The sequence below is a fragment of the Ralstonia sp. OTU4908 genome (assembly GCF_038440115.1).
GTDB lineage: Bacteria > Pseudomonadota > Gammaproteobacteria > Burkholderiales > Burkholderiaceae > Ralstonia > Ralstonia pickettii.
On the sequence record NZ_JASATD010000004.1, the window covers coordinates 113,109 to 225,731 of the forward strand.

Sequence of the window (112,623 nt, forward strand, 5' to 3'; positions counted from 1 at the left end):
CCGACCGCAAGCGCTTTGCGCGGCGCGTGATCAAGCTCGGCCTTGAGCAGGACGGCTTCGTGCAGATCCTTGAGGGTCTGAACGCCGGCGAACTGGTCGCCAATGAGGGTGCGTTGTACCTGAGCACGGCTGCTTCCGGCAGCGTCAATAGCGCTGACTGAAGGGAGTTCACCGTGCTCAAAGCGATTCTCAAGCTGTCGCTGCTGCGACGGCCGCTGATCCTGTTGTTCCTGCTGGCGTTCGTGGCGGCAGGGTTGTTCGCGTACTCCAAGCTGAATATCGAGGCGTACCCCAACCCTGCGCCAGTTATTCTCGAAATTACCGCACAAACGCCGGGCCTATCGGCCGAAGAAATGGAGCGGTACTACACGGTGCCAATGGAAATCGGCTTGGCCGCGACACCCGGTGTGGAGAATATCCGCTCCACGTCGTTCTACGGTCTGTCGTTCGTGCGCGTGACCTTCAAGTACGGGATCGACTACTACTTTGCTTACACGCAGGCGGCACTTGCCCTCCAGCAGAACGTCAGCTTGCCCAACAACGTCCAGCCGCAGATTCAGGCGTCCAGCCTGGTCGGCGAGGTGGTGCGCTATCAGTTGAAAGGACCGCCCCACTTTGGGCTGACCAACCTGCGAACCTTGCAGGATTGGGTATTGCAGCGCCGCCTGAAGACCGTACCGGGCGTGGCCCAGGTGGTCAGCTGGGGAGGCACGACCAAGGAGTACGACGTCGAGGTCGACCCAAAGAAGCTGGAAGCCTATGGCGTCACCCTGCCGCAGATGATGACGGCGCTGGGCAATGCCAACATCAACGTCGGTGGGCGCACGATCAATTTTGGGCAGCAGTCCGTCAACATCCGCGGCGTGGGTCTCATCCAAGACGTGAAGGACATCGACAAGATCGTCCTCACGCAGACCAACGGGGTGCCCGTGCAGGTCAAGGATGTTGCGAAGACGAAGATCGGCTTCGCGCCCCGTCTGGGCATTGCCGGCCGTGACAACGAAAGCGACGTCGTCACCGCCATCGTGGTGATGAACCGCACCATGCAGACCAACGACGTGGTGGCGCGCGTCAAGGCAGAGCTGGACAAGATCAATGCCGATGGCACGCTGCCGGCGGGTGTGAAGGTCGAGCGCTACTACGATCGCTCGGAGCTCGTCTCCGTCACCACGCATACGGTCATGCACGCGCTGCTGTTTGGCTGCCTGCTGGTGTTCTTTATTCAATGGATATTTCTGGGCGATCTGCGCAGCGCCATCATTGTCAGCGCGAACATTCCGTTTGCGCTGTTCTTCAGCATACTGATCCTGCTGCTGACGGGGGAGTCCGCCAACCTGCTCTCGGTCGGGGCGGTGGACTTCGGGATCATCGTGGATTCATCCGTCATCCTGGTGGAGAACATCTTCCGCAACTTCCAGATGCCGGCCGCAGAGCAGACGCGCCTGCTGATGAGCCGTGACGCGAAGATGCTTGGATTCCGCGTGCCCGAACGCCTGCGCATGATTTTCGTCAGTGCCTTGCAGGTTGATCGCGCGGTGTTCTTCTCGGCGCTCATAACGGTGGCGGCGTTCGTTCCCCTGTTCACCATGCAGGGGGTGGAAGGTCAGATCTTCGGCCCCATGGCGCGTACCTACGGCTATGCACTGGCCGGCGCACTGATCGCCACGTTCACGGTCACTCCAGCATTGTGCTCGTACCTGCTGCCCAAGAAGATTGAAGAGACGGAAACTTGGCTCGTCCGCATGTTGCATAAGGCTTATCAGCCTGCGCTGACGTGGTCGCTATCCAACCGGCGCATTGCCGTGACGATCGGTGCGGTCGTGCTTGCGGCAACCGCGGCACTTATGCCTCTGCTGGGCACCGAGTTCCTGCCCGCCCTTGAAGAAGGCAACCTGTGGATCCGGCTGACCATGCCGCAAACGGCCTCGCTGGAATCCGGCGTGGTACCGGTCTCGCGCATGCGCCAGATCCTGCTCAAGCACCCCGAGGTGCGCACGGTGGTGTCGGCTCACGGACGCCCTGACGATGGCAGTGATGCCGCTGGCTTCTACAACGCTGAATTCTTCGTACCACTTAAGCCGTTCGATCAATGGTCGGCCGGGATGACCAAGGAGAAGTTGATCGCGCAGATCCAAAAAGAATTCACCAGCGAGTTCACTGGGGTCGGGCTGAATTTCTCGCAGTACATTCAGGACAACGTGGAAGAGGGGTTGTCTGGCGTGAAGGGGGCCAACTCGGTCAAGATCATCGGCCCGGACTTGCAAGTGCTGGAAAGGTTGGCCGACCAGGTGCAAAGCGAAATGAGCAAGGTCAAAGGGATCACAGACCTGGGCATCTTTCGTGTGCTGGGTCAACCGAACCTGAACGTGCGCATTAACCGGGAGGCGGCCGCGCGCTATGGGCTGAACACAGGGGACGTGAACACCGTGGTGCAGGCTGCCTTGTCGGGCTCGCAGGCCACCACCATCCTGGAAGGTGATCGGCAGTTTGCCCTGACGGTGCGGCTGGCCCCGGAGTACCGCGCCACTATCGATGCGGTGCGCAACATCCGCGTCGCCTACACAAACGCTAACGGCGGCAACTCATACATTCCGCTATCGGCCCTGGCTGATATCACGCTGGATACGGGTGCGTCGTACATCTATCACGAGAAGAATGCCCGCTATATTCCGGTCAAGTTCAGCGTGCGTGGGCGCGATCTGGGCGGCACGGTGGAAGAAGCACAGCAACGCATCGCCCAGCATGTCAAGCTGCCGCAGGGTTACCGCATTGAGTGGGCGGGTGAATTTGAAGATCTGGAGCAAGCCAAGCAGCGGCTGGCGGTCATGGTGCCGATCAGCATTCTGTTGATCCTGGTGCTGCTCTATGGGCTGTTCAATTCGCTGCGCGATAGTCTGATGGCGCTGGCCGGGATTCCATTTGCGATTACCGGTGGGGTGGCAGCGCTGTTCCTGACGGGGTTGGACTTCAGCGTCTCGGCGGCAATCGGCTTTGTCTCGTTGTTTGGGGTGTCCGTGATGGACGGTATTCTGATGATCACCTACTACAACGACCTGCGCCGAGAGCGCGGCCTCCAGCCCACGGAAGCCATGTTCCATGCGGCGCAACAGCGGATGCGGCCCATGCTGATGACCGCGCTGTCGGCATGTATCGGCTTGTTCCCGGCGGCTATTTCCACGGGCATCGGCAGCCAGGTGCAGCGGCCATTGGCCACCGTGGTCGTGGGCGGCATGCTTGTGGGCCCGTTGATGCTGCTGGTGATCGTGCCTGCGTTGCGGATGGTCTTCCTCGGCAAGGAGCCGCCGTCTGAAGACCCGCCCCTTGAGGAAGCGCCGGTCTGAGCGATGGCCGCCGCTTCGTGCGGCGGCGCTTACGGCTTAATGATCCCTGCACTGGATGCCCTGACCACGGCTTCTATGCGCGTGGCGACGCCCAGCTTTTCGCGCGCATTGTCCATATGGAAATCGACCGTTCGCTTGGAGAGCCCAAGAATCGTGGCAATCTCACCCGATGTCTTGCCGCGCGCAGACCATGCCAGCACCTCGGCCTCGCGCTCGCTCAGTTGTACGGGCGGATGCGCGGCATGCGTGCGCGGCCGTCTGGCGAGCCGGGTCTGCACGATGCTAATCAGGATTTCGAAATCGACCGGCTTGGTCACGTAGTCATCGGCCCCCAGGCGCCGCCCGCGCAGTTCGGAGTCGCGTTGCGCCATCGCCGTCAGAAAGACGAACGGAATCTCGGCATACCGTGGCGCGAGCGTGCGCAACTGCTCCAGCAACTCGAACCCTGTCATGCCCGGCATGCCCACGTCGCATAGCACAAGATCGGGGGCTTCGCGCAGGAGCATCGCCAGACCGGACTCACCGTCGTGCGCCGTGACGATGGTATAGCCATGTTCAGCCAACTCTTCGGCGATCAGTTCGGCGGTTTCAATATCGTCTTCAATGCAAAGAATCTTGGCGCTGACTGGCTTCATGGATATTCCAGGTGATGGTATGGTGACTGATGCTCCGCTCACGACGGGGCCAAGGAACGCTGCGCAGGACACTACCTATGCACTCGCCAAAACCGGTCTCCGACGCGCCAGACGGGCGGCGCTTTGGAATCGCTTCTCCGTCGATCTTGCGCCCTATCCGGGTGCGGCTGACGCTGGTGTTCGTGGTTTTTTTACTGTTGGTGGTTGGCGTCGGCGCTTTCAGTATCGACCAATTGGCGAGTTTCCACAGCGTATCTGCGCAGATCAGCGGGCGCTGGCTTCAGAACAGCCGAATTCTAGGGGACCTGAACAACTACATCTCGGATTACCGCGCGGCCGAAGGCGATTTTCTGATCGCCTCGTCACGCGCCGATCTGCGAGCTGCCGACGAACAGGTCGCCATGCTAGACAAGTTGATTGCCACGTCCCAAGCCCGCTACGACAAGATCGAGCACGATAGTGCCGAACACGAGCTCTACAGCCAGTTTGTCACCCAATGGAATACGTATCGTGAGCTCGCGAAACGGCTGATGATTACTGCCAAGGCAGGCGACGTAGGGGGCGGTACGCGGCTCTACCACACGGACTCCAAGCATGCATTCGACTTGGCCAACGACACACTGGGCGTGATGACCGAGCGCAGTGTCGCTGGCGCGGCAGCAGAAACCGAGCGTGAGGCACAGGCCTACCACGACGCGCGGCAACTCATCATTGGGGCGATCGTAGTGGCGGCATGGCTGGTCGTGCTGGCTGTGATCTACCTTGTCTACGCTGTGTCGCGGCCGATTGCTGCGTTGGTCGATCGCATGCACCACATTGCCAACAACGACACCCGGATCGACATCCCTGGCTTGGAGCGCCACGACGAGATCGGCGATATTGCGCAGGCCGTGGCGCGCTTTCGAGAAAACACAATCGAATTGGGACGCAGCAAGGATGCACTGATTGCCCAAGCCGCCGTATTGCAGGAGACGCTCGACAAGGAGCGTCGCATGGCTGAGCTGCAGCGCAATTTCGTCTCGATGGCTTCGCATGAATTCCGCACACCACTAGGCGTGATTGATGGTCAGGCCCAGCGGTTGATGCGCATGCGTGACGCTTTGCCGCCTGAGGCGCTGGAAGAGCGCTGCGGGAAAATTCGCGCGGCGGTGCAGCGCATGACGCACCTCATGGATCACCTGCTCGACTCTTCGCACTGGTTAGATTCCACGACGCCCGCAGCGATGCGGCGCACCGATTTGCCGCTTGCGGCACTTTTGCACGAGGTTTGCGAGATGCACCGGGAAAGTACGCCAAGCGCACGGATCGACGAGTGCGTAGAGACTGATGAGCCGAACACATTCTTCGGCGATGCCCGGCTTCTGTTCCAGGCCTTCAGCAATCTTGTCGGCAACGCCGTCAAGTACTCACCGCCAGGCACACCGGTCAGCGTGCGTATGCGCAGCGATGCCGACGGTGTGTCGGTGACGGTTGAAGACCGGGGCATGGGCATACCCGAACGCGATATCGAGCGTTTGTTCGAGCGCTACGTGCGTGGGGGCAACGTTGCGGGGACGGTCGGGGCAGGTGTAGGGCTTTATTTGGTGAAGCTGGTAGTGGAACTGCACAGAGGGACGATCACCGTGACCAGCGAAGAAGGCAAAGGCTCAACATTCAACGTGTTCTTACCCCGCCTGAAAAGCTAGCTTGTGCCGGGTGGGAGCTCGACTACGGGATCGACGTGGGTCATGACATTGAGTACATCACGTCGTTCCAGGACGCGTCGCCTGGCTTCGAGCGCGATGTCGTGACCGACCTTCACGGTTGCGCTGCCTGCGATCTCCAGGTGTGCGTCCACCAGGATCATGTCGCCCATTTTGCGTGTCCGTACGTCATGAACGCCAAGCACGCCCGGCGTGCCGAGTATCACCTCCCGAATTTCGGTCGCCGTCTCTTCATCGACGGCTCTGTCCATGAGGTCGTGCAGGGCATCCGAGCCGAACTGCCAGCCCATTCTCGATACCATTAACCCAACAACGAATGCGGCCACTGGATCGAGCAGGGGAAATCCAAGCAAATTGCCGACGATGCCGAGTGCGACCACCAACGAGGAAGCTGCGTCGGAGCGAGCGTGCCATGCGTTCGCAATCAGCATGCTGGAGCGTACGCGCTCCGCAACGGCCAGCATGTACCGGAACAACAGTTCTTTGCTCACCAGTGCGCCAAGTGCGACCCACAAGCCGATCAACTTCACTTGTGAAATCGATTCCGGATGCTCCAGCTTGGTCACCGAGTTCCAAAGCATTCCGATGCCTACGGCGAGCAGCAGCAAGCCCAATACCAGAGAGGCCGCTGTCTCGAACCGAAGGTGACCATAGTGATGTTCCGCGTCTGGTCCCTTCTGACTATGGTGTCCAGCGAAGAGAACAACGAAATCCGAAACCAGGTCGGAAAGCGAGTGAATCGCGTCGGCTATCAACGCCTGTGAATGGGCAAGAACGCCAGCAATCAGCTGCGCAGCTGTTAGGGTCAAATTGACACCCACGCTCACGAGCGTGCTGCGTTTCGCCGCGCGCCTCATGGCGGGCGTCTCGCTGTCGAGATCGATCTCGGTTGGCTGTTGCATGGTTTTGTTTGTCTGATGGTCGAGGACAGATCACCTTGAGGGCGAGCGCCTGAACTTGTCCGCGATCATAGGGGCAGAACTGGCCATTTTGGTAATAACCGGGAGCTGCAGAAAAGAATCCGCATGAGAGCCGTTCTCATTCTGCGCATCTCCTCTGAGGGCCCATTCCCTGCCTCATTTATGGGGCATATGAGCCAAGATTGCTCCGTTTTTTAACGCATGTGTCTTTGCAATCGGTCACGGTGTCGACCACCGGACTGTGTTGGCGAGCAGGCAGCTCGCGCCTGCAATGGTCCGATCGCCATGTGTGCACTACATAAGTGTTCCGAGCCGACCTAGACTGGAAGACGCTCACGACGCTGAGCCCCCTCGCGATGGAGGGTCGACAAGTCTTGGTGGGGAAAGCAAGAATCCACGGATGTGTGATTTGTGGAGCGCTTTATGCCGGTGCGCCGGATCCCCAAGAATTTCCTCTTTGTCACGGGACGACACGCCTCTCCGCAGGCGGAAGAGGTGGTTGAGTTCGAGTCGATCTTGGAAAAGGAGTACATGCTCCTGCTGGACTCGGATCCTTACCTCGAATCGTACGACGTCCAGCCTGTCGAAATTCCACTGTCCCGTGGCCGAATTTATGTCCCGGACCTGCTGGTGACATATCGTCCCACGCCTTCCGGAAATCTCCGACCACCTGAGCTGGTAGAGATCAAAACGCAAGAGCATCTGGATCGGTACGCTGACAAATACCGAGAGAAGTTCGCCGCTGCAGTGGTGTTTGCTGAAGAGCGAGGCTGGATCTTCGTTACCCGAACAGAGCTGGATGTCAGGACGCCTCTTATCCAGAACCTGAAATATCTGCATCGATACCGCCATACGCCGGCAGATCCGGTGGCAGTTGATCATCTACTTGAGGCGATGCGTCAAGAGGGGAGTCCGATGACGCCGGCAGCATTGCTCGGCTGTCTGACAGACAACTTGGAGACGCGTGCAACGTGGATTCCCGTGCTTTGGCATCTTGTGGCCCATGGCGCAATTCAAGCGGATCTGCAGGTTCCGCTGTCGGAAAGCACGCCACTATCTCTACCGAGCTAGGTCATGACGGGCAATTCACGAGCAAAGATGCCGACTCTCCTACACGTTAGGAAGGGCAGCACCGTCACTCATGACGGGCGCGAATATATAGTTCTCCGCCATGCCGATTTGAACAAGGTTCTCGCGCGTGAGAAGGCGTCGGATGAACTTGTTGTGCTGAAGCTGGGTTCACTTGAGGCCCCGTTCAGGAGCAGTGGCGATCCAGCAGAAGGCAATGATCAAGTTGATCTGGAAGACGTATCCAGCGAAGAATGGGAGGTTGCACAAATGCGTTTGGAAGCGATTGGCCCTCTGCTGGACAATCGGCCAAATCGTGCAAAAGCTGACTACGCTGCTGCTGCCATCAAAGCAGGTGTAGGCGTTCGAACGATCTACAACTGGCTGAGCGCATATTCAGATTCTGAATTGCTGTCTTCGTTGCTACCGACGCGCAAGAACGGTGGCCGAGGGCGCAGTCGGCTCTCGCCAGAGGTGAAGTTAATCCTGGATAACTATGTTCGGGAGCACCATCTAACCAAGCAAAAGCCATCAGTCGCCAAGGCCGCTCGCGAAATACGCCGCCTTTGCTACGACGCAGGCATCGAGCCTCTTCCTGCAGCGTCGACTGTATATCGGCATCTCAGTTGGTTGAATGAGCAAGAGTCGCTTAAACACCGAGAAGGTAGGCGAGCTGCTGAACAGCGATTCCATGTGAACAAGGGATCCATCCCGGATGCAGGCTGGCCGCTTGCGCTGGTTCAAGTCGATCACACCTTACTGCCCGTCATCATTGTCGATGACAAGCATCGAAAATCCATCGGCCGTGCATGGATCACCTTGGCGATCGATGTATTCAGTCGCGTTTGCCTCGGCATGTACCTAACTTTTGATGCCCCGTCCGCGATGTCCGCCGGCATGTGCATCTCGCATGCCATTCTGACAAAAGATGCTTGGATGGCTCGGATGGGGTGTGGGGACGTTGAGTGGCCGTTCTATGGGGTCATGGATGTGCTTCATCTGGACAACGCACGCGAATTCAGGGGCAAGATGCTGGCGCTCGCCGCAAGGGAGTACCACATCGATATTCATCTGCGACCGGTCAAGCAGCCGCGCTATGGCGGGCACATCGAACGGCTCATGGGCACGGTGTCGGAAGAGTTGAAGGGGCTGAAAGGCGCAACCTTCGCGAACCCGCGGCAGAAAGGGGAATACGACGCCGAGGGTAACGCTTGCATGACGTTCGATGAGCTGGAAAAGTGGCTTGTCCTCATGTTCGCGCGGTACCACCGCGCCGTGCACTCGGGTATCGGCACAACACCATTGACCAAGTGGCGTGAAGGCATTCTTGGAACACGGGGAAAGATCGGCCGTGGGTTGCCACCGATACGCACCGATGCAGAGAAGGTCCGCATTGATTTCATGCCATACGAGGACCGGACAATCCAAGACTACGGGGTCGCCATTGACGGCATTCACTACTTCCATGACATCTTGCGCCCGTGGGTAAATGCCCGGGACACAAAGGATTCGAGGCTGACCAGGCAGTTTCGATTCCGCTACGACCCGGGCGATATGAGTGTGCTGTACTTCTTCGATCCCGATCTCAGGCGCTATTTCCCGATTCCGTATCGAGACATGAGTCTCCCAGCGGCGAGCATTTGGGAGATTCGCGCGGCCAAGAAGGCGGCGCGAGATGCGGGCATGGAGAAGTACAGTGAGCGTGACCTTTTCGCGCTGATCGCGAGACAGCGTGAGATTGAAGCGTCTGCTGCTACCAAGACGAAGGCGGCGCGTCGTGCCGAGCAACAGCGTAAGCAGCAGGCCAAAGCTCGGGCGCAAAAGCCTCAAGACTTGCCGCAAGTTTCGAAGCTTGAGCCGACCAGACTTGCACCGGCGATACGAGGGTATGACCCTGACGACATCCAACCGCTGAGCGACGATGAATAGCACGACAGCCGAGTACAGCCATCTCAGCCCGAAGGCGCAGGAACAGCTGACCCTACCAGACAAGGATCGGATTCGCCTGATCCAGGCTGGCACGTGGCTCCCACTCGATCATGCAAAGACGACGCTTCAGAAGTTGGAGGACTTGCTCGACTACCCAAAGGTCACGCGGATGCCGAGCTATCTCATCGTAGGTCCCTCGTACAGCGGAAAGACTTCCATTCTTGAGCGTTTTCGCGATCAACACCTTCCCGACTTGGATCCTGAGCAGGAGGTAACGCGGTGCCCGGTGGTGATGGTCGATGCACCGCCTAAGCCGGACTTGTCCGACTTCTACAGCCGGATCATGGATAGTCTGATGGCGCCGTACAAGCCGACGGCTCCGGTCTATGAAAAGTACTCGCAGGTCAAACGTCTTTTTGGCGAGATGGATGTGCGCATCCTCATCATCGATGAGATCCACCATCTGATTGCCGGCGGCCTAACCAAGCAACGCGAGTTTCGCAATGCCCTCAAAAGCCTGAGCAATGAAGCGAAGGTCAGCATCGTTGCCTCAGGGATCGAAGAGGCGTACAACGCGTTCAACGCTGATCCGCAGATGTCGAGCCGATTCGTACCGATTGAGATGCCTAGTTGGACACCAGGCCGGCAATTGGGGACGTTGCTGAAGACCTTGGAGCACCGGACACCGTTGCGCCAACCGTCAGGGCTCCATCGTCCAGAGATGATGCAGGCGATCTACGTGAGGAGCGAGTCCACCCTTGGTGACATCTTTGACCTCGTGAAGACGGCGGCGGTAGAGGCCATTCGGTCCGGAAAGGAGGCGATCACCGAACAGCAGCTCGCCGAGTTGGACTGGGTCCCACCCTCCAAGCGCAGGACGTACAGACGGCAGCTATGAAGACGTGGTCATGTGCAAGGACGCCACTCTGGCCAGTTCGGTACAAGCCCATACCGGGTGAGCTTCTGTCGAGTTGGATCGTGCGATTGGCACATGGCCATGGAATGAGTGTGATGCCGTTCTGCAATCTGGCACTCGGCCCTGCAGCTCGGGTGCTGACGATGGATATTGACCGACACGGCCCCGAGTCGCTTCTGGCATCACTGGCGTTCCACACAGGAACCAATCTGCAGGCAGTTCGTCAGGCCACGCTGCGTGTCTATGAGCGAATCCTGTACCCACAGTTTCACATTGGGGGATCCCTCCCGTGGGTGATCTCTATCAATCTGCCGCGAAACTCCCGGTTCGGTCCAGGTCTTCAGTTCTGTCCATACTGTCTGAAGAGCGACCCGATACCGTACTTCCGCCTCTGTTGGCGCGTTGCACTTCAAACCTTCTGCGAGCAACACCAATGTCTGCTGTTTGACCGATGCCCAAGCTGCGGCGCTTGCTTGTTCGTCCAGCGGGTCGACGCAAATTTGTGTCATGCGGAAATCGATGGCATTTGCCATTGCCACAACTGCGACTACGACCTCCGATTGGCGGAGGCGCCCGTCATAGACGATCGAGGAAGTGGTCTCTTTCCTCAGCTGCAGCAGTTGATGCGCGAGCTTTCTGTTTTGAACACAGCGGGTCAGTGCGGCCTGTTGGAGCGTCTGCACGCTATGGCAGTGACTGTGTTGTCGTGCAAGGTCAAGCCTCGGCTCTGCAATTGCTTAGCCTGCCGCTTCGGCTACTCCGACTTGGAGATTGAGCAGCCAAGAAAGGCGGCACTGGAGCTGCAGCCTGTACTGACTCGCCATGCGGTGCTGCTGTGGTCGCTTTGGCTCCTTCAGCACGACACCGAGGCGCAGGATGTGCCGGTCAAGCCGATTGCTCCACTGCACCACCGGTTCATCAAGGACATCCTGCAGCAGTACCGACGCGAGGCAGGTTTGCCGACGCGTCGTGACTCGCCAGTCGAGGTACCAGCAGAGAGGCGCGCCTCATCAGCGCAGGTACGCGATGGCCGCGTGGTGGAGTTGCATTGAGATCCAGGAACACAGTTCGTCGGGAGCGTTTGCCAGTGTGTGCTCCAAAGCCACTACGTGATAGGCGGTGCCGTTCTGGACGGAGATGAATGCCCCCGTCGCTGCCTGGATCGCGCGCTGTATCGCTTCGTCACTCTTGTCTTTCAACGGGACAGCAAACGATATGGGTGGACTCGCTTCGTGGACCATGAGCAACGTGGACGCCTCCTTTGAGGAAACTGCGAAGGCGGCCACGCGCTTGAGGCGGTGCATGTCCTGCGGAACCAGGAGGTGCTCGTCAAGTACTCCGTCCTCATCCGCGATCAGCGGCACGGGAACGGACCACCCGTCGTCGCGGCTCGCTGTCAGGACTCTTACGGAAGCGTTGTCCAGTGTGGATAGCGCTTTGACAGCGTGCTCCAGGAATGCAGGTGGGTCTGGGACTTCGTTGTCGCCCTCGACGATCTGCGCTTCTCGGATGCGCTTCGTGGAGCCGGGTTCGCCGATCGCATGCTCGCTGATCGGTTCACCAGACGAGGCGCTGGCACGAGGTGTTTTCCCGGCAATGGTTCTGTCTGCGAAGACCCACTTGTTCTCCAGGTCGACAAATCGTCGATTGCCGCTCATGGGCATCGTAGCTGGAGCAAGCTGCGATGAAGGGTCGTGTTCCTCCAGGCTGATCTTGGAAGGTTCCTGGGCTTTCCGGGCCGTTGGCGCGGCTTCCGGTGGTGGGGTGTCGGGCGCCATGCCGCTGCTGCGAGCTTTCTTTGCGCCCGTCACGCGGAATTGCAATGACTTGAAAGGAAACGGGTGCGAGCAACTCAGGAGTTGGTAGACGAGGAACGTCCCTTTTGGATCGTCGCCTCGTGACAGCCACTTCCCAGCGGCCCGCACTGTTGTCGTTCCTTCGAATGGAAATAGGGTCTGAGGGTAGATGTCCTGGCGCGCCTGCGCGGCACTTACACAGGAGGTACCGATCATCGCAGCCGCACGCCAGGCGAGTCGGCTTCCAGCGATTCGGGCGATGTCCTCCGCGCTCGCACGCGGAATGCGGTCGGCAAGTTGGATCGTCATCCGGTTGTGCCGATCGATTGTCATCCCTGTGTAGAGATTCTCTCTCTGGAGTGGGGGCACGAACAGCCGGTTGAGGAGTTCGCTGGACGACCCAAAATAGAAGCGGATCAACTCCATGCACGGTACGACAAGGAGCTTTCCGTCAGGTAGCGTGACCCGGACGCAATAGGAGTGCGTGTTTTCGCGATGTCCCGCATGCTCTTGGAGCGGCAGCATGAAACTGCCGTCGTCGAAGCTCGATCCGGCTTTTAAGAGCTCGCAGGTGTCTCGGCTGATCGCCAGATCTTCACAAAGCAACTCTTCGTCAGCCGCGCGGGATTCCAAGCCCTGCTCGCGCCACAGGTCACCGATGCGCAAGAGCATTGTGGTTCCGACTGAAACCCAGCATCGGGTTGCTTGCCTTTCAGTTTGGTGGAGCGATAGGAGCGATAAGCGACCGGCCCCATCTTGGGCGTTGGCTTTGGATAGCGAGACCAACACGGATGGATGCCGCCGCCGCAACATGCGATCGGGGAAGGCGATTGGGCCGAACCAGTCGACGCGCCAAAGGTCTCCGCCCTTAGGAAACGCGTTTATACGAAGCATGCAACTCTGATTTTGTCGTCAAACCGTCGCTATGAGCTGCGGAACCGCCTAGCTGCAGTGGCTGTGTCGCTCACAAAGACGTCCGAAATTGCTTACGCCCTGCTATGGCGGAAGTACAAGTACACCAGTCCAATCGGTGCAATGAAGATGGCGAACGCCCAGCAAATCAGCATCGTGGTGAACTTGGCAAACAGCATCACGATCGCGTTCACAAAGAAGATGTTGTTACCGAGGATGAAGTTCACCACGCCTTCGTACACGAACCTGGCATATGGATAGAGCACGGTGCTGATGAGGGAAAACAGAACCATCTGGTAGGGGATCGGTTTTCCCGCGTGGCTCGCGAAGAAGAAAATGAATGTAGGAAAGATCAAACCGAACACGAAATGGCGGAAGTAGTAAGCGCGAGAGAGGCCACCAAACGTTTTGACGAAGAGAGGGTGCATAAATATTGCTAGCGGTGAGGGGGTAGACTACCGTCTCGTTGTACTAAGTGCAGAAATTGCTTTCAGGCCAATATTTTGCGAGCTGCAACGGGCGGAACTCTGGTGTGGAACGGCAATAAAAAACAAACCTGCACCCTTCTTTCGTCGGGTTGATCTGGGGGTAGTCAACTGTATTCGTATGGAACGGTTACGCTTCCGTGATGCGTAAAGATGGAATCTTGTTGAGGTGAGAGGTAGAGGATTTATTGCAGTTAAATTACGTGAAATTAAATATTTTTATATCTGAAATAAAGGAAATATTTCTGAATCCCTCCTTTTGGCTGGAGGCTTTGTCAGAAAAGATGAGGTAGCATCACGGCCCGGCTCGGCTGTACGCAACTGGCGTAGAAGTAGTGCGGCAGATGCTGGAGAAGCTCCTAGTATCGGGGCCCCGGAGTGATGTACAGTGCTCTTTGTGGAGCTGACGGCATAGTCCGTCTGTACTAGTGATATCAGGAAGTAGCGCTACTTTGCCGTGATACTATGCACGGCCCACTAAAGTGTTAGAGAGTGCAAGGGGTGGGGACAAGTGAACAAGAATGAGTTGGATCTTCAGGTCCAAAAACTCAACGCGAGTACACGCAATTTGACGCTTTGGCTCGGAGCTGCGCAGCATCTGTGTACTGTCATTGGGACCGCAGTAGTGGTGTGGCTCATCTTTGATGGCTTGAAGGGCATCGTGGCGGCTCGGCCGGATTCTTTGACGGCCCTGGCGGCCGTGGTGGACAAGATGCAACTTGGCTCTTGGGTGGGTACGTAGCTGCCATCGGCACCACGAGTGGTTGGATTTATGAAAGGCGAGGAAAGAAGCGCGCCATCAAGGCCTTGGATGGCCGCCGCAAGCAGCTGGAAGCGGGGGATCCCTATCGGCGCGGTAGCGGTCTTACTGAAACGGGCGAAACGCCCACTTGAGAGGAGGCATCATGCAACTTTTCCTGCTTGGCCTCAATATTTTGCTATTGGCCGCCGTTTGGCGCCTTATGCTTCGCAAGACTATCCTAGATCACCATCGAGACAGGTTGTTCGATCTCAGGGATGAGTTGCGGGCAAAATTTGTTGAGAATGGCTGGGATTTGGATTCCGCTATTTATAAGAGACTGCGGAATCTAACGAATGGCTATTTGAGGTTCACTGAGGAATTTTCCATTGTTCCATTCGTTGTCCTGGAAGCGCGGGTACAAGCAAATTCGGAGTTGTGTGCGGATCTGAAGGCAACTTTTGATAAAGAGTTTCATGTGAGCGATACTCGATTGACTGCGTTCGTTAACGATTATCGAGTTCAGGCGCGAAGCGTGATGCTCGGCTATATGATCTATAGCTCGTGGCCAATTCTTCTAATGTGCTATGTCTTGGCGCCCATTGTGGCGCTGAATGAGTTGATTGGGGTATTTAATCGTGGGTTGTCGCGTGGCCTTAAAGCTGTGGCGCTCCGTTTTAGAAATATCCGATCTTCGGCGGGGGATGCGCTGGATTCGGCGCAGAAGGTAGTTGCGAAGAAGGTCTTTGTTCCGGATTTTGTGGAAGAGTACTCCTATCGGATAGGTGGAGATTTGCCGAGTTCGCCGCGCCGCGCCGCTGCATGCTGAGCCATATCGTGAATAAAAAAGCCCGTCATCGACGGGCTTTTTTATTGGCTGCATGTTGCCTGACTTGCGCTACTTGACTCATTGAGTGCCACAAATTTTGAACACGGAAAATATCTCGTCGTCAAATTCAAGCTCGTCACGCCACTGAGAAAAAATGAACGCAATCAAGCCAGATGATGGGGATCGGGATCCCTATCCGGAGCTGCTTGTCGAACTCGGACCGCACGGACGCGGGGTCGGCAGATGGGTTCCGGAACAGAAGCACCTCTACCTTACTCAGTATCTTCACGCCACGCGCAAAGCCAAGGCCAAGTTCAAGCAACGGGTCCTGATTGATCCATTCTCCGGTCCTGGCCGCATTCAGGTTGTAGGCGAATCTTTCACTCGCAAGGGCGGAACGGTCGCGGCGTATCGCCAATCAGTCACCTCGGGCGCGCCCTTCACACGTGTCCTGATCGGCGATATCGAAGCGGAAAAAGTGCGAGCAAATCAGCTGCGCCTTGATGCCGTTGGGGCTGCGGTTCAAGGCTTCGTTGGGCCTGCAGCTGAAACGGTAGATTCGATGATCAAGGCAGTGCCGTTTGGAGCGCTTGCCTTGGCCTACATCGACCCTTACAACCTGGAGCACTTGTCGTTCTCGATCATCGAGCGGCTATCCAAACTGCAGCACGTGGATTTCGCCATCCACTTCAGCCTGATGGATCTAACGCGCAATATTGATATGGAGTTGGACCCTCACCGGGATCGGTTCGACCATGCCCTGCCGGGCTGGCGATCCAGGGTGCCAATCGATGAGTTGTCGAAGACCAGCTTGCCGGGGTGGTTCTTCAATGCATGGTGTGATGCGATACGAGACCTGGGTTTCAAGGTCAGTGGTCAGATGCCGCAGATTACCGATGGCAAGGGGCGGACCATCTATCGGATGGTGTTCCTCTCCCGCCACGAGCTACCTGATCGCATTTGGGGTGACATTGCTCGCAGTCCCACCCTCAACCTGTTCGACTCCTGATTCGCAGCGTGCATCAACTTCGTTGACCTGATGGGCGCTGCCACCGCCGCGTCCAATTATTTTTCTTGATTAGTGGACGAACGTCCACCAAAATGACGAAATGGCTCGAACCAACAATGATCAGGCGCATCTGCGCCGACTTCGCGATACATATGCGCAGATGGGGTGCGTGCCCTCGTACAGCCAGATCGCCAAAGCGCTTGGTTTCAAGGCGAAGAACGCAGCTTTCAAGCTTACGCAGAGGCTGATTGCTTCCGGCCATCTGACTAAGTCTGTGGGCGGGCGCTTGGCGCCAGGCCCTGCCTTTTTCACGCTTGAGTTGAGCGACGATGAGGTGCGAGCAGGCTTTGGTGCTGATGGCAACGCTACGGGCCTTGTACAAGCCCAGGCTCTCGATCAACTGTTGATGGCGAAGCCTTCGAAGACCGTGCTGGTGAAGGTGCGCGGCGATTCAATGCTGAATGCCGGGATTCTTAGTGGCGACGTCGCCGTGGTTGAGACGAGTTCGCAGGCTTTGACCGGCGACATCGTGGTGGCCGAAATCGATGGTAGCCAGACCATCAAAGAATTCAGGAATGATCGAGGTCAACCGCGCCTCGTATCGCATGGCATGGACGGCAAGACGGCGACTCCCGAGAAGACCCTGAACATCATCGGCGTCGTCAGGGGCATTGTCCGAAGCTATAGGCCGCAGTCGGACGGTGGGGCTAAGATAAAAAAACAGGGAATATCTCGATGACAACCATCAGCAAGATTGAGTGGACTGAGCAAACGTGGAACCCGACAGTCGGGTGCACCAAGATCTCGCCCGGGTGCAAGCATTGCTATGCGGAGGCCATGGCCAAGCGGCTGAAAGCTATGGGGACGCCTGGCTATGAGAACGGCTTTGCGCTCACTCTTTTGCCTGAGCGCTTCAACGACCCGATCAAACGCAAGAAGCCGACAGTCTATTTTGTGAACTCCATGTCGGATCTGTTCCACGAGCGGGTGCCGGACGCGTATATCGACAAAGTGTTCGAAGTCATCGCGCAAACACCGCACCATACATACCAAATTCTTACCAAACGAGCCGCTCGGATGGCGCGTTATTTCCGGAAGCGCTCCGTGCCGACGAATGCGTGGCTTGGGGTCTCTGTCGAGGACCGGAAATACGGCGTTCCACGTATCGACCATCTACGTCAAGTGCCCGCGACCATCCGGTTCCTATCGGTTGAGCCGCTACTGGCTGATGTTGGCGAACTCGATCTGACAGACATTCATTGGGTGATCGTGGGCGGTGAGTCTGGTCCGAAGGCACGCCCAATGAAGATGGAATGGGCAGAGGCTGTTCGGGAGCAATGCCAAGAGCAGGGCGTCGCCTTTTTCTTTAAGCAGTGGGGCGGTTGGGGTGCAGACGGCAAAAAGCGGGCGAAGGCTGCCAACGGTCGCGAATTAAATGGCAGGACCTGGGACGAAATGCCGGTCACTGTCGTAGAGCGCGTGGCTTCTAACTGAGAGGTATCGAGACGCCCTTGATTTTGGGAGGCCGCGGGAGCACATTGATAGGCGGGGATCACAACAGCGCTGCCACTCAATGCCACACTACACCTGGGTCTGGGGAAGTCCGCCACCGCTGCTTAAGCGGCATAGCGAGGTCAAGCATGCGCTCCTGCGCAACTACTTGGTCGACTATTTCCTGACGCTGGTGTCGCTGCCGCAACAAGACAAGATCCAGCTGACCATCGTTGATGGCTTCTGTGGTGGTGGGCTCTATCTCAATGAGGATGGCCAGGAAGTTCCGGGCTCGCCCCTCGTCATTCTTGAGGCTATACGCGAGGCCGAGATCCTCGTGAATGTTCGGCAGGAACGTCGCAAGCCCATCCTGATTGACGTCGAACTCATCTGCATTGACGCTAGTGAGCAGTCGCTGGACTATCTTGAGCGGTTGCTCAGGGAGCGAGGGTACGGAGCAGCGCTCGCCATCGGGAAAGTAAGCATAGTCAAAGGCGAGTTCGCCGACCATTGTGGTGCAGCTATTCAGCGATGCCATGATCGAAGTCCTCGTTCTGGACGAGCGCTGTTCGTTCTCGATCAGTATGGCTATTCCGACGTGCCGATGCACTGTTTGCGCGATATTTTTGCCAAACTCAAGCATGCCGAGGTGATCCTCACCTTCTACATCGATGCGCTGATCAAGTACCTGAATGAGCGCAACCTTGCGGCCTTCGAGAAGGCCACAGGCATCAGCGCATCAGTGCGGGCATCCGAGATCGACGAGATCAAGCAGTCGCCACGCTGGCGTGTGCATCTCCAGTCCTCGCTCTATCGGGATCTAACAGATCAATGCTCGGCCCAGTTTTACACGCCGTTCTTTGTTCGCCCTGAGCGCGGGCATGGTGATTTTTGGCTATTGCACCTGTCTCAGCATTGGAAAGCTCGGGATGTTATGGCTTCCACGCATTGGCAGCACCACAATCACTTCGCTCACTACGGGGACGCTGGCTTCCATATGTTTAGCACGGGCTACATCAGCAAGATCGACGATGAGCACAAGCTGCAGGCGGGATTCGACTTCAGCGAGGTCGCGGCAGCAGTGAGCAAGGAAACCATGCTTGAACAGGTCCCCGCGATGTTGTTCGATGGCGCAGAGGGAATGACCTTCGAGCAGTTCTTTCTGAAGCTGATCAACACAACGCCTGCCACTCGCGAAATGGTGGAGGCCACCCTGCTAGAGCTTCACCAAGGCGGTGAGATCGTCGTGGTCGATGAATCCGGTGACCCCTCCAGGGCGCGCGTCAGCCTGAAGAGCAATCATGTTCTGCGCTTGCCGTCGCAGCGCTCCTTCTTGTTTTCTTGAGGACTGCTGAGCGCTACTGGTATGGCCTATGACGTCAAGCTCACTTGTTCTTAGGCTCCTGTGCGACGTCATAGTCAGGCTGGGCTTTCGGCTCATCACTTTGCGGGCGCTCGATGTAGGAGGGTGCAATGCCCTGCTCCTCGAGTTGATGCACAGCTTTGGCAATTGCCGCGTTCGCGCGGGCTAGAAACAGGTCGCTGGTCATGAAGCGGCCGAGTTTGTCTGCCGGCATGGCATTCTCCACTTGTCCTGTCCTCAGAATACTCCTTCCGCACCTTCGGGGTCGCGCGGATCGCCCTATCGGGTAACCTGCTCGGTCTGTATTGCAGCAGTGGGGCTCGCTGGAGATTAGCGTATTCATCGCTCGCCACGCCCTACGTCCGGTCGGCGGACCTGCCATCCGTCGCGAAACCAATCGCCTGCCGCGCAACACGCCGCGGCACTTTGGGCACGGCGATGTCCCTGCCTGAAGCCATCGCAACTGCGAACGCATCCCGCACCAGGCGATGCGTTGCGCGCAGATCGACATCATTTCTTTCTGACAAGGCTTCTGCTGCACTGGCGTCCAGTTCAATGCGCTTACCGGTGGCCCGCTGCAGCCGACGAACTTCCGCCAAGACGAGCCGTAAGCGTTGCTCGGGCCCGGGTGCCGGGATGTCGAATACTTCCACGCGGCTCAGTAGGGGCGCCGGCACAGCGTCGAGATCGTTCGCCGTCAGGACACAGATGATCCGACTAGCGTCAAACGCCATACGAAAAAACGTGTCCTGGAACGTGGTTGCTGTTGCGGGCTCAAGTAGATCCAGCAGTACCGGCGTTACCGGGTAGCGGCCATCGCTGCCAATCTTGTCCACTTCGTCCAAGACGAGGATGGGCGTGGCTGACTTGCCGCTGGCAAGCATCTCAACAATCATCCCTGGTCGAGAGTGATGCCAAGCGGTATCGCCGCCCGTCAGCTGGAAGCTTGCTTGTGTGCTTGCGGCAGACCATTTGCGCATTGGCACACCCAAGATTTCCGCCAACTTCAACGCGAAGTGTGTCTTGCCCACACCCGGTTCACCAGTCAACAGAATCGGTCGAACGCGAAAATCCCTCGTCCGCATGGCGCTGGCCAGCGTGAGATCAATGCTTAACTTCTGAATCGGCTGGCTCAGGTTGCCGAACAGGCTCTGTGCTGCTTCGAGTTCTTTCAGCGCCGACCGGATACGAGGCAGCGCTCGGTAGCCGCCGTTGGTTCCGGCTCGCTCCAACAAGGACTGTGCATACCGCCGTTGGTCACGGTCGACCAGCAAATCGGAATTGGCTTGCGCGAGCGCTTCTGGTTCAAAGATCTGAACGTGCCGACGTTTGGCGCGGCATGGAGCTCGCGCCACTTCTGCCGGCGCTGTGATAGATGGTTCGGCAAATGAGGATTTAGGCTCGCCTTCCTTGATCACAACAAGATCCAGTTTGGCTTGGCGGGCCGTGTCAAGGGCGTAGTGAGTATTCCATGGGATGAGCAGTTTCCATGCGGCCGGATTACACAACGCCGCAAGGTCCCCTAAGGGAACAAATCCAGGAGGAGGCTCCTGAGGGTGCTTGGGAGCAGACATGATGTTTTTCCATACGCGAACTGGCGGCGTGTAGCCGCAGTTGTCGAACCGGGAAATGCCGGGACCAATAGAGGCTGGGAATCAGCCGGCTATTCGCGAGCGAACTCGCCCGGACGGAGCGAGCGTGCGGCTGCCGAGACCGACCACTGGGGTCGGTTGGTGACGGCGGATGTCCTTGGCAGCCATGGAGAGGTGAGCGTGAGATGGACCGGTGTTGCTATGTTTTTCAACCATACAACACCACATCGTTTGGAGCTATCCGGCGAAGTATTGGGTCGCGACCTGCCGTGCCCAGAGGGGCCATCTGGCGACGGATTGAGTGGATGTGCGCCCTCTCCAATTGTGCGACGCGTCATTGTGGACGCCAAGGGATGCGCTGGAAATGGCTTTACTGAAAGCCTTTGGCGGCAATTTGGCTATCTCGCAGCTTCGATAATTTGCAGAGTACTTCGCTATTTTGCAATTTCCTCCGCTATGTCGACAACACACCACCGCATGACGGCAATAGCGCACGTCTAATTGATAGATAAAAACAATCAAATATACGCATCAATAGTTGGAAAGTAGACTGTGTTCCATGGTGAGCGCGTCGCTCACTGCCCAATCACCATGGAGCCCGTCATGTCCCTGCCGCTTGCTTCGAACACCGTTGCTACCGTGCTGGAATGGCTCGCCGCCTATGGTGAATCGCACTAGTCTGATAGATGCATGAAGTTGCCCGGAGCTGTGGCAAGGCATCAGGAGCGCGCAGGGTCGCAAGGAGAAAAAACATGGCAATGATGCGGATGTTCGTTTCGGAGTGGCAGGGGTTTGCGGGCACAGTGCGCGCCTCGCAGGCGGAGGTGCTGACGTTGTCCGGCATGCCGGGCAGTGCAGCCGGCGGCCGCGTCTCGCGGGTTGCAGAATCCGCTCGCCTGCACCGCAAGTGGGTGCGCAAGCAGATCGGGCTGTCCATCGTGGCTGCCGGCGCTATGATCGTGCTCCTGCACGGTATGGTGCAGCTCACGGTCTGATGACCGGCCTGATGCTCGGTTGCCTTCCGCTCTGCGTTTCGTCATAGGACGATGCGACGATCGGAACTTGCTGCTTCAGTGGCAACCGAAAGAAGGCTCGAAGCACGTATTGCCCAACGCTGAATCACGGCAACGGCATTGCGTTTTTGCACACCACTTCATAGGGGAATCCAGATGGCAAAGAAGAACAGCGGCGCGACTGCCGCAGCCCAGATCAACATCGGCATTGCTGACAAGGATCGCAAGAAGATCGCCGAAGGCCTGTCGCGCCTGCTGGCCGATACCTACTCGCTCTATCTGAAGACGCATTACTTCCACTGGAACGTCACTGGCCCGATGTTCAACACGCTGCATCTGATGTTCGAGACGCAGTACAACGAACTGTGGAATGCCGTCGATCCGGTGGCTGAGCGCATCCGTGCGCTGGGCTATCCCGCGCCGGGTTCGTATTCGGAGTTCGCCAAGTTGTCGTCGATTCCGGAATCGAAGGGCGTGCCCGAGGCGATGGACATGGTCCGCGAGCTGGTGGCCGGCCACGAAGCCGTGACGCGCACCGCCCGCAGCCTGTTCCCGGACGTCGACAAGGCCGCCGATGAACCGACCGCCGATCTGCTGACGCAACGCATGGACATTCACGAAAAGACTGCGTGGATGCTGCGCTCGCTTCTGGCTTAAGGCTGGCCTAACGGCCGTTCGCCACGATTGCGACAGGCGTTTCGACAGCAGCGAATTGCGCCCCTCCCGCGAGCCCGTTGTGCTGCGGGTGGGGCGGCATCAACCCCATGACCTAGACGAGAGAATCATGACGACTGAAGCCAAATGCCCGTTTTCCGGCCATGCTCCCGCTGCTTCGCACGCCTTCGGTGGCGGTACGGCCAACAAGGATTGGTGGCCCAATCAGCTGCGTGTTGACTTGCTCAACCAGCATTCCGAGAAGTCGGATCCGCTCGGGTCGCAGTTCAACTACCGCAAGGCGTTCAGCGCGATCGATTACGACGCACTCAAGGCTGACCTGCGTCGCCTGATGACGGATTCGCAAGACTGGTGGCCGGCGGACTTCGGCCACTATGGCCCGCAGTTCATCCGTATGGCATGGCACGCTGCCGGTACGTACCGCACGGGCGATGGCCGTGGCGGCGCCGGGCGCGGCCAGCAACGTTTTGCACCGCTCAATTCCTGGCCCGACAACGTCAACATCGACAAGTCGCGCCGTTTGCTGTGGCCCATCAAACAGAAATACGGCCAGGCGATTTCGTGGGCCGACCTGTTGATCCTGACCGGCAACGTGGCCCTCGAAACCATGGGCTTCCGCACGTTCGGCTTTGCTGCCGGCCGGGAAGACACGTGGGAACCCGACAACGACGTCTACTGGGGCAACGAGACCAAGTGGCTTGAAGCCACGCGTTATTCGGGCGAGCGCAACCTTGCGAACCCGCTCGCCGCCGTGCAGATGGGCTTGATCTACGTGAATCCGGAAGGTCCGGAGCATGCTCATGGTGATCCGCTCGAGGCCGCCAAGGACATCCGCGAAACCTTCGCCCGCATGGCGATGGACGACGAAGAAACCGTCGCGCTCATTGCCGGCGGCCACACCTTCGGCAAGACGCACGGAGCGGGCCCCGCAAGCCACGTTGGCGCCGATGTCGAAGCCGCTCCGCTGGAAGCCCAGGGGCTGGGCTGGGCCAGCACCTACGGGACGGGCAAGGGCGCGGACGCCATCACCAGCGGGCTGGAAGTCACCTGGACGCAGACCCCCGCGCAATGGAGCAACTTCTTCTTCGAGAACCTGTTCAAGTACGAATGGGTGCAGGAGAAGAGCCCGGCCGGCGCGCTGCAATGGGTGGCCAAAGACGCCGAGGCGATCATTCCGGGCCCGACGCCCGACTCGCCCAAGCGCAAGCCGACAATGCTGACGACCGACTTGTCGCTGCGTTTCGACCCGGCGTACGAAAAGATCTCGCGCCGCTTCCTCGACAACCCGCAGGCGTTTGCCGAAGCCTTTGCCCGCGCCTGGTTCAAGCTCACGCACCGGGATCTCGGACCGAAGTCGCGTTACCTCGGCCCCGAAGTGCCCCGTGAAGACCTGATCTGGCAAGACCCGCTGCCGGCCGCCACACACAAGCCGACCGAGGCCGATATCGCGGACCTTAAGGCAAAGATTGCCGCTTCCGGCTTGTCAGCATCCGAGCTGGTTGCCGTGGCCTGGGCATCTGCCTCGACCTTCCGCGGTTCGGACAAGCGTGGCGGCGCCAACGGTGCGCGTATTCGCCTGGCGCCGCAGAACGATTGGGCCGTCAACCAGCCCGTGGCCGGCACCCTGGCCAAGCTGGAAGAAATTCAACGCGCCTCCGGCAAGGCTTCGCTGGCGGATGTGATTGTGCTGGCAGGCAGCGTCGGTATCGAACTGGCCGCCAAGGCAGCTGGCACGACGATCACCGTGCCGTTCACGCCGGGCCGCGTCGATGCAACGGCCGAGCAGACGGATGCCGCGTCGTTCTCGGTGCTCGAACCCGTCGCCGATGGTTTCCGCAATTATCAGAAGTCGCAGTTTGCGGTGCCGGCCGAAGTGCTCCTGCTCGACAAGGCTCAACTCCTGACGCTGACAGCACCCGAGCTGACCGTGCTGATCGGCGGCCTGCGTGCCATCAACATCAACGCAGATGGCAGCCAGCATGGCGTCTTGACCCACACGCCAGGCGCGCTGACGAACGACTTCTTCGTCAACCTGCTCGACATGAACACCGAGTGGAAGCCCGTCGGCGACATCTACGAGGGCTATGACCGCAAGACGGGCGAGCGCAAGTGGACCGGCACGCGCGTTGATCTGGTGTTCGGTTCGAACTCGATCCTGCGTGCCCTCGCCGAGGTGTTCGGCAGCGCCGACGGCAAGGAGCGCTTCATCAGCGAGTTCGTCGCCGCGTGGGTCAAGGTGATGAATCTCGACCGGTTCGATCTGGCCGCAGCGTAAGCGGCTTTCGGCAGGACTAAAATGGCGCCTTGCCTCGTGCAGGCGCCATTTTTCTTTGGTGAATTCCATGCAATCGTCCGCTGCCCAACCCAGCCGCCTCGTGCTCTATGCGCGCCTGATGCGGATGGACAAACCGATCGGCACGCTGCTGCTGCTGTGGCCGACGCTGTGGGCGTTGTGGATGGCCGCCGATGGTCATCCGCCGGTGTCGCTGGTGGTGATTTTCACGGTTGGCACGTTCCTGATGCGCTCGGCCGGCTGCGCGGTCAACGACTGGGCGGATCGCGACTTTGACAAGCACGTCAAACGTACCAAGGAGCGGCCGATCACCGCGGGACTGATCGCCCCGTGGGAAGCGCTGGCGGTTGCCGCGGTGCTGTCGCTCATTGCCTTCACACTGATCCTGCCGCTCAACGCGCTGACGAAGTGGATGTCGGTCGCCGCCATTGTGATTGCCGGCACGTATCCGTTCTTCAAGCGGTTCTTCGCGATTCCGCAGGCGTACCTCGGTATTGCGTTCGGGTTTGGAATTCCGATGGCGTATGCAGCGGTGCAGGATCAGGTGCCGGCGCTCGCATGGCTGATGCTGGCCGGCAATGTGTTCTGGGCCGTCGCCTACGACACTGCATATGCGATGGTCGACCGGGATGACGATCTGCTCATCGGCATCAAAACATCGGCCATTACGTTCGGGCGCTATGACGTGGCGGCGATCATGCTCTGCTACGTCGGGTTCTTCGGCATCATGGCCTGGGCTGGCCATCTGATGGCACTAGGCGTGGCGTACTGGATTGGATTTGCCGCTGCCGTGGCGTTGTCGCTCTGGTATTACCCGATGCTGCAGACGCGTGATCGGATGAAGTGCTTTTTTGTTTTCCGGCATAACAATTGGCTGGGGGCTTGTTTGTTTGCCGGGGTGGCGGGGGCGTATCTGCTGCGCTAATTTTTTGGTCCATCCCTTGTTTCAGCCACGGCAGGGTACGAAACACAGATGGACCACCAAGGCCTCAATCCCGTCCAAACTCCTCCCCCATCTCCTTCCCCCGAGCCGCCGCAGCGTGCATCGCCCGCACAAAAGCAGCCTTGATATCGGCCCCTTCCATTGAAGTCAGCGCCGCAGACGTCGTCCCACCCTTGGAAGTCACACGCTCGCGCAGCACCTCCACCGGCTCGGATGATTGGCCCGCCAGCGTGGCCGCGCCAATAAACGTCTCGATCGCCAGCGTGCGCCCATCCTCCGCCGACAGCCCCAGCTCCTGCGCCGCCTGCTGCATTGCCTCGATGAAATAGAACACGTACGCCGGGCCGCTGCCCGAGATGGCCGTGACCGCATCAATCTGCGCTTCGGCGGGCACCCAAACGCTCTTGCCGACGGCATTGGCGATGGCGCTGGCGGTCGCGCGGTCGGCGTCGGACAAGCCAGCATTGGCGGCCAGGCCGGTCATACCCAGACCGGAGAGCGCAGGCGTATTCGGCATCGCCCGAACCACACGCGCGTGGCCATTCAGCCAGCGCGACAGATCCTGGATCCGGATGCCCGCCGCCACCGACAGCACCAGGCTGTCACGCAGATGCGGTGCCAGTTGCGCACAGACCTCGCGCATCTGCTGCGGCTTGACTGCCAGGACGATCACGTCGCGGTCGGCCAGTTCGGCGCCCGGAGCGGCGGCTGTGCGGGCGCCCCAGGTCTGCTCGGCGCGGCTGCGGGCGGGTTCGGTCGGGTCCACCACCACGATGTTGGCGCCGTGTGCGCCTTTGGCGATCAGGCCGCCGATGAGGGCCGCCGCCATGTTGCCGCCGCCGATGAAGCCGAGTTTCAGAGTGTCGAGCATGAGAGTGGTGGTGTGAGAGGAAACAGGAATTCAGGCGTTGGCGTAATGCCGCGCGCCGAAGATGGCGCTGCCGACGCGCACAATCGTGGCGCCTTCGGCAATCGCGTCTTCCAGGTCGGCGGACATGCCCATCGAGAGCGTATCGAGCGGGATGCCGGCCTCGCGCAACCGGCCTGCCAGGGCACGCAGATCAGCAAACGGCTTGCGCTGCGCCACGGGGTCATCGCTCGGCTCGGGCACGGCCATCAGGCCGCGCAATTGCAGACGGGGCAGCGCCAAGACGGCTTGTGCCACGGCAAGCACTTCATCGAAATCGGGGAGCAGACCATGTTTGCTGGCCTGGCGGCTGATATTGATCTCGAGACAGACCTGCAGCGGCGGCAAGGTGTCCGGGCGCTGCGCCGACAGCCGCTCGGCGATCTTCAGGCGATCGACGCTGTGCACCCAGTCGAACTGTTCGGCCACGGCGCGCGTCTTGTTGCTCTGCAGGGGGCCGATGAAGTGCCAGCGGATCGGGTCGGTGCCCTTGCGCAGATCGGCCAGCGCGTCGATCTTGGCAACGCCTTCCTGCACGTAGTTTTCGCCGAAGAGGCGTTGCCCGGCGGCATGCGCGGCGCGTATGGCATCGGCGTCGAACGTCTTGGAAACGGCCAGCAATGTGACACCCGCAGCATCGCGCGAAGCCAGTGTGCAGGCCGTTGTGATCCGTTGACGCACGGCTTGCAAGTTGGCGACGATTGCAGACATAATCCGGCGACGTTTGTTACAAATAAACAAGGTTCCGGCACGTCAAAACAACGGCTCGGAGCGCGTCTGGAGGCGCCATTGCGACGCCCGGGCGACATAAAAAAGTCGGGGGTCATTATAAGATGGACATCGCGCAGCTTCTGGCGTTTTCCGCCAAGAACAAGGCGTCGGACTTGCACCTGTCGGCCGGACTGCCGCCGATGATCCGGATCCACGGCGACATGCGCCGGATCAACGTCCCACCGCTCACGCACCAGGATGTGCACTCCATGGTGTACGACATCATGAGCGACGGGCAACGCAAGGTCTACGAAGAAAACCTGGAAGTCGACTTCTCGTTTGAGATCCCGGGGCTCTCGCGTTTCCGGGTCAACGCGTTCAACCAGAACCGTGGCGCTTCGGCGGTGTTCCGGACGATTCCGTCGAAGGTGCTCTCGCTGGATGACCTGAAGGCGCCCGCCGTGTTCGCGGACCTGGCGATGAAGCCGCGCGGCCTGGTGCTCGTCACGGGCCCGACCGGCTCGGGCAAGTCGACCACGCTGGCCGCGATGGTCAATCACCGCAACGAAAACGACATGGGCCACATCCTCACGGTGGAGGACCCGATCGAATTCGTGCACGAATCGAAGAAGAGCCTGATCAACCAGCGTGAACTCGGCCCCCATACCCATTCGTTCGCCAATGCGCTGAAGTCGGCGCTGCGTGAAGATCCGGACGTGGTGCTGGTCGGCGAATTGCGTGACCTTGAAACCATTCGCCTGGCGCTTACCGCCGCAGAAACCGGCCACTTGGTGTTCGGCACGCTGCACACCAGCTCGGCGGCCAAGACCATCGACCGGGTCGTCGACGTGTTCCCGTCGGACGAAAAAGAGATGGTCCGCACCATGCTTTCCGAATCGCTGGAGGCGGTGATCTCGCAGACGCTGCTCAAGACGCGCGACGGTTCGGGCCGGATTGCGGCGCACGAAATCATGATTGCCACGCCGGCCATCCGTCACTTGATCCGCGAGAACAAGATCTCGCAGATGTACTCGATGATGCAGACCAGCAGCGGCATGGGCATGCAGACGCTCGACCAGTGCCTGTCGGAGCTGATCAAGCGCTCGGCGATCAACTACGCAGACGCACGCGCCATCGCCAAGAACCCGGACGCGTTCGCGAACTGACACGCGAACTGATACGCTGACCGATACGTCAGCGCGCTTTCCAATTCTTTCGAGGAGGGGCACGCCATGCTGGACCGCGAAGCCGCCACCAAATACATCCACGAACTCTTGCAGTTGATGGTGAACAGCCGTGGCTCGGACTTGTTCATCACGGCAGAATTTCCGCCCGCGATCAAAGTGGACGGCAAGGTCACGCCGATCTCTCAGCAGCCGCTGAATGCCCAGCAGGCCCTCGGTCTGGTCAAGTCGATCATGAACGAGAAGCAGCTGCGCGAGTATGAAGACAGCTCGGAATGCAACTTCGCCATCACGGCGCCGGGCGCCGGGCGTTTCCGCGTGTCGGCGTTCATGCAGCAAGGCCGCGCCGGCATGGTGCTGCGGACCATCAACACGAAGATCCCGACGCTGGGCGAGCTGGACCTGCCGCCGATCCTGAACGAGATCGTCATGAGCAAGCGCGGCCTCGTGATCGTGGTGGGTGCCACGGGCTCGGGCAAGTCGACCTCGCTGGCGGCGATGGTGGGCTATCGCAATGCGAATTCGTACGGCCACATCATCACCATCGAAGACCCGGTCGAATACGTGCACGCGCACCAGAACTGCGTGGTGACGCAGCGTGAGGTGGGCGTGGATACCGAGTCCTGGCACGTAGCGCTGAAGAACACGCTGCGCCAGGCGCCGGATGTGATCCTGATCGGCGAAATCCGCGATCGCGACACGATGGAATACGCGATCCAGTATGCGGAAACCGGCCACCTGTGCCTCGCCACGCTGCACGCCAACAGCTCGAACCAGGCGATCGACCGGATCATCAACTTCTTCCCGGAAGAAAAGCGTCAACAGCTGCTGATCGACCTGTCGCTGAACCTGCGCGCGATGATTGCGCAACGCCTGCTGCCGCGTCAGGGTAAGAAAGGGCGCGTGCCGGCCGTCGAAATCATGCTGGCGACCCCGCTGGTGCAAGACCTCATCTTCAAGGGCGAGGTGCACGAGCTGAAGGAGGTCATGAAGAAATCCCGCGAGCAGGGGATGATTTCGTTTGACCAGGCGCTGTTCGAGTTGTACGAACAGAACAAGATCACGTACGAGGATGCGCTGCGTAACGCGGACTCGCTCAACGACTTGCGCCTGCAGATCAAGCTGCACAGCAAGCGCGGTGGCCAGACCGACCTGTCTGCCGGCACAGAGCATCTGAATGTCGTCTGATGTGGCGCAGACGCTACATCGTTTGAGGTGATGTGCAGCGTGCCAGGTTTGCTCGGCCTCGCTGGTTACCGTTTGCAACCCTCCGGAGAGTAGCCATGACTGACGTTTATGCATTCGAGGCCGATTCGTTGACCGGCCAGCGCGTGCCGCTGTCGCAGTACAGGGGCAAGGTCCTGCTGATCGTGAACACCGCGAGCAAGTGCGGATTCACGCCGCAATACGCGGGGCTGGAGGCGGTGTATAAGCGGCTGCACGACAAAGGGCTGGAGGTGCTCGGCTTTCCGTGCAACCAGTTCGGCAAGCAGGAACCGGGCGGCGCAGACGAGATCGGCGCCTTCTGCGAAAAGAACTACGGCGTGTCGTTTCCGATGTTCGGCAAGATCGACGTGAATGGCTCCAACGCGCATCCGCTCTACAAGTGGCTGACCTCGGAAAAGCCCGGCGTGCTCGGTATCGGAGCCATCAAATGGAACTTCACCAAGTTCCTGCTGCGCCGCGATGGCACGGTCTACAAGCGCTACGCGCCCCTGACCAAGCCCGAAGAGATTGCCGACGATATTGAGCGGCTGCTGGCGGAGCCCGATCCCGCCTGAGGTTGCGTTCGTTGGTTACGGTCGTTAATCCGACGAGCCCCGCACCTTGCGCATGAAATCCGCCAGCGAGCGCTCGGCGGATTCGGCGAAGTGGCGCTCCAGAATGTCGACCTGGACGCAGCGGTCGAGGCGGAACGTGCGGTAGTCCTGGCGGTGCTCGCACCAGGCGGCCACCAGCCAGACCTGTCCCCAGAAGAACAGGCCGAGCGGCTGGATGCAGCGCTCGGTCAACTGGCCCTGCGCGTCTCGGTAAGCGAGCCGCGCAACGGCGTGGCGGCCAAGCGCTGCGTGTAGCGTGTCGAATACCTGCTTGACCTCGCTGCCCATGCCGTAGCCGGGCGCGAAGATGCGCGTGGTCTCGGCTTCGTTGCGGCGCTCCGCGGGCAGGGCGCCCATCAGCTTTTCCAATGCGGCGTCCACCGATTCGGCCATGGTGCCGCCGCTCCACGCCTTGATCATCCGTGCGCCGGCCACGAGCGCTTCGACTTCGTCGGCGGTGAACATGAGCGGTGCAAGGTCGTAGCCTGCCCGCATGCGGTAGCCGATACCGGCCTCGCCTTCGATCGGTACGCCCGAGACAGACAGATCGCGGATATCGCGATACACGGTGCGCTCCGACACGCCCAGGCGGTCCGCCAGCATCGCCGCCGTGGTCAAACGGCGGCCTCGCAGAATCTGGACAATCTGGAACAGGCGGTCGGCGCGGCGGGTCATGCGCGGCATTGTAGTGGGCTTCTTGCCGCGCGCAATCCGCACAATCTTTCCCCTACGCGCCGAAGGGCGTCAGTTCCCGTTGAGGCTGGATGTCGACGATATCCACCTGCTCGCCACGGCGCAGCATGCGCTTGCCCAGTCTCGGGAAATCGGCGATCTCGATGTTGAGATGTTCGCCGCCGCACAGATAGACGAGATCGTCCTTTCCGCAGTTGCGCAGGTGGTGCGCGACGCCTGTGGGGAAGGCCATGAAATCGCCGCTGCGCACGGTGAAGATGTTGTCGTCGATCTCGGCCTGCGCTTCGCCGGAAAGGATGTAGATCCATTCCTCTTCGCGTTGGTGCGAGTGATAGACGAACGACTCCTTGCCAGGCGGCACGCGCGCGAAATTCACGCCGGTGCGCTTGAGCCCGAGCAGCCGGCCCATCATCGTGCCGTGAATTTCCGACAGGCTGTTCCAGGGGTGTGAAAACGACTGCGTGCGCGCGGTGACATCCGCGGCACGCATGAGATACGGGGATTGGCTCGGCATGGTGTTCTTCTCTGTCTCGTGGTGAAGGCCGGCGCCCGCGCACCGGCCCCGGGGGCGTTACTGCTGTAGCAGGTACGCCTGCGTCTTGGCATCGGGCTCGTGCAGGCCGATGCGGTTGCCTTCGGTGTCGACGATATGGGCGATGCGGCCCATGTGGTCGGGCAGCGTCATCGGCCCAAAGACGCATTGGCCGCCGCTGCCGTTCACGCGCTCGAGCACGGCATCCAGATTGGGCGCGTTCAGGTAGACCACGCTGCCCTTGTCGGACGGCGCAAAGCCCTCGCCCTTGACCAGCGCACCGTGGATGGTCGTCTCACCCGCCGGAAACACGCCCATGGTCAGGTCGCCCATATCTTCTTGCTTGAGCTGCGTGTCGAAGACGTTCTCGTAAAACTTCACCGCACGCGGGAAATCGTTGGCGGGAATTTCAAACCAGTTGATGACGCTTGCCATGATGTTCGCTCCGTTAGGTGGCTCAGGCGGTTGGGAGTGCCGTTGCCGGTTAAGGTGGAGCGATTCTGGCGGGGGGCTCCTGACAGCGTTCTGTCAGGAGCCTTCAGGAGGACTGAGGATCGTGTTGCAGATTGCCCAGGCTGTGAATGCCGGGCGGAGGGGGAGGGTGGCTCAGTGCGGAATCCAGCCCGCCAGCAGCGGCACCAGCACCGCTGTCAGCACGCCATTCAAGCCCATGCCCAATGCGGAGAACGCCCCTGCTTCCGGATTGACCTGAAACGCACGGGCCGTACCGATGCCGTGCGCCGCGATGCCAGTGGCAAAACCACGCACGCTGTACTCGCGCACGCGCAGCAGGTTCAGCAGCCGCGTCGTGGTCGTCGCCCCGACAATGCCGGTGATGAGCACCAGCACCGCCGTGATGGTCGGTGCGCCGCCAATCTTCTCCGAGATGCCCATGGCGATCGGGATCGTCACCGATTTCGGCGCCATGGAGCGCAGCGTTTCCGGCGATGCGCCCAACAGCCACGCGATGCCCACGGCTGACACCACCGCCACGACCGACCCTGCAAGGAGCCCAGCCATCAGCGGTACCGCGTGGCGGCGCAGCTTCGCCCACTGCTGAAACAACGGCACCGCCAGCGCCACCGTGGCCGGCCCCAGCAGGAAGTGCACGAACTGCGCGCCGTCAAAGTAGGTCTTGTACGGCGTGCCCGTCACGGTCAGCAGCGTCCCCAGGATGACGACCGCAATCAGCAGCGGATTGACCATCGGGTTGAAGCGGCTGCGCTCATGCAGGCGCACGCCGATCAGGTAGGCGATGAGCGTGGCGGTCAGCCCCAGCAGCGGGCTGGCGGCCAGGTAGACCCAGAGTTGGTGCAGGTTGGGAGCCATCGCGTTCATGGGGCCAGCTCCTCGTGGGCTTCGCCGCCGCCGTGGTCAATGCGACCCATCCGGCGCATCAGCGCGCGCGTGACGAGCGCACCGGCGGCAATTGAAAGCCACGTCGATACGACGGTCGCCACCACGATTGGCAGCCATTCCTGCCCGATGCGGTTCAGTTGCGTCATGACGCCCACGCCGGCCGGCACGAACAGGATGGTCAGGTGACGCAGCAGTTCACGGACGGTGCCCTGCATGACTTCGAGCACGCGGCCCTTGTCCACCAGCAGGTAGATGACCAGCAGCACCATCCCGATCACCGGGCCGGGCACCGGCAGGTGCAGCGAATACGTCAACAGCTCTCCTACCGACTGGAACGTCAACAGGATCGCGAAGGTTTGCAGCATGGGGCCTCCGGGCAAGACGAAGCGCCAAGTATAGAACCCGGCTGCGCTCGTCTCAGGCCAGCATGCGGTCGACCAGCTCGATCCAGTGTTCGACCGGCGTGTCCGTGCCGCTCTGCAGATGCGTCACGCAGCCGATGTTGGCGGTGACGATGCGCTCGGGCTGCGTCGCCTGCAGCTTGGCGAGCTTGTCGTCGCGCAGGCGGTAGGCGATCTTCGGTTGCAGCACCGAATACGTACCCGCCGAGCCGCAGCACAGGTGGCTGTCGGCGCAGAGCTTGACGTCCACGCCGAGCGAGGCGAGCAGCGTTTCCACCGCACCGCGAATCTGCTGACCGTGCTGCAGCGTGCAGGGCGGGTGCCACGCCACGCGCGGCCGTTGTGCTTCGGGTTTGGTTTTCTGCAGAAGCTGCTGCGAGAACGCTGGCAGCACTTCGCACAGATCGCGTGTCATGGCGGACACGCGCGCCGCACGCTCCGCATAGACCGGGTCATCGCGGAGCAAGTGGCCGTATTCCTTGACCATCGCACCGCAGCCGGAGGCCGTCATGACGATGGCCTCGGCGCCCGCTTCGATGTGCGGCCACCATGCGTCGATGTTGGCGCGCATGTTGCCGAGGCCGCCCGCATGGTCGTTCATGTGATAGCGGATCGCGCCGCAGCAGCCCGCACGGTCTGGACTGATGAGCTGCACGCCCAGCTTGTCGAACACGCGCGCCGTGGCCGCATTGATGTTGGGCGACATGGCGGGTTGTACGCAGCCCTCGAGCAACAGCATCTTGCGTGCGTGCGCGGTGCCGGGCCGCGTGCCGGCGTGAGGCTGCCTGGCCGGAACCTTGTTGCGCAGCACCGGCGGCAACATCGGCCGCACTGCCTGTCCGAGCCTGAGCGCGGAGCCGAACAGTGCCGGCCGCGTCAGCCCTTCGCGCAGCGCCCAGCGTATGGCGCGTTCGCCAAGGGGACGTGATTCGCCTTTCGCGTCGAGCTGGTCATCGACGATCTTGCGGCCGATCTCGACCAGGCGCCCGTAGGTCACGCCGGATGGGCAGGTCGATTCGCAGTTGCGGCAGGTCAGGCAGCGGTCCAGGTGCAGGCGCGTGGCTGGGCCGGCGGGCTGGCCCTCCAGCACCTGCTTCATCAGGTAGATGCGCCCGCGCGGGCCGTCCAGCTCATCGCCGAGCAGTTGGTAGGTCGGGCAGGTGGCCGTGCAGAAACCGCAGTGCACGCACTTCTGCACGATGCTTTGGGCTTCTTCGCCGTCGGGGGTGTTGCGCAGGAACGCCGCGAGCGTGATTTGCATGATGGGCTAGCGTTGGAAGTCGGCAGTCAGAACGCTGAATACAGACGGCCCGGGTTGAAGATGCCGTGCGGATCGAAGCTGTCTTTCAGGCGTTTGTGCACGGCCATCAACGGCGCGGCGACGGGCGTGAAGATGTCGCTGGCGCGGTCGCCGTTGCGGAAGAGCGTGGCGTGGCCGCCGGCCTTGCGGGCAGCATCGCGGATGGCGTCGGCGGAGGTGTTGCCGGTGTCGATCCACCAGCGCTGGCCGCCGCCCCATTCGACGAGCTGCACATCGGCCGACGCATGACCGAGCGCCAGCGGCGGCGTGGCCGGGGGCAGGGCGATGCGCCACAGCGGCAGGCTGCCTTGCACGGCGCGGGCGAAAAATGCATGCGATTGCTCGCGAAGGTCGCGCCAAAATGCGGCCCCTTCCGCGTCGTCAACGCGCTCGCCGCCAAGCTTGGCAATGGCGGCGCGCACGGCCGCATCGGCGCCGCTCAAACGGACCCACAGCGCGCCATCGATCCACGCCGACGCGGCAATCGGCAGCGGTTGGCCGCCCCAGCGGTTGAGCGTGTCGATGGCTTCGGCCTGCGGCATTGCGAAGCGCAGCGTCGCATCGCAGAACGGCATCGGCAGCACCTTCAGCGATACCTGCACGATCAAGCCCAGCGTGCCGAGCGCGCCGGCCATCAGGCGCGAGACGTCGTAGCCGGCCACGTTCTTCATCACCTGGCCGCCGAAGTTGAGCATGTCGCCGCGGCCATCCATGACGACCGCGCCGAGCACAAAATCGCGCAGCGCGCCCACCGACTGCCGGCGCGGGCCGGACAGGCCGGCTGAAAACGCACCGCCGACGGTGGCCTGCTTGCCATCCGCAGCAAAGTGGGGCGGCTCGAACGCGAGCATCTGGCGGTGCTCGGCCAGCGCGGCTTCGATCTCGACGAGCGGTGTGCCGCTGCGCGCCGTAATGACGAGTTCTGCACAGTCGTAATCGACGATGCCGGACCACTCGCGCGTATCGAGCACGGTGCCGTCGGGTGCAGGCGCGCGGCCATAGAAATCCTTTGTGCCGCCGCCGCGCAGGGTGAGCGGCGTGCGGTTGCTTGCGGCCTGCGTAATGGCGTCGCGAAAGCGTGCGAGCGCAGGCGAAAGGGCGGTGTCAGACGTGATGGGCATGTTGAACCTTCGGGCGCAACGGCTTGTTCGCTGCGTGCGGCTTCGGAATGGTCAGGCGGCGATCAGAAGCGCGGCAGATCGGGGTGGGGCAATAGGCCGTTGCGCACGTGCAGCTTGCCGTATTCGGCACAGCGCGCGAGCGTGGGGATGGCCTTGTCGGGGTTCAGCAAACGCGCCGGGTCGAACGCCGCCTTGACGCGCAGGAAGGCGTCGCGCTCTTCGGCCGAGAACTGCACGCACATCGAGCTGAGTTTTTCCACCCCCACGCCATGTTCGCCCGTCACCGTGCCGCCAAGTTCCACGCAGGTCTCGAGGATATCGGAGCCGAACAGTTCGGCGCGGTGCCATTCGTCCTGGTCTTCGCCGTTGAAGAGGATGAGCGGGTGCATGTTGCCGTCGCCCGCGTGGAACACGTTGATGCAGCGCAGGGCGTACTTCTGCTCCATCTGCTGGATGCGCCGCAGCAGCGTACCGATGTGCTTGCGCGGGATGGTGCCGTCCATGCAGTAATAGTCCGGCGAGATGCGGCCTGCCGCAGGGAATGCATTCTTGCGGCCGCTCCAGAACTTCAGGCGCTCGGCTTCGCTTTGCGAGACCTGGATGCGGGTGGCACCCGAGGCGCGCAGCACTTCGCTCATGCGCGCGATCTCTTCGGCCACCTCTTCAGGCGTGCCGTCGGATTCGCACAGCAGGATGGCGGCCGCGTCCAGGTCGTAGCCGGCGCAGACGAATTCCTCAACGGCGGCGGTGGCGGGCTTGTCCATCATCTCCAGCCCGGCCGGGATGATGCCCGCGGCAATCACATCGGCCACGGCGTTGCCGCCCGATTCCACATCGTCGAAGCTCGCCATGATCACCTGCGCGAGTTGCGGCTTCGGGATCAGGCGCACGGTCACTTCGGTCACCACCGCCAGCATGCCTTCGGAGCCGATCACCGTGGCCAGCAGGTCCAGGCCCGGTGCGTCGGGCGCCTCGCTGCCGAATTCGACCACCTCGCCGTCCATCATCACGGCGCGCACGCGCAGCACGTTGTGTACGGTCAGGCCGTATTTCAGGCAGTGCACGCCGCCCGAGTTTTCGTTGACGTTGCCACCGATGGTGCAGGCGATTTGCGACGACGGATCGGGCGCGTAGTACAGCCCATGCGGGTTGGCGGCTTCCGAAATGGCGAGGTTGCGCACGCCCGGCTGGACCACCGCGGTACGTGTGTATGGGTCGACCTTGATGATGCGTTTGAACTTGGCCAGCGACAGCACCAGCCCGCCCGGCGTCGGCATCGCGCCGCCGGACAGGCTCGTTCCTGCGCCGCGCGGCACAACGGGCACGCCCATGCGGTGGCACACGCGCAGGATCTCGACGACCTGCGCCTCGGTATCCGGCAGCACCACGGCCAGCGGCACCTGCCGGTAAGCGGCGAGGCCGTCGCATTCATACGGAGTAGTGTCCTCGCGCTCCCAGAGCAGCGCGTCGTCGGACACGATGTTGGACAGCGCGGCGGTCAGCTCGGCCTGCAGGGCGGTCAGATCGCGGGCGGTGGCGGACAACGACGATGGCGCATTCATGGGGTGTCTCTCATGGTTCTGCCCGCCAGCACTGGCCGGGGTGGGAGGCACTATAGCCCGGCCGCCGCCCCGCGCGGCGTGTTAAGGACTTTTGCGGCGATGAATTTGGCTCGCCGGGACGGCCAATGTGGTTCATCGCGATGCAGCAAGGTTTCGCCGGCCGTGGGTGGAGGTCCGACCTTCACGATCGAGCCTTTGACGACCAACGGCGGGGTTCAAAACACCGACTCTCACACTAAAAGTTTCGAATCTGAGGTTCGGATACCTCACGCGTGAGGCAAATACAGTCGGCGTTGATGAAAAAAACAGCAACGATGACGTTCGGAACGTCGACTTCGAGGCTCAGAGGGTCGACCCATGACGCTTTTTGCTCCGACGTTGCTGCTTTTTTCATCAACGCTGGCGTTCCGAACGTCAACGTCGATACTAAAAGTTTCGAATCCGGTGGTTTGAGGCCCGGCGACGCGCCTCCACTGCCCACGGCTGGCGGCTGACGGCTTACCAATCCAGCCCGAGCAACCAATCCACAAAATGCTGCGCCTCCGGCTTCATCGGTGCCTGCTCGCGCTGCACGATGTAATAAGCATGTGGCGACGTCGATTCGATGTCCAGCAGCCGCACGATCTGCCCCGAGGCCAGCCAGTTGCGGGCCATTGCCTGCCTCACGAGCGCCACCCCCTGGTTTGAGACGACGGCTTCCAGCATCAGCCCGATGTCGTTGAAGAGCGAACCGGTGGCGGGCTCGGGCGCGTCCAGCCCAGCCGCCTCAAACCACGGGCGCCACGGCTCAAGGGGGCTGCGCAGCAGCGTGAGGTTCAGCAGTTGCGATGCTTCGGTGATGGTGTTGCCGCTGATCTGCTCGAAATAGCCGCGCCCGCACGCAGGGAACACCGGCTCGTTGAGCAACAACGTGGTCTTCAGATCTGGGTAGCGGCCGGTGCCATAGCGGATCTCGACATCGGTGTCCTCGGCCTTCACGTCGAGGAACGGGATGGCGAGATGCAGTTCCACGTCGATATGCGGGTACAGCGCGTTGAACTCTGGAATGCGAGCCACCAGGTGCTGACGGCCGAACGTGGGCGGAATCGCCACACGCAGCCGTGCGCGCTGCTTGCTGAATTCCGGGCGGGCCAGTTCATGGAGGCTCTTGAGCGCATCCTGCACGCTGCGCAGGTAGCGCGTGCCTGCGGCAGTCAGCCGCAGTGCCGTGCCGGTGCGCACGAACAGGTCTTCGCCCCACAGCTCTTCCAGATTTTTGATGCGGTGCGATACCGCGCTGGGCGTGACAGATAGCTCTTCGGCCGCACGCGCGAAGCTCGCATGGCGCGCCCCCGCCTCAAAGGCAATCAGCAGATGCAACGGAGGAACGCGCTTGAAGACGGAGGACATGCGGGCGGTCGCTGGTGGGTGAATCGGTTACAGGTGGAAGATCTTGCCCGGGTTCAGGATGTGCTTCGGGTCCAGCGCCTGCTTGACACTGCGCATCAGGTCGATCGCATCGTTGCCGTGTTCGGCAATGAGAAAGTCCATCTTATGCAGGCCCACGCCGTGTTCGCCTGTGCAGGTGCCGTCCATGGCGATCGCACGCGCGACGATGCGCTGGTTGATGCGCTCGGCTTCTTCCAGTTCTTCCGGCTTGTTCGGGTCGATCAGCAGCGCAACGTGGAAGTTGCCGTCGCCCACGTGGCCAACGATGGGGGCGGGCAACTGCAGCGCGCTGGCGAGCAAGTCCTTCTCGGTCTCGACCACGCATTCGGCCAGGCGGGAGATGGGCACGCACACGTCAGTGGTGACGGCGCGGCACCCCGGCTTGAGCTGCAGGAACGCAAAGTACGCGTTGTGTCGGGCGTTCCACAGGCGGCTGCGGTCTTCGGGGCGCATTGCCCATTCGAAGCCCTGGCCTTTATGTTCGGCGGCGATCTGCTGGACGGTCTCGGCCTGTTCCTGCACGCCATGCTCCGAGCCGTGAAACTCGAAGAACAGCGTCGGCATCTCGGGCAGCGCCAGCTTGTCGTACTGGTTGATCGCGCGGATGGCCAGCGCGTCGACAAACTCCACGCGCGCAATCGGCACGCCCATCTGGATGGTGTCGATCACAGCGGATACCGCATCGCCCATGCTCGGGAAGGCGCACACCGCCGCCGACACGGCTTCGGGCTGCGGATACAGCTTCAGCGTGATCTCGGTGATGATGCCCAGCGTCCCTTCGCTGCCGATGAAGAGCCGCGTGAGGTCATACCCCGCCGACGATTTGCGCGCCCGGTTGGCCGTCTTGATGATGCGGCCGTCTGCGGTGACGACCGTCAGGTTCAGCACGTTCTCGCGCATCGTGCCGTAGCGCACGGCGTTGGTGCCGGAAGCACGCGTCGCGCACATGCCGCCGATGGATGCATCCGCGCCCGGGTCGATCGGGAAGAACAAACCGGTATCGCGAATCTCGGTATTGAGCTGCTTGCGCGTGACGCCCGGCTCGACCGTCACCGTCAGGTCTTCGGGGTGCACCGACAGCACGTGGTTCATCTGCGAGAGATCGAGGCTCACGCCACCGGCCACGGCCAGCAGATGGCCTTCGAGCGACGATCCGGCGCCATACGGGATCAGCGGAATCTCGTGCTCGAAGCAGAGCCTGGCGACGGCAGCGACTTCCTCGGTGGTCTGCGCGAAGACGACGGCGTCGGGCAGCATCGGGTCGTAGGCGGATTCATCGCGGCCGTGGTGGGCGCGCACGGCTTCGCTCATGGAGACGCGATCGCCGAAGCGGGTGCGCAGCGCGTCGAGCATGGCCGGGGGAATCGGCTTGCGGATGATCTGGGAGGGCGGGGCTGGATGGTTCATGGCGTCTCGCGTGGGGCAGCGGTCTGAAGCCGGCTCGAGCTGTCATTCTAACGCCGGGGTCGTGCCGCCCTTGCGATAATGGCGCCACCAACATTGACGCGATACAGGGAGACGCACCGTGGGCAACCGCTTATCGAAGATCGCCACACGCACCGGCGACGACGGCACCACCGGCCTCGGCGACGGCAGCCGCACGGCCAAGGACAGCCTGCGCATCGCCGCCATCGGCGACGTCGACGAGCTGAACTCGCACATCGGCGTGCTGCTGACGGAAACGCTGCCCGACGGCGTGCGCACGGCGCTCACCGCCATCCAGCACGACCTGTTCGATCTGGGTGGCGAACTCTGCATTCCGGGCTACACGATGGTGACGACCGCGCACGTGTTGCGGCTCGACCAATGGCTGGCCGACTACAACGCCGATCTTCCGCGGTTGGCCGAATTCATCCTGCCCGGCGGCAGCCGCGCTGCGGCCCAGGCGCATGTCTGCCGCACCGTCGCGCGCCGTGCCGAGCGCAGCATCGTCGCACTCGGCCGCGCCGAGACCATTGGCGAGGCGCCGCGCCAATACGTCAATCGACTGTCGGACCTGCTGTTCGTGCTGGCGCGTGTGCTCAATCGCGCAGATGGCGGCACGGACGTCCTCTGGAAACGCGACGAGCACAAGCCAGCGTAATTGCCGTCCGCATCAAACAAAACGGCCCGGCGAGATGACGTTACCTCGCCGGGCCGTTTGCTTCTGCAGTGCGCTGAATCAGTTCACGCTTGTCGGCGTCGTCGTGCTTTGCGCCACGGCGGCCAGCCCCGCCAATTGCCCCGGCGTGGTGATGGTCAGCGCCTGCGATGGCGTCGGCGCCGGGAAGCCGGCTTCGGCCAGCGCTTCCTTGATGGTGCGGTTGGTGTCGAAATAGACCTGCCAGTAGTTGTCGTTGTGCGTGTACGGGCGTACCGCCAGCACGGGCCCGACCAGGTTGAACTCGAGAATCTCAACATCGACCGCCGGTTCGGTCAGCACGTTCGGAATGGCGGCCACCTTTTCCTTGAGCAGCGCAATGGCGGCCCGGTGATCGGCGCTGCCGGCCAATTGCGCCTTCAGCTCGACGCGGCGGAACGGGTTGGAGGTGTAGTTCTGGATCGTGTCGGCGAAGATCTTGCCGTTGCCGACAATCGTGACCACGTTGTCCGGCGTGTTGATGGTCGTGGCAAACAGGCCGATCTCCTTGATCGTGCCCGTCACGCCACCGGCCGTCACGAAGTCGCCCACCTTGAACGGCCGCAGCACGATCAGGAACGCGCCCGCCGCAAAGTTGGAAAGCAGGCCCGACCATGCCATGCCGATCGCCACACCGGCTGCGGCAATCAGCGCCGCGAACGTCGTCGTCTGGATGCCGAAATAGCCGAGGATGCCGATCACCAGCAGCACATTCAGCGTGACGGTGATGATGGAGCCGACATACCGCAGCACGGTCGGATCGACCTTCTGTCGACTCAGTGAACCTTCCACCATGCGCACGGCCAGGTTAATCAGCCAGCGGCCGACCACCCAGAAAACGATGGCCGCGAGGATCTTCATGCCGACGTCGGCGGCGTATTGCGCCACGATTGCCTGGTACTTGCTTGCGGTGTTGACGGCGGTGTCCGCCAGGTTGTCTGCCATGGGTGCCTCCGAAAGGGCAGGGGGGGAACCCACCTACGATATGTCAAAGACAACGCACTTGTGTGACTTTGATACGTTTCGCTCACATTTGTTATAGATCTGCGCATTGATGCGCGCGCAAAGAAAAAGGACGCCCGCAGGCGTCCTTCCCAAATCACGCTGATGGCGTCTCAGTTGCCGCTGCCCGGCACGAGACGGCGCTTGCGCACGGCGTCGGCCAGCGTTTCCAGCACCTTCACCGAATCGTCCCAGCCGATGCAGGCGTCGGTCACGCTCTGGCCGTAGGCCAGGTCGGACACGGGCGTACCTTGCACGTGGTCCTGGCGCCCGGCGTTGATGTGCGATTCCACCATCACCCCGACGATGCGGTTGTCACCGGCGGCCATCTGGCGGCCGATGTCTTCGCACACCGGAATCTGGTTCTCGTGTTTCTTGCTGCTGTTGGCGTGCGAAGCGTCGATCATCAGGCGCGCGGCCAGGCCCGACTTGGAGATGGCGTCGCAGGCTTCCTGCACGCTGGCAGCGTCGTAGTTGGGCGCCTTGCCGCCGCGCAGGATGATGTGGCAATCCTCGTTGCCGGCCGTCGACACGATAGCCGAGTGGCCGCCCTTGGTGACCGACAGGAAGTGGTGCGGCTGCGATGCGGCCTTGATCGCGTCCACGGCGATCTTCACGTTGCCGTCGGTGCCGTTCTTGAAACCGACCGGGCACGACAGGCCGGAAGCCAGCTCGCGGTGCACCTGGCTTTCGGTGGTGCGCGCACCGATCGCGCCCCAGCTCACCAGATCGGCGATGTACTGCGGGCTGATCACGTCGAGGTATTCGGTGCCTGCGGGCAGGCCCAGCTCGTTGATGTTCATCAGCAGCTCGCGCGCGGTGCGCAGGCCGTCGTTGATCTTGAAGCTGCCGTCCATGTGCGGATCGTTGATCAGACCCTTCCAGCCGACCGTGGTGCGCGGCTTCTCGAAGTACACGCGCATCACGATTTCCAGCTCGTTCTTGAAGCGCTCGCGCTGCTCGACCAGGCGGCGGGCGTAGTCCATCGCTGCCTTGGTGTCGTGGATGGAGCAGGGGCCGATGATGACGATCAGGCGGTCGTCCATGCCGTGCAGGATGCGGTGCATCGCGTTCCGGCTTTGGTAGATCAGGTCGGACACGGTGTCGCTGCACGGGAATTCGCGGATCAGATGCGACGGCGGCGTCAGCTCTTTCAGTTCGCGAATGCGCAAATCGTCGGTGTTCTTCGGCATGGAATGCTCCGGGGATGTGTCTTGAGTTCTATTGGAAACGTCTACTGTGTTCGGATCATGTTTCGCGTCGGTGCCGGGGTGGGGCAGGTGACTGGGCGAAAAAAAACCGCCAGGGTCGCTGGCGGTTTTCGGTATCTGCTGGGTGCTTTATTTTTGCTGCAAGCGCCCCTCTCCTTCCGCCAGCGGTGCGAGATGCCAAAAGTAAAAGTAAAAAAACTTGGCGAAGGACATGAGAGGAAAACGAGGCAATGCAGAAAAATTTGTGGCGCTCAGTTGGCTTGAACCTACTGCGCCGCACCAATCGAACCGTCTTTATAAACCCTTTTTTTGAGGGCCGCAAGCGCCGATTTTCCGTGCCTGCGGCGCCAAAACGACGGTCTGAGGGCAATCAAACTGTGCCGCCCACCGTCATGTTCTCCATGCGCAGGGTCGGCTGGCCTACGCCCACCGGCACGCTCTGGCCTTCCTTGCCGCACACGCCGATGCCCGAATCGAGGCGCATGTCGTTGCCGATCATGGTCACGTGCTTGAGCGATTCCGGGCCGCTGCCGACCAGCGTGGCGCCCTTGACGGGGTAGGTGATCTTGCCGTCCTCGATCATGTAGGCCTCGCTGGCCGAGAACACGAACTTGCCGTTGGTGATGTCGACCTGGCCACCGCCGAAGTTCACCGCATACAAGCCCTTCTTCACGCTGGCGATGATCTCCTGCGGGTCTTTGTCGCCGCCGAGCATGTAGGTGTTGGTCATGCGGGGCATCGGCAGGGCGGCGTAGCTCTCGCGGCGGGCGTTGCCGGTCACGGGCATCTTCATCAGGCGCGCGTTCAGCGTGTCCTGCATGTAGCCGGTGAGGATGCCGTCTTCGATGAGTGTGTTGCACTGCGTGGGGTTGCCTTCGTCGTCGAGGTTGAGCGAGCCGCGGCGGTTGGCAAGCGTCCCGTCGTCGACCACGGTGACGCCCTTTGCAGCCACGCGCTCGCCCATGCGGCCGGAGAATGCAGACGAGCCCTTGCGGTTGAAGTCGCCTTCCAGCCCGTGGCCGATGGCCTCGTGCAGAAGCACGCCCGGCCAGCCTGGGCCGAGGACCACGGTCATCGTGCCGGCCGGTGCCGGTTTGGCTTCCAGGTTGACGAGTGCGGATGAAACCGCCTCGTCCACGTATTCGCGCAGCAGGTCGTCGGTGAAATAGCCGTAGGCATAGCGGCCCCCGCCGCCGGAGCTGCCCATTTCACGGCGCCCGTTCTGCTCGGCGATGACGGTGACAGAGATGCGCACCAGCGGGCGCACATCTGCGGCGATCACGCCGTCGCTGCGCGCGACGAGCATCACGTCGTATTCGCCGGCCAGACCGGCCATGACCTGGACCACACGCGGGTCTTTGGCGCGGGCGAGCTTTTCAATCCGCTCCAGCAGCGCAACCTTCTCGGAAGCCGTCATCGAATCGAGCGGGTCATTCGGTGCATACAGCGAGTGGCTGCCCGGGGTGCTGGCCAGGCTGCTGGCGACCTTCACGCGGCCGGCGCCGGCTTTGCCGATCGTGCGTGTGGCACCGGCGGCCTGCATCAGCGCGGGCAGGCTGATGTCGTCGGAATACGCGAACGCCGTGCGGTCGCCCGACACGGCACGCACGCCCACGCCCTGGTCGATGCTGAAGCTGCCGGATTTGACGATGCCTTCTTCCAGGCTCCATGCCTCGTTGCGGGTGTACTGGAAGTACAGATCGGCATAGTTCACGCGGTGCGTGAAGATGTCGGCCAGCGCGCGCTGCAGATGAGCTTCATCAAGGCCGTACGGATCGAGCAGCACGCGGCGCGCGATGGACAGATTCTGGATGGCGATGTCGCCTGCGTTCATGGTCGGTTCTCGCAAAAAAATTCGGTTGGCTTACATCACGCGGTGCTTGAGCGCCGGCAGGTCCCGGCGCACTTGTGCGATGCGGGCGGGGTCCATGTCTCCGATGGCAACGCCTTCGCCCTCGGGCACGGAGGCAATGATTTCCCCCCACGGGTCGACCAGCATGGAATGGCCCCACGTGCGGCGGCCGTTTTCATGGCGCCCGCCCTGAGCGGCGGCCAGCACATAACACTGGTTTTCGATGGCGCGGGCGCGCAGGAGGATTTCCCAGTGCGCGGCGCCGGTCACGTAGGTGAAGGCCGCCGGCATCAGAATCAAGTTCAGGTTGCCCTGTGCCGCCAGCGCCCGATACAGCTCCGGAAAGCGCAGGTCGTAGCACACGGACATGCCGACACGGCCGCATGGTGCGTCGAAGGCAACCGGGGTGGCGCCGGGCTCGATGGTGCGGGCTTCGTCGTAGCGCTCTTCGCCGCGCACGAAGTTGAACAGGTGGATCTTGTCGTAGCGTGCGACACGCAATCCGGCCGGGTTGAATGCGAGCGACGTATTGCGCACGCGCTGTTCGTCTTCGCACCACATCGGCAACGTGCCGCCGACGAGCCACAGCTTGTGGCGGCGTGCGGCATCGGCAAGGAAAGTCTGGATCGGGCCATCCTGGTCGCCTTCGCGGATAGCGACCTTATCGCTGTCCTTGCGGCCCATCATGCAGAAGTACTCGGGCAGCAGCGCGAGTTGCGCGCCCTGCGCGGCGGCCTCGGCGAGCAGCGCATCTGCGCGCGCCAGGTTGGCGTCCACATCGATGGCCGTCACCGTCTGGATGGCGGCGACACGAAAAGGTGCATCGAAAGGCGCATCCATGCCGGATGCGACGGGGGCCGGAGCAACGGTGGTCGAAGTCATGGGGCCTATTTTGCCGAGGTTTGCGATTGGCTGCCCGAATTGCTGTCGGATGCGACTTTCTCGATCTTCGGATCGGCCCAACTGCCGGTCACGTGGTATTGCGTGACGAATGCCTTCGACAACTGATCGCCCAGGACCAACTGCGCGGCCAGCGTGCCCAGCCCGATGGCCGGATTGATGAACGCCGCCGCCAGCGAGGCCGACGTGGCGTCCACCTTGGGCGTGACCTTGACGCGCAGGTCCTGCGTTTCATCCAGGATGTTGGCCGAGCCCTGCATGGCCACCTGGAATTGCGGGCCCTTGACTGCAAAATCTTCAGTGTGGGCGATGCCGCTGGCGATGGTGCCGGTGGCGGCTACGCTCTCGAACGGCGTGCCGCGCCCGGTGGCGCTGCGCAGGTCGGTCGCGAAATGCAACAGCCCCTGCAGGCTCAGCACGCCGGCCAGCTTGGCCAGGCCCGGATCGACCGGCAGAAACTGGCCGCGCTCCAGGTTCAGCGCCATGCGGCCGTTGAGCGTCGGGTAGTCGATCGACATGGGCGAGCCGCGCCACACCACGCGGCCTTCGAGCTTGCCCTTGGCTCCGTCGATCACCTTGGCGAAGCCCATCTTCTGCAGCAAGTCGCCGGTGTCGCGCAGGTCAAGATTGAAGTCGAGCAGCGTCCGGCGCTCCGGATCATCACCGCCGCCACGCAGGCGTCGCGGGATGCGCCACGTACCGTGCGCCGTGAGCGTGGCGGCGGGCTGCTCGATCTTCAGCGTCTCGAGCGTCCATACCGGCGCGCCTTCGGTGATCTGGCTGCGCGCCTTGATTTCCAGCTTGCCGAGCGCTTTGCCGCGCAGGTCGAACTTGTCTGCGACGAGGTCGAGCGATGGAATTTCCTGCGAGCTGCTGGCCAACGATTCGGTGAGCGCCGTCTCTTCCTTGGCGTCTGGGATGCTCATGCGCGACAGGCGCATCGTCAGCTCGCCGAAGGGCACGGCGGCGCTTTCGGCGTGCCAGCGCGCGCTGCCTGCAATCTCGCGTGAATCGATGGTCGATTGCCAATTGGCGCCATCGCGCGTGGCGTCGATGCGCACGGCGTTGAAGTCGCGGCCCAGAATGCGCAGCGTCTGCGCGCGGGCGTTCAGGTGGCTGGGCAGATACGCGCTGTGGTTGTTGGAGGCGTTGGCTGCATTGGCACCATGTTCGGCGGCAATCTGGCTGGCGCTCTTGTCAGGGGCGGGTGCAGCAAAGGCATGGCGCCAGGCGTCGACGTCCAACTGATCCAGCGCCAGATTCGCTTGCACGCCTTCCTGCGGCTGCGGCACCGCTTGCCGCACACCGATGCCGCCGCGCAGGACCTCGACGCCGTTGCCCGTGCTGCGTTGCTCGTAGCGCGCGCTGACGATATTCCCGACCTGCAGAACGATTTCGTCGACGGCGTTGTTGGACGCCAGCGGTTGCATTTCGAAACGCACCGGCAAGGGCTGCCCAGCCGCCTTGTTCAGCGGTGCCGGTAGACGCACCGTCATCGGGGTCAGATCCGACTGGACCTGAATGAGAGGCCGACGCTGTTTGACGCTGATGGTCGCGCTGTACGGGGCGGTGCCCTCCAGCGAGCGGGCGACGGCGGCCACCGGGCTGTTTTCCGGCGTCGTCTCACGCAGCCCTTGCGCCGATGCGGTGCCCGCCACCTGGATGCGGATCGTGCCGTCGGGTGCGGTGCCGCCCGTAGGGCGGATTTCGCCGCCGGCAAAGCGCGCGCGCAGGTTATCGAAACCGATGCCCTTTTGCGTGAAGGTCAGCGCGCCGTTGACATCGGTCAGCGGCGGTGCCTGCGGGACCAGCGTGACGTCATTGCGTACGAACGTGACGCTGCCTTGGGCCCGCGCCGAACGCATTTCATGCAGCGGCAGGTCAAGCTTGAGCGCCAGCGTGGCGTTGCCCTGGGCGCGGGCGTCCTTGGTGAAATGCCCGATCCACTGGCTGATGGGGCTCGCTTCGATGTACTGCAGGAAATTCTGCGTGGCGCCGTCGCCGCGGGCTTCGATGGCCAGCAGCGGGTTGCGGTCGCCCATGTCGGGCAGGCTGCCATTCACGTCCTGCAGATTTACGCCCATCACCTTGGCACGCGCCACTTTGAACGCGAGCGATGCGCGATCGAACGTCACCGTGCCGTCGATGTTCGTGAATGCCGGCCAACTGCCGGGGTGCGTTGGCGCCTGGCCGGGCAGGTTGTACGCGGCTTCGGCCGGCGCTGATTGGTAAGTTACGTCCTGGATCGGCACTTCCACGCGGAAGACACCTTTGTGCGGCGGACGGAACGGAAAGTCGTGCAGATCACCTGCCAGTGCGAACCCGACGTTATTCGCCGTGCCGGCTTGCAGCGCACCGCCCAGGTAGTCGCGCAGATGCTGTCCGATCGACAGCGGCAGGTAGCGCGGCACACGCGGAACATCGGCGCGGTCGAGCGTGCCCTTCAGGTCGATGGTGCCGAGATGGCTGGTGTCTGGCGCGTGGCGATAGCTGCCCGTGATGCGCGCTGACAGGTCGTCGTTGGAGAACGCGAGGTTGTCGCTGGCGACGACCAGTTCCTGCTTGCGATATGTCCAGTTGAACGTGCCCTGTAGCCGGTCCAGCGGCACGCGCGCGTCGGCAAAGGTACCAGGCAGCAGTAGAGCGGTGTCATTGGACTCGATGCGCAGCGTGCCCTTGTCGTCTGAGAAGACGGCGTTGCCGGAGAGGTTTTCAACGCCGGGCACGGCTGGCTCGGGATGCTGGCCCGGCGGGACCGCGGGCAGCGCACCGGGGCCGAACGAGACCTGGCGCATCGTGGCGCGGCCGGTGAAGTGCACAGGCGCCGGCGTATTTGGCCGCCAGCGGGAGACATCGCGCTGCCAGTTGATGTCCAGATCGTCGATGCGGCCGGACGGCTGCTTTGTCCGCAGTGGTTCGAGCACGCCAGCGGGCAGCGGCAGCGCGGTGGCGATGTTGCGCAGGTCGGCCAAATCCAGTGTCGCGGCCTTGACTTGCAGGCTGCGCAGCGCATCGCGTGCGTCGAGCGCCCACCCGACGGTGACGTTGCGCACGCCGCGCGGCGTGCCAGCCGGGTTGGTCGGCGCCTGGATCCCGGGGCCTGCCAGTTCGGGTACCGATGGCGGTTGGGCGGGCAGGTTCAACGGTTGCCAGAGCAGCGTGTCGACGCGGAGAATGTGCTCGCCGCGCGCGTTGCGCTGATGTGTGGCCAGCGCCTGAAGGCTGCGCAACTGCAGCGGCTCCAGATCCTTGCGGACTTGCAGATCGAGCTGCTGCCCGGTCAGCCGCGCCTGGCTGCGCGTGAACACGCCGTCGGCAAACTCCACCGAGCCGTCGGTGGTCAGCGTGCCGCTTTGGGCGGCGGCCAGCACGGGCACATAGCGCTGCACGGAAGCCAACTGCAGCGTATCGACCTGCCAGGACGCCTGGCCATGCCAGTGGCGCCAGTCGCCGGGGCGGGCCAGCAGGTCGTGGCGGAAATCGGCGTGGAGTTTGATGGGGCCGTTGAACAGCGTGGGCGAGGTGCCGCTGGCCTCCAGCCTGTGGCGCGTCGGGCCGCTGCGCAGCTGCAGCCGCACATTGCCCAGCGCCACTTCGGGCAGCTTCTGCTGCTCGTCGAGCCAGCGGACGGCGCCTTGCTGAAAATCGATGTTGCCTTGGGAGAGCAGTTGGTCGAGGAAGATGCTGTCGCCGCCGGTGTCCGCGCTAAGCTGCATGCCGGCGACGGAGAGGACGCCTTGCGTATCGCGCCGTACCAGCAGGTCGGCTTGGGTAGCGTGCAGGGCGGCAAAGGTCACCTGCATGCGCAGCAACGAGCGCCAGGACAGCCGCGCCTGGACGTCCTGTATCGCGAAGGTGCGGCGGCCCGCGGTGTCGTGCGCGTCGATGCGCTGGGCGCGGAATGCCGGGTGCCAGCCCTCCCAATAGGTCTCAAGCGAGCCGATGTCCACCGTGGCGTGCAGTGCGCTGGACGCCTCGCGCTGCATCCATTCGCGTGCCACGCTCGCGCGCGGCCACAAGATGAAGCGCACCGCCAGCATGCCGATGACGGCCAGGACGGCCAGCGCGGCGGCCGTCTTCCAGAGCACCCGCCACAGCTTGCGCCAGATCGGGGCGCGGAAAACAGCGCCGATGCCCGCGCCGACCCGGCGGGCGAGCCATACCAGCCATGCCCAGGCCGAGGGCCGGCCCACCCCGCGTGTGGACAGGGTGCTGGCGTGTCCACCATCGGACTTCGGCGATTCTGGGGGCTGGGACGGGCGAGGCATGATGCGGATTATCCGATATTCAGGAGGCGGCGCCACATTTGGAGCCCGGGCGGCGCGCTGGCGGAGCGGCAAGCAGTGGGCAAGCACACCCGATGCCCGCGGAGTCTCTGGCCACTGCCGGCCTCGCATGCATTTCAGCGAGAATGGATGCTTCCGCCAATGCTCGATGGGTTCGCATGACCGATTCCGCCTTGTCCGCCCAGCCATTTCTGAAAGCTCCAGCCCGCGCGCCGCAGGGCGCCGCTGCCGCGCTACCCTTTGCACTCGCGTATTCCCGTTATCTACAGCGCCAGGCGCAAGCGCGCGAAGGATGGGCCGAGCGTGTGCATGCTGGCGCCAGCCATCCGATTGACATGGCGTGGCTGTTGGCGCGCTTCACTGAACTGTTCGATACCAGGGCCGTGGAGGCTGAGGCGGCGCTCAAGCGCGCCTTGCGCCTGTTGCGCAATGAAGTCTTCGGCGCACTGGTTGAGCGCGATCTGTCCGGCGCCGCAACGCTCGACGAGGTGACGGGCACGATGACGGACCTGGCCGAGTTTGCTGTGCGCACGGCCCTTTCGGTAATCGCTCAGGAACTGACCTCGCTGCACGGCCAGCCGATCGGTCAGTCCTCCGGCGAGGTGCAGGAACTGTTGGTGGTGGGCATGGGCAAGCTGGGCGGGCGCGAGTTGAACGTCTCGTCCGACATCGATCTGATCTTCCTCTACGACGACGATGGCGACACCCAGGGCGGCCCGCGCCCGCTCTCCAATCATGAATACTTCACGAAGCTCGGCCGGCGGCTGATCAACGCGCTGGCCGATGTGACGGAGGACGGCTACGTCTTCCGCGTCGACATGCGTCTTCGCCCGAATGGCGATGCGGGGCCGCTGGCGTGCAGTCTGGGCATGCTGGAGGAGTACTTCGTCGTGCAGGGCCGGGAGTGGGAGCGCTACGCCTGGATCAAGGGTCGCGTCATCACTGACCCGACCAGTCCGCATGCAGCACGCGTGATCCAACAGTTGGATCGCGTGACGGGCCCGTTTGTGTTCCGTCGCTATCTCGATTACGGCGTGATCTCCGCCATTCGCGCGCTGCATGCGCAGATCCGCAACGAGGCAGCCAAGCGCAGCAACGGTGCCAACCAGCAGCGCGACGACATGGGCCATCTGCAGGCGCGCTCGCCCAACATCAAGCTCGGGCGCGGCGGCATCCGCGAGATCGAATTCGTCGCGCAGGTGTTTCAGCTCATTCGCGGCGGGCAGGATTTCGGGTTGCGCGTGCGCCCCACGCTGGAGGTGCTGCGGGCGGCGGCGGAGCGCGGCCTGATCGACGCCGACGCCGTGGCGCGGCTGACCGAGGCTTACCGCTTCCTGCGCCAGTTGGAACACCGTCTGCAATACATCGAAGACGCACAGACGCACAACCTGCCAGGCTCGCCGGAAGACCAGCTGCGCGTGGCGCACATGATGGGCTTTGACGACTATGCGGCGCTCGTGACCAAGCTCGAGGCGTATCAGGACGAAGTCGCAAAGCATTTCGAGCAGACCTTCTCCGACAAGCAGGACAGCCAGCCGCCGTGCGCCGCGGTCTGGCACGCAGACCTGCTCGACGACGAGTACACGGAAACCGCCCGCGTACAGCTGGCTGAACTCGGCTATGCAAATCCGGACAGCGTGCTGGAGCGGCTGCGTGCGACGCGCAACTCGCCGCGTTATCGGGCGTTGTCCGAAGTCAGCCGGCAGCGTTTCGACTTGCTGATCAACCGTGCGCTGGACCAGGCATCGCGGCAGACCGATGCCGATGTCACCATCGCGCGCTTTCTCGATTTCTTCGATGCGATCAGCCGGCGTTCGTCGTACCTGTCGCTGCTGAGCGAATACCCGCAGGCCATGGAGCGCGTGGCCCATACGCTCCATGCATCGCGCTGGGCGGCGGACTACCTCACACGCCATCCGCAACTGCTCGATGAGCTGCTCGATGCGGAAGCGCTGTCGGCCGAGCCCGACTGGCCAGCGTTCAGGGCGCGCGTGCGAGAACGTCTGCAAGCCGCGTCCGCCCATGTCGAGATGCAGATGGACATCCTGCGCCAGGAGCACCATGCAGAGACCTTCCGCGTGTTACTGCAGGACCTCCAGGGCATGCTGAGCGTCGAGCACATCAGCGACCGGCTTTCCGATCTGGCCGATGCCGTGCTGGACCTCACGCTGGAGACAGTCTGGAAGCAGGTCGCTACGCGTCATCGGGAGGTGCCGCGCTTTGCCGTCGTTGCCTACGGGCGGCTCGGCGGTAAGGAACTGGGCTATGCGTCGGACCTCGACATCATTTTTTTGTACGACGACGATGACGAACGCGCGCCCGATGTCTACGCGTCATTCGCGCGCAAGCTCATCACCTGGCTGACCAGCCATACCGCCGCGGGCATGCTGTTCGACGTCGATACGCGTTTGCGTCCGAACGGCGCGGCAGGTCTGATGGTCACGCACTTCGAATCGTTCCGCCGTTATCAGATGCGCGAGGGCGACAACGCGGCGTGGGTGTGGGAACACCAGGCGCTCACGCGTGCACGTTTCTGCGCGGGCGATGCGGAAATCGGCGAACGCTTCGAGGCGTTGCGTACCGCCGTGTTGCGCCAGGCGCGCCAGCCCGGCCCTCTGCGCGACGAGATCGTGGCGATGCGCGAGCGCGTGGCGGAAGGCCATGCAAATCCGACGGGGCTGTTTGACCTCAAGCACGATCGCGGCGGCATGGTCGATATCGAATTCACCGTGCAGTTCCTGGTGCTGCTGCACAGCGCAGCGCATGCCGAGCTGACCCGCAACAAGGGCAACATTGCGCTGCTGCACATGGCCGGCGAACTGGGGTTGATTAACGCGACGGCGGCCGCGCGGGTGGCCGATGCCTATCGGGACTTCCGCGCGCGCCAGCACAAGTTGCGGCTCGATGGGCAATCCGTGGCGCGCGTACCGGTCGGCACGTGCGCGCACGAGGCGGCCCACGTGCGCGCGTTGTGGACCGAGGTGTTCGGGCCTGCGCAATGACTGCGTATCCGCACACGTTGCGCACCTGGGGCGCGTGCGCCGGTGTGGCTGCGCTGTCGGCGGCGTTTTCGTTCGTGCCGTGGCTGTACGCGGTCGGGCTGTATCAACGCGAGACCGTGCGCGCGGGGCAGTGGTGGCGCATCGTGACCGCCATGTGGGTGCATCTGGATACGTGGCATTGGCTGGCGGATGCAATGGCCGCGGTGGGGCTCATCCTGCTGCTGGCGCGCGTGCTGCGACCGCAAGCCATCGTTGGAGCGCTGGTGGTGTGCGGCGTGCTCGTACAGATCGCTTTGCTCACTCAGCCGACGGTGCAGTGGTACGGCGGGCTCTCTGGCGCGCTGCATGGTCTGGCGGCGTGGGGCGGGCTGCGGCTGCTGAAACCGTCCACGAGCGATGTCGAGGATCACTTTTCACGCTGGATTGGCGTGGCGCTGTGTGTGGGCGTGCTGGCGAAGGTGTGGCTCGAGCAATCGTGGCTGTCGCCCATCGCCTATGACCCGCACTGGGGGTTTGGCGTGGTGCGCATCGCTCATGCGTTTGGTGCGGTGAGCGGATTGCTGGTGTGGGTGCTGGGGGAGTGGGCTCTTCGCAGACAATCGGCTGCATAGGTGAGCAGCGGAACGCCGGAGGGGTCAAAGCAGGAGGGGGGAAATACCCGCGTCCAATGAAGACGCGGGCCGAAAGTACAAATAGGCTTACTTAGCGCGACGCCGACGACCGGCCAAACCGGCGGCCAGCAGCAATGCTGCGCCGGCCAGACCGATGGCGCCACCGCCACCGCCGCCGCTGGAGGTCGCAGCAGGCGGGGTGGTGGTGCCGGTGCTGGCTGCTGCAGTGACGGTCACGTTCGTGGTATCCGTGGCGGTCGCGCCGGTGTTGCTCGTCAACGTGACGTTGAAGGCGTAGGTGCCTGCCGCGGACGGCGTGAATGTGGCGGTGTAATTGCCGTTGCTATCGGGGCCGGCAGTCGTAAGGCTGACGGATGGCCCAGAAGTCTGCGCCCACTGCACGCTCGTGATGGTGTTGACGAGGCCTGCACTGCCGGTCGCTGTGAGCGTGACCGCATTGTTTGTAACCACCGTGCTTGCCGACGTCGACGCGTGCACAGTCGGATTGCCCTTCGCCAGGGCAACGGCGGCACCCGCATCCAGCATACCGGCGCCGCAGACGCCCGTATGCGTTGCGCAGTACGTGCCCGCTGGGAACGGGCGAGCCGATTGTTTGAGAACGGTCGCAATCTGATCCGGCGTCAGGGCACTGTTGACCGACAGCATCAAAGCAGCAACGCCTGCCACATGTGGCGTGGCCATCGAAGTACCGGCTTCGCCCGAGTAGCCGGGGGAACCGGCACTGGTGGTGCCAGTGTTCGAGAGCGACGCGATCAGAGCCCCCAAACCGTTGACCACGGAACCATTGCCGCCGCCAGGAGCGCTCAGCGTGGTACCCGTCCCCACGTTGGCGTAGGTCGCCTTGTCGCCCTCCAGCGTATGGGCCGTGACGGCGATGGTTCCCGTGCAGTTGGCCGGCGAATCGATCGCCGAAGCACTCTCGTTGCCAGTAGCGACCACGATCACTGCACCGCGGTTGCGCGCGTTGGTGATGGCGGTTTGCATAGGTACGTCACAACTTCCGGTGCCGCCCAGGCTCATGTTGATGACCTTGGCCGGTGTCGGGTTGATGCTGGGGGAGATGCGGGCCACGACACCGCCGCTTGCCCACGTAACCGCATCGATGATGTCCGACTCGGCGCCGCCGCAGCGGCCGAGCGCGCGTGCCATCTGGACACCAACGCCCGGGGCAATGCCTGCGACGCGAGTCCCGCTGTGCTGCGCAGCGACGAGGCCCGTCACAAAGGTGCCGTGCCACGAACTATTGGAGGGCGTCGCACCGTTACAAACCGTCGGGTTGTTGGTGATGTCCGTAGCGGTGATCGCGTCGCCCGGGTCCGTCCCGATGCTGTCGCCCGAGTTGTTTCTGAACGTATTGGTGATGAAGTTGGAACCGGTGTTTATCTTGGCGCCCGTGAGGTCGGCATGGCTCAGGATGCCGGTGTCGACGATCGCGACATTGACCGTATTCGACCCGGTGGTCGTGTCCCACGCGGTCGTCAGGTTCGCTCCGCCCGCAGCAGTTCCGCTCGCCGGCTGCAACGGGCCACTGGAATTCGGGATGGTGGTGATCGTTGCGTTCGTGGCCATCAGGTTCCATTGGGAACTGAACCATGTAGCCGAAGGTGTGAAGGCCGGGCGCAGGATGCGGTCAGGCGCAACATATTCGAACTGGCCGGTCGCGGCCATGCGCTGCGCCACGGCTTGGGCGTCATCAAGCGTCATGGTGCTAGGCAGCGTCACCACATGGGCGCCACCGGACATGGCACGCTTGTAAGTCACCGGCAACTGTGCCGCCGCCGACCAGCGTTGCACGGTCGCAACGTCGACGCGCATAGTGCGCTCGTCTGGTTCTGCGGATTGCAATTGGAGCGTGCCATTGACGCCGCTCTTTTCCTTGACGATCAGCTGCGACACCCACTGTGTCTGAACGCCTGCGTTTGCTGTCCCGCCGCCCGCCAGCGCCGGCGCAGCTTGATACGAAACCAGCCCGAGCGCAACCAGCGCGCGGACGATACCCCCCTGGGCAATCGACTTCATGGAGTGAACCTGTTGTTGTAGAAAAAGGAGGCGAAATTATCGCAACAATCGCGCCTTTCCTTGTTTAAACAGGCTAACTGCGTTGTTTAGTAATTTTTATATCTATCCGAAATCGCACGTGCAGTAAAACCAATCAACGTAACCGGCCAAGAGCCGCGTCCCGCGCGGCGTTACGCGCGAAAAGCGGAGGCGCCTTTTTGGAGGCGCGGGCGCTTAATGCGCCTCAATGCGGCTTTAGGCGACGGCGACCACCGGCCATGCCAGCCGCCAGCAGCAGGGAGGCACCGGCCAGCGGAATGACACCACCGCCACCGCTGCTAGTACCCCCGGTCGACCCCCCCGACCCCGTCGTGCCACTGCCCGCGCCAGCCGGGGCCGTGTTCTGGGCATAGCTGACGGCACCGGCGGTATCCAGCAGGCCTGCGCCGCAGATGCCGGTGTTCACAGCGCAGAAGGTGCCGCCCGGATGCGGTCGCGCGGTCTGCTTCAGCCCGGCTAGTACCTGCGCGTTCGACAACTGGGGTTGCACGCTCAGCATCAGCGCTATAGTGCCGGCGGCTTCCGGTGTCGAGAAACTTGTACCTGCCACCGACTTGACCGTGGGGTTGCCGACGCTTTGGGTGCCATCGTTGGAGTCGGCCTTGATCACGGAAACGGGCTCCGCACAAGTCGCGGGATTTGTCGTTGTGACGACCTTCGAGTTGCCGCAGCCACCCCCCGGCGCGGACAGCGCCACCTGCGGCCCCACGTTCGCGTAGCTGGCGTTCTCGCCGCTGTCGACGTGCGCGGTGACGGCGATCGCTCCTGAGCAATTGGCCGGTGCATCAACGGTCTGCGCGGCTTCGTTGCCGGCAGCAGCTACGACGATGGTGCCGCGTGCGGCCAACTGATTCACTGCGTCTTGTTCTGCGGCCGAACATTGGCCAACGCTGCCCAAGCTCACGTTCACAACACGCGCCGGGTTGGCGTTGGCCGGCACGCCAGACACGTTGATGCCGCCCGCCCACAACATGCCGTCGACGGTGTCCGACAGCAGCGCACCGCACTTGCCCGACACGCGCACCGGCACGATCGGCGTGTTCCAGCCGACCCCCGCGATATCGAGCGCATTGTTTGTCTGGGCGGCGAGCACGCTGCTGACCTCGGTGCCGTGCCAGCTACTCGCAGGCGGATTGCTAATGTCATTGGTCGTGCAGCCGGAAATCTTGGGAACGTCAGCTGACGTAACGATGTCGCCTAGGTCGTGCGCGTCCGTTCCTCGGCCAAAGGAGTTACCCGCGCGCGCCGGGTCCGAGATGAAGTTGTAGCCCGGCAGGATCTTGGGGGACAGATCGGGGTGATCGGTGTAGCCGGTATCGACCACCGCCACCACGATGCCCGTCGAGCCCTGCGTGATGCTCCATGCCGCGGCCGCGTTGATGCCGCCCGGCACCAGCGCCGGCGCGGCCAGGTTGTTCTGCGTGGCGAACAGCGGATCGTTCGGAACGGTGTTGGGCCGCAGGATGCGATCGGGCACCACATAGGCCACGCGGGCGTCCTTCGCGATCTTGTCGACGGTGGCTTGGATGCTGGCGGCATCGGTCAGGCCGGTGCGCATAAGCTGCGCGTTGGTGCCCAGCGTGCGCTTGACCTGCAGCGTGCTACCCGCGGCCTGCGCGACCGACAGCAAGCGGTTGCTCGCCTCGCTGGCCGAGAGCGTCTTGCGCGTGCCGCTCGTGTCGTCGCGCCATTTGATGATCAGGTCACCTGTGTATTGCGGCTGCGGTGTGGCAGCTGTGGCGATTTGACTGCTAGCCACCCAGGCAACACAGGCAAGGCTGACGCCTGCGCGGAGCCAAGACTTCAACCGGAAGAGGGAGGGGTTCATCGGCACGTGCTCCGTGGTGTCTCGTTGTCATGAGAAACGTCGTCACGATGTGATCGTTGACACACCGTTACACAAAACCAAAGGTAGCACGCGACTCGCCCGCCTGGTGTGGTGGCGATGGCCGATCACGTTTGCGAGCGGAAAAGAGCCGGTCTGTGCGCCGCAACCGAAGCAGAATACGGGCCGGGCGAGGGGATGTGAAGCTGGAAACCGGACGCCAGACGGCGCCCGATGATTCACAGTGTGGAGCGGTCTTGCTGCGGTTCAGCGTTGGATCTTCACGACGCGGTCCGGGTCGGCCGAAGCGATGCCGGGCGTGCTGCGCAACGCTGCCACCGCGCCATCCAGCGTGGCCGATGCATCGCCCGAACTGGCGCGCACCACCCAGAACCCGCCCGACATCGGCCGTACCACGGCAAACGCCAGCCGTGGCGTTGCGCGTGCGCCGGCAGCATCCAGCAGGCCTTGCACGGTGGCAGACGACGTGGTCGGCGTGCTCAGGCCGACGATGACGTCGCCCAGACTGTGCGCAGCCGACACGGAAGCCGGCGGCTGGGTGTTGGCCGAGGCGGGGTCCATGGCAGGCGGCTTGCCCGGATCAATCGCCGGCACGGACTTGCACGCGGCCAGCAGGCACAGGCCGAGCGCCACGGCCAGCCCAGGTTTTGCAGACGACAACAGCGAGCGAGGACGGGTAGCCGGTTGGATCGTGCGGGCCATGCGGGCCATGAAGTTCTCCTTGGATTCGTTGGGCGATTGCGTCGGGTGCAGCCGGAACCTTCGTGCCAACGACGGCAGCGATGATTCCGGTATAGGCGATCACTGGGCCACGCGGCGGGATTTCCGCGCCGAGGGTTCTGGTGCCGATTGTGCACGGCCTGCGGCGAGCATTTCGTCCGCATGGCGGCGCGTCGTGTCGGTGAGGGACGCCCCGCCCAGCATGCGGGCGATCTCGTCCACGCGGCCCGTAGCGTCCAGCACCACGAGGTCGGATCGCGTGCTGCCGGCCACCGTCTGCTTGGCGACCTGAATGTGGTGGTTGGCCAGCGCGGCCACCTGCGGCAGGTGCGTAACGCACAGCACCTGGCGGCGCATGCCGAGTTCGCGCAGGCGTCGTCCCACGACTTCGGCCACTGCACCGCCGATGCCGGAATCGACTTCGTCGAAGATGAGCGTGGGCGTCGGGCTCGCCTCGCTGGCGATCACCGAGATGGCCAGGCTGATCCGCGCCAGTTCGCCGCCCGAGGCGACCTTCGCCAGCGGCCGCGGTGAAACACCCGCATGCCCGGCAACGAGGAATTCGACCTGCTCCAGCCCCGCCGCGCCGCCGTGTTCCAGCGCGTGCAGCGCGATGTCAAAGCGCCCACCGGCCATAGAGAGGCCTTGCATGGCGCCGGTCACCGCGTCCGCCAGCTCGCGCGCGGCCTTGGCGCGGTCGCGCGACACCGCTTGCGCGACCGACATATATGCGGCGTGCGTTTGCGCTTCCTGGGCTTGCAGCGCATCCAGATCGGACGCGGCTTGCAGTGCAGCGAGTTGCGCCTGGCGCTCCGCCAGTTCAGCCGGCAGCGTTTCAGGCGCGACGCGGTATTTGCGCGCCATCGTGTGCAGGGCCTGCATGCGCGCGTCGACTTCGGCCAGGCGGTCCGGATCCAGTTCCGCGCGATCGGCATAGCGAGCGAGCGTATGCACCGCTTCCTGAATCTGCACCTCGGCCGGCTCCAGCGCGGCCAGCACATCGGCAAGCGCCGGATCGATCTCGGCCAGTTCACGCAGCGTATGGAGCGTCGTGCCCAGCTGCGTGAGCACCGCACCCTCCGATTCGGACAAACCATCGAGCGCCGCGCGCGTGCCTTCGATCAGGCTGGCGGCGTGCGACAGGCGATGGTGCTCGGCCTGGACTTCTTCCCACTCGCCGGGTTGGGGGCCAAGTTTCTGCAATTCGTTGACCTGCCATTCGATGCGCTCGCGCTCGAGCTGGGCTTCGCGCGACTGCTGCTCGGCGGCTTCGCGTGCGCGCACCACGGCGTGCCACTCGCGGTAGCGCTCGCCGACCACGCGCACAGCGCCTTCCAGGCCTGCGTGGGCATCGAGCAGGCTGCGCTGCGCATCCGCCTTGAGCAGCAGTTGATGCGCATGCTGGCCGTGAATGTCGACCAGTTGCTCGCCCACTTCGCGCAGCTGTGCGAGCGTGACGGCCGCGCCGTTGATGAAGGCTTTGCTGCGGCCTGCGGCATCGACTGTGCGGCGCAGCAGGATCACGCCCTCGTCGTCATGCAGTTCATGCGCTTCCAGCCATGCAGCTACATGCGGATGCACGTCGAACTCGGCGGTGATGTCGGCGCGCGGCGCGCCTTCGCGTACGACGGCCGCATCGGCGCGCTCGCCCAGCGTGAGTGCAAGCGCGTCGATCAGGATGGATTTGCCCGCGCCCGTCTCGCCCGTGAACACGGTGAAACCGTCGGCCAGATCAAGATCCAGCGCGTGAACGATGACGAAATCGCGGATGGTGAGGCTGCGCAGCATGGAAGCGGTGAGCGTGGGGTTTTAGAAGCTGCTCATGGTTCGTAGCGAGCGGCTCGAGGTTGAAGCGAGAAGCGCAGCCGTACACGCGTACGGCGAGCATCGCAGGTTCAAGATCGGGCCGCGCAGCAGGATCATGGGCAGGTTCCTAGAGCCGGTTGTCTTCGGTAGGGTACTCGTGCCAGTGCAGCTTCTTGCGCAGCGTGGCGTAGTAGTTGTAGCCGATCGGGTGCAGCAGCCGCACCGTGCGCTCGGAGCGGCGCACCACGATGCGGTCGCCGGGCAGCAGCGACGTGAGCGACTGCATGTCAAAGTTGACGCTGGCATCGCGCCCGCTGGTGACCTGGATGACCACCTCCGCGTCTTGCGGAATGACGATCGGCCGGTTCGACAGGGAGTGCGGCGCGATGGGCACCAGCACCAGACCCGAGAGCGCCGGATGCAGGATCGGCCCGCCAGCAGACAGCGCATACGCCGTCGAGCCGGTCGGCGTCGAGACGATCAAGCCGTCCGAACGCTGGTTGTACATGAAGAAGCCGTCGACGGACACGGCCAGTTCCACCATCCCCGAGGTGCCGGAGCGGTTGACCACCACGTCGTTGAAGGCGAGGGCCGAGAAGATGACTTCGTCGTCGCGCACGACCTGGGCCTGCAGCAGCGTCCGGGTTTCGGCCTCGTAGCGGCCCGCCAACATGTCGGGCAGCACGGTGTGCACGTCGTCGAACGGGATGTCGGTCATGAAGCCGAGCCGCCCGTGGTTGACGCCGATCACGGGGACGCTGGCGCCGGCCAGGTGACGCCCGATGCCGAGCAGCGTGCCGTCGCCGCCGAGCACGACGGCCACATCAGCGTGGCGCGCCATCTCTTCGGGCGGCAGGGCGGGGTAGTCCTGGACGCCGATGTTGAGTGCCGTTTCGCGCTCGAACACAATGTCATGCCCGCGCCCGGCGATGCACGACGCCAGCTCCATGAGCGGGCCGGCAATGTTGGCGGCCGAATACCGGCCGACCAGCGCAACGGTCTTGAAAGGCGAGACAGGCGAGGTGGCGGGAGCTCGCGGGGCCACGGCGGACGGGGAAGTCGACATGCGCGCATTACACCATATCGATATGACCGTCGCCACGTTAGCGCGTGTTTCGTGGAGAAACGCCGACATCACCCGCAGGCGGGCGCCGATTTTGCGTAAAATTGACGAATCATGGACAAGCGCGCCACCATCCTCCTCAAGACCCTGATCGAACGGTATATCGCCGAGGGCCAGCCCGTGGGCTCCCGCACCTTGTCGAAGTATTCGGGGCTCGATCTGTCGCCGGCCACCATCCGTAATGTGATGTCTGACCTGGAAGAGATGGGCTTCATTGCCAGCCCGCATACTTCGGCCGGCCGCGTGCCGACGCCGCGCGGCTACCGCCTCTTTGTCGATACGATGCTGACCGCCAGCCCGCTGGACGTGCTGAGCACGCAAGACCGCATGGCGCAGCAGATGGTTGGCGCGATTGCCGAGCAGGTGCGCACGCAGCTGGCCTCGCATGGGTCGGAATCGTCGCAGCGGGTGATTGCGGCCGCGGCGCAAACCTTGTCCAACCTCTCGCAGTTTGCCGGCATCGTGATGACGCCGCGGCGCACGCATGCATTCCGGCAGATCGAATTCCTGCGCCTCTCGGAGTCGCGCATCCTGCTCATTGTCGTCACGCCCGAAGGCGACGTGCAGAACCGGATCATCCATACCGATACACCCTACACTCCGTCCCAGCTGGTGGAAGCGGCCAACTACATCAACGCGCATTACGGCGGCCAGACGTTCGACGCGGTGCGCGAAAGCCTGCGGGGTGAACTCTCTGCCCTGCAGGCCGACATGACCGCGCTGATGCAGGCGGCCGTGGAGGCGGGCAGCAGTGCCGTGTCGGAAGAGGATCCGGTCGTCATTTCGGGTGAGCGCAAGCTGCTGGAGGTGGAAGACCTGTCTTCGTCCATGGACAAGCTGCGCCGGCTCTTTGCCGTGTTCGAGCAGAAGACCGGCCTGCTGCAACTGCTCGACGTATCCAGCCGCGCCGAGGGCGTGCAGATCTTCATCGGCGGCGAAAGCAGCCTCGTCCCGCACGAAGATATGGCCGTCATCACCGCACCGTACGAGGTGGACGGCAAGATCGTCGGCACGCTCGGCGTGATCGGGCCGATGCGCATGGCATATGAGCGCGTGATCCCGATCGTGGATATCACGGCCAAGCTGCTGTCCAGCACACTCAGCCAATATTGATCTAACGGTTGTTCTGTCTGCGAGCTGCATAAGCTCAGCCGATTTTCTTCGACGACAGGCCACGCTGCCGTCTCTCACAATCGACTCCGGCGCATGTGCGCGATTCTTTTCTGCCGGAGTCTTTCATGGCTGGTTCTTCCTTCTCCCGTTTGCTGGCTGCAGCGATGTCTGCGGCCATTTCGTTCGCCTTGTTTGGCGCTGCTCCTGCACGTGCGGCCGACCGCGAGGTTGTCATCGCCTATCAGGACATGGTGCTGCCCTGGCGCTACGCCCAAGCCACGGGCGAGGTCGAGCGTGCCACCGGCTATAAGGTGACGTACCGCCAGCTCGCCAGCGGTGCCGACGTGGTGCGCGCCATCGCCTCGGGTTCCGTGCAGGTCGGCGAAGCGGGCTCCAGCCCGATTGCGGCCGGCGTGTCGCAGGGCGTGGACCTGTCGCTGTTCTGGATTCTCGACAACATCAACGATGCGGAAGCGCTGGTTGCCCGCAACGGCAGCGGCGTGTCGCGCGTGGCGGACCTGAAGGGCAAGACCTTGGGCGTGCCGTATGTGTCGACCTCGCATTTCCATGCGCTGGTCGCGCTGCAACAAGCCGGGCTCGAGCCGCGCGACGTGAAGGTCGTGAACCTGCGTCCGCAGGAGTTGTCGGCCGCGTGGGACCGGGGCGATGTCGATGCCGCCTTTATCTGGGATCCGGTACTCGCCAAGGTAAAGAAGACCGGTACGGTGCTGACCACCTCCGGCAAGATCGCCGCCGCCACCGGCAAGTCGACCTTCGATGGCTTCGTGGCGGACCGCAAGTTTGCGCGTGACCATGCCGAGTTCATCGCCAAGTTTGTCGAAGTACTGGCCAAGGCCGATGCGGCCTATCGCGACAACAAGGCCGCGTGGACGGCGACATCGCCGCAGGTGGCAGCCGTGGCCAAGACGTCGGGCGCGACGGCGGCGGATGTGCCGGCAAGTCTTGCGCTGTATGCCTTCCCGGATGCGGCGGAGCAGGCTTCCAAGCGCTGGCTGGGCGGCGGCGCGCAGTCGGGCGCGGCTCAATCCCTGCTGGCCACGGCGCAGTTCTTGAAGACGCAGGGCACGATCCAGACGGTGCTGCCGGACTACGCTGCCACCATCGACTCACGGTTTGTCCAACGTGCGGCCAACGCTGCCAACAAGGGCGTCGCCACCGCAGCGCGATGAGCCGCATCGATGTGCGCGGCCTGGGCGTCGACTACATCGACGCGCACGGCCGCACCACCCGCGCGCTGGCCGGTGTGGATTTGTCGATCGACGCCGGCGAATTCGTCGTTGCCCTGGGCGCCTCCGGCTGCGGCAAGACCACGCTGCTGAACTGCCTCGCGGGTTTTGTTGCCCCCACGTCGGGCCAGATCCTGCTGGACGACCGCGAAGTCGATGGCCCCGGCGCGGACCGCGGCGTGGTGTTCCAGCGCTATGGGCTCATGCCGTGGCTGAACGTGCGTGACAACGTGGCGCTTGGCCTCAAGCTGCGCGGTGTCGACCGCAAGACGCGCCATGCGCGTGCGCTGGAGTTGCTCGGGCTGGTGGGCCTGGAAGCGCATGCCGCATCGCCCGTCTACGCGTTGTCAGGCGGCATGCAGCAACGCGTTGGCATTGCCCGTGCGCTGGCCACCGAGCCCCGCGTGCTGCTGATGGACGAACCGATGGGCGCGCTCGACGCGTTCACGCGCGAGACCATGCAGACGCTGGTGCTCGACGTCTGGCAACGCACCGGCACGACCGTCTTCTTCATCACCCACGACGTGGAGGAGGCGCTGTTCCTGGCGACGCGCCTGATCGTGATGTCGCCATCGCCGGGGCGCATCGTGCAGACATTCGATTTGCCGTTCTCGCGGCAGGCTCTGGCAGGCGGGGACGCCCGCGCGGTGAAATCGTCGCCGGAATTCATTGCCTGGCGCGAGCGTGTGCTGGCGCTGATTCACCATGCGCCCGAGGCGCTGCTCGCATGAGCGCGCTCGAAACTGCCGTGCAGCAGCGCACCTCTGCCGATGCAGCGCCGCCCACCAGCAAGCCTGTGCGCAAGCTGCGCGGCTATCGTTTGCCGGGGGAAGGCAGCGCATTCGGGCTCAGCGTGTTGTCGGTGATTACGCTGCTCGTGCTCTGGTGGGCGGCCACCACCTTCCATTGGGTGCCGCCGTTGTTCCTGCCCTCACCGCAGGCCGTGGGGCGCGCATTCATCGATGCCTGGCATGGCGATATTCAAGGCGGCCAGCCGCTGGCCGCACATCTTGGCTGGAGTGCGCTACGCGTGTTCGGCGCGTTTGCTCTGGCCGCCGTGACGGCCATTCCGATCGGCCTCGCGATGGGTGTCTCCCGCACCGCGCGCGGCTTGCTGGACCCGCCCATCGAGTTCTATCGCCCGCTGCCGCCGCTGGCATACCTGCCGCTCGTGGTCATCTGGCTGGGCATTGATGAGCGCGCGAAGATTGTCGTCATCTATCTTGCCTGCTTCGCACCGATTGCCATGGCCGCGCGTGCCGGCGTGCGCAGCGCCACGCTTGAGCAGATCAACGCCGCGTATGCGCTGGGCGCGAGCTTCACGCAGGTGGTGCGGCATGTGATCCTGCCGGCGGCGCTGCCCGAGATCCTGACCGGCTTGCGCATCGCCATCGGCTTCGGCTGGACCACGCTGGTGGCGGCGGAAATGGTGGCGGCCACCGTGGGCGTGGGGCAGATGGTGCTCAATGCGTCGAGCTTTCTGCGCACCGACCTCGTGGTGATGGGCATCGTGCTGATCGGCGCGATTGCATGGGCGTTCGACTTGGCCATGCGCGCCATCGAAGCGCGCGTGGTGCCCTGGAAGGGCCGCAGCTAGCCGCGACTCAGAAGCTGCCCGTGAACTGATAACGCCCGCCGGGATGCCACATGGTCGCCACCGAGGCGACCTGGCCCTGCGACAGCGTTTTCCGCCGCAGCATCAGGCAGGGCTCGCGCACGTCCATGTGCAGCATCTCCGCAATCTCGCGCGGCGGCAGGCGCGCCTCGATGCCGTAATCCACGCCCTGCAACGGGGCGGCACGCATCAGGTAGGCGTTGGGCGTGGTCTGCGTGAAATCCTGCTCCATGTATTCGGGCGCCAACGCCGCGTTGACCCAACGGTCTTCTACCTGGATCGGCAGGTCGTTTTCAAAATGCACGATCAGTGAATGGAAGAGTACGCGGCCTGCTGGCACGCCAAACGAAGCCGCCATTGCCTCGTTGGCGCGGGCACGCTCCAACTTGTGCAGTTCGGCGCGATGCTGATGACCGCGCGCTGCAATTTCCTCGGCGATGTTGCGGATCGCCACCAGCGTCGCCTGGTACTTCTGCTGCGCGACGAACGTTCCCAGCCCCTGCACGCGCGTGAGGATCTGCTCGGCGGTCAACTCACGCAGCGCGCGATTGACCGTCATGCGCGACACGCCAAAGGTCTGCGCGAGCGTCGTCTCCCCCGGAATCATTTCCCCTTCCTGCCACTCCCCGCTGCGAATGCGCGTGAGGATGTCTTCCTTGATGCGCTGGAAGGCGGGCGTGCTGGCGGACGGGTCGTGTGACATGGGCGTGGCTTGCAGTGCGGTGGTGGCCGCGGATGTGATGTGCGGATGGCGGTCATCATCAGGGTTTGCTCTTAGCTTGTAAAGTTTTCTTGCCTAAGTTGTATATACAACATAAGATGCGCTCCATGACAAAGGAGTTCGCAGGAGACCTCACATGAACGCCCCGACCAACGCTGCCCACCTGACCAACGACCCGCGCTACGACGCCTCGCGTGAAATCCGCGCCCCCCGCGGCACCGAACTGCACTGCAAGAGCTGGCTGACCGAAGCGGCCTATCGCATGCTGCAGAACAACCTCGACCCCGATGTGGCCGAGAACCCCAAGCACCTCGTCGTCTACGGCGGCATTGGCCGCGCCGCGCGCGACTGGGCCTGCTTCGACAAGATTCTGGAAACGCTGCGCGAGCTGAACGACGACGAATCGCTGCTCGTGCAATCGGGCAAGCCGGTGGGCGTGTTCAAGACCCACCCGGATGCACCGCGCGTCTTGATCGCCAACTCCAACCTGGTGCCCAAGTGGGCGAACTGGGAACACTTCAACGAGCTGGATCGCAAGGGGCTGTTCATGTACGGCCAGATGACTGCCGGCAGCTGGATCTACATCGGCAGCCAGGGCATCGTGCAGGGCACGTACGAGACGTTTGCCGAAGCCGGCCGCCAACATTACGACGGCAAGCTGGCCGGCAAGTGGATCCTGACCGCAGGCCTGGGCGGCATGGGCGGCGCCCAGCCGCTGGCCGCGACGCTGGCCGGCGCCGTGTCGCTGAACATCGAATGCCAGCAATCGAGCATCGATTTCCGCCTGCGTACGCGCTACCTCGACAAGCAGGCCAAGGACATCGACGACGCATTCAACCTGATTCGCCACCATTGCGAGCGCGGCGAGGCCGTGTCCATCGGTCTGCTCGGCAATGCGGCGGAAATCCTGCCGGAGCTGGTCAAGCGCGCCCGCGCCGGGGGCCTGAAGCCGGATCTGGTGACCGACCAGACCTCGGCGCATGATCTGGTCAACGGCTACCTGCCGATGGGCTGGACGGTCGAGCAATGGCGTGCTGCGCAACGGGACCCGTCGCAGCACGCCCGCCTGACCGACGAGGCCGCCAAGTCGTGCGCCGTGCACGTGCAGGCCATGCTGGATTTCCAGGCCATGGGCATTCCGACCGTCGACTACGGCAACAACATCCGGCAGGTGGCGTTCGACCAGGGCGTGAAGAACGCCTTCGACTTCCCGGGTTTTGTGCCGGCCTACATCCGTCCGCTGTTCTGCGAGGGCAAGGGCCCGTTCCGCTGGGTGGCACTGTCGGGCGATCCGGAAGATATCTACAAGACCGACGCCAAGATCAAGGAACTCTTCCCGCACAACACGCACGTGCATCGCTGGCTCGACATGGCGCGTGATCGCATCGCCTTCCAGGGCCTGCCCGCGCGCATCTGCTGGCTGGGCTTGGGCGAACGTCACCTGGCCGGTCTGGCTTTCAACGAGATGGTCAAGAATGGCGAGCTGAAGGCGCCGATCGTGATCGGCCGCGATCACCTCGACACCGGCTCGGTGGCCAGCCCCAACCGCGAAACCGAAGCCATGCGCGACGGCACCGACGCCGTGTCGGACTGGCCGCTGCTCAACGCGCTGCTCAACACCGCCGGCGGCGCGACCTGGGTGTCGCTGCACCATGGCGGCGGTGTCGGCATGGGCTATTCGCAACACTCGGGCGTGGTGATCGTCGCCGACGGCACCGACGCGGCCGCCAAGCGCCTGGGCCGTGTGCTCGTCAATGATTCCGGCTCGGGCGTCATGCGCCATGCGGATGCCGGCTACGAAACCGCAATCGCCTGCGCCAAGCGCAACGGTTTGAACCTGCCGATGATCGGCTAAGTTAAAGACATCCCTCGCATTGCTATGAACACCATGACCACGCCCCCCATCATCACGTTGCAGCCGGGCGAAATTTACTTTGCCGACCTGCGTCGCGTATGGCTCGCACCCACGCCTGTTGCGCTGTCGGGCGATTGCGCGGCCGCCATCGAAGCCTCGGCAGCCACCGTGCAGGCCATCGTTGCCAAGGGCGATCCGGCCTACGGCATCAATACCGGATTCGGCCTGCTGGCCAAGACGCAGATCCCCACGCACGAGCTGGAGCGCCTGCAACGCAACCTGATCCTCTCGCACGCCGTCGGCACGGGTGAAGACCTCAGCGACAACGTCGCGCGGCTGGTGCTGCTGATGAAGGCAGCGAGCTTGGCGCGCGGCTACTCCGGCGTGCGCCGTGTCGTGATCGATACGCTGCTGGCACTGCTGAACGCTGGCATCGTGCCGTGCATTCCGTCCAAGGGTTCGGTGGGCGCGTCGGGCGATCTGGCGCCGCTGGCGCACATGACGCTGGCCCTGCTGGGCGCGGGCGATGTGCGGGTGAACGGCGTACGCACGCCGGCACGTGCGGCATTGGCTGCCGCGGGCATCGAACCGATTGCGCTGGCCGCCAAGGAAGGCCTGGCGCTCATCAACGGCACGCAGGTGTCGACCGCGCTGGCGCTCAACGGTCTGTTCCTGGCCGAGCGACTGCTGCAAGCCGCTACGGTGTCGGGTGCGTTGTCGGTGGATGCTGCCAAGGGCAGCGATGCGCCGTTCGACCCGCGCGTGCACACCGTGCGTGGCCAAGCCGGTCAGATCGCCACCGCGGCCGTGTACCGCAACCTGCTGGCCGGCAGCGCCATCCGTCAGTCTCACCTCGTGGGCGACAAGCGCGTGCAAGACCCGTACAGCCTGCGCTGCCAGCCGCAAGTCATGGGCGCGTGCTTCGACCTGATCCGCCAGGCCGGCGCCACGCTGCTCACCGAAGCCAACGCCGTCACCGACAACCCGCTGGTCTACGCCGACGCCGGTGAGGTGATCTCGGGCGGCAACTTCCACGCCGAACCGGTGGCGTTTGCCGCCGACATGCTCGCTCTGGCGATTGCCGAGATCGGTGCGCTGTCGGAGCGCCGCATCGCGCTGCTGATCGACTCCACGCTGTCCGGCCTGCCGCCGTTCCTGGTCGAGCAACCGGGCCTGAACTCGGGCTTCATGATCGCGCACGTCACGGCAGCGGCGCTGGCCTCGGAAAACAAGACGTTCGCCCACCCGGCCAGCGTCGACAGCCTGCCGACCTCCGCCAACCAGGAAGACCACGTCAGCATGGCGACCTTCGCCGGCCGCCGTTTGCAGGACATGGCGGAGAACACCGCCACCATCGTCGGCATCGAAGCGCTGGCGGCAGCGCAGGGCATCGACTTTCACAAGCCGCTGGCGACGTCCGACACGCTGCAGAAGGCACATGGCTGCATCCGCGCGCGCGTGGCGTACTACGGTGAAGATCGCCTGTTCGCTCCCGACATCGAAGCCGCCCGTCGCCTCGTACTCGATGGCGACCTGGGTGACTCGTGCCGCGCGCACGTGGGCGAACTCGCACTCGTCTGACCATGCTCGCCCAAGCCGAACCGAACGTCTGGCGAGGCCGCGTCGATGCGGAGGAAGGCCCCCTGGGCCAGCGTTGGCACCAGACGGTGCGCCGTATCGATGCATCGACGCCGCTGGCCAACACCGTCGCCCTGGCGGGTTTTGCCTGCGATGCGGGTGTCGCGCGCAATCACGGGCGAACCGGTGCCCAGGTGGGCCCCGCTGCCATCCGCAAGATGCTCGCGAACTTGCCCGCGCGTGCCGGCCGTGTGGTCGTCGACGCGGGCGACGTAACTTGCCAGGGCGATGCGCTGGAAGACGCGCAGAGCGAGTTGTCCGGCGTGCTGCACGATCTGCTCGACCGCGGCGCATTTCCGATCGCGCTCGGCGGCGGGCACGAGATCGCATGGGCCTCGTTTGGCGGCTTGGCGCGGCACCTGGCGGCAAAATCCGACCAGCCGCCGCGTATCGGCATTCTCAACCTGGACGCGCATTTCGATTTGCGCGCCGGCGAGCGCGGCAGCTCGGGCACGCCCTTCCGCCAGATCGCCGAAGACTGCGCGCGGCGAGGCTGGCCGTTCCACTACGCCTGCCTCGGCGTGAGCACTTACGCCAACACCGAAGCGCTGTTCGCGCGTGCGCGCCAGCTCGGCGTGCGCTGGATGCACGACGACGAGATGGACGTCACGCAGCTGGCGCACGTGCTGAAGGTGGTCGAGGTGTTCCTGAGTCAGGTCGACCACGTTTATCTGACGATGTGCCTTGACGTGCTGCCGGCCGCGGTGGCCCCGGGCGTGAGCGCGCCGTCGGCACGCGGCGTGGGGATGGACCTGATCGAGCCCATCGTCGATCGCGTGGTCAGCTCAGGCAAGCTGCGGCTGGCGGACGTGGCGGAACTGAACCCGTCGCTCGACATTGATCACCACACGGCACGTGTTGCTGCCCGCCTCGTGGCGCGCGTGGCAGACGGCATTGGCCTGCAGGGAGCCGCACATGACTGATCCGGCCAACCCGCACTGGGATGCGCTCTGGACCAACGTCCACCTCGCTACGCTCACCGCCGACGCTGACGGCTACGGCGATATCCGCGACGGTGCCATCGCCGTAAAGAACGGCCGCATTGCGTGGCTTGGCTACCGGGCCGATCTGCCCGTCAACGCCCGTGCCACGCTGGAGCACGACGGCGGCGGCGCGTTGCTCACGCCGGGCCTGATCGATTGCCACACACACCTCGTCTACGCCGGCAACCGCAGCAATGAATTCGAAGCGCGCCTGAACGGCGTGCCATACGAAGAGATCGCGCGCGCGGGCGGCGGCATCCTCTCGACCGTTCGCGCCACGCGGGCGGCCAGCGAAGACGCGTTGGCCGAAGCCAGCCTGCCTCGCCTGAATGCGCTGCGCGCCGAAGGTGTCACCACAGTCGAAATCAAGTCCGGCTACGGCCTGAACCTCGAAACCGAGCGCCGCATGCTGCGTGTGGCGCGCCGCTTCGGCCAGGCATTGCCAGTGCGCGTGCGGACCACGTTCCTCGGCGCGCATGCCGTACCGCCTGAATTCGCCGGCCGCGCGGATGACTACATCGATCATCTCTGCGCCGATGTGCTGCCCGCGCTTGCCGCAGAAGGTCTCGTCGATGCGGTTGATGCCTTCTGCGAAACCATTGGTTTCACGCCCGCTCAGACGGCGCGCATGTTCGAGGCGGCGCAGCGCCACGGCCTGCCGGTCAAGCTGCACGCCGAACAGCTCTCCGACCAGGGTGGCGCGGCGCTGGTGGCTCGCTACGGCGGTCTTTCAGCGGATCATCTCGAATGCCTGACCGATGCAGGCGTAGCCGCCATGGCGCAAGCCGGCACGGTCGCCGTGCTGCTGCCCGGCGCGTTCTACTGCCTGCGCGAAACGCGCCTGCCGCCGATGGCCGCCCTGCGCGCCGCCGGTGTGCCCATGGCCGTGTCGACGGACTGCAACCCCGGCACATCGCCGATGTCGTCGCTGCTGCTGGCGATGAACATGGCATGCACGCTGTTCCGCCTGACGCCGCTGGAAGCGCTGACCGGCGCCACGCGTCATGCTGCCGCAGCGCTGGGCCTGTCCGGCACGTGTGGCGTGCTGGCCCCGGGCTGCGCGGCCGATTTCGCTCTGTGGCGCATCGACCGGCCCGCCGATCTGGCGTACGCGATGGGGCTTAACCCGTGTGTGGGTGTGGTCAAGGACGGCGCCGTGGCGGCGTAAGGAACACGCGATGAATCGGCTCGTATAATCGGCCGGTCTATCGCGAACCCGCGCCCATGCCCTTCTTGCCCGAACCCCTGTTTCAGCACGGCCAGCCCGATCGCACGGCGATCCTGCTCGTCAACCTCGGTACGCCTGACGGTACATCGCCGCGCGAGGTCGGCCGCTACCTGCGTCAGTTCCTGTCCGACCCCCGCGTGGTCGAAATTCCGCGCGCGGTGTGGTGGTTCATCCTCAACGGGCTGATCGTGCCGCTGCGCTCGCGCGCGTCGGCGCACAAGTACGAAAGCATCTGGCTGCGCGAGGCCAACATGACGGGCTCGCCGTTGCTCGTCTACAGCGAGCGCCAGGCGCATGCGCTGCAGCAGTTGCTGAACGCCCAGGGCCACGATGTGGTGGTTGCCTGCGCGATGCGCTACGGCAATCCGTCGATCCCGTCCGTCATGCAGGCACTGCGCAAGCAGGGCGTCGAACGCATCCTCGTGCTGCCGATGTATCCGCAATATTCCGGCACCACCACCGCGACGGCCTTCGATGAGGTTTTCCGTGTGCTGGGCGAAATGCGCAATCAGCCGGAGTTGCGGCTGGTCAAGCATTTTCACGATGACCCCGCTTACATCAATGCGCTGCACCAGCAGGTGGGTGCGTATTGGGCACAGCATGGGGCACCCGACTTCGCGCACGGCGACAAGCTGGTGCTGTCGTTTCATGGTGTGCCGCGACGGACGCTGGAATTGGGCGATCCGTATCACTGTGAATGCCTGAAGACCGGCCGCTTGCTGGGTGAGGCGCTCGGCCTGCAGCCGGGTCAGTACCTGGTCACGTTCCAGTCACGCTTTGGCCGCGCCGAATGGCTTCAGCCGTACACCGCGCCCACGCTGGAAGAGCTTGGCCGCGTCGGCACCCATCGCGTGGACGTGTTCTGCCCGGGTTTTCCGGCCGATTGCCTGGAAACGCTGGAAGAGATCGCCATGGAAGGGCAGTCGACCTTCCGTGTCGCCGGCGGCAAGGAGTTCCACTACATCCCGTGCCTGAACGACAGCGAAGCGTGGATTGCCGGCATTGCCGACATCGCGCTGGCGCATCTGCAGGGCTGGCCGCTCACCCTTACGCATCCGCATGTACTGGAGGCGAGCCGTATGCGTGCGCAGAGCAAGGGGGCCGCCGCATGAAGGTGAGCACCGACGCTGCCGATCGCGTGCGCATCGACAAATGGCTGTGGGCGGCACGCTTTTTCAAGACGCGGTCTCAGGCGACGGATGCGGTGGAGCGTGGTCGCGTGCAAATCAACGATCAGGCGGTTCGCCCCGCCAAGGACGTCAAAATCGGCGATCACGTGCGCGTGCACGCGCATGAACAGCAGTGGGAAGTGGAGGTATTGGCGCTGGCGGAAGTGCGCGGCCCCGCTTCGGTCGCTCAAACCCTCTATGCCGAGACGGACATCAGCCGCTTAAAACGCCAGGAGAGCGCCGACAAACGCCGACTGTATCGGGAACCCGCCACACAAATTGCCGGCCGGCCCACTAAGCGAGACCGGCGGCGCATCGACAAACTCGGCGGAGAATGAAGCGATCCGCGCGAGTGTGTGCTAACTTGACACGCTCATCAAGCCGCGCGGCATCTGCTGCATCTGTGCAGGCTTGATGATGTAATGCTTGAAAAATGCCTTACCGCTACCGTACTCCGTATAACGCGGCGTGACGGCGCCAGACAGGCAAATGAACGTTGTGGCTGCGGTCAGGGTCAACAGCAGGAGCACGGTCAGAACGGGCAATTTGTTGTGCATGGTACGAACCCTCAAAGAAGCTCGCGCCCCCCAATTTTTTCTTGCATCATAGGCGGCCAATTGGGGCGTCGCAATTGCTGTGCCGTGGCAGTCTGATGAAAGTTGTAACCCCATATTTCGTGATGCACGGCGCACAGTTGTCGCGCATCCGGCGCCCTTGAAAAGCGCGCCAAATGCCCCATAACGGGGACAAATCGTTTGTAAAAATCCAGCGGATCGATGCCGGGCACATGCCGTGCGTCGATCCCCTTTATCCAGCGCTATGAAACACACTTCGGACACCCCCTCGAACTCGGACATGCCATCGGACAGCCAAGCCACCCAGCCGAACGCATCGGCGACGGGCCAAGCGGCCCATGCCTATTCGAGCCAGGCGCAGCGCGCAAGCGCGGACGCCCAGGCTGTCGCCGGTGACGAAGCCGCCGTGGCAGAAGCCGTGGCTGACGTAGACGTCGCTGAACTGCGCCGTCAACTCGAGGCTGCAGAAGAGAAGGCCCGCCAGAACTACGAAAACTGGGCCCGTGCCACCGCCGAATGCGAGAACATCCGCCGCCGTGGTCAGGACGATGTGGCCAAGGCCCACAAATTCGCCATCGAAGGCTTCGCCGAATATCTGCTGCCCGTCATGGACAGCCTGCAAGCCGCCTTGGCCGACACTTCGGGCGATGCCGCCAAACTGCGCGAGGGCGTTGAACTGACGCTCAAGCAGTTGTATGCCGCATTCGAAAAGGGCCGAGTCACCGAGTTGAACCCGGTGGGGGAAAAGTTCGACCCCCATCGCCATCAAGCCATTTCGATGGTGCCGGCAGATCAGGAGGCCAATACCGTGGTCGCCGTCCTCCAGCGCGGTTACATGCTGGCTGACCGCGTGCTGCGTCCGGCCCTCGTGACGGTGGCAGCGCCTAAGTAAGGCAAACGCGCCCCATGCTCCACAGCACAGCCACTTCGCCAGATGCCCACGGCGCGATCCCGGTCGACAAGACCGCGTTCGCGGCGTTCGGCATGCGCGAAGTGAATACCGAGACCTTCGACGCGGCTGTCGCCGCTGCGGGGGATGCGCTCGTGTGCGTGTTTTTCTGGGGCGTCGATTGCTTCAACTGCGAAATGGCCAAGAAGGCCATGCTTGCGCAATCCGGTGCTGTGCGTGAACTGGGGCTGAAGTGGCTCCATGCCAACGTGTACGCGCACCCGGAGTTGGGCCAGCGCTTTTCCCTGCACGGTATCCCCGTGTTCATGTTTTTCCACCGTGGCAAGAAGCTGGGCCGGGCGACCGGCTGGCATGGCCACGCGCAGTTTGCCGCCGCCGTTGCCAATGCGCGCAACAAGCTGGCCGGCAAGCCGCTTGTCTGAGGCTGCGACCATCATGACGTCGATGCCCATGGCTGCGGCCTTCTTTCTTGCTTCGCCTTTCCGTGCTGTGCGCCCCAAGCGCATGGCGCGCACCTTGCCGCGTGCCGCTCAGGCGATGACCGCGGCCCTTGCCGCCGCCCGGCGGTCGTTCTAGTGCCCCTGCGGCACGTTGCCGCCGGGCTCGCTCTCTTTCACCAGCAGTTTTAGTGCGTGTTACCCGCCGGCCGGCCTGCGTGCCCGCTGGTTTCCTTGCCGCTGCTTTGCGTTGGCCCTGTGGGGCTGTCGGCAGCGGCTTTGCTTCGTGTTGAACACAGACTTGTAGGAGATCGTCATGGCCAAAGCAGCCGCCATCTACTTGACCGAGCTGGACCTCACCCGCCTGGAAAACGCCGCCAACCGGGCCGGCAGCAACTCGCCGCTGGCAGGTCTGGTCGACGACCTGATTGCACGTGCCAATGTGGTGCCCGGCAACAAGATTCCCGCCGATGTGGTGACCATGAACTCGGTCGTGTGCGTGGTGGATGACACCGGTGCAGAGCAAGAGTGGACGCTCGTCTACCCGGAAGAGGCCAACGTGGCGTCGGCCAAGCTGTCGGTGCTCTCGCCCATGGGCGCTGCGCTGCTGGGCGCGCGCGCGGGCAAGTCGGTCAAATACTCCGCGCCCAATGGTGCTCAGCGTTCGTTGCGCATCGATCGCGTGGCGTTCCAGCCGGAGGCCGCCGGCCAGCACACGCTGTAAGCCGGCTGCGTCCTATCGCGAGAGGCTGTACCCGACGCGCAACTGCGAGCCCAGCTTGTGGTTGTAGTCCAGCAGGCTCTCGCCGTAGCCGGTGAAATACTGAATGAACAGATAGCCGGCCGTGCCGGTGAAGATTCGGCTCATGGGGTACGTCAGTTGCGCGTCCACGCTCCCATAGGCCTTACGGGTGCCCTTGCGCAGCGTGGCGGCCAGTTCCCAGCCGTTGGGCGCTCCGTACGACACGCGGAAATCGCCAAAGCCACGGTAGTGCGCGATATCGGTGTTGCCGCTGCGTGTGAGGTAGGCGTAAAGCTTGGGCTCGAACTTCCAGTGGTAATCATTCAGGTCACCAAAGTGGAATGTCGGCCGTACGAAGACGGTGTTGATGGCGCGTGAGGCATCGCCGTCGCGGCCGTTCGATTCGTGCTCGATGCCGCCCGCGAACGATAGCCGTGTGAGCGCGCCGCCATGGATGCCCGTGTCGGGGCGGTAATAGAAGACGCTAGGCCGGTAATTCGTATCCCGGAATGGCGCCGATTCCTTGCCCAGATCCCATAGCGAGAACTGCGTATATCCGAAGTACAGGTTATCCAGCAGCGCTGCCGATGCCGGGTTTTCCGGCTGAAAAATCCGAAATTTGAAGCTCAGCTGGAACTTGGCGTTCAACCCTTCGTGCGCCCCGATGGCGGCGAACATCGGTTCGTGGAAAGTCAGGCGCGCCGTTTCTTCGGGCGGCCGGGCAGCCTCGCCGCTGCCCGCCACGGCTACGGGAATGGGGGGTGTAGCGGTTGCGTTGGCAGCAGGGGCGCTGGGGTTCGTGCCCAGCGCGCCGCCTGGCCGGATCGCTTCGGCCGCGGCGTTACGGACGGCGCCATCGGGCGCGCCTTCCGCAGCGATCTGCGGGGCGTCAGGGCCGCGCACGAGTGTGACCAGTACCGGTGCCGCATCCAGATCGGGAACATCGATTCGAACCGTACCACGCAGCACCTCTGGCAGCGTGCCTATATAGGCGATAGTGCGGACCTGCCCCGGACGCAGATGCAGGGTCTCCGCCCCCGCGTTAAGTCGGTGGAGGATCACTTCCACAGTGCCTTGCAGATCCGCGGTGGCCGTGACGCGTAGCCTGGCCGGTACCGCGTAGCTGCGCTGCGCGGCGTCGCCGGAAACGACCAGGGTCAGGGTGAAGGGCTGGTTGGCGTCGATGCGGCGGGAAGGCTGGAGCAGGGCAACGGCGGCATCGGCAGAGGGCACGGCGCATGCGGCAAGGAGCGCAGCGCCAAGAATGGATCGAAGCGGATGCGAAGGCATGGGCGCAAAAGCCGGGTTGGCGTCCGGCACGTGGCAATGCGCGCAAGGGTAACACCGAGACCTTTTGTGCCCGGTTTGAGGCTGCGGGCGTCCGAAACGCACGTTTTTGCCCGGTAGCGCACGTTTTCGGGTGCTTTCCCAAGAAAAACCGGCCAAAATGCTCAACTTTTCAAAATTCGGCCTTGAAAAGCCGGACGGCACTCCCACATCCGATCCAAGTTTGTATTCAGTGCAGTCCTGACACCAGATTCGAGGAGCAAGAACATGGGCAAAATCATCGGTATCGACTTGGGTACCACCAACAGCTGCGTCGCCATCATGGAGGGCAACACCCCCAAGGTGATCGAAAACGCCGAAGGCGCACGCACCACCCCGTCGATCATCGCCTACATGGAAGACGGCGAGATCCTGGTCGGTGCCCCGGCCAAGCGCCAGGCGGTGACCAACCCGAAGAACACGCTGTATGCCGTCAAGCGCCTGATCGGCCGCAAGTTTGAAGAAAAAGAGGTCCAGAAGGACATCGGCCTGATGCCGTACACCATCACCAAGGCCGACAACGGCGACGCCTGGGTGGAAGTGCGTGGCCAGAAGCTGGCGCCGCCGCAGATTTCCGCTGAAGTCCTGCGCAAGATGAAGAAAACCGCCGAGGACTACCTGGGCGAGGAAGTGACCGAAGCCGTGATCACGGTGCCGGCGTACTTCAACGATTCGCAGCGCCAAGCCACCAAGGATGCCGGCCGCATCGCCGGTCTGGACGTCAAGCGCATCATCAACGAGCCGACCGCGGCTGCGCTGGCATTCGGCCTCGACAAGAACGAGAAGGGCGACCGCAAGATCGCCGTGTACGACCTCGGCGGCGGCACGTTCGACATCTCGATCATCGAGATTGCCGACGTGGACGGCGAGAAGCAGTTCGAAGTGCTGTCGACCAATGGCGATACGTTCCTGGGCGGCGAAGATTTCGACCAGCGCATCATCGATTACATCATCGGCGAGTTCAAGAAGGAGCAGGGCGTCGACCTGTCGAAGGACGTGCTCGCGCTGCAACGCCTGAAGGAAGCCGCTGAAAAGGCCAAGATCGAGCTGTCGAGCACGCAGCAGACCGAAATCAACCTGCCGTACATCACGGCGGATGCCTCGGGTCCGAAGCACTTGAACCTGAAGATCACGCGCGCCAAGTTGGAAGCGCTGGTCGAAGACCTGATCGCCCGCACGATCGATCCGTGCCGCACCGCCATCAAGGATGCAGGCGTGAAGGTGTCGGACATCCACGACGTGATCTTGGTGGGCGGCATGACGCGTATGCCGAAGGTGCAGGAGAAGGTGAAGGAGTTCTTCGGCAAGGAAGCCCGCAAGGACGTGAACCCGGACGAGGCCGTTGCCGTGGGCGCCGCCATCCAGGGCCAGGTGCTCGGCGGTGACCGTACCGACGTGCTGCTGCTGGACGTGACGCCGCTGTCGCTGGGCATCGAAACGCTGGGTGGCGTGATGACCAAGATGATCGGCAAGAACACGACCATCCCGACCAAGTTCTCGCAGACGTTCTCGACTGCTGACGACAACCAGCCGGCCGTGACGATCAAGGTCTACCAGGGCGAGCGCGAGATGGCCTCCGGCAACAAGCTGCTCGGCGAATTCAACCTGGAAGGCATTCCGCCGGCACCGCGCGGCACGCCGCAGATTGAAGTGTCGTTCGACATCGACGCCAACGGTATCCTGCACGTGGGCGCCAAGGACAAGGCGACCGGCAAGGAAAACAAGATCACGATCAAGGCAAGCTCCGGCCTGTCGGAAGCCGAGATCGAGCGCATGGTGAAGGACGCCGAGGCCAACGCCGAGGAAGACAAGAAGCTGCGCGAACTGGTCGACTCCCGCAACCAGGGTGAAGCGCTGGTGCACTCGACCAAGAAAGCACTGGGCGAGTACGGCGACAAGCTGGAAGCTGGCGAGAAGGACAAGATCGAAGCCGCGATCAAGGAACTTGAAGAGACCCTGAAGGGCACCGACAAGGCCGCGATCGACGCCAAGACCGAAGCGCTGGCCACCGCCTCGCAGAAGCTCGGCGAGAAGGTTTACGCCGACATGCAAGCCAAGGGCGAGGCCGCTGGTGCTGAACAAAGTGCCGGTGCCCAGGCAGGCGCGCAAGCCGGACAAGGCGCTCCGCACGACGATAACGTCGTCGACGCCGAGTTCAAGGAAGTGAACGACAAGAAGTAAGCCAGATCGTCCGCCAGGCGGACGTTACGGTACGCCGGGCAGTGGTCATCGGGTTGTGCGGGACGCACCTGATGTCACGCTCGGCTTTTTTGCTATTCGACACGCAGTAAAAAACAGGCGACGACTGAAGCCACCATGGCAAAACGTGATTACTACGAAGTGCTCGGGGTGGGCAAAAACGCGAGCGACGACGAGATCAAGAAGGCGTATCGCAAGCTCGCGATGAAGTACCACCCGGACCGCAATCCGGACAGCAAGGAAGCGGAAGAGAAATTCAAGGAGGCCAAAGAGGCCTACGAGATGCTCTCCGATGCAGAAAAGAAAGCTGCCTACGACCAGTACGGCCACGCGGGCGTCGACCCTAACATGGCCGGCGGCTTCGGCGCGGGCGGTGCAGGCTTTGGCGGGGGCTTTGCCGAAGCCTTCGGCGACATCTTTGGCGACATCTTCGGTCAAGCCCAAGGCCAGGGCGGGCGCCGCGGCGGCGGCCCGCAGATGTATCGCGGTGCTGACCTGCGCTACAGCATGGAGATCACGCTGGAGCAGGCCGCGCATGGCTACGACACGCAGATCCGAGTGCCGCACTGGGACGAGTGCGACCACTGCCACGGCAAGGGCGCCGAGCCGGGCTCGAGCGTGGAGACCTGCCCGACGTGCCACGGCGCCGGTCAGGTCCGTGTGTCGCAGGGCTTCTTCACGATGCAGCAGACGTGTCCGAAGTGCCACGGCAGCGGCAAGTACATCCCCAAGCCGTGCACCAAGTGCCACGGCCAGGGCAAGCTGAAGAGCCAGAAGACGCTGGAGGTGAAGATTCCGGCCGGCATCGACGAAGGCATGCGCATCCGTTCATCGGGGAATGGCGAGCCGGGCATCAACGGCGGGCCGCCGGGCGATCTGTATGTGGAAATCCACATCAAGCCGCACCCGGTGTTCGAGCGCGACGGCGATGACCTGCATTGCCAGATGCCGATTTCGTTTGCGACGGCAGCCATTGGCGGCGATATCGAAGTGCCGACATTGGGCGGGCGCGCCTCGTTCACGGTGCCCGAGGGCACCCAGGCCGGCAAGACGTTCCGCCTGCGCGGCAAGGGCATCAAGGGCGTGCGTTCGGGCTATGCGGGCGATCTCTATGTGCACATCAACATCGAGACCCCGGTCAAGCTGACGGAGCACCAGAAGGAGCTGCTCAAGCAGTTCGACAAGTCCGTGCACGAAGGCGGCTCGCGGCACAGCCCGCAGGAGCAGTCGTGGATGGACAAGGTCAAGAACTTCTTCTCCTCGTAAGAAGCCGCGCAAAGCTACTGCGCGGCCCGAGCTTGGCACTGTGATGCTCGCCGTACCGATGTACGGCTGCGCTTCTCGTACCAACCTCGGGCCGCTCGCTACGCTTTTCGAGGCTTCTTGAACACCAACTCTTCGATCAGGACTTCGTCATGCAGCCGCTCCAAGCGCCAAAGGCCGGCGCGCCGTTCGCGCTGCTGGACGATGCCACCTCGGGCGGTGCGCCTTGCTCGCGTTGGTACACCGGTTATGCCGGCGAGTTCTTCCGGCCGGCCGGCATCCTGGATGGGGTGGACGATGACCTTCGCGCCGCCTGGCGCCAGGGTTTGCATGCCCTGATCGTTGCGCCGTACGAGTTTGGCGAGCCGCTGGTCGGCCTGCCGGCTTCCACCGAAATCTCTTCTTCATTGCCCGGCCACGACGGCCGCCTGCGCGTGCTGCTGTTTCGCACGATGCAGGTGCTGTCGCCGGCGGAGGTCGATTCGCTGTTCGAGGCTTGGCCTGAAGCGGCCGGGGCGGCAGGTCTGTTCGACTGTGCTGCCAGCGTTGATCACGGCACCTACACCGACGCCATCGAGCGCATCCACGACTGGATTGCGGCGGGCGACACTTACGAAGTCAACTACACGTATCGCCTGCGCATGACGGCGTTCGGCGCGCCGGCGGCGTTGTATCGGCGCCTGCGCGCGCGCCAGCCGGTGCCGTACGGCGCCTTCATCCGGCTGCCGGAGGGCGCCGCGATTCTGTCGTGCTCGCCGGAGCTGTTCTTTTCGCATCGCGCGGGCCAGCTTGTCGCGCGGCCGATGAAGGGCACCGCGCCAGCCTCGGGGGACGTCGAAGTCGACGAAGCCCGCGCCATCGCACTGGCCGCAGACGAAAAGAACCGCGCCGAGAACTTGATGATCGTCGACCTGTTGCGCAACGATCTGGGCCGTCTCGCGCGTGCGGGGTCGGTGCGCGTGCCGGCGTTGTTCGAGGTGACGCCGTTCGGCAGCGTGCTGCAGATGACGTCAACCGTGGAGGCCGAGATTCCGCCCGCCACCGGCCTCGCCGATTGCCTGCGCGCGTTGTTCCCGTGCGGCTCCATCACGGGCGCGCCCAAGCGGCGGACGATGGAGATCATCAAGGCGCTGGAGCCGGAGCCGCGCGGCCTGTATACCGGCGCGATCGGCTGGATCGATGCGCCTGCCGACGATCGCGCGATGGGCGACGCATGTTTCTCCGTGGCGATCCGCACGCTCGTGCTGAGCGCGCCCGGCACCGATGGGCTGCGCCGCGGCGAACTCGGCATCGGCTCCGGCATCGTGCATGACAGCGTCGCCGACGACGAATATGCGGAGTGCCAACTGAAAGCGCGCTTCGTGACGGAGCTTGACCCGGGGTTGTCGTTGTTCGAGACGATGCGCGCGACGCGCGAGAGCGTGCCACTGCTGGATTGGCATCTGGCGCGGCTGGAGCGTTCTGCGGCAGCCTTTGGTTTCCCATTCGACCGGACTGCGCTGACGAATGAGGTGGCACGTGCGTGTGCAACGCTGGAAGGTGAGGGCGCCTATCGAATGCGCCTATTGCTCACACCGGACGGCGGAGCCAACGTATCGGCCGTGCCGCTGTCGCCGCTGCATGCGAGCTGGGATGCGCCGGTCCGCCTGCTCGTTGCGCCGCAATCGCGCGAGATCACGCACAGTCTGCCGACGCACAAGACCACGTTGCGCGAAGGCTACGACGCTGCCTGGCAGGCGGCCGAGCGCGAAGGTGCGTTCGATGCCGTGTTCTTCAACGCCGATGGCACCCTGGCCGAAGGTGGGCGCAGCACGTTGCTGGTCAAGCTCGATGGTGCGTGGTGGACGCCGCCGCTGTCAGCGGGGGTCTTGCCGGGGGTGATGCGCGCCGTGCTGCTGAAAGACGCTTCCCCGTGGCTGGGCGGGCCGCTGCAAGAGCGTTTGCTCACCCGTGCCGATGTTGCCCGCGCCGAGGCCGTCGCCGTATGCAATGCCCTACGCGGCGTGGTGCCCGCGCATTTCGAGCCGGCCCTGACCGTCGACGTGCTCTAGCTTCCAGCGCGCCACGCCGGGCAGGTTGATGAGTTCGCGGTCGTGGCAGACCATCAGCAGCGTGCGGCCCTCTGCTACCAGCTCGCCGACCAGCGCAATGACTTGCTCGCGCGCAGCGCCGTCCAGGTTCGACGTCGGTTCGTCGAGCAGCAGCACGTCGGTGTGCAGCGCCCGAGCGCGCGCCAATGCAAGACGTTGCGTTTCGCCGCCGGACAGGCGCTCGGGCGGCACATCCACCACATGTTGCAGGCCCGCCCAGCGCAGCGCACCGTCGACGCGGGCATTCAACTCTGCACGTGCCACGCGATGCGCGCCCGTGATGAGCCCATAAGCAAGATTCGCGCGTACCGAAGTGCGGAACAGGTAGGGATGCTGGTGCACGTAAGTCAGCCGCGCGCGCAGCTCGGCCGGGTAGGGCGATAGCGCCTGCTGCCCGCGGCCCAAATCGACGGTCGCACCATTGGCGGGTGCGAGCCCGGCCAGCATGCGCAGCAACGTTGTCTTGCCGACACCGTTTGCGCCGGTAATGACGATCGCGTGCCCTGCCGACAGCGCCAGACGCGGAATCTCGAACAGAACGCGCGCGCCGTGCTGGCAGCGCAAGCCTTCAAACACCATCGTGGGCTGCGACGACGCGCTCATGCCGGCTCCCTGCGGTAGTTGCCAGCACCTTGCAGCCACGCCAGCACAAGGTTGACGAGCAGTGCCAGCACGATCAGCACGATGCCCAGCGCGATGCCCTGTGCGAACTCGCCCTTGCTTGTTTCCAGCGCAATCGCCGTGGTCATGGTGCGCGTGACGCCCTCGATGTTGCCGCCGACCATCAGCGCCGAGCCCACTTCGGCGATGACGCGCCCGAAGCCGGCCACCACTGCAGCCATGAGGCCGAAGCGCAATTCACGAAACACCGTCAACAGCAAACGGACGCGCCCGGCGCCCAGCACACGTGCGGTTTCTGCGAGACGCGGATCCGCACGCTCAAGTGTGGTGAGCGCAAACGCGACGATCACCGGCAGCCCAAGCACCGCTTGCCCGAGGATCATGCCGCCTTGGGTGAACAGCAGCCCGAAGCCGCCCAACGGGCCCTGGCGCGAAAGCAGCAGATACAGCAGCAGCCCGATCAGCACGGTCGGAAACGACAGCGATGCCTGCGCCAGCACCACCAGCGCACGGCGCCCCGCAAACCGGTGCATGGCGATGAGGTAAGCGATGAGCAGACCGGGGGGCGCCGCCAGCAGCAGCCCCGCGATCGCCACCTTCAACGACACCCAGGCGATCCGCCACAACGCCGCATCGCCGCTGGCAAGCAGGCCGAAGGCGTCGACAGTGGCCGACCAGATTTCCATGCGTGGGCCGCTCAGGCGAAGGTGTGTTCCGGGCCGGGGAACGTGCCATCCTTGACGGCGGCCACATAGGCCGCCACAGCGCCGTCGATGGTGGCTTGCCCGTCCATGAAGTTGCGCACGAACTTCGGGCGATGGCCGGGGAACACGCCCAGCATGTCGTGCATGACCAGCACCTGGCCCGAGCATTCCAACCCCGCGCCGATGCCGATGGTCGGAATGGCCAGCAGACGCGTCACCTCGCCGGCCAGCGCGGCTGGAATCGCTTCCATCACGACGAGTTGCGCGCCGGCGTCCTGCACGGCCAGCGCGTCGGCTTTCAGTTGCGCAGCCGCTTCATCGCCGCGACCCTGCACCTTGAAGCCGCCGAACGCATGCACCGATTGCGGCGTCAGGCCGATGTGCGCACACACCGGAATGCTGCGTTCAACGAGAAACTTGATCGTCGGCGCGAGCCACACGCCGCCTTCGAGCTTGACCATCTGCGCGCCGGCCTGCATCACGCGCACGGCGCTATGGAAAGCCTGTTCGGGCGTGCCATAGGTGCCGAACGGCAGGTCGGATACGAGCAGCGCTTTCTCGATGCCGCGCGATACGCATTCGGTGTGATAGACGATGTGATCGAGCGTAACGGGCAGCGTGGTCTTCTGGCCCTGCATCACGTTGCCGAGCGAATCGCCGACGAGCAGTACGTCGGTGCCGTTGCGATCCATCAGGGCGGCGAAGCTGGAGTCATAAGCCGTCAACATGGCGATGCGCTCGCCGGCGGCGCGCATGGCCTGCAGCGAAGTCACCGTGACGGCCTTGCGGTTCGATTCCTGGAGATAGCTCATGGACTGAGACTCATTGGGGCATCGCGAGCGCCCACGCAGACCATGCGGTGCGTCGACTGACTAGCGCGTTGCCAGCTTGATGAATTCCTTGGGCCCGCGCATCGCGTCGATGCGGGCGAGCAAGGTGCGGAAATCGTCGTCGTTGCCTGCGGGGTCGAAGGCAGCGGTGTCGACGATCATCGTCGGTGCGGCATCGTAATACAGAAACAGCTCGCCGTACGCGGCGCAGATGCGTTCGAGATACTCCGCATCGATGCCGGTTTCGTAGGGAACGGCCCGACGGGTGACGCGTGGCAGAAGGTCCTCTGCGCGCGCCTGCAGGCAGACGACGAGATCGATGCGCTGTTGCGGCAGGGCCAGCGCATTGGCCATTGCATCGTACAGCGCGAGTTCATCGGCGGGCAGCGTGAGCTGGGCGAACAGGCGGTCGCGCGGCAGGAAGCTGTCAGCGACGATGCGCTCTCCGGCAAGCGTCGCCTTGTGCCATGCCTTCAGGCGCTCGGCACGCTGCAGCAGGAAGCGCAGCTGCACCGGCAGCGCATAGCGCGCGGGGTCTTCGTAGAAGCGGGCGATGAAGGCGTTTTCGGCAGGCGTTTCGAACAGCGTCGACGCGCGCAGATGATCGGCCAGACGCTGGGCCAGCGCCGTCTTGCCCACGCCAATGGGCCCTTCGACAACGATGCGGCGCAGGTGATCCAGTGCCATCAGCGGGTGATTTGTGTGGTGCCTGTGATCAGGCGGCAGGCTGCTTGGCGCGCATGCACTGGCACATCAGGGTCTTTTCGATCCGCTGGTCGGCCACGCCGGGCAGCAGTGCCGCCACGGCACCAATGCCCGGAATCACGAGATCGGGCGCCAGTTCATGCAGGGGCAGCAGGGTAAAGGCGCGTTGGCCCACGCGCGGGTGCGGCACCGTCAGCTCGGGTGAGGTGAGGACGTGGTCGCCGTAGAGCAGCAAGTCCAGGTCGAGCGTGCGCGGCGCGTTGTGGAACGGGCGTTCGCGGCCGAACTGGTCCTCGATGTGGTGACAGATGCGAAGCAGCTGGTCGGCAGTGAAATGCGTATCGATGCGCACCACGGCGTTGATGTAATCGTCGCCGCTGGATTCGACGGGCGCGCTGCGATACAGGCTCGATTTGCCGGTGACGGTGATGCCGACCTGCTGCGCGAGGCAGACCACGGCGTCTTTCACTGCCTGGCGTGCGTCGCCCAGGTTGGCGCCGATGCCGATGTACGCCACTGTCTTCACGTTTCCTCCGAACTTCCCGGATTGACGTCAACGACTGTATCCGATTTTGCCGGACCACGTCGGCGGCGACGCCGCTTGCCCGGGCTGGCCGAACCGGTATTTGCCGAGGGGCTCGGTGCGTGCTTGGCTAGTGCCATGAGGGCTTCGCGGGCTTCGCCATCGCCGCTCTGGAAATCGGTCCACCAGTCGGCCAGTTCTTGCGGCAATTCGCCCGACGCACAACGCAACACGAGGAAGTCGTAACCGGCGCGGAAGCGCGGCGATTCGAGCAAGCGATATGGCATGCGGCCCGAGCGCTTCTCAAAGCGCGGCTGCATGCTCCAGATTTCCTTCATGTCGGAGGTAAAGCGGCGCTGGATGGCGAGTTGCTCGGTCTGGCGATCGAGCACTTCGTCCATGGCGGTGTGCAGCGCGGGGATCAGCGGCTCGCCGGCGGCGCGGCGGCGGTTCCAGTGCTCGACCACGTGATGCCACAGCAGCGAGGCAAACAGGAAGCCCGGCGAGACCGGCTTGCCAGCCTTGACGCGATCGTCGGTGCTGTCGAGGGCAAGCTGCACGAAGCGCTGGCCCATCGGCTGCTCCAGTGCGACGTCCAGCAGCGGCAGCAGGCCGCGGTGCAGGCCCGCCTTGCGCAGTTCCTGCAGCGATGCCCAGGCGTGGCCCGACATCAGCAGCTTCAGCATCTCGTCGAACAGGCGTGCGGCCGGCACGTTGTGGATCAGCGGGCCCAGCTCCGCGATCGGCGCGCGCGTGTCGGGGTCGATGTCGAAGCCGGTCTTGGCCGCGAAGCGCACCACGCGCAGCATACGGACCGGGTCTTCGCGGTAGCGGGTGTGCGGATCGCCGATCATGCGCAGCGTGCGGGCGCGCATGTCTTCCATGCCGTGATGGTAGTCATGCACGGTTTCGTCGGCGGGGTTGTAGTACATCGCGTTGACGGTGAAGTCGCGGCGGGTGGCGTCTTCGGCCTGGGTGCCCCAGACGTTGTCGCGCAGCACGCGGCCGCTGGCGTCGACGGCGTGCGTGTGGTGGTCCAGCTCGGTGCGCTTGACGCGCTTGCCGGCGGGCACCTGCTCGGCGTCCACCGCGTCGACGAGCGCGCGGAAGGTCGAGACTTCGATGATTTCCTGATCGCGTCCGCCGTAGAACGTGACGTGCACGATCTGGAAGCGGCGTCCGATGATGCGCGAGCGGCGGAACAGCGCCTGAACCTGATCGGGCGTGGCGTTGGTCGCCACATCAAAGTCCTTCGGCTTGATGCCGAGCAGCAAATCGCGCACGGCGCCGCCCACGATGAAGGCGGCATAGCCGGCGTCCTGCAGCGTGGACGTGACCTTGACCGCGTTGCGCGAGAGCAGCTTCGGATCGATACCGTGCTCGTCCACGCTCCATACGCGCGCCTGGCGCGGCACGCCCCCGGCAGACTTGGTGCGCGCCTTGGCCGTTCTCGGTGCCTTGGGCGAGCGGGCCTTCCTGGCGGCCGGCGCCCCCGGTTCAGCGGGTGCCTGAGGCTCTGCGGAGGTTTTGCCCAGCAGGCGATTGATGAGTTTCTTGATCACGCCACGCCCTGCTTAGAAGAGGTCCATGATGCGCCAGTTGCGCGCGGCTGCGAGGTTGCGCAGCGTGTCGTCCGGGTTGGTGGCGACGGGGTCGGTCACTTCCTCCAGCAGCGGCACGTCGTTGGCCGAATCGCTGTAGAAGGTACTGCGCTCGAAATCGCTCCAGCCGCGGCCCATGTTGGCCAGCCACTCGTGCACGCGGGCGACCTTGCCTTCGCGGAAACTCGGTGTGCCTGCCACGTCGCCGGTGAAGGCGCTGTCCGGGTTACCGTCGGCGGTGGCGGGTTCGGTGGCGATGAGGTGGTCGATGCCGAACGCCTCGGCAATCGGGCGCGTGACGAAGCTGTTGGTGGCGGTGACCACGCAGCACAGGTCGCCTGCGTCCAGATGCTTGTAGACCAGCGCTTGCGCCTGTGGCGTGATCTTCGGACGGATCACGTCGTGCATGAACTCGGCGTGCCACTGGGCGAGCGTGTCGCGGGGGTGGGCGGCCAGCGGTGCCAGGGCAAAGCGCAGAAACGCATGAATATCCAGCGTGCCGGCCTTGTAATCGGCATAGAACTGATCGTTCTTGCGCTGGTATTCGGACGCATCCACCACGCCGCGGCGGATGAGGAAGCGTCCCCACTCGTGGTCGCTGTCGGTGGGGATGAGGGTGTGATCGAGGTCGAAGAGGGCCAGATTCATGGGGCGCGATTTTACCCGAACGTTACATAACCGGCCGCACCAGGGCCCCGATCACTTCATCAACGCGAGCATGTCGCGCACGAGCGGCAGGGTGACGGCGCGCTTGCGGGCGAGCGAATAGGTGTCGAGGGCGTCCAGCAGGGCCATCAGGCTCGGCATGTCGCGGTAGGAGTGCGTCACGAGCCACTGCGGCACATCGGCCGAAAGCTGCATGCCGCGTTCGCGAGCGGCCTGACGCAGCGCTTCCACCTTGTCGGCGTCGGACAGGGGGCGCAGCCAGTAAACCAAGCCCCAACCCAAGCGGGTGCGCAGGTCTTCACGCAGCGGCATCGCCATTGGCGCGGCAGCCCCGGAGATGGCGATGGCGGCATGCGGGTGCGCGCGCACTTCATTGACGAGGTTGAACACGGCGATCTGCGCCCATTCGTCCAGGCGCTCGGCGTCATCAATGGTCCAGACGGTAATGGTGGGGTCGAATTCGAAGGCTTCGGGCGGGGCGTCGGGTTCCAGCGTGCGGACTTCGTAGCCGCCAGCCTCGGTCTGGGCGCAGATGGCTTGCAGCAGGTGGCTGCGGCCGCTGCCTTCCTCGCCCCAAAGGTAGACCAGGCGGTCTGTGGCGGTGCCGTCCACCACCTGCGGAATCAGGGCGCGCAGGCGCAGCACCGCCTCTTCGTTGCCGGTGGCGACGAAGTTGTCGAAGGTCGGGGCGGGTGTCGCACCGAGTTCGAGCGGGAGCTGTTCGGGTGTGGCCATGAAACGTGGAGTGGAGTCGCCGTACTTTTCAGTTGCCTTCAGTTGCCATGGGTGGCTTTCAGTCCTGGTAGAGCCGGCTGCCGAGGTAAAGCTTCCGGATCTGCCGCAAACCGACCAGCAGCACAGCGCTCATCGGTAGGGCGAGGAGGATACCGAAAAAACCGAACAATTGGCCAAAAGCCAGCAAGGCGAGGATGACCGCCAGCGGATGCAGGCCGATGCGTTCGCCCACCAGGCGGGGCGTCAGGTAGAAGCCTTCCAGAAATTGGCCGATGCCGTACACCACGGCCACTGCCAGCAAGCCGTAGAGGTTGCCGAACTGCAACAGTGCGGCAAGGATGGCCAGCGTAAGCCCCACGCCAAAGCCGATATACGGAATGAACACGGCAAGCCCCGTGAAGATGCCCACCGGCAGCGCCACGTCAAAGCCGGCCAGGGCAAGCCCCGCCGAGTAGTACACCGCCAGCACCAGCATCACGATGATCTGCCCGCGCAGGTATTGGGAAAGCAGGCCATCGGTTTCAGCGGCCAATTCGCGCGCTTTTGGCAGCCAGCGACGCGGCACGGCCGTTTCGACGCGGCGCATGAGCATGTTCCAGTCCATCAGCAGGTAGAACATCACGATCGGCACGAGGAAGAAGAGGCCCAGCACCTGGACGGCCGCCGAGCCCGACACGCGCAGATAAGTCAGTACCCGGGCCACCACGTCGTCCGGGCTGGCGGCGAGCTGTTCCGTGAGCAGCGCGCGCAGGCCCGGAAAGTCAAAGCTGACATGCAGGCCCAACTCGTCCAGCTTGGGCGATAGAAACGCGTTGAGCTTGGCAAGCATTCCGGGCAGTTGCTCGCGGATGGCCGGAATCTCCCGCTGCAGGACCGCCAGGATCAGCAGCATCAGCGCCACGCCCACCACCGTCAGCACCAGGATCATCAGAAACACGCCCAGCACGCGCGGTACGCGATGGCGCTGCAGCCATTCCACGCCCGGGTGCAGGATGTACGACAGGATGAACGCGAAGACGAAGGGCGTGAGCGTCGGCGCCAGCGCCTTGAGCAGGGCCAGGAAGACAAGCGCCACGGCGATCCAGGCGAGCGTGCGCTTGGTTTCCTGCGACAGCACGGGGGCGTTCATGGGGCGACGGTTCCGATGGCGGGGGTGGAGGAGTCGGAAAAGCGGCCATCGGGACGGCCGCATCCGGTAAAATCGCGATTTTACTGGACCGGCGGGTCCGATTTTTGTGACTTCCCGCCGCCGTCTCGCTTTCTTTCCCGGTTTTTTCAATTCAGACGACTGTATGAGCGCTTCCGAAACCCCATCCGCATCGACCGGCCTGTCTTACCGCGACGCGGGCGTCGACATCGAGGCGGGTGACGCCCTTGTCGATCGCATCAAGCCGTTTGCCAAGCGCACTATGCGCGAAGGCGTGCTGGGCGGCATCGGCGGCTTCGGCGCGCTGTTCGAGCTGTCCAATAAGTATCAGGAACCGGTGCTGGTGTCCGGCACCGACGGCGTGGGCACCAAGCTCAAGCTGGCCTTTGCGTTGAATCGCCACGACACGGTTGGCCAGGATCTGGTCGCCATGAGCGTGAACGACATCCTGGTGCAGGGCGCCGAGCCGCTGTTCTTCCTGGATTACTTCGCCTGCGGCAAGCTCGACGTCGACACCGCTGCCACCGTGGTCAAGGGCATCGCCCAGGGTTGCGAGTTGGCCGGCTGCGCGCTGATCGGCGGCGAAACCGCTGAAATGCCGAGCATGTACCCGGATGGCGAATACGATCTGGCCGGCTTTGCCGTCGGCGCGGTCGAAAAGCGCAAGATCATCGACGGCACCACCATTGCCGAGGGCGACGTGGTGCTGGGCCTGGCCTCGTCGGGTGCGCATTCGAACGGTTACTCGCTGGTGCGCAAGATCATCGAGGTGTCGCGCCCGGACCTGAATGCCGATTTCCACGGCCAGCGCCTGCAGGACGCCATCATGGCGCCGACGCGCATCTACGTGAAGCCGCTGCTGTCGCTGATCGACAAGCTGACCGTCAAGGGCATGGCGCACATTACCGGCGGCGGTTTGACCGAAAACGTGCCGCGCGTGCTGCAGGACAACCTGACCGCCGTGCTGCACAAGGACGCGTGGACGCTGCCGCCGCTGTTCCAGTGGCTGCAGAAGGCCGGCAACGTGGCCGATGACGAAATGCACCGTGTGTTCAACTGCGGTATCGGCATGGTCGTGATCGTGTCGCCAGCCGACGCACCGGCCGCCATCGCGCACCTGAAGGACGCCGGCGAGACGGTCTACCAGATCGGCGAGATCCGCGCACGCCAAGCCGGCGAAGCGCAGACGATCGTGGTCTGACGCGAGGTTCGCACCCACAAAAAACCGCCGATGCAACCGGCGGTTTTTTTATGCGCGTCGTCTTGCAGGCGCCTATTTGAGCGGGACGTATTCGCCGCTGGCGGGGTCGTCCTTTTGCAGCGCGCCGGTGTTCTTGTCGATGAGCAGCGTGACGACGCGCGGGGCGGTGTTGGGGTCGCCGCCGCACGCCGGCGTGTGGTTTTCCAGCACTTCGACGCTGTTGTGGGTGTCATCGGCTCGGGCCACCAGAAACGACAGGCACTCCTGCGGCAGGGTGGTCAGCTTGTAATTTTCGATGGCGGCGCGGGCCAGATCGACGGCCTTGGCCTGTTCGGCTTCGCCGACGGCGGGCGCGCTGGCGGCCGGCGCATTGGCCGAATTGGCCCCGTTGGACGCGCCAGGGGCAGGGGCCGCAGGTGCGGAACCGGGGGCGGAAGCGGCAGGCTTGGGCGCGTCGTCGGAGCGGCCGCAGCCCACCAGCGCGAGGGAGGTGAGCGCGGCAAGCAGCAGGAATCTGGTCATGATGTGCGGAGCGTGTCGGCGATGTTCAGCCCACGACTTTACCCGCAACCGGCCGATCCTTTCCATGCTGCATACGCCTGTGGCATGCACACGGCGCAGGGCCGATAGCCGGCGTCGCGCGCATCGGCTTCGTTCAGGAAGAACACGCGGTGGCGCACATAACCGCCGCGCGCGATGGCCCGGCGTGCGGCGGCGCAATCCAAGCGGCCATAGATGCGAGCACGCCGATGCCCGCCCAGCGTGCCGGGCACGGCGCCCTCATAAGGCTGGCCGCCGGCGCCGGTGAGCGTCCACGTTCTCACGGGGTTTCATGCAGCGGATTGCGCCTCGCGCTCCAGCAGCGCCAGCTTGCGCTCCACGCCCCAGCGATACCCCGAGGCGTTGCCGTCTCGGCGGATCACGCGATGACATGGGATGGCCACCGCAATGTGGTTGGCCGCGCAGGCCTGCGCGACGGCGCGGACCGCCTGAGGTGCACCGATGCGCGTGGCAATCTCCGTGTAGCTGATGGTGCTGCCGGGCGGCACTTCGCGCAGCGCCTGCCACACGCGCTCCTGGAACGCGGTGCCGCGCACGTCCAGCGGTAGGTCCAGGCCGATGGACGGTGCTTCGACAAAACCCACCACTTTTGCCACCAGATCTTCGAAGCCCACGTCGCCGCCGATGAGTTCGGCCTTGGGGAAGGTGTCCTGCAGATCGCGCACGAGCGCGTCAGGGTCGTCGCCCATCAGGATCGCGCAGATGCCGCGATCGCTCTGCGCGACCAAGATCGAGCCGAGCGAGCATTCGCCCACGGCAAAGCGGATCGTCGTCTGTGCGCCGCCTGCGCGGTAGCGGCTGGCCGTCATGCCGAGCACGTTGTCCGACGCCTCGTAGAAGCGGCTGCTGGCATTGAATCCGGCGTCGTAGATGGCTTCGGTGACGCTGCTGCCGCGTTCCAGTTGCGCGCGCAGCTTGCGGGCGCGATGGGCATCGGCATAGGCCTTGGGCGTGAGGCCGGTGACGCTTTTGAACAGACGATGGAAGTGATACGGGCTCAGGCCGGCGTTTTGCGCCAGCGCATCGAGCGTGGGCGGCGTGTCGGCTGCTTCGATGCGGCGGCACGCTTGCGCGACAAGCGCCGCTTGCTGTGCTCGGACGGTGGTCTGATCCGGGCCGGCGCGGCGGCTCGGGCGGTAACCCGCGGCTTCTGCGTCGGCAGGCGTGTCGAAGAACTCGACATTTTCGGGACGCGGCAGGCGCGACGGGCTGCTCGGCTGGCAATACACGCCGGTGGTCTTTACCGCATAGACAAATTGCCCGTCGGCAGAGGCATCGCGCGCCAGCACGCGAGCCCAGCGCGGGTCGTGTTCGACGAGGGTGGTGTCCGGTACGGGGCGGGCGGAGGATTGCATGACGTCATCCAATGGACTGGGATGACTGTACTGTAGGTGTGGCCCCCTGGCGGGACACTCCGGGTCTTGCGGTCAAATTCGAAGCAGCGCACGCGTCACTTGACGCGGGGTGCTTTTTGCTGGTCGGCGCGCGCGGCAGCCAGGTTGGTGGCGATCTGCCTCGCGCCGGCAGATTCGGGCGGCAGCAACTGGTAGAGGCGCTCCCAGTGGGCGATTGCATCGCTCACGTCACCACGTTCGACGGCGGCGGAAGCGGCCAGGGCCAGCGCTTTGGGCTCGTCCGGGTCGGCCTTCAGGGCTAGGCGCACCTGCTCGATGGGTGCACCAGCCAGGGTGCCGCCCTGGGCGGTTGCGAGTGCGTCGGCGTAATCGGCACGCAGGCTGGCGACCTCGGGGGCAAGGGCCACCGCCTTCGCATAGGCGGCGACGGCGTCGGCGGGGCGCTCCATCGTGCTGTAGGACCTGGCAAGCAGCGCCCAGCCGGGAGCGTCGTCAGGCGTGTCGCGCAGCCGTTGGGCCAGGCTGTTGACCATCGATTCGATCTGCGCGTCTCCACCGGTGTGGTCGCTGCGGGCGGCGGTCATCATGTCGCCGGGCATCCACAGAGCAGAGGGCTTTCCCAGGTGCTGGTACAGCAGCACGGCGAAGGTGGGCAACGCGGCCAGCAGCACTGCGGCGAACAGAACGGGGCGGCGGTCGGGCCGCGCCTGCGGGGTGCTGGCGGTGCCGGCTGTGTCGTCCAGCAGCCGCCGGCCAAGCTCTGCGCGTGCGTGCGCGTGGCCTGCGGCATCCATAGCGCCGGTGCGCAGGTCGGTATCCAGTTCGCGCAGTTGGTCTTGGTACCAGCGCACCATCTGGCTGCGCACGGTGGGGATTTGGATGTGCGTATCGCCCACATCGTTGCGCGCGCGTCGCAGCAATGGCGTCAGTAGAACCACCATGGTGACAGCCGTGAGGACGGCCGCGAGCAGCCAGAAAAAGGTCATCACGGTCATGGACGGGGGTCTTCCGGTGGCGACGCCGCAAGCAGGGCGGCGAGGCGCGCCTGCGCGTCGGGGTCCATCTCGGCAGCGGTTGCCTTCTGGTGTTTGCGGGATGACACGATGCCGAACACCACCGCCATCAGTAACAGCACCGGGCCGAACCACAGGAGATACGTCAGCGGTTTGACGGGCGGACGGTACAGGACGAAATCGCCATAGCGCTGCACGAGATAGTCCTTCACGTCGGCCTCGGTGGCGCCGGCACGCAGTTGTTCGCGAATCTGGCGGCGCAGGTCGACGGCCAGGTCGGCGTTGGAATCGGCGAGGGTCTGGTTCTGGCAGACGAGGCAGCGCAGCTGCTCCGACAGCGCATGGACGCGGGTGTCGAGATCGACGTCCGACGCCGTCGCACGGGCGGGCATTTGCAACGTGAACGCCGCGACGCCCGCAAGAAGGAGCGCAGCCAGTCGTTTATGCATGACCACCTTCCCGCTCCAGTTTCTGCAGAAGTGGCACGATCCTGCGTTCCATGGACTCGGCCGTCACGGGGCCCACCTGCCGATAGCGGACCACGCCAGCGCGATCGATGACGAAGGTCTCGGGCACGCCGTAGACGCCGTAGTCGATGCCGACCTTGCCGTCTGCGTCGATGAGCGACGTGACATACGGGTCGCCCATTTGTTTGAGCCACGCGCGTGCCGCGTCGGCGTCGTCCTTGTAGTTCAGGCCGTAGATCGGCACGGCTGAGTGCTTCGCGAACACGTTCAGCACGGCGTGCTCTGCGCGGCAAGCGGTGCACCACGATGCCCAGACGTTGAGCATCCAGACCTTGCCGCGCAGGTCTTGCGGCGTGATCGGGCCGGCAGTCGATTCCAGCGCTGTCAGCCTGAACGCCGGTGCGGGCTTGCCGACCAGCGGGGAGGGCAGTTCACGCGGGTCACGCGAGAGACCTGCTGCCAGAGCAATCACCAGAACAAGGAACGCTGCCAGCGGCAGCACGTAGCGCAGCTTCACCGTAGCTCCTCGGTCGCTGGCATCGCTAATGACGGGCCGCCCTGTGCAGTGTCGGGCGCGGCGCGCGATGACGTGGAGCGGCGGCGCAGCCGGTAGCGGCGGTCGCACACGGCCAGCAGCCCGCCCAGCACCATCAGCACACAGCCGCCCCAGATCCAGCCGACGAAGGGCTTGATGTAGATCCGCATGGCCCAGTTGTCTTGTCCGAGTGATTCACCGAGCGCGACATAGAGGTCGCGTGTGACGCCGCTGTCGATGGCGACTTCGGTCGTGGGAGTTTCCTGGCTGTGGTACAGGCGCCGTTCAGGCAGCAGTGTGGCCACGGGTTTGCCGTTGCGGCTGATTTCAACGTGGCCGCGCAAGACGTCGTAATTCGGGCCCTGCGCCGGCGCAACGTTGGTGAGGTGGAACATGTAGCCGCCCACCTCAACCGTGCCGCCCACGCGCACTGGCAGCTCGCGTAGCGTCTCCTGGCTGAGCACCAGCGTGACGCCTGCGATGAACACACCGACCCCCGCGTGCGCCGCCAGCATGCCGAAGTAGCTCGGCGGCAACTGCCGCAGCGTCATCAGTCGATTGCCGGGCTGGCGAAGTTTATCGGCCAGACTGGCCAGCGCACTCGCAAGACACCATGCGGCGAGCGTCAGCCCGAGGCCCGCCAGCGCGGAGGTTCCATAAAACACCGCCAGCCCCAGCCCGACGACACCACTCGCCACCGCCGCCCAGCGCAGCCGCACCGCCATCGACGGCAGCGCACCGTGACGCCAGCGCGCCAGCGGCGCCGCACCCATCAACAGCACCGCAGGAGACATCAGCGGCACAAAGACTTGCTCGAAATATGCCGGACCGACCGAGATCTTGCCCAGCCGCAACACATCCAGCACCAGCGGATACAACGTGCCGAGCAACACCGTGGACGCCGCCACCGCAAGCAGTACGTTGTTGGCCAGCAGGAATGATTCACGCGAGAACAGCGAAAACGTGGCGCCTTCCGACGCGTTGCTGGACAACCGCTTTGCGCGCCACGCAAACAGACTCAGGGCTCCCCCCGTCACGATGCCCAGCAAAGCGAGGATGAAGAGACCGCGCTTCGGGTCTACCGCAAAAGCATGCACCGACGTCAGCACGCCCGAGCGCACGAGGAACGTGCCGAGCAGGCTGAGCGAGAACGTGAAGATGGCCAGCAGCGCCGTCCAAGCGCGGAACACGCCACGCTTTTCCGTTACCGCCAATGAGTGGATTAGCGCCGTGCCTGCCAGCCACGGCATGAACGAAGCGTTTTCGACCGGGTCCCAGAACCACCAACCGCCCCAGCCAAGTTCGTAGTACGCCCAAGCGCTGCCGAGCATGATGCCGGTCGTCAGGCATGCCCAGGCGGCGGTGGTCCACGGCCGAGACCAGCGCGCCCAGGTGGCGTCGAGCCGGCCCGACAGGAGCGCGGCCATCGCGAACGAAAACGCCACCGCAAAGCCCACGTAACCCATGTAGAGCATGGGCGGATGCGACACCATGCCCGGGTCTTGCAGCAGCGGGTTGAGGTCGCGCCCTTCCATGGCAGGCGGTAACTGGCGCAGGAATGGGTTGGATGCGAACAGCAGGAAAAGCAGCAGCCCCGTGCTGATGGCGCCCATCACGCCCAGCACGCGCGCCACCACAGGCAACGGCAGTTGCCGGCTGAACAACGACACGGCCAGCGACCACAGCGCCAGCATCGTCGTCCACAGCAACATCGATCCCTCGTGCCCGCCCCATACGCCCGCCACCCGATAGGGCAGCGGCAGCGCGCTGTTCGAGTTGGCGGCGACATAGAGCACGCTGAAATCGTTGCTGACGAACGCCCACGTCAGTCCGCCATAAGCCAGCAGCACCAATGCGCACTGCATGCGTGCAGCGGGACGCGCCACGGCCATCCAGCGCTCGTCGTCGCGCGCCGCACCAACCAGCGGCAGCACGGATTGCATGGCCGCAGTCAGCAGCGCGAGGATCAACGCGAAGTGGCCCAGCTCGGCGATCATCGTGACGCGCTCCGGGCAGATTCCTTGGCCATCTGTTCGTTGACTTGCGCAGCGCGGCGTACGGCGTCGGCGGCTTCGGGCGGCATGTAGTTTTCGTCGTGCTTGGCGAGCACCTCGTTGGCGACGAAGACGCCGTCCTCACCCAGCCGGCCGCGCGCCACCACGCCCTTGCCTTCGCGGAACAGGTCCGGCAGCAAGCCGTGGTAGACGACTGGCACGCCGCGCGCAGTGTCGGTGACGATAAAGCGGATCGTCATGCCGTCTCGTTCGCGCTCGATGGACCCGCGTTCAACGAGCCCGCCGAGACGGAAGACTTGCGCCACGGGAGCTTCCTTGGCGGCGATCTGACTGGGGCTGAAGAAGAACACCAGATTGGAGCGGAATGCATTCAGCGTAAGCGCGGTAGCCGCACCCGCGCACACCAGCGCGGCGAGCAGGATGCCGAGGCGGCGTTGTCTGCGTGTCATTGGTCGCCGCCGTCAAGATGAAGGTCAGTGCGATTGGCGGTGCGCCAGCGGCGGGCCAGCAGCAGCACCTCGGCTGCGATAAAGATGGCGGCCACGGCAAACGCGCCCGCAATATAGTCAACGTGGTTGACGGAGAACTGGCTCATGCCGGCGTGCTCAGGTTGTGGTCATCGTCGGCGCGCTCGCGCACGATGCAGCGCACGCGAATCAGCGCCACGCAGATGCTGTACATCCAGCACGCGAGCGTCATCAGCAGCATGCCGAGCAGCATCGTCATCGCCATCGACGGAGCCGCCGTCAGGCTGACGGATGCGCCTTGATGCAGCGTGTTCCACCACTGCACCGAGAAATAGATCACGGGGATGTTGACCACGCCCACCACGGCTAGCAAGGCGCAGGCGCGCTCGGCACGGCGGGGGTCTTCAATGGCGCTCTCCAGCGCGATGAAGCCCAGGTACAGAAACAGCAGCAGCAACTCCGACGTCAGCCGCGCATCCCACACCCACCATGTGCCCCACGTTGGCTTGCCCCACAGCGCGCCTGTCCACAGCGCAATGGCGGTGAATAGTGCGCCGGTGGGCGCCAGCGCCGAGGCCATCATCAACGAAAGCCGCGTGCGCAGCACCAGCGCCAGCGCGCAATAGCCCGCCATCACCAGGTAGATGAACATCGACATCCACGCGGCCGGCACGTGCAGGAAGATGATCCGGTAGACCTCGCCCTGCTGCGCATCGGTGGGCGCCACCACGAAGCCGACGTAGAGGCCGGCGATGAGGAACACGAGGGCTGCTGCGCCAAACCACGGCACCAGCTTGCGCGCGAGCGGATCAAACCGCACGGGCGACGCATACGCGAGCCAGTTCCAGCGTCGCGACGCAGGTTGGCGCACGGCGATGGGCGTGGTGTGGAGTCCGGATCGATTCGTCATCGGGTCATTCCGCGGCAATGCGCAGCCCGGCAGCCGTGGCCAGCGGGCAGACAAACAATGACAGCGCCAGGCAAGCGCCCAGCAACGACAGATGCGGCATGACATCCAGCCCCGCGTCTGCAGCGGATCCGGCGCCTGCGCCAAACACAAGAACGGGCACACAGAGCGGCAGCACGAGGATGCACAACAGCGCTGCCCCGTTGCGCACGCCCAGAGTGAGCGCCGCGCCTACAGCACCGATCAGCGCAATGGCCGGCGTACCGATCAGCAGCGTGGCGGTCAGCAGTAGCGTTGCATGCAGCGGTAGGCTGTACTGCTGGGCCAGGATGGGCGTCAGCAGGAGCAATGGCAGGCCACTCGCGAGCCAGTGCGCTGCGATCTTCGTCAGTACGATCAGCGCAAGCGGGTGCGGCGACAACAGCAGTTGATCCAGGCTGCCATCGGCGTGTTCCTGCGCAAACAACCGGGAGAGCGAGAGCATCGACGCCAGCAGCGCAGCGACCCACAGGATGCCCGGCGCGAGCATGCGCAACTGCTGCGGGTCGGGACCGATGGCCAGCGGGAAGAGGCTCGCCGCAATGACGTAGAACACCACGCCGCCGACGAGGTTGCCGCGCCGCCGCCATGACAGCGCCAGATCGTGCCGGAGGATGGCCATCAGCATCGGCTTCATGCGGTGCCCCCCAGTCGAAGCACGCGATTTGGCCCTTGCGGACGCGAAAGCAACTGATGCGTGGCCATGATGGCCATGCCACCTGCCTGCAAATGCGCATCCAGCTGCGCGGTGAAGAGGTCGACGGCGTGGTCGTCGAGCGAGGCGATCGGTTCATCGAGCAGCCACAGTTCGCGCCGCGCGAGCAGCAAGCGCGCCAGTGCCACCCGCCGGCGTTGGCCTTGCGAGAGCTTGCGCACGGGCGTGGCGGCAAGCTTGCCGAGTTCGAGCGCTTCCAGTGCGAGCCCGATGCCAAACGGCTCGGTTGCCGAAACGCGCAACCCGGCCAACTGCATGGCCAGACGTAGGCTCTCCGTCACAGTCAGATCTGGGTCGATACCGTTGGTGTGGCCAACATAGCAAAGCGTATTGAGGAAGGCAGCGTCGCCGCTGCGCACTGGCGCACCATGCCAAGTGAGCGAGCCGCTTGCCGGTGCCAGCAGGCCACAGAGCACCCGTAGCAGGGTGGTCTTGCCGCTGCCGTTCGCGCCCGTTACCTGCACCAGCTCGCCCGCCGACACCGAGAGGTCCAGCTCGCGGAAGATCCGGCGGCCGGCGCGCGAAAACGTCAATTGGCTGGCAACAAGCACGGCAATAGGGGCTGAGTCAAACGGGGTCTGGCACCGGCAGCACGTTCACGTGCTTTACTCGGTCTTCATCTTCGACATGTCGGGCAGATGGTGCGCAATACCCTTGTGGCAGTCGATACAGGTTTTCTCTTTGCTGCCCAGATACTGGGCGTGCATGGCCGACGCGCGTGGGCTCTGCCGAGTGAAGTCCATCGATTCGTAGTTGTGGCAGTTGCGGCATTCCAATGAATCGTTGGCCTTCAGCCGATCCCATTCATGCTGTGCCAGTTCAAGCCGGTGGGCCTCGAATTTCTCGCGCGTGTCGATGGTGCCGAAAATCTTGCCCCACACTTCCTTGGAGGCCTGCATCTTTCGTGCAATCTTGTTCGTCCAGGCGTGCGGAACGTGGCAGTTCGAGCAGATGGCGCGCACACCGCTGCGGTTGGTGTAGTGGATGGTGCTCTGCAGCTCCTGATACACGTTGTCGTGCATTTCGTGGCAACCCGTGCAGAACGCTTCGGTATTGGTCACTTCCATCGCGGTGTTGAACGCGCCCCAGAACACCACGCCGGCAACAAAGCCGCCCAACGTCAGAAAGCCCAGGCTGAAATACGCGCTGGGCCGGTTGATGGTGCGCCAGTAGCGCTTGATCAGGTCGAACATGACTGCACCGCCTCAGTTCTTGCCAACGCTCTTGCCATCAGGCTTGCGTTTGAGCAGTTGATCGACATCGACAAACGTATTGGTGACAAGCGGCTTGGCGTCGGCCTGCGGCACGTGACATTGCGTGCAGAAGAAGCGGCGCGGCGAAACGTCGGCCAGTTGATGGCCATCGCGGTCAACGTAGTGCGTGGGGCTGATCGCGATCGCGCGCATCTCTTCGGCCTTCGTACGCGCGTGGCAGGACAGACAACCGTTGTGGTCCTTATTGATCTGATACATGTAGGTGCCGTCGATCTTGTGCGGAATCGTCGGCGGCTGCCCGGTGTAGTTGCGCTCGCGGCGCACGTCCTTGTTCTCGGTCGGATACAGGATCGGCGGTGTCGTTTCGGCGGCAATCGGCGTGGGGCCGCGCATGGCGTCGACCACGCCTTGAGCTTGCGCGGGCAATTGGGCAAGGGTCGCCAGGAGCAGCGCACAGATGGCGGCTGGCAGTCCCAAGAGTCGGCTGAGCTTCATGACGTTTTCCTGTTGCGCGTGTGTCGTCTGCCCGTGCTCGTCAGACCTTCACGATCTTGACGGCGCATTTCTTGAAATCCGTCTGGAGCGAGATCGGGCAGGTTGCATCCAGTGTGACCTTATTGATGAGCTGGCTCGCATCGAACCACGGCACGAACACCAGGCCCTTCGGTGGCTGGTTGCGGCCGCGTGTTTCAATGCGGGTGCGCATCTTGCCGCGCCGCGAGATCACTTCGACCTCGACACCACGCCGCAGCCCAAGCGCGTTTGCATCTTCCGGGTGCATGAAGCAGACCGCATTCGGGAAGGCGCGATACAGTTCGGGCACCCGGCGCGTCATCGAGCCCGAGTGCCAGTGCTCCAGCACGCGGCCGGTCGACAACCAGAACGGGTATTCCTTGTCTGGCACTTCCGGCGGTGCCTCATAGGGCAGGGCGAAGATCACCGCCTTGCCATCCGGGTTGCCGTAGAACTGGTAGCCGGTGCCGGCCTTGACGTACGGATCGCTGCCTTCCTTGTAGCGCCAGCGCGTTTCCTTGCCGTTGACCACCGGCCAGCGCAATCCGCGCGCCTGGTGATAATCGTCGAACGGCGCCAGGTCGTGGCCGTGGCCGCGCCCGAAGCTTGCGTACTCCTCGAACAGGCCCTTCTGCAGGTAGAAGCCGAACGCCTTGGCTTCGGCATTGTTGTATTCCGGGTCGACGTCCTTGAGCGGGAACCTGTCGACATTGCCATTGCGGTACAGCACGTCGTAGAGCGTCTTGCCGCGCAGCTCCGGCTTTTTGGCGATAAGGTCTTCGGGCCAGACTTCTTCCACCTTGAAACGCTTGGAGAACTCCACCAGCTGCCACAGGTCGGATCGCGCCTCACCCGGCGCATCCACGAGTTGATGCCAGAACTGCGTGCGGCGCTCGGCGTTGCCGTAGGCGCCTTCCTTCTCAACCCACATCGCGCTCGGGAGGATCAAGTCGGCGGCCAGTGCGGTGACGGTCGGGTACACGTCCGAAACAACAATGAAATTCGCCGGATTGCGGTAGCCCGGGTAGCCTTCCTCGTTGATGTTGGCGCCGGCCTGTATGTTGTTGTTCACCTGCACCCAGTACGCGTTGAGCTTGCCGTCCTTCAGCATGCGGTTTTGCAGTACCGCGTGATAGCCGGGCTTTTCAGGGATCGTGCCGGGCGGCAGCTTCCAGATGTGCTCGGCTTCTTCACGGTGCTTCGGGTTGGTCACCACCATGTCGGCCGGCAAGCGGTGCGAGAACGTGCCCACCTCGCGCGCGGTGCCGCATGCCGAAGGCTGGCCCGTCAGGGAGAAAGGGCTGTTGCCCGGTGTGGCGATCTTCCCTGTCAGCAGGTGCAGGTTGTAGATCATGTTGTTCGCCCAGGTGCCGCGGGTGTGCTGGTTGAAACCCATGGTCCAGAACGACACGACCTTGATCTTCGGATCGGCGTACAGCTCGGCAAGCTTCTGGAGCTGCTGTTTGAACTCCTTCTCCTTGCTCTTGTCCGGGTTCGCCAGCTTGGTGGTGTAGTCCAGGTCGTACGTCGAGACGAACTTCGCAAACTCGTCGAACGAGATCGGCTTGGAGTCACCCACCTTGTCGGCGTTCTTGGCGGCCTTCTGCAAGGGGTTGTCGGGCCGCAGGCCGTAGCCGATGTCGGTCACGCCCTGCTTGAAGACGGTGTGCTTGTTGACGAAGTCCGTGTTGACCTTCTTGTTGGTGATGATGTAGTTCGCGATGTAGTTGAGCATCGCGAGATCGGCCTGCGGTGTGAAGACGATCGGGATGTCGGCCAGATCGAATGAGCGGTGCGTAAACGTCGACAGCACCGCGACCTTCGTCTTGGGCGCGGAGAGGCGCCGGTCCGTCACGCGCGACCAGAGGATGGGGTGCATCTCCGCCATGTTCGAGCCCCACAGCACGAACGCGTCGGCGACTTCGAAATCGTCGTAGCAGCCCATCGGCTCGTCCATGCCGAACGTTCGCATGAAGCCGGCCACGGCAGAGGCCATGCAGTGGCGCGCGTTGGGGTCGAGGTTGTTCGAGCGGAAGCCCGCCTTCATTAGCTTGACGGCGGCGTAACCCTCAAAAACGGTCCATTGACCCGAGCCGAACATGCCGACGGCGGTCGGGCCCTTTTCCTTGATGACGCGCTTGAACTGCACCGCCATCTCGTCAAACGCGCGGTCCCAGGTGACGGGCGTGAACTCGCCGTTCTTGTCGTACTTGCCGTTCGTCATGCGCAGCAGCGGCTGGGTCAGCCGATCCTTGCCGTACATGATCTTCGAGAGGAAGTAGCCCTTCACGCAGTTCAGGCCCCGATTGACCTCGGCCTTCGGGTCGCCCTGCGTGGCCACCACGCGATTGTCCTTGACGGCCACTTCAACGCCGCAGCCCGTGCCGCAGAATCGGCAAGGCGCCTTCGACCACTTGAGCTGCGTCAGTTCTTTGTCGGTGACGAGGTTGGCGGCGGCGCCAGCAGGAAGCGTGACGCCGGCCACCGAAGCGGTCGCGGCGGCAGCGGTCTGCTTAATGAACGCGCGGCGAGAGACTTTCATCGTCCATTTCCTCATTCATGGCGTCGGCCATTTCGTTGTGCTGGTAGATCAGGGCGGTGTTCAGCACACCGTCGATTTGCTGAATGAACGTCAGGTGAGCTGCGATGGCGCGCGAACTGGGCGCCTCAAGCGTGACCACGAGCTTGCCGTTATCGCTGGCTGCATGGATTTCGCTGCCGGCGATGCTTTCGATGGATTCGCTCACCCGTGCAATATGGGTTGGCCGCGTCTGGACCAAGACGCCGGCGATGTGCCACTCGTCGTCATCGAGCGGCGCCGGCCGAACGGGGATATCTATTTTTTTTGTGTTTCGCATGACCGTGTTCTGGCGATGAACGCCTTTTTCTAATCAGTGCTGCGCGAACATACAACCCGACTCGCCCCCGGAACCCCCCGGGCGTATTTCAATGCGTTGGCGGACCGCTCAGCAATTGCGTTGCCCAGACGATAAAGCCATATCCGGCCACGATAATGACGGAAAGAACCGGCACCATGACGGCCGTCAGAAACAGAAAGCTCCGCAGCTCTTCGGATTTACGTTGCGCGTCGACGTTTTGGGGCTGTTCCACGATGACTCGACCAATGAGGGCGGCGCTAATGGCGCGAACGTTTTCCAGTAAAGTGAACGTCGCAAGGGAATTCAAGGTTTTTGCATGATCCCGGCGTGACATATATCGCGCAAGCAATATGTCGTCGTGGCGTGATCTAGCGCAAGATTTGCCGGATTCACGAGCCTGAAACATTGACGGGCACGCGCCATAAGTACCAGGCCGCGACGGTTCGATACGGGCTCCACGCAAGACTAATCGTCTCCATCTGCTTGCGTGTGGGCGTGGCATCGAGCTGCTTCAAACGTCGGTAGCCATCGCGCACGCCGAAGTCGTCTGCGGGCAAGATGTCCGAGCGCTCCAGCGTGTAGATCAGCAGCATTTCGACCGTCCACCGGCCAACCCCGCGCAGTGTCACCAGCCGCTCGATGAGGGCTTCATCCGGCATGGCGAGCGCCTGCTCGCGCGTGGGCACGATGCCGTCGAGCGCGGCTTGGGCGATGCCGCGAATGGTCGCCAGTTTGGTCGCAGAGAAACCGCAGGCGCGCAGCGCTGCCTCGTCGGTGGCAAGCACCTGTTGCGGTGCGGGAAACGCGGCGGCCGGATACAGCGCAAGAAAACGTCCGAGGATGGCGTCACCGGCTTTGGCGTGCAGTTGCTGATAGGCGATCGCGCGGATCAGTGCTTCATAAGGTTCGCGCGCTGGCTTGGCGGTGTGGCGGCAGGGGCCGGTGGCGGAAATGTGGTGTGCCCAGTCTTCGTCCAGCGTGGCCAGGAAGGCTGCGGCTTGCCGGTAGGCGCTTTCGGATAGGTCTGCGGCGACGGTCATGCGGGGGTTTGGCGGTCAGCCGGCCTTGCGGAACGTGAGGTTGATGCGCTGGCTGCCCAGCATTGCGTGTGGGTGGTCCTTGAGCGGTGCAATCCCGTGATAGCGCAGGCGATCCGGGCCACCCCAAACGACGACATCACCGTGAAAAAGAGGAATGCGTTGCGGTCTGTCGGCGCGGCGATGTCCGCCAAACAGAAAGACCGCCGGCATGCCAAGTGACACTGAGACGATCGGCGCGCCGTAGTCCTGCTCGTCTTTGTCCTGATGCAGCGACATGCGGGCGCCGGGTACATAGCGGTTGATGAGGCAGGCGTCTGGCGTGAAGCCGTGGAAGCCTGCTTCGGCGGCCGCGTTGTGCGCGAGACGCAGGAACACATCGGGCAGCGGCGGCCAGGGGTTTCCTGTGAGCGGGTCGTGCGTGGCATAGCGGTAGCCGCGGCGGTCTGATGTCCAGCCCAGCGCGCCGCTGTTGGTGAGCGCGACTGACATCTCGAAGCCACCCGGCGTGACCATGTGCCGAAACGCGGCCTGCTGCGCGATGGCGTCCACCGCCGCGATCAGGCCCGGCGCTTCCGACAGCGCAAAGCCGCGCAAGACAAACGCCGCCTCGCCGAGCGCAATGCGCGCGTCGTCAGCGGGTGAGTGATCGGCAAACAGATCGCCGGTGGTCATGGTGAGCAGGCTACAGAGCGTCGTGGAAGATGATGCCCACAGTATGCCGCTGACCCGAGCGCAGGCGGCTCACACCGTGGCGCATGTTCACGCGATACGTACCGCGCGTGCCTTGTACGGGCCGATGGTGCACCGCAAAGACCACCGCATCGCCTTTGCGCAGCGGCACCACTTCGGGCCGCGACTGCATCCGCGGGCGCTGTTCCGTCATGACGAACTCGCCGCCGCTGAAATCGACGCCCGGTTCCGACAACAGGATGGCGACCTGCAGCGGGAAGACGTGTTCGCCGTAGAGGTCTTGATGCAGGCAGTTGTAGTCGCCGGGGCCGTATCGCAGCATCAGCGGGGTGGGGCGCAGCTGGCCGGCTTCATGACAGCAGCGCAGGAAATCGGCGTGCTTGGCTGGATAGCGCACGTCGATATCCATAGCTTCGTTCCAGCGGTTGGCGATAGTCGCCAGCGGCGGATAAAGCGACGTGCGCAGCTGCGCGATGAGGTCCGGCAGCGGATACGCGAAATACTGGTATTCACCGCGCCCGAAGCCATGGCGCTCCATCACTACGCGCGAGCGAAACAGGCGGTCTTGCGGGTACAGCGCGGTCAAGGCGTTGCAGGCGTCGTCGTCCAGCAGGCTCGGCAATACGGCGCTGCCGGCGTCGTTGAGGGCGTCTTCAATGGCGAGCCAGTCGATGCCGTCAAGGGTTGGGCGGCGCCGCGCGCTGACATGCGCGGCGGCGGTGGAAGGCGGCATATGCGCTCCTTTCGGAGATTCGGTACGCCAAGCCTACGCTCACCGGCGTGCGCGTGACACTCCGGAGCTTGCGGTCAAATTCAGGCCTGTACGGCCAGGCTGGCGGGCATGACCGTGGCGGCCAGCTTGGTCAACGCATCGCCGGTGGCGCGGCAGATGCGCCACTCGGGCAGCACATCGGCGCCCATGGCTTCGTAGAACGCGATGGACGGCGCATTCCAATCGAGCACGCTCCATTCGAAGCGGCCGCAGTCCCGCTCCTGCGCCAGGCGCGCCAGGTGGATCAGAAGTGCCTTGCCGATGCCCAGGCCGCGGTATTCGGGCTCGACGAAGAGGTCTTCCAGATACAGGCCCGGCTTGCACAGGAAGGTCGAGAAGTTGTGGAAGAACAGCGCAAAGCCCACGGCCCGGCCGTCGACTTCCGCCAGCACCGCCTCGCAGTACGGGCGGGGCCCGAACAACATCGTCGCCAGCGCTTCGGGCGTGGTCTGCACCAGGTGCGTGAGCTTTTCGTATTCGGCCAGCGCAGAGATCAGTCGAACGAGCGAGGTGCAGTCATCGGGGGTGGCGGGGCGCAGCGTGAAGCGAGTCGCAGTGGTGGTGGCGGTCATTGGGATTGCGATTCCAGTGAGGTTTGGACCAGGCGCGCGACCTGATCGACGTAATCGGGCGCGAGGCAATCGACCACGTGCCGCTCGGGTGTGCTGCGCAGCCAGGTGATCTGGCGCTTGCAGAGCTGGCGCGTTGCGGCGATGCCTTGTTCACGGAGGGCAGCCATGTCGATTTCGCCTTCGAGGTAAGCCCACGCCTGGCGATAACCGACGCAGCGGATGGATGGCAGCGTGGGCGAAAGATCGCCGCGGCGGCGCAAGGCCTCCACCTCGTCGAGCAGGCCGCCGGCGAGCATCGCGTCAAAGCGCTGTGCGATGCGCGCATGCAGCACGAGGCGATCGGACGGTTCCAGCGCGATCGTCAGATACGGCGCAGCCGCATCGTGCTGCTGGAATGCATTTGCGCCAACCTCGCGTGCGAGGAGGGCGGACATCGGCTGGCCCGTCAGCCGATACAGCTCCAACGCGCGCTGGATGCGCTGCGCGTCGGTCGCGTGCAGTCGCGCGGCCGTCACCGGATCGACCTGCGCCAGTTTGGCGTGCAGCGCCGGCCAGCCATCGCGGGCGGCTTCGGCATCGATCTCCGCGCGGATGGCGGGATCGGCGCCGGGCAAATCGGAGAGACCTTGCGTGAGCGCCTTGTAATACAGCATCGTGCCGCCGACGATCAGCGGCAGCCGGCCGCGTGCGCGGATGGCATCGATCAGCGCATTCGCATCGTTGGCAAACTGCGCGGCGGAATACGCATCGAGCGGATCAATGATGTCGATCAGGTGATGCGGCGCGATGGCCTGTTCTTCGGCGCTGGGCTTTGCCGTGCCGATGTCCATGCCGCGATACACCAGCGCGGAATCCATGCTGATGATCTCGACCGGCCAGCGTTCGGCCAGCTTCAATGCGGCGGCGGTCTTGCCGGATGCCGTGGGCCCCAGCAGGCAAATCGCGCGCGGGGCGCTCGCAGCAGACGCAATCATCGGAATTTACTGGCCACGCAGGAAGAGGCGGTCCAGGTCAGCCACGGTCAACTGGATCCATGTCGGGCGGCCGTGGTTGCACTGGTCGGCGCGTTCGGTGGCTTCCATCTGGCGCAGCAGCGCGTTCATCTCGTCCAGGTTCAACCGGCGGTTGGCACGCACGGCAGAGTGGCACGCCAACGTGGCCAGCAGCTCGTTCTGGCGTTCGGCCAGCACGCGCGAGCCGCCGTACGCGTGCAGATCGCGCAGCACGTCGCGCGCGAGCGCTTGCGCATCGGCCTTCTGCAGCAGCGTCGGCACCGATCTCACCGCCAGCGTGGTCGGCGACACGGCGGAGATGTCAAAGCCCAGCAGCGTGAGCGTGTCGCGGAATTCCTCTGCGGTGCCGATCTCCACCGGGCTTGCGGCAAACGTGACGGGAATCAGGAGCGGTTGCACTTCCACGCGCTTGGCTTCCAGCGCGGTCTTGAGCTGTTCGTAGAGGATACGTTCGTGCGCGGCGTGCATGTCGACGAGCACCATGCCGCGCGTGTTCTGCGCCAGCACGTAAATGCCGTGCAGCTGGGCGACGGCAAAGCCGAGCGGATGCGCATCGTCGTCATCGGCGTGCTGCACAGCGGCCGGCTCCGCAACGGCGACAGGCGCTTGCACAGTCGCGGTGCCGCCGTCGAACAATGTCGCGGCGCTCGGCACATCGGTCATCCAGGCGGGGCGGCCCGACGGCATGGGCGTACTATCGCCGCGCATCATCGACAGGTATTCCGCACGCGGCTGCGCAATGCCGAGCGACGTCTGCCGCGCGGCCATCTGGTTGATCCAGCGCGTGGTGTTGTCGGTCGGCGAGGGCGCCGTCGTGACGCCCGCAACCTCCGGCGCATCGGCGATGTCGGTGCGCAGGCTGTCGCCTTGTTCGCCGGCGTGGCGGGACAAGGCGCGCTGCACCGCGTGATAGACGAACTGGTGCACCGCGCGGCTGTCGCGAAAGCGCACCTCGATCTTGGACGGGTGCACGTTCACGTCGACGGCTTCGGGCGGCAACTCCAGGCACAGCACGTAGGCGGGAAAGCGGTCGCCGTGGAGCACATCTTCGTAGGCGCTGCGCACGGCGTGCGTGAGCAGGCGATCGCGCACGAAACGGCCGTTGACGTAGAAGAACTGATGATCGGCCCGGCCGCGCGACGCGGTCGGCAGGCCGGCAAAGCCGAACAGGCGCAGCTCGCCGGCGGATTCTTCGAACGCCAGGCGCGCGCGGGCGAATTCGGTGCCGAGCACGGCCGCCGAGCGCGAATCCGCCTGCGTGGCGTTCCAATGCTCCAGCGGCTTGCCGTTGTGATGCACGGAGATGGTCACGTCGGGCCGCGCCAGCGCGGTGCGCCGGATCACCTCCATGCAGTGGCCCAGCTCGGTCTGCTCGGTCTTCAGGAATTTGCGGCGCGCCGGCGTGTTGAAGTACAGATGCTGGACATCGACCGTGGTGCCGACGCCGCCCGAGGCGGGCTGCGCTCGCCCCGTTTGCGCAATGATCTGCGTAGCGTGGGCATCGTTGGCGGTGCGCGATGTGAGCGTCAATTCCGCCACCGAGGCAATCGAGGCCAGCGCCTCGCCCCGGAAGCCGAGCGTCGCCACCGATTCCAGCTCTTCCAGCGAGCCGATCTTGCTCGTCGCATGCCGCATCAGCGCGACGGGCAATTCGTCGGCCGGAATGCCGCCGCCGTTGTCGGTGATGGCAATGCGCCGCACGCCGCCTTCCTCCAGCTTGATCTGCAGCTGCGTGGCACCGGCGTCCAGTGCGTTTTCCAGAAGCTCCTTGACCACGGACGCAGGCCGTTCGACCACCTCGCCGGCCGCGATCTGGCTGATCAGCTGGTCGGGAAGGGGGCGAATGGGGCGGCGGGAAGTCGAGGCAGAAGTCATCGCGCCATTATAAATGTCACGCCCTGTGCGGCGCACCGACGCAAGCCCCGCCAAGGGCTAGGGGAAATCTAAGTCACATCCGGTATCATTTCCCGCTCGTTCAGGGGGATGGTTTGGATATCGTGATGCAATTGGTCGACATCGTGCTGCATGTCGACAAGTCGTTGGGCTTGCTGATTCAGCAATACGGCGCGTGGGTCTACGTGCTGCTGTTCGCCATCGTGTTCGCCGAAACCGGCCTCGTGGTGCTGCCTTTTCTGCCGGGCGACACGCTGCTGTTCATTGCCGGCGCCATGTGCGCCACGGGTCAGATGGATGCCTGGCTGCTCATCGTATTGCTGGTGATTGCCGCCACGACGGGCAACACCGTCAACTATTTAGTCGGCTCCTGGATCGGCCCCAAGGTATTCGACGGTCACATCCGCTTCCTCGATCACGAAGCGTTGATGAAAACGCACGGCTTCTATGAACGTCACGGCGGCAAGACGCTGGTGATGGCGCGCTTCATCCCCGTGGTGCGTACGTTCGCGCCGTTTGTGGCGGGCGTGTCGAAGATGACGTTCGCGAAGTTCCAGCTCTTCAACATGATCGGCGCCGTGCTGTGGGTGGCGATCCTGGTGCTGTCGGGCGAGGCGTTCGGTAATGTGCCCGTGATTCGCGATCACCTGAACACGATCGTGCTGATCGGCCTGGGCGCGGCGATCGTGCCGCTCATGCTGGGCGGGCTGTGGAAGTTGCTCAAACGCCGTCGCGGCGCCGTCGCGCAGAAGTAAGCGTCAGTTCAGGTTCTTGCTCATGGCGCGCAGCGTTGGCATGCGCTCCTTGAGCTTGGCCGTATCGGCTGCATCGGGCCGGGCATCGACGTACGCTTCGAGATCTTCCAGCGCGGGCCGGAAGCACTCCAGATTGGCGTAGGCCAGCCCCCGGTCGCGCACCTCCTCGATGGAATCGGGCAGCAGGATCACCAGCCGCTGCTGCACCGCCAGCAGGCGCTGCCAGCGCGATTCCTGCAGGTAGATCGCCTTCAGATTGCGCAGCATGCGCGCGATGATCTCGCGATGCGTAGCCACTTGCAGGAACACCCCGAGCGGCACCGTGTTCGGGTCTTCGATGCCTTCCTTCTCCAGGTACGGGTCGAGCATGTCCTGCAACTCTTCCTTCGACAGTGTCTGCCCCGTCAGCGGATCGAGCACGACCTCGCCCGCAGGAATGCTCATGCGCACCAGGAAGTGGTTGGGGAAAGACACGCCCTTGAGCGGCAGGCCGATCTGCTGGCCGATTTCCATCAGCAGCACGGCCAAGGAGATCGGAATGCCGCGCCGGCTCTGCAGCACCGCATTCAGATAAGAGTTCTCGGGGTCGTAGTAATCGTTTGCATTGGGGCCGAAGCCCAGTTCCCGATAGAAGAACTGATTGAGCAGGCGCAGGCGCTGGATGGCGGGCGTGCCCTCGGCGATGCGGTTTTTGAGCCGCGCGACAAGCACGTCAATGGCGGCCAGCTCTGCCTGCAGGTCCAGATCCGGATACGCGTCCTGCGCAATCGACAGGGCGGTTTCTGTGAGGGGGATGCTGTCGTCGTCCGCGACCAGGGCCGAAAAATAATCGAGGACTTTAGTGGTCATCAGATGGCCTTTTTTCGGAACGTGGAGAACTTCAATCCGGTGAGCCACAGTGTACCGAAATAGACCACCGCGCACAGGACCAGGCTTGCCCCGAGCAGCGCGATGCGCACAAGCGGCTTGGCGCCCAGTCCCACCCAATCGAAATTGTGGGCGAGCCACAGCAGCGCCCCGGCCAGCAGCAATACCGCCGACATCACCTGCGCGATGAACAGCCCCCAGCCGGGCAGCGGATGGTAATAACCGCGCCGGCGCAGGCCGAAGAACAGCAGCGCCGCATTGATGGTCGCGCCAAAGCTGATCGACAGCGCCAGCCCCGCGTGCCCGAAGATCGGCACGAAGACATAGTTGGACAACTGCGTTGCCACCAGCACCACCAGCGCAATCTTCACCGGCGTGCGAATGTCCTGCCGCGCATAGAATCCGGGCGCCAGGATCTTGATGACGATCAGCCCGATCAGCCCCACGCCGTAAGACGTCAGCGCCTGGCGCGTCATCTCGACGTCCATGCCGGTGAATTTGCCGTAGTGGAACAGCGTGGCCGTGAGCGGTGCGCCAAACACGAACAGCCCCACCGCAGAGGGCACCGCAAGCAGCACGGTGAGCCGCAGGCCCCAGTCGAGCAGCGATGAGTATTCTTCACGGTTGTTCTCCGCGCTGGCTTTGGACAGGCTTGGCAGCAGGATCGTCCCGAGCGCCACGCCCAGCAGCGCGGTGGGGAATTCCATTAGCCGGTCCGCGTAGTTCAGCCACGACACGCTGCCCGTGGGCAAGCGCGACGCAATGTTCGTATTGATGATCAGACTGATCTGGGCGACGGATACCGATAACGTGGCCGGCAACATCTGCTTGAGCACGCGTCGTACGCCCGGGTGGTGCCATGCCGCGCGGACGTTGAACGACACGCGCGGCAGCATCCCGATCTTGCGTAGCGACGGAATCTGAATGGCAAGCTGCAGGATGCCGCCCACCATCACCGCATAGGCCTGCGCGTAGATTGGCGTTTCAAGGTGCGGCGCCACAAACACCGCCGCCACGATGAACGACAGGTTGAGCAGCACGGGCGTGAAAGCCGGCACCGCGAACTGCCGCCACGTATTTAGAATGCCCGACGCCAGCGCCACCAGCGACACCAGCCCGATGTACGGAAACATCACGCGCGTCATGAAGATCGCCGAGATGTAGGCCTGGCTTTCGTGCTCTTTGAAACCGGTCGCGACGGCGGTGACGATCAACGGCGCGCCAATCACGCCCAACGCCGAGATGATTACCAGGAACCACGTCATCACCG

General features: G+C 63.7%; 105 protein-coding genes and 1 pseudogene (2 of these 106 running past the window's edge). 41 read left to right on the plus strand and 65 right to left on the minus strand.

The window, feature by feature from the left end; genetic code table 11:
* Window positions 1-161 carry the 3' portion of an efflux RND transporter periplasmic adaptor subunit gene (locus tag AAHM38_RS05415; RefSeq protein WP_041668303.1) on the plus strand. It extends 1,060 nt beyond the left edge of the window, so only the last 161 of its 1,221 coding nucleotides appear in the window; its start codon lies beyond the left edge, outside the window; it ends in the stop codon at window positions 159-161.
* 12 nt (window positions 162-173) lie between these two features.
* Window positions 174-3,341: an efflux RND transporter permease subunit gene (locus AAHM38_RS05420; protein WP_012762853.1), complete on the plus strand. Its 3,168-nt coding sequence runs from the start codon at window positions 174-176 to the stop codon at window positions 3,339-3,341.
* A 29-nt stretch (window positions 3,342-3,370) separates the two neighbouring features.
* Here the strand turns inward: AAHM38_RS05420 and AAHM38_RS05425 are convergent, their stop codons facing one another.
* The gene (locus tag AAHM38_RS05425; RefSeq protein WP_004637002.1) at window positions 3,371-3,976 is read right to left on the minus strand and encodes a response regulator transcription factor; all 606 of its coding nucleotides are present in this window, start codon (window positions 3,974-3,976) and stop codon (window positions 3,371-3,373) included.
* A 77-nt stretch (window positions 3,977-4,053) separates the two neighbouring features.
* Between AAHM38_RS05425 and AAHM38_RS05430 the strand changes: the two genes are divergently transcribed.
* The gene (locus AAHM38_RS05430; protein WP_012762852.1) at window positions 4,054-5,661 is read left to right on the plus strand and encodes a sensor histidine kinase; all 1,608 of its coding nucleotides are present in this window, start codon (window positions 4,054-4,056) and stop codon (window positions 5,659-5,661) included.
* Here the strand turns inward: AAHM38_RS05430 and AAHM38_RS05435 are convergent.
* A complete protein-coding gene (locus AAHM38_RS05435) occupies window positions 5,658-6,581 on the minus strand; it encodes a cation diffusion facilitator family transporter (protein ID WP_012762851.1) in 924 nt (307 codons plus the stop codon). The genes AAHM38_RS05430 and AAHM38_RS05435 overlap by 4 nt on opposite strands.
* Before the next feature lie 441 nt (window positions 6,582-7,022).
* On the opposite strand from AAHM38_RS05435, the gene AAHM38_RS05440 reads away from it, so the two are divergent.
* The 5 genes and pseudogenes from AAHM38_RS05440 (at window position 7,023) to AAHM38_RS05460 (ending at window position 11,564) form a co-directional block, all read left to right on the plus strand.
* The gene (locus AAHM38_RS05440; RefSeq protein WP_012762850.1) at window positions 7,023-7,670 is read left to right on the plus strand and encodes a heteromeric transposase endonuclease subunit TnsA; all 648 of its coding nucleotides are present in this window, start codon (window positions 7,023-7,025) and stop codon (window positions 7,668-7,670) included.
* Window positions 7,671-7,673: 3 nt separating this feature from the next.
* Entirely contained in the window at window positions 7,674-9,596 is a 1,923-nt protein-coding gene (locus tag AAHM38_RS05445) for a Mu transposase C-terminal domain-containing protein (protein WP_041668301.1), read from the plus strand.
* Entirely contained in the window at window positions 9,589-10,494 is a 906-nt protein-coding gene (locus AAHM38_RS05450) for a TniB family NTP-binding protein (protein WP_012762848.1), read from the plus strand. Before AAHM38_RS05445 ends, AAHM38_RS05450 begins: the two co-directional genes overlap by 8 nt.
* Window positions 10,491-10,895, plus strand: a pseudogene (locus tag AAHM38_RS05455) (TniQ family protein); the annotation flags it as partial. The gene AAHM38_RS05450 and the pseudogene AAHM38_RS05455, both read left to right, overlap by 4 nt.
* A 240-nt stretch (window positions 10,896-11,135) precedes the next feature.
* Window positions 11,136-11,564: a hypothetical protein gene (locus AAHM38_RS05460; RefSeq protein ID WP_249354805.1), complete on the plus strand. Its 429-nt coding sequence runs from the start codon at window positions 11,136-11,138 to the stop codon at window positions 11,562-11,564.
* On the opposite strand, the gene AAHM38_RS05465 is transcribed toward AAHM38_RS05460, so the two are convergent.
* Entirely contained in the window at window positions 11,523-12,980 is a 1,458-nt protein-coding gene (locus AAHM38_RS05465) for a hypothetical protein (RefSeq protein WP_253916073.1), read from the minus strand. The genes AAHM38_RS05460 and AAHM38_RS05465 overlap by 42 nt on opposite strands.
* 314 nt (window positions 12,981-13,294) lie before the next feature.
* The gene (locus tag AAHM38_RS05470; RefSeq protein ID WP_012762845.1) at window positions 13,295-13,648 is read right to left on the minus strand and encodes a hypothetical protein; all 354 of its coding nucleotides are present in this window, start codon (window positions 13,646-13,648) and stop codon (window positions 13,295-13,297) included.
* Window positions 13,649-14,610: 962 nt separating this feature from the next.
* Between AAHM38_RS05470 and AAHM38_RS05475 the strand changes: the two genes are divergently transcribed.
* The 5 genes from AAHM38_RS05475 (at window position 14,611) to AAHM38_RS05495 (ending at window position 19,118) form a co-directional block, all read left to right on the plus strand.
* Complete coding sequence (locus AAHM38_RS05475; protein WP_012762844.1) at window positions 14,611-15,273, plus strand: hypothetical protein; 663 nt, start codon at window positions 14,611-14,613, stop codon at window positions 15,271-15,273.
* Window positions 15,274-15,427: 154 nt separating this feature from the next.
* Entirely contained in the window at window positions 15,428-16,282 is an 855-nt protein-coding gene (gene tcmP, locus AAHM38_RS05480) for a three-Cys-motif partner protein TcmP (protein ID WP_012762843.1), read from the plus strand.
* A gap of 100 nt (window positions 16,283-16,382) precedes the next feature.
* Window positions 16,383-17,021 carry a LexA family protein gene (locus AAHM38_RS05485; protein WP_041668295.1) on the plus strand — a complete coding sequence of 213 codons (639 nt, stop codon included), beginning with the start codon at window positions 16,383-16,385 and terminating at the stop codon, window positions 17,019-17,021.
* Window positions 17,018-17,776 carry a DUF5131 family protein gene (locus AAHM38_RS05490; RefSeq protein WP_012762841.1) on the plus strand — a complete coding sequence of 253 codons (759 nt, stop codon included), beginning with the start codon at window positions 17,018-17,020 and terminating at the stop codon, window positions 17,774-17,776. Before AAHM38_RS05485 ends, AAHM38_RS05490 begins: the two co-directional genes overlap by 4 nt.
* 79 nt (window positions 17,777-17,855) lie before the next feature.
* On the plus strand, window positions 17,856-19,118 hold the full coding sequence (locus AAHM38_RS05495; protein ID WP_012762840.1) for a three-Cys-motif partner protein TcmP: 1,263 nt from the start codon (window positions 17,856-17,858) through the stop codon (window positions 19,116-19,118).
* A 40-nt stretch (window positions 19,119-19,158) separates the two neighbouring features.
* On the opposite strand, the gene AAHM38_RS05500 is transcribed toward AAHM38_RS05495, so the two are convergent.
* Together AAHM38_RS05500 and AAHM38_RS05505 are read right to left on the minus strand one after the other, a co-directional pair.
* Window positions 19,159-19,350, minus strand: a complete 192-nt coding sequence (locus tag AAHM38_RS05500; RefSeq protein WP_012762839.1) for a hypothetical protein — start codon at window positions 19,348-19,350, stop codon at window positions 19,159-19,161.
* 142 nt (window positions 19,351-19,492) lie between these two features.
* Complete coding sequence (locus tag AAHM38_RS05505) at window positions 19,493-20,710, minus strand: AAA family ATPase (RefSeq protein ID WP_012762838.1); 1,218 nt, start codon at window positions 20,708-20,710, stop codon at window positions 19,493-19,495.
* A gap of 770 nt (window positions 20,711-21,480) precedes the next feature.
* On the opposite strand from AAHM38_RS05505, the gene AAHM38_RS05510 reads away from it, so the two are divergent.
* The 4 genes from AAHM38_RS05510 (at window position 21,481) to ubiA (ending at window position 25,634) form a co-directional block, all read left to right on the plus strand.
* Window positions 21,481-21,723, plus strand: coding sequence for a hypothetical protein (locus AAHM38_RS05510; protein WP_012762837.1), 243 nt, complete (start codon window positions 21,481-21,483; stop codon window positions 21,721-21,723).
* 174 nt (window positions 21,724-21,897) lie between these two features.
* Window positions 21,898-22,398, plus strand: coding sequence for a Dps family protein (locus tag AAHM38_RS05515; RefSeq protein ID WP_009241474.1), 501 nt, complete (start codon window positions 21,898-21,900; stop codon window positions 22,396-22,398).
* 127 nt (window positions 22,399-22,525) lie between these two features.
* Window positions 22,526-24,691: a catalase/peroxidase HPI gene (gene katG, locus AAHM38_RS05520; RefSeq protein ID WP_012762836.1), complete on the plus strand. Its 2,166-nt coding sequence runs from the start codon at window positions 22,526-22,528 to the stop codon at window positions 24,689-24,691.
* Window positions 24,692-24,758: 67 nt separating this feature from the next.
* Window positions 24,759-25,634 (plus strand): 4-hydroxybenzoate octaprenyltransferase, encoded by an 876-nt coding sequence (gene ubiA, locus AAHM38_RS05525; RefSeq protein WP_012762835.1) that lies wholly within the window; start codon window positions 24,759-24,761, stop codon window positions 25,632-25,634.
* A gap of 64 nt (window positions 25,635-25,698) precedes the next feature.
* Here the strand turns inward: ubiA and proC are convergent, their stop codons facing one another.
* Both proC and AAHM38_RS05535 read right to left on the minus strand, forming a co-directional pair.
* On the minus strand, window positions 25,699-26,523 hold the full coding sequence (gene proC, locus AAHM38_RS05530) for a pyrroline-5-carboxylate reductase (RefSeq protein ID WP_012762834.1): 825 nt from the start codon (window positions 26,521-26,523) through the stop codon (window positions 25,699-25,701).
* 30 nt (window positions 26,524-26,553) lie between these two features.
* The gene (locus AAHM38_RS05535; RefSeq protein ID WP_012762833.1) at window positions 26,554-27,270 is read right to left on the minus strand and encodes a YggS family pyridoxal phosphate-dependent enzyme; all 717 of its coding nucleotides are present in this window, start codon (window positions 27,268-27,270) and stop codon (window positions 26,554-26,556) included.
* A 122-nt stretch (window positions 27,271-27,392) separates the two neighbouring features.
* Here AAHM38_RS05535 and AAHM38_RS05540 point away from each other — a divergent pair, with 122 nt between their 5' ends.
* The 3 genes from AAHM38_RS05540 (at window position 27,393) to AAHM38_RS05550 (ending at window position 30,235) form a co-directional block, all read left to right on the plus strand.
* Entirely contained in the window at window positions 27,393-28,436 is a 1,044-nt protein-coding gene (locus tag AAHM38_RS05540) for a type IV pilus twitching motility protein PilT (RefSeq protein ID WP_009241469.1), read from the plus strand.
* Window positions 28,437-28,502: 66 nt separating this feature from the next.
* Window positions 28,503-29,642, plus strand: a complete 1,140-nt coding sequence (locus AAHM38_RS05545) for a PilT/PilU family type 4a pilus ATPase (protein WP_012762832.1) — start codon at window positions 28,503-28,505, stop codon at window positions 29,640-29,642.
* Window positions 29,643-29,737: 95 nt separating this feature from the next.
* Window positions 29,738-30,235: a glutathione peroxidase gene (locus AAHM38_RS05550; protein ID WP_012762831.1), complete on the plus strand. Its 498-nt coding sequence runs from the start codon at window positions 29,738-29,740 to the stop codon at window positions 30,233-30,235.
* A gap of 24 nt (window positions 30,236-30,259) precedes the next feature.
* Here AAHM38_RS05550 and AAHM38_RS05555 read toward each other — a convergent pair whose 3' ends face one another.
* The 10 genes from AAHM38_RS05555 to AAHM38_RS05600 form a co-directional block, all read right to left on the minus strand.
* Complete coding sequence (locus AAHM38_RS05555) at window positions 30,260-30,958, minus strand: helix-turn-helix transcriptional regulator (RefSeq protein WP_012762830.1); 699 nt, start codon at window positions 30,956-30,958, stop codon at window positions 30,260-30,262.
* Between the two features lie 43 nt (window positions 30,959-31,001).
* Window positions 31,002-31,481 carry a cupin domain-containing protein gene (locus tag AAHM38_RS05560; protein WP_012762829.1) on the minus strand — a complete coding sequence of 160 codons (480 nt, stop codon included), beginning with the start codon at window positions 31,479-31,481 and terminating at the stop codon, window positions 31,002-31,004.
* Between the two features lie 57 nt (window positions 31,482-31,538).
* On the minus strand, window positions 31,539-31,934 hold the full coding sequence (locus tag AAHM38_RS05565; RefSeq protein ID WP_004631619.1) for a VOC family protein: 396 nt from the start codon (window positions 31,932-31,934) through the stop codon (window positions 31,539-31,541).
* 171 nt (window positions 31,935-32,105) lie between these two features.
* The gene (locus AAHM38_RS05570; RefSeq protein WP_004631621.1) at window positions 32,106-32,837 is read right to left on the minus strand and encodes an LrgB family protein; all 732 of its coding nucleotides are present in this window, start codon (window positions 32,835-32,837) and stop codon (window positions 32,106-32,108) included.
* On the minus strand, window positions 32,834-33,223 hold the full coding sequence (locus AAHM38_RS05575) for a CidA/LrgA family protein (RefSeq protein ID WP_012762828.1): 390 nt from the start codon (window positions 33,221-33,223) through the stop codon (window positions 32,834-32,836). The genes AAHM38_RS05570 and AAHM38_RS05575 overlap by 4 nt, the downstream gene beginning before the upstream one ends.
* Window positions 33,224-33,275: 52 nt before the next feature.
* Window positions 33,276-34,520: a glycolate oxidase subunit GlcF gene (gene glcF, locus AAHM38_RS05580; protein ID WP_012762827.1), complete on the minus strand. Its 1,245-nt coding sequence runs from the start codon at window positions 34,518-34,520 to the stop codon at window positions 33,276-33,278.
* A gap of 26 nt (window positions 34,521-34,546) precedes the next feature.
* Window positions 34,547-35,680, minus strand: coding sequence for a glycolate oxidase subunit GlcE (gene glcE / locus AAHM38_RS05585; protein ID WP_012762826.1), 1,134 nt, complete (start codon window positions 35,678-35,680; stop codon window positions 34,547-34,549).
* 62 nt (window positions 35,681-35,742) lie between these two features.
* Window positions 35,743-37,242, minus strand: a complete 1,500-nt coding sequence (locus AAHM38_RS05590) for an FAD-linked oxidase C-terminal domain-containing protein (RefSeq protein ID WP_012762825.1) — start codon at window positions 37,240-37,242, stop codon at window positions 35,743-35,745.
* A 498-nt stretch (window positions 37,243-37,740) separates the two neighbouring features.
* Entirely contained in the window at window positions 37,741-38,631 is an 891-nt protein-coding gene (locus tag AAHM38_RS05595) for a LysR substrate-binding domain-containing protein (protein ID WP_012762824.1), read from the minus strand.
* Window positions 38,632-38,658: 27 nt separating this feature from the next.
* Window positions 38,659-40,077 carry an FAD-binding oxidoreductase gene (locus AAHM38_RS05600; RefSeq protein ID WP_012762823.1) on the minus strand — a complete coding sequence of 473 codons (1,419 nt, stop codon included), beginning with the start codon at window positions 40,075-40,077 and terminating at the stop codon, window positions 38,659-38,661.
* A gap of 118 nt (window positions 40,078-40,195) precedes the next feature.
* Here AAHM38_RS05600 and AAHM38_RS05605 point away from each other — a divergent pair, with 118 nt between their 5' ends.
* Entirely contained in the window at window positions 40,196-40,753 is a 558-nt protein-coding gene (locus tag AAHM38_RS05605) for a cob(I)yrinic acid a,c-diamide adenosyltransferase (RefSeq protein ID WP_009241457.1), read from the plus strand.
* Window positions 40,754-40,831: 78 nt separating this feature from the next.
* Here the strand turns inward: AAHM38_RS05605 and AAHM38_RS05610 are convergent, their stop codons facing one another.
* From AAHM38_RS05610 to AAHM38_RS05630, 5 genes are all read right to left on the minus strand, one after another.
* Window positions 40,832-41,734 carry a mechanosensitive ion channel family protein gene (locus tag AAHM38_RS05610; RefSeq protein WP_012762822.1) on the minus strand — a complete coding sequence of 301 codons (903 nt, stop codon included), beginning with the start codon at window positions 41,732-41,734 and terminating at the stop codon, window positions 40,832-40,834.
* A gap of 170 nt (window positions 41,735-41,904) precedes the next feature.
* Complete coding sequence (gene aroG, locus AAHM38_RS05615; protein ID WP_012762821.1) at window positions 41,905-42,984, minus strand: 3-deoxy-7-phosphoheptulonate synthase AroG; 1,080 nt, start codon at window positions 42,982-42,984, stop codon at window positions 41,905-41,907.
* Window positions 42,985-43,372: 388 nt separating this feature from the next.
* A complete protein-coding gene (gene tldD, locus AAHM38_RS05620; protein WP_012762820.1) occupies window positions 43,373-44,836 on the minus strand; it encodes a metalloprotease TldD in 1,464 nt (487 codons plus the stop codon).
* A 30-nt stretch (window positions 44,837-44,866) separates the two neighbouring features.
* Window positions 44,867-45,736, minus strand: a complete 870-nt coding sequence (locus AAHM38_RS05625) for a carbon-nitrogen hydrolase family protein (RefSeq protein WP_012762819.1) — start codon at window positions 45,734-45,736, stop codon at window positions 44,867-44,869.
* Between the two features lie 5 nt (window positions 45,737-45,741).
* Window positions 45,742-50,022, minus strand: a complete 4,281-nt coding sequence (locus AAHM38_RS05630) for a YhdP family protein (RefSeq protein WP_012762818.1) — start codon at window positions 50,020-50,022, stop codon at window positions 45,742-45,744.
* A gap of 176 nt (window positions 50,023-50,198) precedes the next feature.
* On the opposite strand from AAHM38_RS05630, the gene glnE reads away from it, so the two are divergent.
* Both glnE and rrtA read left to right on the plus strand, forming a co-directional pair.
* Window positions 50,199-53,042, plus strand: coding sequence for a bifunctional [glutamate--ammonia ligase]-adenylyl-L-tyrosine phosphorylase/[glutamate--ammonia-ligase] adenylyltransferase (gene glnE / locus AAHM38_RS05635; RefSeq protein WP_012762817.1), 2,844 nt, complete (start codon window positions 50,199-50,201; stop codon window positions 53,040-53,042).
* Complete coding sequence (rrtA, locus tag AAHM38_RS05640) at window positions 53,039-53,653, plus strand: rhombosortase (protein WP_012762816.1); 615 nt, start codon at window positions 53,039-53,041, stop codon at window positions 53,651-53,653. Before glnE ends, rrtA begins: the two co-directional genes overlap by 4 nt.
* Before the next feature lie 87 nt (window positions 53,654-53,740).
* Here the strand turns inward: rrtA and AAHM38_RS05645 are convergent, their stop codons facing one another.
* From AAHM38_RS05645 to AAHM38_RS05665, 5 genes are all read right to left on the minus strand, one after another.
* Window positions 53,741-55,693, minus strand: coding sequence for a S8 family serine peptidase (locus tag AAHM38_RS05645; RefSeq protein WP_012762815.1), 1,953 nt, complete (start codon window positions 55,691-55,693; stop codon window positions 53,741-53,743).
* 223 nt (window positions 55,694-55,916) lie between these two features.
* Complete coding sequence (locus AAHM38_RS05650) at window positions 55,917-57,560, minus strand: S8 family peptidase (RefSeq protein ID WP_012762814.1); 1,644 nt, start codon at window positions 57,558-57,560, stop codon at window positions 55,917-55,919.
* A gap of 264 nt (window positions 57,561-57,824) precedes the next feature.
* Window positions 57,825-58,289, minus strand: a complete 465-nt coding sequence (locus AAHM38_RS05655) for a hypothetical protein (RefSeq protein WP_009241447.1) — start codon at window positions 58,287-58,289, stop codon at window positions 57,825-57,827.
* Between the two features lie 90 nt (window positions 58,290-58,379).
* Entirely contained in the window at window positions 58,380-60,086 is a 1,707-nt protein-coding gene (recN, locus tag AAHM38_RS05660; RefSeq protein WP_012762813.1) for a DNA repair protein RecN, read from the minus strand.
* A gap of 145 nt (window positions 60,087-60,231) precedes the next feature.
* The gene (locus tag AAHM38_RS05665) at window positions 60,232-61,170 is read right to left on the minus strand and encodes an NAD kinase (RefSeq protein WP_012762812.1); all 939 of its coding nucleotides are present in this window, start codon (window positions 61,168-61,170) and stop codon (window positions 60,232-60,234) included.
* Between the two features lie 111 nt (window positions 61,171-61,281).
* Between AAHM38_RS05665 and hrcA the strand changes: the two genes are divergently transcribed.
* The 4 genes from hrcA to AAHM38_RS05685 all read left to right on the plus strand — a co-directional run bounded on the left by hrcA (window position 61,282) and on the right by AAHM38_RS05685 (window position 65,184).
* Window positions 61,282-62,340, plus strand: a complete 1,059-nt coding sequence (gene hrcA, locus AAHM38_RS05670) for a heat-inducible transcriptional repressor HrcA (protein WP_009241444.1) — start codon at window positions 61,282-61,284, stop codon at window positions 62,338-62,340.
* A 125-nt stretch (window positions 62,341-62,465) separates the two neighbouring features.
* Window positions 62,466-63,530, plus strand: a complete 1,065-nt coding sequence (tauA, locus tag AAHM38_RS05675; RefSeq protein ID WP_012762811.1) for a taurine ABC transporter substrate-binding protein — start codon at window positions 62,466-62,468, stop codon at window positions 63,528-63,530.
* Complete coding sequence (locus AAHM38_RS05680) at window positions 63,527-64,318, plus strand: taurine ABC transporter ATP-binding protein (protein WP_012762810.1); 792 nt, start codon at window positions 63,527-63,529, stop codon at window positions 64,316-64,318. Before tauA ends, AAHM38_RS05680 begins: the two co-directional genes overlap by 4 nt.
* A complete protein-coding gene (locus tag AAHM38_RS05685; protein WP_012762809.1) occupies window positions 64,315-65,184 on the plus strand; it encodes an ABC transporter permease subunit in 870 nt (289 codons plus the stop codon). Before AAHM38_RS05680 ends, AAHM38_RS05685 begins: the two co-directional genes overlap by 4 nt.
* Before the next feature lie 7 nt (window positions 65,185-65,191).
* Here the strand turns inward: AAHM38_RS05685 and hutC are convergent, their stop codons facing one another.
* Window positions 65,192-65,905, minus strand: a complete 714-nt coding sequence (gene hutC, locus AAHM38_RS05690; protein ID WP_012762808.1) for a histidine utilization repressor — start codon at window positions 65,903-65,905, stop codon at window positions 65,192-65,194.
* Window positions 65,906-66,059: 154 nt separating this feature from the next.
* Between hutC and hutU the strand changes: the two genes are divergently transcribed.
* The 6 genes from hutU to AAHM38_RS05720 are packed head-to-tail and all read left to right on the plus strand — an operon-like array spanning window position 66,060 to window position 73,134.
* Window positions 66,060-67,778 carry a urocanate hydratase gene (gene hutU / locus AAHM38_RS05695; RefSeq protein WP_012762807.1) on the plus strand — a complete coding sequence of 573 codons (1,719 nt, stop codon included), beginning with the start codon at window positions 66,060-66,062 and terminating at the stop codon, window positions 67,776-67,778.
* A gap of 24 nt (window positions 67,779-67,802) precedes the next feature.
* Entirely contained in the window at window positions 67,803-69,359 is a 1,557-nt protein-coding gene (hutH, locus tag AAHM38_RS05700; protein WP_012762806.1) for a histidine ammonia-lyase, read from the plus strand.
* Window positions 69,360-69,361: 2 nt separating this feature from the next.
* Window positions 69,362-70,339, plus strand: coding sequence for a formimidoylglutamase (gene hutG / locus AAHM38_RS05705; RefSeq protein ID WP_012762805.1), 978 nt, complete (start codon window positions 69,362-69,364; stop codon window positions 70,337-70,339).
* A complete protein-coding gene (hutI, locus tag AAHM38_RS05710; RefSeq protein ID WP_012762804.1) occupies window positions 70,332-71,567 on the plus strand; it encodes an imidazolonepropionase in 1,236 nt (411 codons plus the stop codon). The genes hutG and hutI overlap by 8 nt, the downstream gene beginning before the upstream one ends.
* 56 nt (window positions 71,568-71,623) lie before the next feature.
* Complete coding sequence (hemH, locus tag AAHM38_RS05715; RefSeq protein WP_012762803.1) at window positions 71,624-72,739, plus strand: ferrochelatase; 1,116 nt, start codon at window positions 71,624-71,626, stop codon at window positions 72,737-72,739.
* The gene (locus tag AAHM38_RS05720) at window positions 72,736-73,134 is read left to right on the plus strand and encodes an RNA-binding S4 domain-containing protein (RefSeq protein ID WP_012762802.1); all 399 of its coding nucleotides are present in this window, start codon (window positions 72,736-72,738) and stop codon (window positions 73,132-73,134) included. The genes hemH and AAHM38_RS05720 overlap by 4 nt, the downstream gene beginning before the upstream one ends.
* A 21-nt stretch (window positions 73,135-73,155) precedes the next feature.
* Here the strand turns inward: AAHM38_RS05720 and AAHM38_RS05725 are convergent, their stop codons facing one another.
* Window positions 73,156-73,353 carry a hypothetical protein gene (locus tag AAHM38_RS05725; RefSeq protein WP_009241433.1) on the minus strand — a complete coding sequence of 66 codons (198 nt, stop codon included), beginning with the start codon at window positions 73,351-73,353 and terminating at the stop codon, window positions 73,156-73,158.
* A gap of 262 nt (window positions 73,354-73,615) precedes the next feature.
* Here AAHM38_RS05725 and grpE point away from each other — a divergent pair, with 262 nt between their 5' ends.
* The 3 genes from grpE to rnk all read left to right on the plus strand — a co-directional run bounded on the left by grpE (window position 73,616) and on the right by rnk (window position 75,442).
* Complete coding sequence (gene grpE, locus AAHM38_RS05730; protein ID WP_182552925.1) at window positions 73,616-74,263, plus strand: nucleotide exchange factor GrpE; 648 nt, start codon at window positions 73,616-73,618, stop codon at window positions 74,261-74,263.
* Between the two features lie 14 nt (window positions 74,264-74,277).
* Window positions 74,278-74,703: a thioredoxin family protein gene (locus AAHM38_RS05735; protein ID WP_116575632.1), complete on the plus strand. Its 426-nt coding sequence runs from the start codon at window positions 74,278-74,280 to the stop codon at window positions 74,701-74,703.
* A gap of 331 nt (window positions 74,704-75,034) precedes the next feature.
* Window positions 75,035-75,442, plus strand: coding sequence for a nucleoside diphosphate kinase regulator (rnk, locus tag AAHM38_RS05740; protein ID WP_009241430.1), 408 nt, complete (start codon window positions 75,035-75,037; stop codon window positions 75,440-75,442).
* A gap of 12 nt (window positions 75,443-75,454) precedes the next feature.
* Here the strand turns inward: rnk and AAHM38_RS05745 are convergent, their stop codons facing one another.
* Window positions 75,455-76,750 carry a phospholipase A gene (locus AAHM38_RS05745; RefSeq protein ID WP_116575633.1) on the minus strand — a complete coding sequence of 432 codons (1,296 nt, stop codon included), beginning with the start codon at window positions 76,748-76,750 and terminating at the stop codon, window positions 75,455-75,457.
* A 264-nt stretch (window positions 76,751-77,014) separates the two neighbouring features.
* On the opposite strand from AAHM38_RS05745, the gene dnaK reads away from it, so the two are divergent.
* The 3 genes from dnaK (at window position 77,015) to AAHM38_RS05760 (ending at window position 82,299) form a co-directional block, all read left to right on the plus strand.
* Complete coding sequence (gene dnaK / locus AAHM38_RS05750) at window positions 77,015-78,967, plus strand: molecular chaperone DnaK (protein WP_009241428.1); 1,953 nt, start codon at window positions 77,015-77,017, stop codon at window positions 78,965-78,967.
* Window positions 78,968-79,102: 135 nt separating this feature from the next.
* Window positions 79,103-80,251: a molecular chaperone DnaJ gene (gene dnaJ, locus AAHM38_RS05755; RefSeq protein ID WP_009241427.1), complete on the plus strand. Its 1,149-nt coding sequence runs from the start codon at window positions 79,103-79,105 to the stop codon at window positions 80,249-80,251.
* Window positions 80,252-80,400: 149 nt separating this feature from the next.
* Window positions 80,401-82,299: a bifunctional chorismate-binding protein/class IV aminotransferase gene (locus tag AAHM38_RS05760; protein ID WP_116575634.1), complete on the plus strand. Its 1,899-nt coding sequence runs from the start codon at window positions 80,401-80,403 to the stop codon at window positions 82,297-82,299.
* Here AAHM38_RS05760 and AAHM38_RS05765 read toward each other — a convergent pair.
* Genes AAHM38_RS05765 through AAHM38_RS05805 form a run of 9 tightly spaced genes read right to left on the minus strand, consistent with a single transcriptional unit; the run spans window position 82,243 to window position 89,852 of the window.
* Window positions 82,243-82,941 carry an ABC transporter ATP-binding protein gene (locus AAHM38_RS05765; RefSeq protein WP_116575635.1) on the minus strand — a complete coding sequence of 233 codons (699 nt, stop codon included), beginning with the start codon at window positions 82,939-82,941 and terminating at the stop codon, window positions 82,243-82,245. The two genes, AAHM38_RS05760 and AAHM38_RS05765, sit on opposite strands and share 57 nt — an antisense overlap.
* A complete protein-coding gene (locus AAHM38_RS05770; protein ID WP_116575636.1) occupies window positions 82,938-83,645 on the minus strand; it encodes an ABC transporter permease in 708 nt (235 codons plus the stop codon). The genes AAHM38_RS05765 and AAHM38_RS05770 overlap by 4 nt, the downstream gene beginning before the upstream one ends.
* 11 nt (window positions 83,646-83,656) lie before the next feature.
* Window positions 83,657-84,475, minus strand: a complete 819-nt coding sequence (gene panB / locus AAHM38_RS05775; RefSeq protein WP_027680633.1) for a 3-methyl-2-oxobutanoate hydroxymethyltransferase — start codon at window positions 84,473-84,475, stop codon at window positions 83,657-83,659.
* A gap of 60 nt (window positions 84,476-84,535) precedes the next feature.
* A complete protein-coding gene (locus AAHM38_RS05780; RefSeq protein WP_012762794.1) occupies window positions 84,536-85,180 on the minus strand; it encodes a deoxynucleoside kinase in 645 nt (214 codons plus the stop codon).
* A gap of 28 nt (window positions 85,181-85,208) precedes the next feature.
* Window positions 85,209-85,724 carry a 2-amino-4-hydroxy-6-hydroxymethyldihydropteridine diphosphokinase gene (folK, locus tag AAHM38_RS05785; protein WP_116575637.1) on the minus strand — a complete coding sequence of 172 codons (516 nt, stop codon included), beginning with the start codon at window positions 85,722-85,724 and terminating at the stop codon, window positions 85,209-85,211.
* Window positions 85,721-87,283 (minus strand): polynucleotide adenylyltransferase PcnB, encoded by a 1,563-nt coding sequence (pcnB, locus tag AAHM38_RS05790; RefSeq protein WP_116575638.1) that lies wholly within the window; start codon window positions 87,281-87,283, stop codon window positions 85,721-85,723. Before pcnB ends, folK begins: the two co-directional genes overlap by 4 nt.
* Window positions 87,284-87,295: 12 nt before the next feature.
* Window positions 87,296-87,970, minus strand: a complete 675-nt coding sequence (locus AAHM38_RS05795) for a histidinol-phosphatase (protein WP_116575639.1) — start codon at window positions 87,968-87,970, stop codon at window positions 87,296-87,298.
* 51 nt (window positions 87,971-88,021) lie between these two features.
* Window positions 88,022-88,723: a DnaA regulatory inactivator Hda gene (gene hda, locus AAHM38_RS05800; RefSeq protein ID WP_004631704.1), complete on the minus strand. Its 702-nt coding sequence runs from the start codon at window positions 88,721-88,723 to the stop codon at window positions 88,022-88,024.
* 58 nt (window positions 88,724-88,781) lie between these two features.
* Complete coding sequence (locus AAHM38_RS05805; RefSeq protein WP_009241419.1) at window positions 88,782-89,852, minus strand: AI-2E family transporter; 1,071 nt, start codon at window positions 89,850-89,852, stop codon at window positions 88,782-88,784.
* A gap of 163 nt (window positions 89,853-90,015) precedes the next feature.
* On the opposite strand from AAHM38_RS05805, the gene purM reads away from it, so the two are divergent.
* Entirely contained in the window at window positions 90,016-91,071 is a 1,056-nt protein-coding gene (gene purM, locus AAHM38_RS05810; protein WP_012762790.1) for a phosphoribosylformylglycinamidine cyclo-ligase, read from the plus strand.
* A gap of 72 nt (window positions 91,072-91,143) precedes the next feature.
* Here purM and AAHM38_RS05815 read toward each other — a convergent pair whose 3' ends face one another.
* The 23 genes from AAHM38_RS05815 to mutL form a co-directional block, all read right to left on the minus strand.
* The gene (locus AAHM38_RS05815) at window positions 91,144-91,593 is read right to left on the minus strand and encodes a hypothetical protein (RefSeq protein ID WP_116575640.1); all 450 of its coding nucleotides are present in this window, start codon (window positions 91,591-91,593) and stop codon (window positions 91,144-91,146) included.
* A 38-nt stretch (window positions 91,594-91,631) separates the two neighbouring features.
* Window positions 91,632-91,895: an Ada metal-binding domain-containing protein gene (locus AAHM38_RS05820; protein ID WP_041668292.1), complete on the minus strand. Its 264-nt coding sequence runs from the start codon at window positions 91,893-91,895 to the stop codon at window positions 91,632-91,634.
* 6 nt (window positions 91,896-91,901) lie between these two features.
* Complete coding sequence (ada, locus tag AAHM38_RS05825) at window positions 91,902-92,987, minus strand: bifunctional DNA-binding transcriptional regulator/O6-methylguanine-DNA methyltransferase Ada (RefSeq protein WP_116575673.1); 1,086 nt, start codon at window positions 92,985-92,987, stop codon at window positions 91,902-91,904.
* A 95-nt stretch (window positions 92,988-93,082) separates the two neighbouring features.
* Window positions 93,083-93,982, minus strand: coding sequence for a c-type cytochrome biogenesis protein CcmI (gene ccmI / locus AAHM38_RS05830; protein ID WP_116575641.1), 900 nt, complete (start codon window positions 93,980-93,982; stop codon window positions 93,083-93,085).
* Window positions 93,979-94,449, minus strand: coding sequence for a cytochrome c-type biogenesis protein (locus tag AAHM38_RS05835; protein ID WP_116575642.1), 471 nt, complete (start codon window positions 94,447-94,449; stop codon window positions 93,979-93,981). Before AAHM38_RS05835 ends, ccmI begins: the two co-directional genes overlap by 4 nt.
* On the minus strand, window positions 94,442-94,984 hold the full coding sequence (locus tag AAHM38_RS05840; protein WP_116575643.1) for a DsbE family thiol:disulfide interchange protein: 543 nt from the start codon (window positions 94,982-94,984) through the stop codon (window positions 94,442-94,444). Before AAHM38_RS05840 ends, AAHM38_RS05835 begins: the two co-directional genes overlap by 8 nt.
* Window positions 94,981-96,999, minus strand: a complete 2,019-nt coding sequence (locus tag AAHM38_RS05845; protein WP_116575644.1) for a heme lyase CcmF/NrfE family subunit — start codon at window positions 96,997-96,999, stop codon at window positions 94,981-94,983. The genes AAHM38_RS05840 and AAHM38_RS05845 overlap by 4 nt, the downstream gene beginning before the upstream one ends.
* On the minus strand, window positions 96,996-97,466 hold the full coding sequence (gene ccmE / locus AAHM38_RS05850; RefSeq protein ID WP_116575645.1) for a cytochrome c maturation protein CcmE: 471 nt from the start codon (window positions 97,464-97,466) through the stop codon (window positions 96,996-96,998). Before ccmE ends, AAHM38_RS05845 begins: the two co-directional genes overlap by 4 nt.
* Window positions 97,463-97,612, minus strand: a complete 150-nt coding sequence (locus AAHM38_RS05855) for a hypothetical protein (protein ID WP_165835783.1) — start codon at window positions 97,610-97,612, stop codon at window positions 97,463-97,465. Before AAHM38_RS05855 ends, ccmE begins: the two co-directional genes overlap by 4 nt.
* The gene (ccmC, locus tag AAHM38_RS05860) at window positions 97,609-98,394 is read right to left on the minus strand and encodes a heme ABC transporter permease CcmC (protein ID WP_116575646.1); all 786 of its coding nucleotides are present in this window, start codon (window positions 98,392-98,394) and stop codon (window positions 97,609-97,611) included. The genes AAHM38_RS05855 and ccmC overlap by 4 nt, the downstream gene beginning before the upstream one ends.
* 4 nt (window positions 98,395-98,398) lie before the next feature.
* Complete coding sequence (gene ccmB, locus AAHM38_RS05865; RefSeq protein ID WP_116575647.1) at window positions 98,399-99,067, minus strand: heme exporter protein CcmB; 669 nt, start codon at window positions 99,065-99,067, stop codon at window positions 98,399-98,401.
* Window positions 99,064-99,696 carry a cytochrome c biogenesis heme-transporting ATPase CcmA gene (gene ccmA / locus AAHM38_RS05870; protein ID WP_116575648.1) on the minus strand — a complete coding sequence of 211 codons (633 nt, stop codon included), beginning with the start codon at window positions 99,694-99,696 and terminating at the stop codon, window positions 99,064-99,066. Before ccmA ends, ccmB begins: the two co-directional genes overlap by 4 nt.
* 54 nt (window positions 99,697-99,750) lie before the next feature.
* Window positions 99,751-100,338, minus strand: a complete 588-nt coding sequence (locus AAHM38_RS05875; RefSeq protein ID WP_116575649.1) for a cytochrome c3 family protein — start codon at window positions 100,336-100,338, stop codon at window positions 99,751-99,753.
* Between the two features lie 12 nt (window positions 100,339-100,350).
* The gene (locus tag AAHM38_RS05880) at window positions 100,351-100,854 is read right to left on the minus strand and encodes a nitrate reductase cytochrome c-type subunit (RefSeq protein ID WP_009241405.1); all 504 of its coding nucleotides are present in this window, start codon (window positions 100,852-100,854) and stop codon (window positions 100,351-100,353) included.
* A gap of 40 nt (window positions 100,855-100,894) precedes the next feature.
* Entirely contained in the window at window positions 100,895-103,414 is a 2,520-nt protein-coding gene (gene napA, locus AAHM38_RS05885; protein ID WP_116575650.1) for a periplasmic nitrate reductase subunit alpha, read from the minus strand.
* Window positions 103,386-103,730, minus strand: coding sequence for a chaperone NapD (locus AAHM38_RS05890; protein ID WP_012762776.1), 345 nt, complete (start codon window positions 103,728-103,730; stop codon window positions 103,386-103,388). The genes napA and AAHM38_RS05890 overlap by 29 nt, the downstream gene beginning before the upstream one ends.
* Window positions 103,731-103,818: 88 nt before the next feature.
* Window positions 103,819-103,983, minus strand: a complete 165-nt coding sequence (gene napE / locus AAHM38_RS05895) for a periplasmic nitrate reductase, NapE protein (protein ID WP_009277398.1) — start codon at window positions 103,981-103,983, stop codon at window positions 103,819-103,821.
* A 157-nt stretch (window positions 103,984-104,140) separates the two neighbouring features.
* Window positions 104,141-104,791, minus strand: a complete 651-nt coding sequence (locus AAHM38_RS05900; protein ID WP_012762775.1) for a DNA-3-methyladenine glycosylase family protein — start codon at window positions 104,789-104,791, stop codon at window positions 104,141-104,143.
* A gap of 15 nt (window positions 104,792-104,806) precedes the next feature.
* Complete coding sequence (gene alkB, locus AAHM38_RS05905) at window positions 104,807-105,463, minus strand: DNA oxidative demethylase AlkB (protein ID WP_009241400.1); 657 nt, start codon at window positions 105,461-105,463, stop codon at window positions 104,807-104,809.
* 10 nt (window positions 105,464-105,473) lie between these two features.
* Entirely contained in the window at window positions 105,474-106,214 is a 741-nt protein-coding gene (locus AAHM38_RS05910; RefSeq protein ID WP_012762774.1) for a 2OG-Fe(II) oxygenase, read from the minus strand.
* Between the two features lie 80 nt (window positions 106,215-106,294).
* Window positions 106,295-106,825: a GNAT family N-acetyltransferase gene (locus AAHM38_RS05915; protein WP_116575651.1), complete on the minus strand. Its 531-nt coding sequence runs from the start codon at window positions 106,823-106,825 to the stop codon at window positions 106,295-106,297.
* Window positions 106,822-107,799: a tRNA (adenosine(37)-N6)-dimethylallyltransferase MiaA gene (gene miaA, locus AAHM38_RS05920; RefSeq protein WP_116575652.1), complete on the minus strand. Its 978-nt coding sequence runs from the start codon at window positions 107,797-107,799 to the stop codon at window positions 106,822-106,824. The genes AAHM38_RS05915 and miaA overlap by 4 nt, the downstream gene beginning before the upstream one ends.
* 6 nt (window positions 107,800-107,805) lie before the next feature.
* Window positions 107,806-109,713, minus strand: a complete 1,908-nt coding sequence (gene mutL, locus AAHM38_RS05925; RefSeq protein ID WP_116575653.1) for a DNA mismatch repair endonuclease MutL — start codon at window positions 109,711-109,713, stop codon at window positions 107,806-107,808.
* A gap of 125 nt (window positions 109,714-109,838) precedes the next feature.
* On the opposite strand from mutL, the gene AAHM38_RS05930 reads away from it, so the two are divergent.
* A complete protein-coding gene (locus AAHM38_RS05930) occupies window positions 109,839-110,486 on the plus strand; it encodes a VTT domain-containing protein (RefSeq protein WP_116575654.1) in 648 nt (215 codons plus the stop codon).
* Window positions 110,487-110,489: 3 nt separating this feature from the next.
* Here the strand turns inward: AAHM38_RS05930 and AAHM38_RS05935 are convergent, their stop codons facing one another.
* Both AAHM38_RS05935 and murJ read right to left on the minus strand, forming a co-directional pair.
* On the minus strand, window positions 110,490-111,335 hold the full coding sequence (locus AAHM38_RS05935) for a SirB1 family protein (protein WP_116575655.1): 846 nt from the start codon (window positions 111,333-111,335) through the stop codon (window positions 110,490-110,492).
* Window positions 111,335-112,623: the 3' portion of a murein biosynthesis integral membrane protein MurJ gene (gene murJ / locus AAHM38_RS05940; protein WP_116575674.1), read on the minus strand. The gene runs 265 nt beyond the window's last position; only the last 1,289 of its 1,554 coding nucleotides appear in the window; the start codon falls outside the window, past its right edge; its stop codon occupies window positions 111,335-111,337. The genes AAHM38_RS05935 and murJ overlap by 1 nt, the downstream gene beginning before the upstream one ends.

Excerpts from the sequence above, each read along its gene's own strand:
- AAHM38_RS05425 (WP_004637002.1), bottom strand. The coding sequence starts at position 3,976 with ATGAAGCCAGTCAGCGCCAAGATTCTTTGCATTGAAGACGATATTGAA.
- AAHM38_RS05430 (WP_012762852.1), top strand. The coding sequence starts at position 4,054 with ATGCACTCGCCAAAACCGGTCTCCGACGCGCCAGACGGGCGGCGCTTT.
- AAHM38_RS05435 (WP_012762851.1), bottom strand. The coding sequence starts at position 6,581 with ATGCAACAGCCAACCGAGATCGATCTCGACAGCGAGACGCCCGCCATG.
- AAHM38_RS05440 (WP_012762850.1), top strand. The coding sequence starts at position 7,023 with ATGCCGGTGCGCCGGATCCCCAAGAATTTCCTCTTTGTCACGGGACGA.
- AAHM38_RS05445 (WP_041668301.1), top strand. The coding sequence starts at position 7,674 with ATGACGGGCAATTCACGAGCAAAGATGCCGACTCTCCTACACGTTAGG.
- AAHM38_RS05450 (WP_012762848.1), top strand. The coding sequence starts at position 9,589 with ATGAATAGCACGACAGCCGAGTACAGCCATCTCAGCCCGAAGGCGCAG.
- AAHM38_RS05460 (WP_249354805.1), top strand. The coding sequence starts at position 11,136 with ATGCGCGAGCTTTCTGTTTTGAACACAGCGGGTCAGTGCGGCCTGTTG.
- AAHM38_RS05465 (WP_253916073.1), bottom strand. The coding sequence starts at position 12,980 with ATGCTCTTGCGCATCGGTGACCTGTGGCGCGAGCAGGGCTTGGAATCC.
- AAHM38_RS05470 (WP_012762845.1), bottom strand. The coding sequence starts at position 13,648 with ATGCACCCTCTCTTCGTCAAAACGTTTGGTGGCCTCTCTCGCGCTTAC.
- AAHM38_RS05475 (WP_012762844.1), top strand. The coding sequence starts at position 14,611 with ATGCAACTTTTCCTGCTTGGCCTCAATATTTTGCTATTGGCCGCCGTT.
- tcmP (WP_012762843.1), top strand. The coding sequence starts at position 15,428 with ATGAACGCAATCAAGCCAGATGATGGGGATCGGGATCCCTATCCGGAG.
- AAHM38_RS05485 (WP_041668295.1), top strand. The coding sequence starts at position 16,383 with ATGGCTCGAACCAACAATGATCAGGCGCATCTGCGCCGACTTCGCGAT.
- AAHM38_RS05490 (WP_012762841.1), top strand. The coding sequence starts at position 17,018 with ATGACAACCATCAGCAAGATTGAGTGGACTGAGCAAACGTGGAACCCG.
- AAHM38_RS05495 (WP_012762840.1), top strand. The coding sequence starts at position 17,856 with ATGCCACACTACACCTGGGTCTGGGGAAGTCCGCCACCGCTGCTTAAG.
- AAHM38_RS05500 (WP_012762839.1), bottom strand. The coding sequence starts at position 19,350 with ATGCCGGCAGACAAACTCGGCCGCTTCATGACCAGCGACCTGTTTCTA.
- AAHM38_RS05505 (WP_012762838.1), bottom strand. The coding sequence starts at position 20,710 with ATGTCTGCTCCCAAGCACCCTCAGGAGCCTCCTCCTGGATTTGTTCCC.
- AAHM38_RS05510 (WP_012762837.1), top strand. The coding sequence starts at position 21,481 with ATGGCAATGATGCGGATGTTCGTTTCGGAGTGGCAGGGGTTTGCGGGC.
- AAHM38_RS05515 (WP_009241474.1), top strand. The coding sequence starts at position 21,898 with ATGGCAAAGAAGAACAGCGGCGCGACTGCCGCAGCCCAGATCAACATC.
- katG (WP_012762836.1), top strand. The coding sequence starts at position 22,526 with ATGACGACTGAAGCCAAATGCCCGTTTTCCGGCCATGCTCCCGCTGCT.
- ubiA (WP_012762835.1), top strand. The coding sequence starts at position 24,759 with ATGCAATCGTCCGCTGCCCAACCCAGCCGCCTCGTGCTCTATGCGCGC.
- proC (WP_012762834.1), bottom strand. The coding sequence starts at position 26,523 with ATGCTCGACACTCTGAAACTCGGCTTCATCGGCGGCGGCAACATGGCG.
- AAHM38_RS05535 (WP_012762833.1), bottom strand. The coding sequence starts at position 27,270 with ATGTCTGCAATCGTCGCCAACTTGCAAGCCGTGCGTCAACGGATCACA.
- AAHM38_RS05540 (WP_009241469.1), top strand. The coding sequence starts at position 27,393 with ATGGACATCGCGCAGCTTCTGGCGTTTTCCGCCAAGAACAAGGCGTCG.
- AAHM38_RS05545 (WP_012762832.1), top strand. The coding sequence starts at position 28,503 with ATGCTGGACCGCGAAGCCGCCACCAAATACATCCACGAACTCTTGCAG.
- AAHM38_RS05550 (WP_012762831.1), top strand. The coding sequence starts at position 29,738 with ATGACTGACGTTTATGCATTCGAGGCCGATTCGTTGACCGGCCAGCGC.
- AAHM38_RS05555 (WP_012762830.1), bottom strand. The coding sequence starts at position 30,958 with ATGCCGCGCATGACCCGCCGCGCCGACCGCCTGTTCCAGATTGTCCAG.
- AAHM38_RS05560 (WP_012762829.1), bottom strand. The coding sequence starts at position 31,481 with ATGCCGAGCCAATCCCCGTATCTCATGCGTGCCGCGGATGTCACCGCG.
- AAHM38_RS05565 (WP_004631619.1), bottom strand. The coding sequence starts at position 31,934 with ATGGCAAGCGTCATCAACTGGTTTGAAATTCCCGCCAACGATTTCCCG.
- AAHM38_RS05570 (WP_004631621.1), bottom strand. The coding sequence starts at position 32,837 with ATGAACGCGATGGCTCCCAACCTGCACCAACTCTGGGTCTACCTGGCC.
- AAHM38_RS05575 (WP_012762828.1), bottom strand. The coding sequence starts at position 33,223 with ATGCTGCAAACCTTCGCGATCCTGTTGACGTTCCAGTCGGTAGGAGAG.
- glcF (WP_012762827.1), bottom strand. The coding sequence starts at position 34,520 with ATGCAAATCACGCTCGCGGCGTTCCTGCGCAACACCCCCGACGGCGAA.
- glcE (WP_012762826.1), bottom strand. The coding sequence starts at position 35,680 with ATGCCCATCACGTCTGACACCGCCCTTTCGCCTGCGCTCGCACGCTTT.
- AAHM38_RS05590 (WP_012762825.1), bottom strand. The coding sequence starts at position 37,242 with ATGAATGCGCCATCGTCGTTGTCCGCCACCGCCCGCGATCTGACCGCC.
- AAHM38_RS05595 (WP_012762824.1), bottom strand. The coding sequence starts at position 38,631 with ATGTCCTCCGTCTTCAAGCGCGTTCCTCCGTTGCATCTGCTGATTGCC.
- AAHM38_RS05600 (WP_012762823.1), bottom strand. The coding sequence starts at position 40,077 with ATGAACCATCCAGCCCCGCCCTCCCAGATCATCCGCAAGCCGATTCCC.
- AAHM38_RS05610 (WP_012762822.1), bottom strand. The coding sequence starts at position 41,734 with ATGGCAGACAACCTGGCGGACACCGCCGTCAACACCGCAAGCAAGTAC.
- aroG (WP_012762821.1), bottom strand. The coding sequence starts at position 42,984 with ATGCCGAAGAACACCGACGATTTGCGCATTCGCGAACTGAAAGAGCTG.
- tldD (WP_012762820.1), bottom strand. The coding sequence starts at position 44,836 with ATGAACGCAGGCGACATCGCCATCCAGAATCTGTCCATCGCGCGCCGC.
- AAHM38_RS05625 (WP_012762819.1), bottom strand. The coding sequence starts at position 45,736 with ATGACTTCGACCACCGTTGCTCCGGCCCCCGTCGCATCCGGCATGGAT.
- AAHM38_RS05630 (WP_012762818.1), bottom strand. The coding sequence starts at position 50,022 with ATGCCTCGCCCGTCCCAGCCCCCAGAATCGCCGAAGTCCGATGGTGGA.
- glnE (WP_012762817.1), top strand. The coding sequence starts at position 50,199 with ATGACCGATTCCGCCTTGTCCGCCCAGCCATTTCTGAAAGCTCCAGCC.
- rrtA (WP_012762816.1), top strand. The coding sequence starts at position 53,039 with ATGACTGCGTATCCGCACACGTTGCGCACCTGGGGCGCGTGCGCCGGT.
- AAHM38_RS05645 (WP_012762815.1), bottom strand. The coding sequence starts at position 55,693 with ATGAAGTCGATTGCCCAGGGGGGTATCGTCCGCGCGCTGGTTGCGCTC.
- AAHM38_RS05650 (WP_012762814.1), bottom strand. The coding sequence starts at position 57,560 with ATGAACCCCTCCCTCTTCCGGTTGAAGTCTTGGCTCCGCGCAGGCGTC.
- AAHM38_RS05655 (WP_009241447.1), bottom strand. The coding sequence starts at position 58,289 with ATGGCCCGCATGGCCCGCACGATCCAACCGGCTACCCGTCCTCGCTCG.
- recN (WP_012762813.1), bottom strand. The coding sequence starts at position 60,086 with ATGCTGCGCAGCCTCACCATCCGCGATTTCGTCATCGTTCACGCGCTG.
- AAHM38_RS05665 (WP_012762812.1), bottom strand. The coding sequence starts at position 61,170 with ATGTCGACTTCCCCGTCCGCCGTGGCCCCGCGAGCTCCCGCCACCTCG.
- hrcA (WP_009241444.1), top strand. The coding sequence starts at position 61,282 with ATGGACAAGCGCGCCACCATCCTCCTCAAGACCCTGATCGAACGGTAT.
- tauA (WP_012762811.1), top strand. The coding sequence starts at position 62,466 with ATGGCTGGTTCTTCCTTCTCCCGTTTGCTGGCTGCAGCGATGTCTGCG.
- AAHM38_RS05680 (WP_012762810.1), top strand. The coding sequence starts at position 63,527 with ATGAGCCGCATCGATGTGCGCGGCCTGGGCGTCGACTACATCGACGCG.
- AAHM38_RS05685 (WP_012762809.1), top strand. The coding sequence starts at position 64,315 with ATGAGCGCGCTCGAAACTGCCGTGCAGCAGCGCACCTCTGCCGATGCA.
- hutC (WP_012762808.1), bottom strand. The coding sequence starts at position 65,905 with ATGTCACACGACCCGTCCGCCAGCACGCCCGCCTTCCAGCGCATCAAG.
- hutU (WP_012762807.1), top strand. The coding sequence starts at position 66,060 with ATGAACGCCCCGACCAACGCTGCCCACCTGACCAACGACCCGCGCTAC.
- hutH (WP_012762806.1), top strand. The coding sequence starts at position 67,803 with ATGAACACCATGACCACGCCCCCCATCATCACGTTGCAGCCGGGCGAA.
- hutG (WP_012762805.1), top strand. The coding sequence starts at position 69,362 with ATGCTCGCCCAAGCCGAACCGAACGTCTGGCGAGGCCGCGTCGATGCG.
- hutI (WP_012762804.1), top strand. The coding sequence starts at position 70,332 with ATGACTGATCCGGCCAACCCGCACTGGGATGCGCTCTGGACCAACGTC.
- hemH (WP_012762803.1), top strand. The coding sequence starts at position 71,624 with ATGCCCTTCTTGCCCGAACCCCTGTTTCAGCACGGCCAGCCCGATCGC.
- AAHM38_RS05720 (WP_012762802.1), top strand. The coding sequence starts at position 72,736 with ATGAAGGTGAGCACCGACGCTGCCGATCGCGTGCGCATCGACAAATGG.
- AAHM38_RS05725 (WP_009241433.1), bottom strand. The coding sequence starts at position 73,353 with ATGCACAACAAATTGCCCGTTCTGACCGTGCTCCTGCTGTTGACCCTG.
- grpE (WP_182552925.1), top strand. The coding sequence starts at position 73,616 with ATGAAACACACTTCGGACACCCCCTCGAACTCGGACATGCCATCGGAC.
- AAHM38_RS05735 (WP_116575632.1), top strand. The coding sequence starts at position 74,278 with ATGCTCCACAGCACAGCCACTTCGCCAGATGCCCACGGCGCGATCCCG.
- rnk (WP_009241430.1), top strand. The coding sequence starts at position 75,035 with ATGGCCAAAGCAGCCGCCATCTACTTGACCGAGCTGGACCTCACCCGC.
- AAHM38_RS05745 (WP_116575633.1), bottom strand. The coding sequence starts at position 76,750 with ATGCCTTCGCATCCGCTTCGATCCATTCTTGGCGCTGCGCTCCTTGCC.
- dnaK (WP_009241428.1), top strand. The coding sequence starts at position 77,015 with ATGGGCAAAATCATCGGTATCGACTTGGGTACCACCAACAGCTGCGTC.
- dnaJ (WP_009241427.1), top strand. The coding sequence starts at position 79,103 with ATGGCAAAACGTGATTACTACGAAGTGCTCGGGGTGGGCAAAAACGCG.
- AAHM38_RS05760 (WP_116575634.1), top strand. The coding sequence starts at position 80,401 with ATGCAGCCGCTCCAAGCGCCAAAGGCCGGCGCGCCGTTCGCGCTGCTG.
- AAHM38_RS05765 (WP_116575635.1), bottom strand. The coding sequence starts at position 82,941 with ATGAGCGCGTCGTCGCAGCCCACGATGGTGTTTGAAGGCTTGCGCTGC.
- AAHM38_RS05770 (WP_116575636.1), bottom strand. The coding sequence starts at position 83,645 with ATGGAAATCTGGTCGGCCACTGTCGACGCCTTCGGCCTGCTTGCCAGC.
- panB (WP_027680633.1), bottom strand. The coding sequence starts at position 84,475 with ATGAGCTATCTCCAGGAATCGAACCGCAAGGCCGTCACGGTGACTTCG.
- AAHM38_RS05780 (WP_012762794.1), bottom strand. The coding sequence starts at position 85,180 with ATGGCACTGGATCACCTGCGCCGCATCGTTGTCGAAGGGCCCATTGGC.
- AAHM38_RS05795 (WP_116575639.1), bottom strand. The coding sequence starts at position 87,970 with ATGAATCTGGCCCTCTTCGACCTCGATCACACCCTCATCCCCACCGAC.
- hda (WP_004631704.1), bottom strand. The coding sequence starts at position 88,723 with ATGGCCACACCCGAACAGCTCCCGCTCGAACTCGGTGCGACACCCGCC.
- AAHM38_RS05805 (WP_009241419.1), bottom strand. The coding sequence starts at position 89,852 with ATGAACGCCCCCGTGCTGTCGCAGGAAACCAAGCGCACGCTCGCCTGG.
- purM (WP_012762790.1), top strand. The coding sequence starts at position 90,016 with ATGAGCGCTTCCGAAACCCCATCCGCATCGACCGGCCTGTCTTACCGC.
- AAHM38_RS05815 (WP_116575640.1), bottom strand. The coding sequence starts at position 91,593 with ATGACCAGATTCCTGCTGCTTGCCGCGCTCACCTCCCTCGCGCTGGTG.
- ada (WP_116575673.1), bottom strand. The coding sequence starts at position 92,987 with ATGCAATCCTCCGCCCGCCCCGTACCGGACACCACCCTCGTCGAACAC.
- ccmI (WP_116575641.1), bottom strand. The coding sequence starts at position 93,982 with ATGACCGTGATGACCTTTTTCTGGCTGCTCGCGGCCGTCCTCACGGCT.
- AAHM38_RS05835 (WP_116575642.1), bottom strand. The coding sequence starts at position 94,449 with ATGCATAAACGACTGGCTGCGCTCCTTCTTGCGGGCGTCGCGGCGTTC.
- AAHM38_RS05845 (WP_116575644.1), bottom strand. The coding sequence starts at position 96,999 with ATGATCGCCGAGCTGGGCCACTTCGCGTTGATCCTCGCGCTGCTGACT.
- ccmE (WP_116575645.1), bottom strand. The coding sequence starts at position 97,466 with ATGACACGCAGACAACGCCGCCTCGGCATCCTGCTCGCCGCGCTGGTG.
- AAHM38_RS05855 (WP_165835783.1), bottom strand. The coding sequence starts at position 97,612 with ATGAGCCAGTTCTCCGTCAACCACGTTGACTATATTGCGGGCGCGTTT.
- ccmC (WP_116575646.1), bottom strand. The coding sequence starts at position 98,394 with ATGACGAATCGATCCGGACTCCACACCACGCCCATCGCCGTGCGCCAA.
- ccmB (WP_116575647.1), bottom strand. The coding sequence starts at position 99,067 with ATGAAGCCGATGCTGATGGCCATCCTCCGGCACGATCTGGCGCTGTCA.
- AAHM38_RS05875 (WP_116575649.1), bottom strand. The coding sequence starts at position 100,338 with ATGTTCGACCTGATCAAGCGCTACTGGCGCACCATCAACCGGCCCAGC.
- AAHM38_RS05880 (WP_009241405.1), bottom strand. The coding sequence starts at position 100,854 with ATGAAGCTCAGCCGACTCTTGGGACTGCCAGCCGCCATCTGTGCGCTG.
- napA (WP_116575650.1), bottom strand. The coding sequence starts at position 103,414 with ATGAAAGTCTCTCGCCGCGCGTTCATTAAGCAGACCGCTGCCGCCGCG.
- AAHM38_RS05890 (WP_012762776.1), bottom strand. The coding sequence starts at position 103,730 with ATGCGAAACACAAAAAAAATAGATATCCCCGTTCGGCCGGCGCCGCTC.
- AAHM38_RS05900 (WP_012762775.1), bottom strand. The coding sequence starts at position 104,791 with ATGACCGTCGCCGCAGACCTATCCGAAAGCGCCTACCGGCAAGCCGCA.
- alkB (WP_009241400.1), bottom strand. The coding sequence starts at position 105,463 with ATGACCACCGGCGATCTGTTTGCCGATCACTCACCCGCTGACGACGCG.
- AAHM38_RS05910 (WP_012762774.1), bottom strand. The coding sequence starts at position 106,214 with ATGCCGCCTTCCACCGCCGCCGCGCATGTCAGCGCGCGGCGCCGCCCA.
- AAHM38_RS05915 (WP_116575651.1), bottom strand. The coding sequence starts at position 106,825 with ATGACCGCCACCACCACTGCGACTCGCTTCACGCTGCGCCCCGCCACC.
- miaA (WP_116575652.1), bottom strand. The coding sequence starts at position 107,799 with ATGATTGCGTCTGCTGCGAGCGCCCCGCGCGCGATTTGCCTGCTGGGG.
- mutL (WP_116575653.1), bottom strand. The coding sequence starts at position 109,713 with ATGACTTCTGCCTCGACTTCCCGCCGCCCCATTCGCCCCCTTCCCGAC.
- AAHM38_RS05930 (WP_116575654.1), top strand. The coding sequence starts at position 109,839 with ATGCAATTGGTCGACATCGTGCTGCATGTCGACAAGTCGTTGGGCTTG.
- AAHM38_RS05935 (WP_116575655.1), bottom strand. The coding sequence starts at position 111,335 with ATGACCACTAAAGTCCTCGATTATTTTTCGGCCCTGGTCGCGGACGAC.